The sequence below is a fragment of the Nocardioides agri genome, from assembly GCF_013778305.1.
GTDB lineage: Bacteria > Actinomycetota > Actinomycetes > Propionibacteriales > Nocardioidaceae > Nocardioides > Nocardioides agri.
Window position 1 is genome coordinate 375708 of sequence record NZ_JACEIC010000002.1, and the last position, 115343, is coordinate 491050.

Below are 115343 nucleotides of genomic sequence, written 5' to 3' on the forward strand. Positions count from 1 at the left end.
TCGCGGCCGAGGGCGTGCCCTGGCTCGTCGTGATCGCGTCGGCGAAGGCGTGCGGGGTGTCGTTGACCGGCGTCACGGTCACGGTCACGGTGCCGGTGTCGGTGCCGCCGTGGCCGTCGCTGATCGTGTAGGTGAAGCTGTCCGTGCCGTTGTAGTCCGCAGCCGGGGTGTACGTGCACGTGGTGGTCGTGCAGGTGACCGTCCCGTGCGCGCCGTTGGTCTTGCCGCTGACAGCGAGAGTGTCGCCGTCGGCGTCGGTGTCGTTCGACACGACGTTCTTGGCCGCCGACGCGGTGTCCTCGGCGGTGGTGATCGCGTCGGCGACGGCGTGGGGGTTGTCGTTGACCGGCGGTACGGTCACGGTCACGGTGCCGGTGTCGGTGCCGCCGTGGCCGTCGCTGATCGTGTAGGTGAAGCTGTCGGCACCGTTGTAGTCCGCGGCCGGGGTGTAGGTGCAGGTGCTGGTCGCGCAGGTCACGGTGCCGTGCGCGCCGTTGGTCTTGCCGGTGACCGTCAGGGTGTCTCCGTCGGCGTCGGTGTCGTTCGACACGACGTTCTTGGCCGCCGACGCGGTGTCCTCGGCGGTGGTGATCGCATCGGCGACGGCGTGGGGGTTGTCGTTGACCGGCGTGACGGTCACGGTGACCGTGCCGGTATCGGTGCCGCCGTGGCCGTCGCTGATCGTGTAGGTGAAGCTGTCGGCACCGTTGTAGTCCGCCGCCGGGGTGTACGTGCACGTGGTGGTCGTGCAGGTCACGGTGCCGTGCGCGCCGTTGGTCTTGCCGGTGACCGTCAGGGTGTCGCCGTCGGCGTCGGTGTCGTTCGACACGACGTTCTTGGCCGCCGACGCGGTGTCCTCGGCGGTGGTGATCGCATCGGCGACGGCGTGGGGGTTGTCGTTGACCGGCGTGATCGTCACGGTCACGGTGCCGGTGTCGGTGCCGCCGTGGCCGTCGCTGATCGTGTAGGTGAAGCTGTCGGCACCGTTGTAGCCGGCTGCCGGGGTGTAGGTGCAGGCGGTCGTGGTGCAGGTGACCGTGCCGTGCGCGCCGTTGGTCTTCGCAGTGACTGTGAGGGTGTCGCCGTCGGCGTCGGTGTCGTTGGCCACCACGTCCTTCGCGGCCGAGGGTGTGCCCTGGCTCGTCGTGATCGCGTCGGCCACGACGTGCGGGTTGTCGTTGACCGGCGTGACGGTCACGGTGACCGTGCCCGTTGCGGTGCCGCCCTGGCCGTCGCTGATCGTGTAGGTGAAGCTGTCGGCACCGTTGTAGTCCGCCGCCGGGGTGTAGGTGCAGGCGGTGGTCGTGCAGGTGACCGTGCCGTGCGCGCCGTTGGTCTTGCCGCTGACAGCGAGAGTGTCGCCGTCGGCGTCGGTGTCGTTCGCGACGACGTTCTTGGCCGCCGACACAGTGTCCTCAGCCGTCGTGAGGGTGTCCGCGGTCGCGGCGGGCGGATGGTTGGCGTCGACCGCGGTGACGGTCACGGCGACCGTGCCCGTTGCGGTGCCGCCGTGGCCGTCGCTGATCGTGTAGGTGAAGCTGTCGGCACCGTTGTAGCCCGCCGCCGGGGTGTACGTGCACGTGGTCGTGGTGCAGGTCACCGTGCCGTGCGCGCCGTTGGTCTTGCCGGTGACGGTCAAGGTGTCGCCGTCGGCGTCGGTGTCGTTCGCGATCACGCTCACTGCGCTCGAGGGCGTGTTCTGAGCCGTCGTGACGGCGTCGTTCACTGCGGAGGGGTTGTGGTTGGCGGTCACCGTGACGGGCGCGGTGTCGCCGGTCGGCACCACGGCGAGATCCACCGCCGTGCCCCCGGCATTGTTGTGGAAGGTGCCGGCCGTACCCGAGACCAGCACGCCGAAGTGCAGGTTGACGTGCCCCCCTGCCGGGACCGGGAACGACCCGGACCACGTGAGCTTCTGTCCGGTCACGGTCGGCTCGGAGCTGGTGACTCCGGTGGTGGACCCGGTGGTGTAGCTGAACCCCGTCGGCAGGTCATCGGTGATGGTGGTCAGCGTCGCCGCAATCGAGTTCGGGTTGGTGACGGTGATCGTGTAGCCGTCCGCGTGGCCGCCGACCGCCGAGGCGCTGTCGGCAGTCTTGGTCGTGCTGAGGGGGCTGATGCCCAACGGCGAGAACGTGGTGAGGTGAGAGCGCGAGGCCGAGCCGCCGGCCGGGACGCTCACGCTCCAGCTCAGCCCGGCGCCGTTGTCGACGGCGTTGCTGCACTGCTGGCACAGGTTCGGCAGTGGACTGCCGCTGGCGACCGCGCTCCACACGGCGCTGTACGCCGCCTCGTAGTAGGAGCTGCCGCTGGAGAGCGGGAAGAACTGCTCGATCCTGCTGCTCGGCCCGCCCTCGCCGACCCCGACGCACGCGATCGCCCCGGTCGCGGCCTCGTAGCGGCCGTAGCCGGTGTCGCTGTCCTGGAGGTAGCAGTCGGCGGCCTTGTAGACCTCGGCGGTGATCGGGGCGCCGGTCGTGTTCACGAGGGTCGAGGACGTGCGGTAGGACTCCTGGCCGACGACGTAGCTGTCCACCTGGTCGAGGTTGACGCCGGGGACCACGTTGACGACCGTGTGGATCTCGAACGGGCTCGCGGCGGTGCCGCTGCCGCTCTTGGTCTGGCTGAGCGGGGTGTACGCCGTCTGCCCGACGCCGCCGGCCGGGATGGACGCCGGCCCGTAGACGGTGCCGCCGAGGGCGACGAACGTGCCGCACGCTGTCTCGCCGAAGAACTCGCCGGAGGAGTCACCGACGTGGTGCACGGAGCAGTTGAGCAGCGGCGAGATACCGATGCTCGTGAGCGGTCCCGCTGACGTGATGTGCGCACCGGTCGCCGGGGTGATCTGCAACGACGCGGTCGCTGCGGGACTGTGCCGGGTGGCGTTGGAGACGCGGTAGGTGAAGGAGTCCGAGGCGGCCGCATCGGTCGAGGTGTAGGTCACTGTCGTCGAGCATGATCCCGTGTCGCAGACAGGCGAGCCGAGGGTGCCCAACGTGCCGTGGGTGGGCGGGGTGACGATCTCGAACGCGAGGGCGTGGCCGCCGGGATCGAAGCCCGACAGCTCCACGTCGGCCGCCGACCCGGCCTCGAGCGTCGCGGAGGTGTCGAACGCCTCGAGTGCGTCGGGGTCGGTGATCTCGATCGAGATCGTCGCGTCGTTCGACGTGGAGGTGCCGTCATTGGCCGACCACCCGAAGGAGTCGACCCCTGTGTAGCCGGGGTCCGGTGTGTAGGTGCACTCGCCGTCGGAGCAGTCGCCGGTCAGGACCCCGTGAGCCGGACCGCCGAACACGGCGTACGTCAGCGGGTCGTCCTCGTCGTCGAAAGCCAGGAGCACCACGGTCGCAGGCTGGTCGACGGCGACGGACAGGCTGTCGCTCTGCGCCGTCGGTGGATTGCCCGCGGCGTACGACGGCGCGATGCCGACGCAGACTGCGCACAGAACGGCGAGCACGAGGGTGACGGGGAGCTGTCGTCGAAGCATGGCGTCCTCCTGGGAACAGATGGCACGAACGTCGCTCCCCGAGGGCGTTTGGGTGACGGTAAGCAGCACACCGGCCTCGACGCATACCCGCCTTTGGCGAACATGCCGGCATGACCCTGGCACAGCGGACTCGGCACGGTCGGGCCACGAAGTCACGGACCAGCCGCGCGGTGGTGACGAGGAGTACGCGGCTGCTGTGCTAGGCCTCCACCGTCACCCTCTGGGGCAGGCTAATGGCGGGACGCACGGCAGTCGCCGTGGGGGGAAGGCTCTGAGGAGCCCCGACCGGCAGGGGTCAGGCGCACAGGTGATCGCGGATCCAGTCACCGCTCTCGTGTGCTGGCAGGCTGCCGTCGAGCAGCGCTGCTGCGAAGTCGACCGCCAGTCGCGTGAGCTGCCCGTCAGGCGAGTCCTCCGAGTCGCGCCGGACCTTCGCGGAGATCCACAAGGTCGCGCCCTCGCCCAGGAGCGTGACGGCACGGGCGGTACCGGCGAAGTGCCGCGCCTGACCGCCGGTCCCGTCGAAGAGCTCGGCCCGAAAGCCGTGTCCCCTGATGCGTGACCTGCCTCCGGTCGCCAGAACTGCCCAGGCCTGCCAGCCGCGCGGGATGCCTGCGACCCGGTAGCCGAGCTCGACCAGGAACTCGTGCCCGGAAGGGCCTCCAGCGGAGATCTCGTCCGCGATGCGGCCCAAGGCCAGGCAGGCGTTCGGCGAGTACTCGGTCACGGAGGCAGTGTGTCAGGCAGCGCATTCTCGCTACTGCCCGCATCTGCCGCCACAGTGAGTTTCACGATGCGTCACAGCCCTGCAACTGCGCCGGAACTGCACTGCCGAGCGACGGCACCGACGCGACAACCGTCGAGGCAGCCAGGACCGGTCACGGTCGACGACCTGGCGGCGACGACGCGCCAGCCGCCGGAGCGCCGCAGAGGGGGTCGTCCGGCAGGCGGGTCAGGCGGCTCGGCGACGGGAGCGGGTCGCCATGGAGACGACCGCGAACCCCAGACCAGCCAGCAGCGCCAAGATCACCGACAGCACGAGGTGGAACAGGACGTCCTCGCGGTTGACCAGTCAGTCGGTCCACTGCAGGTTGATCCCGGCGCTGCACCAGACCACCGCGATCCAGCGGTACTCGATGCGGACGGCGACGCACAGCGCACCGGTGACCACTGGTGCCAGCAGCACGAGCGGGATGAACACGGGCTCGATCCAGCCGAGCAGGCCGACGAGCTGGCTCGGGCTCGGCGATCGGGCCCAGGTGGTGGTGGCGGCGTACGGGTCTGGTCTCGTCGTGCCGCGGCAGCCCGAGATGTAGCCGGGTGGGTGGTCCGTCGTCTCGGCCGGAGTCTCGATCCATCCGGGCATCGCCACGGTCCCGCTCGATCGGGGAGCTGTCGCCCGGCGTGCGACGCGTACCGCGGCGGTCCAACCTTTCGGTGACGGGTAGCTCACCGTCCGTTGAACCGGTTGGCCATGCTGGCGTTGAGGGAGCACACCCCGTCGAGCCGGCCAACCGGCCGGAGCTGGCTGCCTGAGGGGTTCATGAGGGACAGCCTGCACCCGTCGTCCCCGTTCTCGCTGAAGACGATGCGGCTCCCGGTCGGTGAGTAGCTGGGTTGGAATGCCGCGTTGCCGTTCGGCTGAGGTGTGAGCACCCGCAGGTCGTTGCCGTCCGGCCGGATGGTGGCGACGTCGACGCGGCCCGGATCGTCACCTGGACCCACCATGGTGAACGCGATGCGCCTAGCGGTGGGCGACCACTCTGGGTCGAACGCGTCGACACCCGGGAGCAAGGCCTGCACATCGGTGCCGTCCGCGTTCATCGTCATCAGGCGGGCACCGTCCTCGACTTCGCGGCTGAAGACGATCCTGCTGCCGTCAGGAGAGAACCGGGGATGGGTGTCGGGAGGTTGATCCTCGCTTCGAGAGGTCAGCCGGCGCTGGTGCGTGCCGTCGGCCCGCATGACGAAGACGCCGTTGAAGTTGACGCCCTTGCTGTCGAGCAGATCCTGGGTGAAGACGATCCGGCGATCATCGGCTGAGAATGCCGGGTCGAAAGCGCCGAGACATCGGCTGCCGTCGCAGGTCGTGAGCGGCTGGGCGCCGCTGCCGTCGATGCGCATGATCCAGACGTTGATCTTGCCGGGCTGGTCGCACGCGATCCCGCTGACGCAACGGTTGAAGAGCACCTTCTTCCCGTCGTGGGAGATCTCCGGTGCCGTGTCCGCGTTGTCGTCGGTCAGCACTTCTGCAGAGCCGTCCGGGGCGTTGACGGCGACGAGCTGCGGATTCCCGCCGTTGTCGGCTGAGTAGCGTTCCGCGACGATCAGCAAACCGCGATCGACGCCCGACCGGTGGGCTGTTGCGGCACCCGGGGCGGCCGTGGCAAGGGCCAATGCGAGTGCTGCTGCGGACAGGAATGGGATCCTCATCGCTGACTCCTTGCTCGGCTGCCTGTGGATCGGTCCTCGGCTGGTTCTTCGCCAGTCTTTGCGCTGCCCTCGGTCGGCCTCCATGCCTATTTCTCGGGGGTTGTCACGCTGGGATACTGGCCGCGTGCTCGCGGACCTGGCAGCGACGCGGTCGAACCTCGCCAGGCTGGCCGGACTACCCATGGAGGCTGCCGAGTTCAGCCACGAGGTGCATGCCGTGCTGGCGAGGTCGCTTCCCTTCGACGGCTGGTGTCTGGTCGGCATGGATCCCGTCACGGGCCTGCGGACTGCACAGTTCAGCGGTCGAGGGACCGAGCGGACCGCCGAGATGGCCCGCAACGAATCGTTGATGCACGACGTGAATCGGTACCGGGATCTCGCTGTGGCGGCGTTGCCCGCGGGCTGGCTGTCCACGGCACACCCAGAGGCTGGCCGCAGTTTTCGGCTCAACGAGATCTTGTTGCCGCAGGGGTTCCATTCCGAGATCCGGCTCGTGCTCCGAGATCAGGGACGACTCTGGGGCGCGCTCGTCCTCTTCCGGGAGTCAGCCCATCGGCCCTTCGACGATCGTGACGTCTCGACGCTCTCCGCCCTGGCCGACGCGCTGACCAGCGCGATGCGCGCCTACCCCGTCCGAGCGCTGGCTCGACAGGGTCCGGCGCCAGGCCCGGGCTTGGTCGCACTCACCCCGGACAACCAGTTGGTGGAGGCCACGCCAGACGCGCGGCTCTGGCTCGACGATCTCCTACCCGGCGGTGAGGACGAGACCCACCCCGAAGACGTCACCCGCGTGCTGTTCGACGCCGCGCACGCCGTCAGGATCGCCGGGGCCGAGCAGGCGGCCACGTGCATCCGGACGGTCAGCGGGCACTGGCTGCGCGTGGAGGGCACTCCCGTGTCGATCGGTGCGGCCGACGTCGCGGTGCTGGTGCACCGCGCAACGGCGCGGGATCTGCTCGAGACGTACACCCTCCACCACGGGTTGACCGACCGCGAGTCCGAGGTCCTGGCATCGCTCGTGGACGGTCTCGCCGGCAAACAGATCGCCCGCAAGCTGGCCATTTCACTCCTCACCGTGAACGACCACCTCCGCTCGCTCTATCGAAAGTGCCAGGTGTCCGGCCGGGACGAGCTCTTCGGCCGGCTCGGCTGAGCAAGACACAGAGATCCCCGCGAACACCAGGGCGTTCGAGGCTAGCCGTCTTGGTGCACCAGGAGGACCGCGGTCACCGCTAGAGCCAGCCCGAGCACGAGTTCCGCCACCGGTGGCCCCGTCCCGCCGGGCGAAGGGCCGGTGCTGGGCGTACAGAACCAACACCCGACCGTGCCGAGCCGCAGCAGGTCGGCCCCAACCCGAGGCGACGTGCCGTCACTGAGGCGGTGAGCGACGGACAGGCCCGGGCCTGGACCCGCCCGCCGCACTGCCTGTGTGGTCACCCGGCCCTGGTGACGAGCCGGACCCGGAACGGCTGGCGGCCGACGTTGGTGCGCAGAGTCAGCCGAGCCTTGCTCTTGCCCCGGTGCACAGGCGCGAAGCGGAGCAGCACGCTGCACGTGCCGTGCCCCTCGACCTTGCGACAGCCGTTGCGGAGCACCGTGAGACCGGAACCCTTCACGTTGGCCTTCTTGATGTGGAGCAGCCCGAGACCGGGGTTGGCCAGCTTGACCTTGACCGTCCGCTTCCCGCCCACGTGTGTGGCCGGCACTTTGACGGCCTTGACCGGCCGGGCGAGCTGGACGCCGGGCGTGAGCACCGTGCTGACCAGCACCGAGAGCCGCTGCATCGTCGTTGCCGTCGCGAGCGACCCGTCCTTGAGACCCGCCCGCCGCTCGGCCGCGAGGTCGCCGCCCAGCGCCGTGGCGAAGGCGTTCTCACGGTCCTTGGCGGCCGCCAGGATGGACTGCCAGGGCTCGACACCAGTGGCACGACTGGTCACGGCGGCGCTGTAGTACCAACTGCTGAGCCGCTTGGCGGCATCCTCGTCGAGCATCCGGGTGTCGCCGTTCAGCATCCCGGCGAGCATCTCGTCGGAGGCCAGAGCCACCGGCAACCCAGTCTGCACGTACGCGCGGAGGGCAGCCACGAGACCGGTCATCTGCGCAGCTGCGTCGCGCGTCGCGGCATCGGTCGTGAACGAGTTGCCCACGGCGGTCAGCTCGGCGCGCTGGTGGAACTCCAGGTGAGCCTTCGCGCCGGCCGTCAGCTGGTCGAGCAGGCCCTGGTCCGCCACGCTGACCGCGGTGTCGGCATCCAGTGCGGGCTCGACGCTGGTGATCCAGTTCGCCTGAACCAACGCCACAGGGTCGGGCTCGTCCGGGCACACCTGGTCGGGGTCGGTTGTGTCGACGCTGCACAGCGTGTAGCGGCGGAGGCCGACGCGCTGGGAGAGCAACGGCTTCCCGTTGAACTTCGAGCCAATCGTCGCGTAGAGCTCAGCGGTGGTGATCTCGCGCTTGCCGACGACCTTGTCCTCGTAGTCGTCCCACAGACCGCCCCGGCAGATGGTCAGCTTCCCCCGTCCGACCGCGCCGGGCGCGTAGCTCATGATCCGCACAGGCCCTGGGGCGATCCGCAGCGCCGTGCCCGCTGTGATCGGCAAGGTCCGCTGCGGCACCGGGATGCCGTCGCCGTCCAGGGCGCAACCCAAGGTGCTGAGGTCGGACGCGTACGGCAGCACCTGGTCGACGCCCCCGAACGGGTCGAGGTGCGCGGTCCTGGCGGCGTACGCCTTCTCGGTGTCGCTGATCGCCTGACCCAGAAGGGCGAGCGCCCCGTCGTACTTCTGCAGGATGGTAGCGAACAGCGGGTTCAACGTGGCGTTCCCGTACGCCGTCGGGAGGCCGCCGCTGATGGCTCGCTCGAAGCCCTGGAGTTGCAAGCCGCTCGCCATCAGCGACCTCGCCTCGCTGCGCAGCGCATGGTCGTGCTGCGCCAGGCCCGGGTAGTCCAGGGCCAGGGTGAGGTAGGCACGAGCGCCGAGCATCCAGTCGTGCGCGTTGGCGAGGCGGTCGCTCGCGAGTGCGGGCAGACCCCAGCTCGTCGGCAGCAGGGCCAGGTAGTTGGCGTTCACGTCCAGCGCATACGACGCCAGCTCCACGGCCACTCGCTCCGGCGAGTAGTCCCGCTGGGCGGGACCGCTCGAGGCCTCGTCGTATGCGTGCCTGGTCGCCCAGACGTAGTACTGGCTGCTCGCGTCGACGTAGTCGTCCGGCGGTAGGTCGTGGTGCGTGCGCCGGCGGTAGCCGAGCGCGGAGTCCACCGCGTTCCAGAACGGGCGGCGGAAGCCGTCGCTGAGCGAGCTCCACAGCCCGCCCTCCAGGTTGGTCAGCTGGTCGTGCAGCTTGACCAGCTGGTTCTGCGTGTCGGTGACTCCCCCCAGGATCTGGTCGGTCTTCCAGTCGAGGTTGGCGAACGCCGTCATCATCTCTGAGTACACCGTGTTCAGGGTGTGGTCGATGTGGTCGAAGCGCTCGGTCATCACCTTGCCGAGGTCCGCCACCTGCTTCTGCAGCTGCCCGATCGCCTCCAGGATCTGCTGGTTGGCGTCCTTGGCTCCCGTGAAGACCGGGATGAGCGCGAACACGGCGCCGATGATGTTGCCGGTCAGCGCGGCTCCCGCGACCGAGCCGAGGGCGTTTCCGAGCCCGCCCATCTTCGAGGCGAGCTCGGCGAACTTCGAGACCGAGGTGGCGACCTGGATCACCGCGGTGCCGACGGCCGAGACCACCTTGGCACCCTTGGGGTCACCGAGCCCGATGAGCGAGGACAGGATGAACAGGCCAGAGTTCGCCGCAGCGATGACCTGCTGCTCGGCCTGGGCCTTGGCGGCCGCGGCGGCCTGCTCCTGCTGGCGCAGGGAGATGTCCTTGACGTAGGCCAGGATGTCCTTCTGCACACCGGCCAGGTGGGCCAATGTGGCCTGGGCCTGCGCCTGCTGTTGCCTGACCGCATCGAGATTGGCGGTGACCAGCGCCGTGAGGTCGCTCAACTGCGCCTTGATCTGGCCGTTGCTCTGTGTCAGGCGCTGGACTTCCCGGAGGATGAGGAGGTTCGGGTTGTGCTCGAGAAGCTCGTCCACCGTGGCGGAGGTCGGCGCCGTCCGGGCGGCGAAGAGCAGGTTCTGGGCGGTCCGGAACAACGGGTTGCCGTCCTTGGCTTCGTCATAGACCTTGCTGAGCGTCCCCCACGATGTCGTGTACACGCCGGAGGCCATCGCCGACAAGTCCGTTGTCGCCGTCAGCTGCTGGATGGCGTCGGGGTTGGTGATCGTCGTCTGGTTGGAGAAGTACTGGAAGGTGACCTTGGCTGCGTCCACGGCGACGTCGAGGTACGGGTTTTCCACGGCGACCTTCTGGATGATCCCCAGCAGGCCGGGCACGACGGCGTCACCGGCCGCGCCGAAGCCGAGCAGTCCGTTGGGCGCTGCGGTGTCCACCGCCTTCATCAAGGCATTCATCTGCTTCGCAGCGTCCACCGGCGACAGGTTCGGATCGCTTCGGTACATCTGCAGCAACGTCTGCTCGTAGAACGCCAGCTTCACGCCCTCGACGCCCTGGTTCTGGAAGTAGGCGTTGGCAATCCAGTCCACCTTCGCGGCCTGGACCCTGATCACGGCACCGCCGTCGGCGTACGACGCCGGCGGCAGTTGCGAAGCGAGCAAGCCCATGACCAGGACGGCGACGGGCACCAGTCCGGCCAGACGCCTCTTGCCCCGTGCTCTCGTGCCCATGTCTCTCCCTTTCCTGCCGCTCCCCCGCGACGTCCATGGCCGCGACTGGGTCCGCGGCCCTTCGACTCTGGCCGCGAGGGGCGCGGCACAACAGGGAGATGTCCCGCTGGCCGGTGCGGGAAATCCCTCGAAGCGTGAGCGGGGGCGGGCTGGAGGCGACGTCGCCGGATCCGTCCCTGGTGGCGGTCAACCAGGCGCCGGCGTTCAGGCTGCCTGTCACGCGCCGGGCGCCGGAAGCCCGTCGAGCGTAGTCGGGCTGAGAATGGTGTCCACGAGGGAGGGACGCTTCAGAGCCAACGGGCCACCAGCCCCGTCAAGCCTGGTCCTGCGTCCGGGACCGTCCTACCTGACTGGCACCGCGTTCTGGAACACGGCCGCTGGCCGCGTCAGCGGCACCGGTGCGGCGGGTATCGAGCACGTCTGCCCGGGGTGAACTCAATGATTCGTCGAACTCGCCGGGGTGGCTGAACGTGACCGGGACCTCCAGGGCCGGCGCCATCAGGGCTGCTCAGGCGCTGGCGCATCCGCCGACGGCTGGGTGGCCGGCTCTGCGGTCTCGGTGGCTCAGGTGCTGGCGTCGCGCAGCCATTCGATCGCGGCGAGCACGCGCCGGTTGTCGTCGGGGGTGTCCGGAAGACCTAGATTCTGGAAGATCCCGGCGATGTAGTGCTCGATGGTCTTCGGGTGCAGGTGGAGCTGCCGGGCGATGCCGACGTTGGAACGGCCCTCGGCGATCAGCTGAAGGACCTGCCTCTCCCGCTCAGTGAGCCTGCCGAGTGTCGTGGCGTGCCGCTCACGCGCGAGAAGCCGCTGGATGATCTCCGGGTCGATGACGCTCTCCCCCGCAGCGATGCGGCGCAGGGCGTCCTGGAGCGTCGCGGTGTCGCTCACCCGGTCCTTGAGCAGATAGCCGATGGAGCGCGTGGTGATGTCGAGGAGTTGGGCGGCGTAGGCTGTCTCCGCGTAGGTGGAAAGGACCAGCAATCCCAGCTCAGGTATGAGTTCTCGCAACCGAGCTGCTGCCTGGATGCCTTCGGAGGTGAACGTCGGCGGCATCCGGACGTCCAAGATCACGACGTCGACCGGGACCTCGGCAATGCGCGCCAGCAGCTGGTCGACGTCGCCAGCCTGGAAGACGACCTCGACCCCCGCGCTGGCCAGGAGCATGGTCAGCCCATCGCGAAACAGCGCGGAGTCGTCGACGATTCCTATCCGCATGGCAGCTCCGCCACCAGGCGAGTGCCGACGCCGACCGTGCTGCGGACGGTGAGTCGACCCCCGGCGGCTTCCACGCGGTCGCGGATCCCGCGCACCGTGCCTCCCGCGGTCAAGTAGGTCGACCCCTGGCCGTTGTCGGTGACGTCGACGACGAGACTGTTGTCCTTCTCGTACACACGCAGTCGGACCGTGCACTCGCCCGCGTGCTTGCAGGCATTGGACATGGCCTCGCAGGCGATGAAGTAGGCGGTGCTCTCCAGGTCTGGGGGCCACCGGCGGTCCGGCACGTCACGTGTCACTTCGAGGGGCAGCCGCTCGGTCACCGCCTCGAGGGCGGAGGCGAGCCCTGACTGCGTCAGGGCAACGGGGTAGAGGCCACGAGCAAGATCGCGGAGCTCTTCGAGTGCGTGCTGGAGCTCCACGCGCGCGGCGTCGATCGACATGGTGGTCTCGGGGTCCTCGACGGTGTTGGCGAGGGCGCCGAGCCGCATCCCGAGGCCGAGGAGCCGCTGCTGGGCACCGTCGTGCAGGTTCCGCTCGAGCCGACGACGCTCCTCGAGACCAGTGTGGACCAGTCGCGTCTGGATGGTGCGCACCTCCACCAGCCGGGCGCGGAGGCTCGCTTGCAGACGGGCGTTCTCCAAGGCGAGCCGGCTGACCGCCACAGCAGCGTCCACCAGCTGGTGGTGCCGCTCGAGGCTGATGTCGGTCAGGACGACGGCCATCGGGGCGCCGTGGCTATCGCTGACGAAGGCCAACAACCTGTCATGGGGATCCGGCAGCGTGCCCGCAGCACCGGCGGCGTCGACGTAGGTGTCCTGCTCCGGCACCCAGAACCAGACCTCGAGTCCGGGGTCGCCGAGCGCTCGCCGCAGCGCGTCCCGCACCTCTTCGATCGAGACCGGGCCGTGGAGATCGGAGGCGAGGGTCGCGACGTCGCCCCGCTCGAGCCGCATCCGGAGGGCGGACAGCGCGAACGCCGCGGACACGGCCACCGCGGCGTACGCCCGGACGCCCTCCATGACCTGCGGACCCACTCCCGGCAGCTGATCGTCGGCCAGCCGGAGGGAGATCATCACGGTGGTGATGCCCGCAGTGACCAGGATCGGGCTGAGCGTACGACGCTCGATGAAGCCGAGCCGGCGCCAGCGCCGCACGAGCAAGACCAGGAAGATCGGGCCGGCGACCGTCCACACGATCCAGCGCAACTCCCACAGAGCGTCGTTCAGCGCCGGAGCGCGGATGAGCGTCGGCCATGGACCGTCCGCCAGCTCCGAGGTCTGCCAGTCGGCACGGGTGCCGGTCAGGATGATCGCGAGCTGGACAGCGCCGAGTATCGCCGCGGTCACGCCGACGAACCACCGTCCCCACACGTCGAGGGCGCTGCTCGGATATCGCAACAGCACGGCGGCGGCGACGAGCTGGGTGAAGCCACCGATCCACAGCAGCACTGGCGTCAGCGCCCCCACGTCACGGCTCGCGACCTGGTCGCACACCCAGATCAGGGTCAGGACGGCGAAGAGCACGGCGTTGCCACTCTGGCCACCCTCGAGGCCGAGCAACGTGGCGGTGACCGCGAAGCCGACGGCGATCAGGACACCGCCCATGGCCAGCCACGCGCTGTCCCCGCCTGGTCGGAACTCGCCCCAGGATGCCAGAGCGGCTACTCCGCCGAGCCAGAGCAACGTGGTCGCGGTTCTCGTACCGACGCTCACGACTCGAGTGTCCATCCGGCGGCCCTGCGTCGTAAACGCCGAGAACGCGAGGCTCACGACGGTACGACGGTGAAGTTGACGATCTGGCCCGATGTGCCGGAGTCGATGCTCACCGGCAGTCCGCCGCTGCCGTCGGCCTGGCAGATCAGGTTCTCGTCGAGCATGACCTCGGTCTCCTCGCACAGCAGCGTGGCGACCGGGATCTGAAGCGTGAGTCCGTATCCGCCCTCATCGTTGGTGGTCACGGTTTGGTTCTGGCTGCCGAACTTCGCCTCGATGATCATGCCGGCCACGGGGTGTCCATCCTGGGTCACGAATCCACAGACGGTGTAGCCACCTGCGCGGCACTGCTCCTCCGCGCTCCCGCCTCCGCCATCATCGGTTCGTGGTGTCGTGGTCGGCGCCTCCCACTGCCGGGCGACGAAGTCGAGCTCGACGTCGCCTGGCACGGTGATCTCGGTGGACGTCCGTCCGTCGCTCAGTGTGCAGTCGCCGCCGAGGTTCGTGCAGGTCGCCGTCCACGTTCCGTCGTCGAGCTCGACCGAGTAGGTGCCGTCATCGTCAGACATCGCGGTGACCTCGGCGCCGCCTGCCGCCGGCGCGAAGGCGACGACGACCATCCCGAGCGGGACGCCGTCCTCATCAAGGACCGCGCCGGAGACGGTGCCGGACACGCTCCCGGACAGGCTGCCGGAGATGCTCCCGGACACGCTCTCGTCCACGGTCGTCGGAGACGCGTGTGTCGGGTCGGCCTCTGGAAGGTCCTCGCTCGAGTCGGAGCCGCAGGCACCGAGCCACAGCGGCAGGGTCAGTGCCGCTGCCGCGGCACAACGCGGCGCACAGCGGGCTCGGCCTCGACGAGGGCGTGGTGACGGGAACATGACAGGTCCTCCCGGGGAGCGAACGGTCCGATACGAGGTCCCCACCCTCGGTCCGGCGGCCGGTCCTTGACGACGGGGCAGACCCGCCGACCCGAGCGGGATATCCCTCGTCATTCGACGGGCTGTCCCCGTGGCAGCTGGGAGTCTCCGAGCGGGAGATTCGTCGGAGCAAGCCCGACGCCCGGAGGCATCACCATGAACCTCGCTCACCCGCACTGGCCCGGCCCCGTGCGCCGTGTCCTGACCACGGCTGCGGCGGTGAGTCTCGCCGCCGGCATGCTCGGTCTGGCGCCCGTGGCCGTGGCGCCCGTGGCCGTGGCGGCTGGACCGTCGACCACCGCACATGGGGCCGCGCCGCCACGGCGAGTCGCCGGCGTGGTCGTCAACTCCGCCGGCCGCCGCCTGACCAACCTCCGGATGGACCTCGTCGCGCGCGGCGTGGGCGGCGGGAAGGACCGCTTCGCTGTCCGGACCGACTACCTGGGCAGGTTCCGTCTGCCGGTGCTCGCCAAGCGTTTCGTGGCGACTCGCTGGACGGCGTCCGCGTACTTCCCCTGGTACGACAACAGCTACTGGCAGCGCGACCTCAACACCCTGAGCAACCGGTCCACCCGCCTGGTCTTCCGGGCAGACGTCACCAACCGAGGGGCCGGCAGCCTTGCGGACTCTGTGTACGTACGACCACGTGACCAGGCCGGGTGCACCTCGCTGTGGGCGGATCCGGCGTACGTCGCCTCCGACCCGGGCACCGAGACGGTCACACTGCACTTCGTGCCCGTCTACCACCTGGTCGACGGCTCCACGACAGACGCCAAGATCGTGACCTTCCCGTCCTCGAGTCTCTGCGACTTGACCGACATCGCGTTGCCAGCCGGCGCTTGGCGAGTCTTTGGGATGACCGACGGCAACCGACCGCTTGCCTTCGCGACCGACGAGACCGACACCCATCCATCCGTCAGGCTGCTCACGCTCTTCGACCATCCGATGTCCAGCAGCGACGAGCTGCAGTACCTGGACATCCGATGGGCGACGGAGTAGCTCCTCACGCCGTCGACCCACCACCAACCAGGCTCCGCTATCGCCTCAACGCGAGGCAGGAAGCCGCGTCCTCGAGCTGCTCGGGCAACCCGGGTGGATCCCCCCGACGCCGCACCGGCGACCGCGAAGGCGAAGCCCAGGAGCAAGACCCTCCGGGCCAGCACCGCCAATTGCTGAAAGGGCAATCATGGTCAGCCACCGACTCATCGCTGTAGTCCTCGCACTCTCACTGTGTGCTTCCGGGCCCACCGCTTCCGCAACATACACACATCGAGAGGCAACGAACGCCAAGACCCAATTCCAAGCGCCTGGCGACTCGGTCCCCACTGTGCAGTTCCCGACGGAGTGGTCGGGAACTGCGGATGTGACTGAGCACGTTGATGACAACAACGCTGACGGGTTGGGCGACATCGAGCAGGTCGACTCCACGAGCCACCACGTCTTGCACCTGGTGGGGACGCCGGAAGAAGGCGGAGGGTCGTGGAAAGACGACGGGTCGTCGGCGTGGTCGACGTCCTATTCGGGGGCGTATGGCTTCATCAGTGGCGACTGTCAGCCGAACCACTTGTCCGGCGCGGGTGGGGGCCCGTATGAGTCAGGGTTCCGCCCGTTCTTGAGGATCTCGAGAGGGCGTTCCGGTAAGCCGAGTGTCGACTTGTATGCCGAGGACGGTGGGTATCCGGTCACGTGGGACAACGGCTGTGATTCTTGGGTGGGCGCGCCCCTGACCAGCACTGGAAACGGCTCGACGTACGACTGCGATGCCCCGTGGAAGACGTCGTTGGCGGAGTCTCGCTCGGTGGTCACATTGACCATTGATTGCACTGCGACGTATTCGGGTGAGGGGACGGCGAAGTGGTCGTTCCATGCTGTGCTGGCTGGGTCTGGTTGTTCGGTGAACAGGCGCGACCTCCCGGCTGAGGGGTCGTCCGTGTGGCATAGCCTCGCGGCAGTTGCGGCGGGTGTCTCGTCGACGACGGCGTGCGGGTTGCAGCCGAAGTTCACGTGGGAACGGGCGAGCGACAGGGTCGAGGACTACGGGAAGGTTCGGTTCGACGCGTCGGGTAGCCGAGACCCGGGTGCTCGCATCACGTCGTATTCCTGGGACTGGGGCGACGGTTCCAGTGATGACACAGGGCCAGCCGACCCGGAGCACGTGTATCGCGATCGAGGGTCGAGTTTCACTGCGACGATGCGGTTCACCGACAGCGCTGGCAGAACGTCGAAGGCGTACTACGACGAGGTTGCTACCTGTCCGGAAGACCCTGTGACGGCAACGCTGCCTGAGGTGAACCAGTCGTATGACCGCCTCCTGAAGCCGGTCGGCATCAAGTACCTCGAACTGCCGGTCACGTTCCGTGCTGTGAAGAAGGCAGCCGCCGATGCGTCCTGTTCGTTCCGCGGTTCCGGGGTCCTTCATGTTCGTATTCGTCTGGGCGCCGGGTATGACCGCAACCTTCCTCAGCGTAGGCAACCGGACCTGGTCGTCGAGTCGCATGCGACTGCCCAACTCGACTTCCTCGATGGCTCCGCATCGATTCCGGACTGTCGTTGGGCGCTGTTCGGGCCACGGGTGTCTGGCTGTGTCGTGGGTGGCGTCGGGTCGGGTTTGGTTCGATGGCATACCGCTGGGTTCAGTGAACTGCTGGCCGGCAAGGAGGTCTACAACTCGGGTCCGTTCACGTTCTACGCACGGTTCGACCCGTCAATGACCTACCAGCGCGCCATCAAGACCGTCGAACCGCTCCTGCATGTCGAATTGAGTCACAACCTCGACTCGATGCGCTGGTTCTACGCCATTCAGGACCCGCCCGCGAACGTCGCCGTCGTCGACTCCGCTGGGCGCGTGACCGGCCAGCTTGCGCATGGGCCAGCTCGAGAACAGATTCCGGGCTCGGTGTACTTCGCCCACAAGGGCTTCTCGGGGATTCTGCTTATGCGACCAAACGGTCAGCGTTACGAGGTGCGCATCACCGACGACCACCGTTCCCGGTTCAAGTTGTCGATGGTCAAGGTTGTCCCGCAAGGGACCCTGGCTCATCGGACGCGCGACATTCGTAAGGTCGGTGTCGTGGGCGTGCATCACCCCAGGACGTACTGCCTGCTCAACGGCAAGCTCTGCTGACCCCGGGCCCTCGCGCACGCGAAGCCGCTCCGCACCAGGTGCGGAGCGGGTGACGCTGATGCTGGCCGGCCGGCTGCGGTCGATGGAGCTCAATGCCGGGCGCGAGCGGCCTCCCGCATCGCACCGGCTGCCCCTCCGTCGCGTAGCCCTGACCAGGGAGGTCGGAACCGTCCAACCCGCTTCGACGAACCGCCGCTCTTCCACCGTCTGCTTGGTCAAGCCGCAGTCGCCTGATGAACCGCCCTCGTGGGTCTCGACGACCCACGGCCCGAGGCCATGCTCTTCATCGTTGCGCCGGTTCCAGGCGATCCACCGTCTGAGGCCGCGCGGGCCGCCGATGTCCAAGGTGGCGATGTCCGCCGGATCGGCATCGCTCATCCACGGAAGCGAAGTCTCAACGTCGGTGGCGGTAGCACCCGGAGTCGGCAACGGCAGAGACACGGCCGCATCCCGCGATCCAGCGCCTCACGAGGTGTGTCTCTTCACCGCGGGCCAGACGCACTCGCCTGCCGAGATGCGGATGCAAGGCGTGGGACGTCATACGGACGGTGTGTCCGCTTCCACCGTCCGTATGACGTCCCACGGGCGAGCCGGTGGCGCATGCAGATCTGCCACGATCAGGCGCGTCCAACCGCCGCCTGCCGGACGTGCGAGGTCTGCCGATCCGCTGACGAACGCTCCAACCGACATCCCGGGCAACCGAGGTCGGGTTCGACTCAGCCCACCGATGCGGACGGACGATCGGCCCGGCAGCGTTCGGCGTCGCGCACGTGGCCGGCGGACTCGAAGAGCCGGGCGGCCTGCTCCGCGAGCTCGGCCGCCTCGTGCGGGAGGCCGGAGGCTGCTGCGATCCGGGCGCGCACCTCCAGGATCGCGGCCTGCCAGGCGGAGCCCGCCCAGCGGCTCGCGGACTCCTCGGCGAGCGCCAGGTGCCGCTCCGCGTCCGCGATGTCGCCGACGTCGGCGCAGGCGATCGCGGCGGGGACCTCGAGCATCACGTCGCAGAGGAGGCACCGGTCCCCGGCGCCGATGGTCGCTTCGGCCCGATCGACGACGACCCGTGCCGCACCGGGATCGGGGGCGGCGGCGATCATCGTGCCGTAGATCCGTTGGAGGAGGTGGTGGCTCATCATCGACCAGCGTGCAAGCGGCAGGGACTGGTCGAGCAGGGCCCGCGCCGCTGCGGCGTCCCCCTGGGCGAGCCGGACCTCGGCGAGCCGCTGCAGGCTGTGCGCCTCGCCGGCCGGCGCGTCGCTGTCCCGATGCAGCTCGATGGCCTCGGTGAGCTCGCGCTCGGCCCGGTCGACGTCGCCCATCAGCAGCGCGGCCTCACCGATCAGCGCGGTGGCGAACGCGACCCCGCGCAGCGCTCCGGCGTGGTTGGCCCGGCTCCGCAGCTCCTCGGCCTGGGTGATCACGTCGGGGTAGGACACCGGCCCGTAGAGCAGGTACTCGGCCACGCACAGATGAGCGTCGAACAGCGCGACCGCGAGCCGGTCCTTGCCCTGCGTGCGCCGCATCTCGATCAGGAACCGCTCGAACCACTCGCCCCGCTCGTGCGCGATCAGGCCCTGGAGGGAGACCAGGTCGAGCAGGCGCCAGGCGCCGTCGGGGTCCACGAGCAGGTCCCGCGCCTGGGAGGCGACCTGCCAGGCGCGGTCGACGTCGCCCTCGAAGAACGCCAGGTTGCCCTGGGCGACCAGGATCGGTCCGTCCGCGGCATCGCCCTCGAGCTCGAGCCCGCGCAGCGCCGCGGCCGCGGTGTCGAGCTCGTTGGCGAACGCCGCCGCCCGGGCGAGCCCGGCACGGACCAGCCGGTGCTGGGTGCCGGTCGTGCGTGGCAGGGCCGTTCGGTACGCCGCGAGCGCCGACGGGTCCCCGAGCGCCATCAGCAGGTCGCCCCGCCGGGCCAGCAGGTGCCCCGCGACGTCGGCGGGTGCGTGCTCGAGGACGCCGTCGACGAGGGCCAGGGCGTCGCGGTAGGCGCCGAGGGCGCCGGCCGTCTCCACCGCCTGGACGACGTACGGCGCGGCCCGCGACGGCAGCCCGCCTTGGAGCAGCTGGTGCGCGACCCGGGCCGGCGGAGCGCCCAGCGCGGCGAGCGTCTCGCCGACCTCCCGACGCGCGGCCAGCCGGACCCCGGTCGGCATCCGCTCGACCAGCGACTCACGGATCAGGGGGTGCCGGAAGCGATAGCCCGACTCGCCCGGCTCGACGAGGAGGCTCGCGACGGCGTACTCGAGCTGCCGGTAGGCCACGGCCTCGTCCACACCGGCGAGCGCGAGCATCTCGTCGGTCGTGAACGTCGTGCCGAGCAGCGCCACCCGCTCGAAGGTGACCAGGACGTCGGCCGGCAGCGGCGGCAGCACGTCACCGGTCCGCCCGGTGGTCCGGTTGCGGGCCTGCTCCAGGGCCAGGAACGGCAGGCCGGCGCTGAGCTGCCAGATCTCGTCGACGACCTCGGCCGGCAGGTCGGGGTGGGTGGCCGCCACCAGGCGTCGCGTCGCGTCCGCGGACAGCGGGGGCACCTGCACCAACGCGCTCGGGTCGCGCGCGGCCAGGCTGTCGACGGCCTCACGGACGTGCCGCGGCCCTTCGGGTCGGAGCGCGACGGCGATCAGCACCGCCTCGCCCGTGGCGCACCGCGCCAGGTAGTGCAGCAGCCGCGTCGAGGCCTCGTCGGCCTCGTGCAGGTCGTCCACGACGAGCAGCAGCCCGGCGCCGGCGGCGGCCAGGCGGACCAGCTCGGCGGCGGCGACGAAGAGCCGCTGGTGGCCGGACCCGCCGCCCCACGGCAGCTCGCGCCCCGACAGCGCCATGTCCAGCTCGGTGCGGTAGACGTCGTCCAGCCCGTCGAGCAGGGCCGGGTGCTTGCGGCAGAGGTCGCCGAGTGCCTCGAGGACGGGCGCGTAGGGCCACGAGCCCTCGATCGCCGACGCACTCCCCCGCCCGCTCCGCCAGCCGCGGCGACGCGCAGCGGACTCGGCCAGGTCGAGCAGCGTGGACTTGCCGACCCCGGCCGGCCCCTGGAGGAGCATCCCGCCTCCCCGTCCGGTCCCAGCCCGTTCGAGACGGGCGTCGACCAGGTCCGCGAGGTCGCGCCGCCCGAACAGCCGGACGCGCGCGGGCTGCTCGCCGTCGGCCGACCGGGCCGGCTCACCGAGCTCGGCCCGGACCCGGCGCGCCTCGGGGCTCGGGGCGGTGCCGAGCTCGTGCCGGAGCGCCTGCTCCATCCGCTCGTACTGCCGACGCGCGCCACGGAGGTCGCCGCGAGCGGCGTACGCCCGGACCAGGCCGAGGTGCGCCTCCTCGTCGGCAGGCTGCAGGTCGAGTACGTCGGCCCAGCGGCCAGCGAGCCGGAGCAGCTCGAGGTGCAGGGACTCCACGGCGAGCCGGCTCTCGGCGGTCCACGGCTCGAAGGGGTCCTGCGGCAGCAACGGTCCGGCGTGCAGCGCCAGCGCCGCCTCGGCCGCGGCCGGGTCGGACGCGGCGAGCGCCTCACGGCCGCGGCGGAGCAGCTCCCGTGCGTCCACCTCGAGCTCCGCCTCGGGGAAGAGCGCGACGGTCTCCTGCTGGAGCTGGACCGCTCCGGGATGACCGAGCAGCCTGCGGGCGTGGTGGGCGGCCTTGTGCAGGCGGGGCGCGCCGAGGTGGAGCGGGACGCCGGGCCACAGCGTCTCGATGACCTGCTCGCGGTGGAGCCGACCCGTGGTCAGCGCGAGGAGCTTGACCAGCGCGGCCGGGTCTCGCCGCGACCATTCCGCGGACGGGACGGGGCGGCCGTCGACCTCGACGGCGAAGTCTCCGAGCAGGCTGATCCGCACCGACACTCGCATGCCTCCCTCAACAGCGAACGCTACTCGCCCGCCGCGCCGGCGTGCCGCCGTCGACGGGCTCGTCATCGAGGGCAGCGAGGTGGTCGACCTCGTCGCTCATGGCGGAGCTGACGCGCCGCAGCAGGCCCTGGGCACGGGCGACGTCCCAGTCGAACGCGGCGACGTCGTCGGTCGCGGCGAGCATCGCCCCCGCCAGCCGGTCGCGCGTGGTCTCGTAGCCCGCCATGGCCTCGTCGTACGCCGTCCCGTCCCGCAGCACCGACGTCAGCCCGCGAGCGAGCAGCTCCGCGTCGCGCAGGGCGTCGGTGATCCCGTGGCTGGTGATCGGGTCGCGGTAGTAGCCGGCGTCGCCGACCAGAGCCCACCCGGGCCCCCACGGGCGGCGCAGGTACCCCGGCAGGCCGGCCCATCCGTGCAGCCTGCTGGACGTCTCGGACGACAGCACCCGGTCGTGCAGGTCGGGGCCGGCTGCGGCGAGCACGGCGCTGAACGCCGCGTCCGCGCCGGCGCGACGCAGCTGACGCATCCGCGCCGGCGAGGTCTCGACGAAGACGCACGTCTCGCCGTCGTTCGTCGGGATCAGGCCGGCGGCCGCATGGTCGCCGTACGCCCACTCGTAGCCGGTCACAGGGAGGTCGCGGCGGTACTGGTAGAGGATCGCGCCGCGGTGCCGGCCTTGCCTCGTGAGGGGCGCCGCCGCCTCCCGCGCGACGATGGAGCGAACGCCGTCGGCCCCGACGGTGACGGCGGCGGGCAGGGTGACGGCCGCGCCGCTCGGGCCGGAGACGACGACGCCCCCGACGGCGCCGTCGCCGCTGCGCAGCAGCCCGGTGACGGTGGTGCCGAAGAGCACGTCGACCCCGGCCCGCGCCGCCGCGTCGACGAGGAGCCGGTCGAGCACCAGGCGGCGAGGCGCATACAACGCCTCCACGCCGGCGCTCGGCCGGATCGACACCTGCACGGGCTCCTGCGACGCGTAGTGGAACGTCGTACGGCGCACCGGCGGCGTGCCGGCCGAGACCACGCCGGGCAGCACGCCCCAGCGGGAGAGCTGGAGCACGCCCGCGCGCATCAGGCCGTGCGTCGACAGCGTGTCGGACCCGTAGCTCCCGCGATCGACGAGCGCGACCCGAAGGCCGGCGCGGGCCAGCAGCATCGCGGTGGAGGCGCCGCCGACGCGCGCGCCGACGACGACGACGTCGTGGCCGTTCATGCCGCCGGCTCCTCGGACGCCACGGCCGCGGCGGGCAGGGCACCGGTCACCAGGTGCGTGACCACGTCGCGGGCGTCGTGTCGGGCACCGTCGATGAAGCTCGAGTCGCGGCGGTGCTGGAAGCGCTGCCCGACCACGTAGATCCCGGGAGCCGAGGTGACGCCGCGGTACTGCCGGATCGCACCGTCCGGACCGGTCACCGGGAGCGCCAGCCAGGAGTGGTCCGGCCGGTGACCGGCGGCGAGCACGATCGTGCCGATCCGCTCCGCCCTCAGGTCGAGCCACCCGGGCGCCGGCGCGGGGTCGACCGGTCGCGGACGCGTCGGGGCGAGCAGCTCCCGGGCCAGGCCGGTGCGCGCGGCGTACTCGTCCAAGGACCCGAGCAGGCGGCAGAGCGCCCGGTCCGCCTCCACGGTCCGCGCCCGCAGGCCGTCGTCGAGGGCGACCCGGTCGCCGTCGAGGCCCTGCAGGCGACCGACGAGACGGACGCCGCGCTGGGACAGCGTCGACAGGTCGAGGTCCGAGGCATCCGATCGCTCCGCGCGGCCGACGAGCTGCAAGGACGGCTCGTGCCGCGCGCGCAACGGCTCGGTGACGTCGTCGATGGTCCGGCCGAGCCGGCCGGTGCTCTCCAGCCACCAGAAGAGGTCGAGGCCGCGGTAGCGGCGCGGCACGCGCGTGTGCCGGCCGACCGCGAGCGTGACCTCGCGTCCGGCCCGGGCGAGCTCGTCGGCGATCTGCACGCCCGACGCGGAGGCCCCGACGACCAGCACACCGCCGTCGGCCAGCTGGCCGGGGTTGCGGTAGCGGCTGCTCGGGACCAGCTCGGCCGCGCGAAGGTCGGCGAGCGGGACCGGGACCCGGTTGGGCCCGTGCGGTCCGGTGGCCACGACGACGTGCCGCGTCCGCCAGGTGCCGGTGTCCGTGCGGACGTCGTAGCCGACGCCGCCACGCGCCGGAGCGACTCGCCGGACGTTCGTGCCCGCATGGATCGGGGCGTCGAAGGACGCGGCGTACCGCTCGAGGTACGTCGTCAGCTCGGCCGCCGAGAGGAAGCCCTCGGGGTCACGGCCGCCGGGGTACCAGCCGGGGAGCCGGGTCATCCACGTCGGCGTGAGCAGGCGCAGGGAGTCCCAGCGCTCGGTGCGCCACCGCTCGGCGATGCGGCCGCGGTCGAGGACGACGTGGTCACGCCCGGCGTCGGTCAGCAGCCGGCTGACGGCCAGGCCGGCGTGGCCGGCACCGACGACGACGGTGTCGACGGTCTGGTGGGTGGTCATGGGGTGCCTCCTGGGGCGGGGCCCGGCCGCCGCTCGCGCGGCGGCCGGACCTCGTGGGGTGGCGGTGGCTCACTCGACGACGACGTCGATGGCTACCGGGGTGGGGTTGGTCAGGGCGTCGTAGACCGCGGAGCGCCGACGCGACTGCTCGACGATGCCGCGCAGCGTCTCCTCGTCGGCCTCGCCCGCGATGTGGAAGGTGACACGCAGCTGCTGGTAGCCGTTGCGCACCGAGCCGTCCGAGAGCCCGAGGATGCCGAGCAGGTCGATGTCGCCCTCGACCTCCGAGCGCACGGAGGTCAGCGTCACGCCGCGGGCGGCGGCGATGTTCGCGATGCCGGCCGTCAGGCAGGCGGCGATGGCGTGCAGCAGGTACTCGACCGGGGTGGGTGCCGCGTCGGTGCCGACGAGCACCGCGGGGTGGTCGGCGTCGACGACGGTGGGCTGCGCGTGCTCGAGCTCCTGCATGGCGCCGTGGAAGCCCGAGATCGTCGTGCGGCTGTGGGTGCCGCTGACCCAGCTGTTGCTGGCGCGGAACTGGAACTTCGCGATCTCGTTCTGTCCGCGCACCGCGTCGAGGGTGGCGAACAGCGTGGCGGTGTCGACCCCGTTGCGGCTGGGGCGATCGGTGGTGGTGGTCATGATCGTGCCTTTCGGTGGGTGTTCTCGGTGGGTGTTCTTCGGTGGGTGGTCAGGAGTGGTGGGCGGCGACGACCGGGTCGCGCCAGACCACCGCGGTGCCGTCGAGCACGACGACGCCGTCCTGGTTGGTGATGCGGGTCGCGAGGGTCGTCACGGGCTTGTCGGTCCGCGACGCCAGCTCGGTGGCCGAGGCGGTGATGACGTCGCCCGGGCGGACCGGCGCGAGGAACCGCCACGACACCTCCAGGAACACGCTCCCCGGGCCGGGCAGGTCCTCGGCGACGAGGGCGTTCAGCAGGGCGGAGGTGACGCCGCCCTGGACGACGATGCCTCCGAACCGGCTCGCCGCGGCGAGCTCGGCGTCGTAGTGGAGCGGGTTCCGGTCACCGCTCATCTCCGTGAACAGCTCGATGTCACGCTCGGTGACAGTGCGGTGACGCCGGGCGGTACGCGGCTGATGAGTGGTCATGCGGAGCACCATCCACCGCCGACCTTCCCCCGACCTTCCCCGGCAAGCCAGGCACGGGAATGTCGGCGACGGCCGCTCGCACGCTGTACCGGCGATGCCCGACGTGTCACATTGATCGGCATGGCTCGGGTGCTCTTCACCTCGTGTCCTGCGTACGGGCACGCGCTGCCGCTGTTGCCCCTCATCCGGGCGGCGCAGCGTGCCGGCCACGACGTGCGGGTCACCACAGGACCGGACCTGGTCGGTCCGCTGGCCGCCCGCGGGCTGGATGTCCACGCGGTGGGGCCGACCTGGGACGCCGCCTGGTCAGCGCACGAGGCGGTGTGGGCGGCCCCCGGCGTCACCGACGAGCAGAAGATGACGGACGGCGTCGTGTCGCTGTTCGGCGCACCCGCTCTCGCCCGACTCGACGACCTCGTGGTGCTGGCCTCGTCGTGGCGACCAGACGTCGTCGTCCACGAGGTCCTCGAGGTGGCCGGATCCATGCTCGCCGCGAGGCTCGGGATCCCCGCCGTGGTGCACGGCATCGGACCGATGTTCCCGTTCTACGCCCAGCTCATCGACGCCGCGGGAGCCGCGATCGGCGCGCCCGAGCTGTGGGCGCAGCTCTCGACCGAACGGGCCCTGGACCTCTGCCCGCCGTCGTTGCAGCCCGACGGGCCACGCCCGTGGCCCGGAGCCACCGCGGTGCGACCGAGCGCCGGCGAGCCCGGACCGCTGCCATCCCGAGTGGCCGACGTCCTCGCGTCCGACCGCCCCGTCGCCTACTTCACGCTCGGCACCGTCAAGAACGCCGACACCGCCGACCTGAGAACCGGGCTCGAGGCCCTGCAGGCGTACGACGGCGTGGTGGTCGCCACCACCGGACGTCGGCTCGACCCCGACGAGCTGGGCCCGGTGCCCGCGAACGTCCTGGTCGCTGAGTTCCTTCCCCAGGCCGCTCTGCTGGAGCGGGCCGACCTGCTGGTCTCGCACAGCGGGTCGGGCACGATGCTCGGCGGCCTCGTGCACGGCGTGCCTCAGGTCGCGCTGCCGCGCGGCACCGACCAGCCGGAGAACGCCGCCCTCCTGGTCCGTGCGGGCGCGGGGCTGCTGGTCGGTCCGCAGGACTACGCGGTCGAGTCGATCGCGGCCGCCGTTGCGGCGGTGAGCCACGATCCGGCGTTCCGTGCGGCGGCCGAGCGCGTCCGCGCCGAGATCGCCGCCATGCCCGACGCCGACAGCGCGTGGGCCGAGCTCGCCGTGTGACGCGGCGCCCTTCGCCTCCCAGAAACCTCGTGAGCCGACGGAACCCATGGCGGCGGATCGGACTATTGATAGGCAGGAATGGTCGATACTGCCTGCGAGGCGGGCTGAGGCCAACACGGGACGCACTCCCTGGCACGGCCCGCGCACCCGCTCATGCGGAGGTGCGGATACGAGCCGCGGGACGTCATACGGACGGTGTGTCCGCTTCCACCGTCCGTATGACATCTCGTCGCACTCCAGGCCAACTGCCCGACGTCACAGGCGACGCACGGGACGGGTCAGGGCTGGAACCGGTAGCCCATCCCCGGCTCGTTGAGCAGGTACGACGGCCGCGCCGGGTCGTCCTCGAGCTTCTTGCGCAGCTGGGCCATGTAGAGGCGCAGGTTGCCGCGCGCGGTCTCGTACCCCGGCCCCCAGACCTCGAGCAGCAGCTGCTTCTGGCTGAGCAGCCGGCCCGGGTTGCGGACCAGCACCTCGAGCAGGTGCCACTCCGTCGGGGTCAGTCGCACGTCCGCGCCCGCGCGGGTGACCCGGCGGGCTGCCAGGTCCACCGAGACCGTCCCGAAGGACACCACTGGCTGCTCGTCCTTCGCGCCGGCGCGGCGGAGCATCGCGCGCAGTCGCGCCAGCAGCTCGTCCATCCCGAACGGCTTGGTCACGTAGTCGTCAGCGCCGGCGTCGAGGGCCTCCACCTTGTCGGAGGAGTCGGTGCGCCCGGTCAGCACCAGGATCGGGACGTCGGTCCACCCGCGCAGCCCGGCGACCACCTCGGTGCCCTCCATGTCGGGGAGGCCGAGGTCGAGGATCACCAGGTCCGGCGGATGCGCCGCCGCCACCGTGAGGGCGTCGCTGCCGGAGGACGCCGTGTGCACCTGGTAGTGCCGCGCCTCGAGGTTGATGCTGAGTGCGCGCAGCAGCTGGGGCTCGTCGTCGACGACGAGGACGGTCGTCATGGCGCGGACCCCGACCGCTCGCGGTGCCCGGGCTCGGCGGCGGGCTCCCGCGCGATACGGAGCGTCAGCACCAGGGTCAGGCCGCCACCCGGCGTCTCCTCCGGCTCCAGGGTTCCGCCCATCGCCTCGGTCAGGCCGCGGGACAGCGCCAGGCCGAGTCCGACCCCGGTCGTGTTGTCGGTGTCCCCCAGCCGCTGGAACGGGAGGAAGACCCGGTCCCGGTCCGCGGACGGGATGCCGGGGCCGTGGTCGACGACGCGGACCTCGAGCGTCTCGTCCTTGACGACAGCGACCACGTGGACCGGCCGACCTGGCGGTGAGTAGCGCACCGCGTTCGTCAGCAGGTTCGCGAACACTCGCTCCAGGAGGCCGCCGTCGGCGTGGATCGAGGGCAGGTCCTCGGCCAGTACGACGTCCACCCGCGCGGCACCGTCGCCGAGGTCGTCGAGGCTTCGCGCGACCACCTCGTCGAGCGCTGTCGGGCTCAGCCGCAGCGTCAGCGCCCCCGCGTTCAGACGACTCATGTCGAGCAGGTTGTCGACCAGCTCGGCGAGACGGTCGAGCGACTCGTCGGCGACCTCGACCAGCTCCACGCGGTCGCCCGGTGAGAGGTCCTGGTCGACGCTGCGCAGTCCCGACACCGACGCCTTGGCGGCGGCGAGCGGCGTGCGCAGGTCGTGTCCGACGGCCGCGAGCAGCGCGGTACGCATCTCGTTCCCGGCCGCGAGCGCGCGCGCCTCGGCCTCCGCCTCCGCCGCTTGCCGCGTACGCCGCGCAGCCAGGTCGACCGCATAGCTCACCAGCACCGCCACGGTCACGAACACCACCAGGGCGATCGCGTTGTTGGCATCCGAGATCGCCAGCGTGTGCAACGGCGGGGTGAAGAAGTAGTTGAGCAGCGCGGTGGACACGACGGCGGCGACGACGGTCGACACCATGCCGCCGACATAGCCGACGACCACGGTGACCAGGAGGAACAGCAGCATGTCGCTGACCAGGTTGACCTGGTCGCGGAGCGGGACCAGGACCATGGTGAGCAGCACCGGCAGGCCGACGGCCAGCAGGATGCCGCGGAGAGTGCGCACCTGCCTAGTCTGCCGGGGCACCGCGCACCGCTGCTCTCGGGACCAGGCACGCCGTGACCAGGGTCGCCGTCACGAAGAGCCCGAGCCGGACCACGTCGCCGTCGGCGAAGGTGAGCACGCCGTAGCGGTTCTCGACGAATCCGGTGAAGAACGCCCAGGCGATCACCGCCAGCGCCGTCAGCGCCGCCTGCCCCAGCCGGCGGCCGACGAGGGCGGTCGTCAGCACCAGCGCGGCGCCGGCGGCCGTCCTTCCGAGTCCGGCCGCGCCGGTCAGCACCAAGGATCCGATCTCAGCACCGGCCGTCAGTCCGAACCGGACTCCGGCTTCATCCACCATCCGTGGCGTGCGGGTCTCCATGAGGCCATCGAACCGCCGACCGAGCCCGGGATGCAGCGTCCTCACACAGTCCTAACGCGCCATCCTGTTAGGGCTCTGTTAGGTCCGGCCGGACCGGCTCCCCTCGGTGCTTCGCTGACGGTGTGACCGCACTGCCAAGCACCCTGCCCCGCACCGACATCCAGCCGCACGACGTACGCCGGCACCCCTGGTGGAAGGTGATGTGCCTGACGGGCGTCGACTACTTCTCCACCCTCGGCTACCAGCCGGGCATCGCCGCGCTCGCAGCCGGCGCGGTCGCGCCCGTCGCCACCGTCGTCCTCGTGCTGCTGACGCTCCTCGGAGCGCTGCCGGTCTACCGCCGGGTCGCCGCGGAGAGCCCGCACGGCCAGGGCTCGATCTCGATGCTGGAGCGGCTGCTGCCGTTCTGGCGGGGCAAGCTGTTCGTCCTGGTGCTCCTCGGCTTCGCCGCCACGGACTTCATGATCACCATCACCCTCTCCGCCGCCGACGCGAGCGCACACGTGACGGAGAACCCGCACGTGCCGGGATTCCTGCACGGGCACGAGGTCGCGCTCACCCTCGGCCTCATTGCCGTCCTCGGTGCCGTGTTCCTGCGCGGCTTCACGGAGGCGATCGGCGTGGCCGTCGTCCTGGTCGTGACCTACCTGTTCCTCAACTTCGTGGTCATCGCGGTGTCGGCGGCGCACGTGCTCGAGCACCCCCACGTCGTGGGTGACTGGATGAACCTGCTCCGCGCCGAGCACGGCAGCGCGCTGGCGGTCGTCGGGGTGGCCCTGCTGGTCTTCCCCAAGCTCGCGCTCGGCCTCTCCGGCTTCGAGACCGGTGTCGCCGTGATGACGCACGTCGAGGGAGACCCGACCGACACCGAGGAGCGACCCACCGGCCGGATCCGCAACACCAAGCGGCTGCTCGTCAGCGCCGCCGTCATCATGAGCGTCTACCTGATCGCCAGCAGCCTGGTGACCACCTTGCTGATCCCGCCGAAGGAGTTCGAGGACGGAGGCGAGGCCTCCGGACGCGCCCTCGCCTACCTGGCCCACGAGTACCTCGGCGACACGTTCGGCACCGCGTACGACGTCTCCACGATCGCGATCCTCTGGTTCGCCGGGGCCTCGGCGATGGCCGGGCTGCTCAACCTGATCCCGCGCTACCTCCCCCGCTACGGGATGGCGCCGGAGTGGGCGGGGGCGGTCCGCCCGCTGGTCCTGGTGCTGACCGCCATCGCGTTCGGGATCACCTGGGTGTTCCAGGCCGACGTGAACGCCCAGGGCGGCGCGTACGCCACCGGCGTCCTGGTGCTGATCACGTCCGCGGCAGTCGCGGTCACCCTGGCCGCACGGAGGGCCGGGCAGCGCACGCTCGCCGTCGCCTTCGCGACGGTGTCCCTGATCTTCGTCTACACCACCGTCGTCAACGTCCTCGAGCGTCCCGACGGTCTCAAGATCGGGGCCATGTTCATCGCCGCGATCCTGGCGGTCTCCATCGCGTCCCGGCTGCTCCGAGCCTTCGAGCTGCGCACCACCCACGTGCGGCTGGACCCCACCGCGGAGCTCTTCATCCGTGACTGCGCTCGGCGCTCCATCCGGATCGTCGCCAACGAACCCGATGCCCGCGACCCGGACGAGTACCGCCGCAAGGCCGAGCAGATCCTCGACGACAACGACCTGCCGAACGCCCAGGACGTCATCTTCGTCGAGGTCACCCTCACCGACCCGTCGGACTTCGAGTCGGTGATCGAGGTGCGCGGCGAGGTACTGCACGGCATGTTCCGCGTGCTCACGCTGGAGTCGCCGACCGTGCCGAACGCACTGGCCGCCCTGCTGTTGGACATCCGCGACCGGACCGGTGCGCGGCCGCACATCTACTTCGAGTGGACCGAGGGCAGCCCGATCTCCAACCTGCTGCGGTTCCTGCTGTTCGGCGTCGGCGAGGTGGCCCCGGTCACCCGCGAGGTGCTGCGCCGTGCCGAGCCCGACCGGCGGCGCCGCCCACACGTCCACGCCGGCTAGTCCGCGCGCGACCTGCCGCGTCAGCGCACCAGCGCGAGCAGCTCGTCCCTGCCTCGGACACCGGCCTTCCGGTAGAGAGACGCCAGGTGGTCGTCGACGGTGTACGGCGAGATCCCGAGCTCCCGCGCGACCCCTCGCGACGTCCTGCCGTCCGCGAGCAGCAGCAGGACCGCCGTCTCGCGGCGGCTGAAGCCGGCCCACCGCGCGAACGCCGGAGCGACGGTCCCGACGTCTCCCGGGCGGAGCACGACGGCCGCCTCGTCGGGGTCGACCCGGCTGGTCGACGCCACCAGCCACCCGCCGTACGCCGTCCGGGCCCGCGCGACCGGGCCGGACCCGCTGCGCGGGACGCGGCGGAGCGTCGCGTCCGCGAGCTCCCACACGATCCGCATCAGGTCGTCGGCGACGGCACCGTCCTCGCCGGGGTCGGCGAGCTGCTCGAGCCACGCGCGGGCCTCGTCGCTCACGCGGGCCCGGCCGTCCCTGCTCGCCACCACGACGCCGGCCGCGCCTGCCTCCGCCGAGCTCCGCCGTACCGCGACGTGGTGGTGCCGCAGCGCGGAGGCCAACGGCTCCGACAGCTGACGGAGCTCGTCCGCGTCGTCCTCGGTGAACGGGTGGTGGCGCTCGTCGCGGAAGAGCGACAGCCCGCCCCAGTAGCCGTCCCGGTCGACCAGCACGACCCTCAGCTCCGAGCGGTAGCCGTCCGGGTGCATCAGCTCGTGCAGGCGGCGGCTGTGGTCTCCCGACCGATCCTCCGCGAGGACGCCCGCGACCTGGCGGGTGCTGACAAGACGGGCGTACGGGTTGACGTCGTCGTCCGCGACCTCGTTGCGCAGGAGCCTGAGCGAGCTGCAGGTGAGACCGTGCCGGGAGAACATGGTCGTGCGGATCCCGGAGACCGGGTCGACGGCGAAGAGGCAGTAGCCGTCGTGGCCGACCACGTCGGCCACCGCCTCGAGGGCGGCGTCGCCGAACCACCCGGCCGCCGACCGCTCCTGGCCGAGGCCGAGCAGCTTCGACCGCGCCGCGGCGACGCTCCCGCCCACCTGTCCACGGTAGGACGCGCGTCAATCCCGGATCTCCGGGATCGAGGCAGCGGCGCCGGCCCTGCCACGCTGCTCGAACCAGCCCGACGAGAGGGGTGCATGAGCGATGCGAACCGTCCGGACGCTGATCTTCTCCACGGCGGCGTTCGCCGCCCTCGTGAGCCTGTCACCGGCAGCGACGGCCGGCCAGCGTGACCATGGCAACGGTGGGCACGACGGCGTCGTCGTCTGGACGAGCCGCGCGGCGCCCGGCTCGGAGCACCTGATGATCGCCCGGCCCGACGGCGGGGACGCGCGACCGCTGACGGCACCGAGCCCCGACGTCGTCGACCTCAACGCACAGGTCTCTCCCGACGGAGAGTGGATCGCCTACGAACGCAACCACCCGGAGTCGACGGAGGTCCGGCTGGTCCGGCCGGACGGCTCCGACGACCACCCGCTGGACGCTCCGTGCGTCGACCCCTGCGTGGCCCTGGCGCTGCCCACCTGGCTATCGGCGGACCGGCTCGCGTACTCGGCGATCAGCGGCCCCTTCACCGAACGGCCCGCCAGCGTCGTGCTCTGGACGACTCGCACTGACGGGACGCACCTGCGCCGGCTCTCCCCGGCGGGCAGCGAAGGCGTCTTCGAGGACGAGGGCGCCCGGCTCTCCGCTGACGGCAGCTTCCTCGTGCTCCGCCGGGTCAAGATCAGCGACGACACGAGCGCGCTGTTCCGGCTGGACGGTCGTGGCCTGCACCGGCTCACGCCGTGGGAGCTCCGCGCCGAGATCTACGACCTCTCCACCGCCGCGCACGGCCCGACCGCGGACCTGGTCGTCTTCGAGAGCTACGCCCGGGGCACGGCCGAGGACTCGTTCGTGGACCTGGCGACCGTGCCTGCCGACTGCCGCGGCCCCCGGGACTGCGCCCGCGCCATCGTCTGGATCACGGACAACGGGTCGACCGGCCGCCGGAACGCCAATCCGCAATGGTCGCCCGACGGGCGCAGCCTGGTCTTCACCGACCGTTCGAGCTTCGCGGAGCCCAACGCCGAGATCTGGACGATGAGGTACGGCGGACACCACCGCCAGCAGGTCTCGACGTACCCCGGCTTCGACTACCGGCCGGCCTGGGGCGTCGGCTGAGGCACCGGCGGCGCCTATGCCTTCCTCGTCGCCTTCCTCGCCGCCTTCCTGGCCGGCGTCGCCCGATTGGTCGCAGCCGCGCGCTTCGTGGGCGACTTCTTCGCGGGCGACGCCTTCCTGGCGGGCTGCTTCCGGGCGGAGGTCGTTCTGGCCGAGGTCGCCTTCTTCGCCGGAGCCACCGGCTCGCTGGCGGCCGCCGCCGTCTTGGCCGCCTCCAGCGATGCCAGGGACTTCGCCAGCTTCGCCTGGCGCTTGTCGCGCACGGCGAGGTGCTCGGCGAGCTCGTTCTCCGCGTCGTCGCGGTCCGTCTCAGCCTCGCGGGCCAGCTTCGCGGTGCGCTTGGCCTCCTTCGCCAGCCGGTCGGCACGCTTCTGCGCGAGCTTCAGGGCGGCCTTGACCCGCCGGCGCTCACGGTCCGCGCTCTTGTAGGCCGCCGACGACGCGTCGAAGCGCGTCTGCGCGAGATCCAGCGCCCCGGCCGCCTGATCGAGCTTCTCCTGCTGGCTGCTCACGCGCTGCTGCAACAACTCCAGGTCATCGGACAAGTGGCGGCCCTCCCGAGGTCGACGTCGTTCCCGGCGAGGTACCCAGCCGCCTGGAGAAACATCCGGCGACCACTCGCGACGGGGCGCAGTCACGAGGCGGCGCACCCCCGAGCGGGGCGGCCCTCACCCCTTGATGAGACCGCGGATCCCTGGGCGAGCTCGGCGAGGGAGGCGCGGCTCCACCGTCATCCCTTGATGAAACGCCCCCCGGGGCGTCCCGGAGCGACCGGGCCGGTCAGGCGGGACCGACGACCGCCAGCACCTCGGGCCGCGAGAGGATGTCGGCGGCGACGGCGCGCACCTCGTCGAGCGTGACGCCGTCGATGCGCGCGATCACCTCCTCGATGCTGAGCAGCTCGTCGTGGATGAGCTCGGCCTTGCCGATGCGCGACATCCGAGAGGCGGTGTCCTCGAGGCCGAGCACCAGCCCGCCGCGGAGCTGGCCCTTGCCGCGAGCGAGCTCCTCGGGAGTGATGCCGTCCTGCGCGACCTTCGCGAGCTCCTCGCGCACGACCGCGAGCACCTCGTCGAGGCGGTTGGGCAGGCAGCCCACGGAGACCCCGACCAGGCCGGTGTCGGCGTGGTGGGAGGAGAACGAGAAGACCGAGTACGCCAGGCCGCGGTGCTCGCGCACCTCCTGGAAGAGGCGCGAGGACGTGCCGCCACCGAGCGCGGTGTTGAGCACGCCGAGGGCGAAGCGGCGGTCGTCGTCGCGGCGCAGCCCCTCCATGCCGAGCACGAGGTTGACCTGCTCGAAGGGGCGAGTCGCCTCGATCACCCCGGGCACGACCCGCTTGCGGCTGCCGCGCCGCGGCGCGACGGGCGCCTCCTCGACGTCGAGCCAGCCGTTGCGGCCGAAGGCGGCGCGCACCTGGCGCACCAGCGTCGCGTGGTCGACGTTGCCGGCCGCGGCCACGACGACGTTGGCGGGCCGGTAGTGCCGCTGGTAGAAGCGCCGGATCTGCGTGCGCGTGAGCGCCTGGATCGAGCCGACGGTGCCGGCGATCGGGCGGCCCAGCGGGGTGTCGCCCCACGCCTGCTCGGCGAACAGGTTGTGCACGACGTCATCAGGGTCGTCGTCGTGCATCGCGATCTCGTCGAGGATCACGTCTCGCTCGGCCTCGACGTCAGCCGGCTCGAGCGTGGAGCTCGTGATCATGTCGCCGAGCACGTCGACAGCCAGCGCCAGGTCCTCGTCGAGGACCCGCGCGTGGAAGCAGGTGTACTCCTTGGCCGTGAAGGCGTTGAACTCCCCGCCCACGGCGTCGAGCGCCACCGAGATGTCGAGCGCGGAGCGCTCGGGCGTGCCCTTGAAGAGCAGGTGCTCGAGGAAGTGCGAGCAGCCGTGCAGCGAGGGCGACTCGTCGCGCGAGCCGACGCCGACCCACACGCCGATCGCGGCGGACCGCACGCCCGCCTGCTGCTCGCTGATGATGCGCAGCCCGCTCGGCAGCGTCGTACGACGCACGCGCGACGTCACCTGGCCACCGGCATCGGTCACGGTGTGCAGCGTGCGGGTGCTGCCGCTCTTCTTCGGGGAAACGGCCGACCGGCCAGCAGCGGACTGCTGGCCGGTCGCCGTGGTGCCTCGTGCTGCCAAGGAGGGTCAGTCCTCCTCGGACGCCTCGGCGTCGCTGGCCTCAGCGGCGCCGTCCTGGGAGTCCTCGACCACCGGGACGAGCGACAGCTTGCCGCGGTCGTCGATCTCGCCGATCTCGACCTGGACCTTCTGGCCGACCGAGAGCACGTCCTCGACGGCCTCGACCCGCTTGCCGCCGGCCAGCGCACGGAGCTTGCTGATGTGCAGCAGCCCGTCCTTGCCCGGCATCAGCGAGACGAACGCACCGAAGTTCGTCGTCTTCACGACCGTGCCGAGGTAGCGCTCGCCGACCTCCGGCATGGTCGGGTTCGCGATCGCGTTGATCGCGGACCGGGCGGCGTCGGCCGCCTCGCCGTTGGTCGCACCGATGTAGATCGTGCCGTCGTCCTCGATCGAGATCGACGCACCGGTGTCGTCCTGGATCTGGTTGATGACCTTGCCCTTCGGGCCGATGACCTCGCCGATCTTGTCCACGGGGATCTTGATCGTGATGATCCGCGGGGCGTGGACCGACATCTCCTCGGGCTCGTCGATGGCCTCGGCCATCACGTCGAGGATCGTCATCCGGGCGTCCTTGGCCTGGGTCAGCGCCGCGGCGAGGACCTCGGCCGGGATGCCGTCGAGCTTGGTGTCGAGCTGGAGCGCGGTGACGAACTCCCGGGTGCCGGCGACCTTGAAGTCCATGTCGCCGAACGCGTCCTCGGCACCGAGGATGTCGGTGAGCGCGACGTACTGCGTCTCACCGTCGATCTCGCCGGAGACCAGGCCCATCGCGATGCCCGCGACGGACGCCTTCAGCGGCACGCCCGCCTGCAGCATCGCCAGCGTGGACGCGCAGACCGAGCCCATCGAGGTCGAGCCGTTGGAGCCCATCGCCTCGGACAGCTGGCGGATCGCGTAGGGGAACTCCTCGCGGTCCGGCAGCACCGGCAGCAGCGCACGGCGCGCGAGCGCACCGTGGCCGACCTCGCGACGCTTCGGGGAGCCGACGCGACCGGTCTCGCCGGTCGAGAACGGCGGGAAGACGTACTTGTGCATGTAGCGGCGGTGCTTCTCCGGGGAGAGCGTGTCGAGCTGCTGCTCCATCTTGAGCATGTCCAGCGTGGTGACGCCCAGGATCTGGGTCTCGCCGCGCTCGAACAGCGCCGAGCCGTGGACGCGCGGGATCACGCCGACCTCGGCGTGCAGCGGCCGGATGTCGGCGAGGCCACGACCGTCGATGCGGACCTTGTCGCGCAGGATGCTCTCGCGCACGACCGCCTTGTTGACGGAGCGGAACGCCGCGCCGATCTCCTTCTCGCGGCCCTCGAACTGCTCCGCGAACTGCGCCAGGACCTGGTCCTTGAGCTCGTCGGTGCGGTCGTTGCGCTCGGTCTTGTCGGCGATCTTCATCGCGGCGGCGAGGTCGGCCTTGACGGCGGACTCGACGGCGGCGAAGACGTCGTCCTCGTAGTCGAGGAAGACCGGGAACTCCTGCAGCGGCTTCGCGGCGACGTTGGCCAGCTCGACCTGCGCCTCGCACAGCTGCTTGATGAACGGCTTGGCCGCGTCGAGACCGCCGGCGACGACCTCCTCGGTCGGGGCCTGCACGCCGCTCTGGACCTTGGCCCAGGACGTCTCGGTGGCCTCGGCCTCGACCATCATGATCGCGACGTCACCGGTCTCGGTGACCCGGCCGGCCACCACCATGTCGAAGACGGCGTCCTCGATCTGGCTGTGGGTCGGGAAGGCGACCCACTGGCCCTCGATGAGGGCGACGCGGACGCCACCGACCGGGCCGGAGAACGGCAGGCCGGACAGCTGGGTGGACAGCGACGCGGCGTTGATCGCGAGCACGTCGTAGGGGTGGTCCGGGTTGAGCGCCATCACGGTGATGACGACCTGGACCTCGTTGCGCAGACCCTTCTTGAAGGTCGGGCGCAGCGGGCGGTCGATCAGGCGGCAGGCGAGGATCGCGTCCTCGCCCGGCCGGCCCTCGGACCGGAAGAAGGAGCCGGGGATCTTGCCGGCGGCGTACATCCGCTCCTCGACGTCGATCGTGAGGGGGAAGAAGTCGAAGTGGTCCTTGGGGTGCTTGCCGGCCGTGGTGGCCGACAGCAGCATCGTGTCGTCGTCGAGGTACGCCGTGACGGCACCGGCCGCCTGGCGGGCCAGCAGGCCCGTCTCGAACTTCACGGTGCGCTGGCCGAACTTGCCGTTGTCCAGCACCGTCTCGACGGCAGAGATCACGGGCTCGGTGGATTCAGTCAAGGGTCGTTCCCTGTTCTGTTCACGAAGCGATCCGCGGCGTCCCGCTCACAGCCCACGTGGAGGGCGTGAAGGCCGGTCTTCGATCGAGGCCCACGCTGTCACCAGCGGGAGCCACTACCGAGGACCGGGACGAAACGATGCGGTCGCTCCTGGTGTGTGGATATGCAGTTGTGGCTGACCCCGAGCCTAGCGGCGCGAAGGGTCCAGATGTGAGTCGGAGCGGCTGCCCACGCGGGGCAGCCGCTCCGCCCCTATGACGTGGAGATCAGCGACGCAGGCCGAGACGCTCGACGATCGAGCGGTAGCGCTCGATCTCCGTCTTCTGCAGGTAGTTGAGCAGACGACGGCGCTGGCCGACGAGCAGCAGCAGGCCACGACGGCTGTGGTGGTCGTGCTTGTGCTGCTTGAGGTGCTCCGTGAGGTGGCTGATGCGGTGGCTGAGCAGCGCGATCTGCACCTCTGGCGAGCCGGTGTCGCCCTCGGTCGTGGCGTACTCGGCGATGATCTTCTTCTTGGTCTCCGCGTCGGTACCGATCGACATGCGGGCTCCCTTCCGGCCCTCGCGGGCTCAGTCGTTGCGCGGCGCGCCCGGGCCTGTTCACCGGGGCACTCTTTTTCCGCGGCCGTTGGACGGCGTGCTGCCCGTGGGGCAACCTGAGAACTCTAGCGCGAGCGGGGTGGTGCGGCCGAATCCGCATGTGATGATGCGAGCGTGGTACGCCGCCTCGGAGCCGCCCTCGTCGTCGCGCTGCTGGTCAGCCTATCGCCCGTGCCCGCGGGGGCAGCCACCGCGGAGCCGCCGGCGGAGGCGCCCGCATGGGCGCGACTGGTCCCGGACGACACGACGCAGGTCGTGCGGACGGTGTCGAGCCGCGACTACTGCCGCCGGGTCTGGTGCACCGTCACCCAGGCGTGGCGCAAGGACGCCGACGGCACCTGGACCCTGGTGCGCGAGGCCCGCTCGTCGATCGGGTCGCGCGGCTGGGGCAAGCGGCGCGAGGGCGACCGCCGCTCCCCCGTCGGCGTCTACGAGATCAAGGTGACCTTCTCGACCACGCGCGACAACCCCGGCCGGATGCCCTGGCGGCGCCGGCTGCCGACGTCGAACGTCTCGGCCGCGGCCGGACCGAGCTACAACACGTGGATCGAGGTGCGCGGGGCCACCTCGGGCGACCGGCCGTCGATGCGGTCGGGCTGGGTGCTGGACTTCAACCACGTGCGCCTGCGCCCCGGGGTGGGCCCGCGTCCGGTGCCCGGGAGGGGCAGCGGGATCTTCTACCACACCTCGAAGCCCGGCCACCGCTGGGCGCCGACGGCGGGCTGCACCCAGGTGGGCGACCCGCAGGAGATGCGGTGGCTGCTGCGGTGGCTGCGCCCCGAGGCGCAGCCCCGCGTCGTGCAGGGACGCTGATCCGCGCCGTACCTCAGTGAGCCTCAGACGGCGGGCGGTACGTCGTCGCGGCGCTCGGTGACGGTCCGCGAGCCGTCCGCGTGGGTGGTCACCGCCGCCGACCGGCGGCCGCGCGCCGTCGTCGCCGCGGTGAGCACGATCACCAGGATCCCGGCCGCGGCCAGGATGTAGCCGACCATCGTCAGGTCGACGCCGTTGAGCGAGTCGGTGACCGCGAATGCCAGGATCAGGCCGATCGCCAGCAGGAAGACACCAAGTCCGTAGCCCATTGCTCATTCCCTCTCATCCCGCCCCTGTTGGGCGTCCAGACGGAGGTTCTCCACCACGCGCGGGCTCGAAACCCTCAGACGACGGTGACGGGGTGCTTCACGACCGCGTCGAAGAAGTAGCCGTTGGGGTTGAACGGGGTGAGCGCGGGCTGGGTCCGTCCCGACCGGTCGGTCGCGCGGGCGAGCAGCTCGTAGGAGCCGGCCTCGGGCCGCGACCAGGTCCACGACCACTGGCTCCAGCCCCGGTCGCGGCCCCGCCTGACCCGGGCGGGCGCCCACGTGTCGCCGCCGTCGACACTGACCTCGACCCGCTCGATCGGGCCGGCGCCGCTCCAGGACCGGCCGGTCAGCTCGATCCGCCTGCGCCGCTCGAGCTGGGCGCCCCACGGCAGCTCCCACGCGGAGCGCACGGGGTTCTCGGCGAGCGGGACGCCGTCGATCGTGTACCACTTCGTGTTCCACGGGGAGGTGAGCTCGGTGGTGGAGACCTCGAGCGAGCCGAGCCACTTGATGCTCGCGACGCCGACCCAGCCGGGCAGCACCAACCGGAGCGGGTAGCCGTGGTCGGGCAGCAGCGGCTCGCCGTTGGCGCCCCAGGCGAGCAGCGCGTCGTCGAGCGCCTTGCCGATCGGGAACGGCCGACGGATCGCGCCGTAGTCGACCCCGCCGGTCACGTAGTCGGCGTCGAGGCCGGTGGCCTGGACCGACATCGCGGCGGGGTCGAGGCCGACGTGGCGCAGCACGTCGCGCAGCCGGACCCCCTCCCACGCGACCGCGCCGACCGCGCCGAGCCGCCACGCGGTGCCGCTCGCCGGCGTGCCCTGCTGGGTCGCGAAGAAGCTGCGGCCGTTGCCGGTGCACTCGTGGGTGGTGACGATCGTCGTGCGGGGCAGCCGCTTGAGGTCCCGCAGCGACAGGCGGAGCGGGGCGTCCGCAGCGCGCGGGTGACGCAGCCCGTCGCCGTACAGGGCGAGCGAGTACGTCGTGGCGTCGATCGTGGGCGTCGCGGTGTGGTTGCGGACGAAGAGCCGGCTCTGCGGCGTGAGGTACCGCCGCGGGTCCACCGACTCCCAGCGCATCTCGGCGTTGGTGCCGAAGTCGACGAACTGGTCGGCGGGCAGCGGCTTGAGGATCGCCGGCGCGCCGGCGAGGGCGCGGCCGAGCGGCGCGAGCGCGTGGGTGGCGAGCGCCCCGCCGATGACGGCGGCGGAGCGGAGCAGCGTGCGGCGGGACGTGGCCCGGGTCGTGACCTCCATATTGGGACACTAACAGGACTGAATTACTCCTGTTAAGAACCCAGCCGCGTGTCCCCCAGCTCAGCCCGGAGGCGGTTGAGTGCCCGGTGCCGCGCCACCCGCACCGCGGTCGGGGACATGTCGAGGACCCGCGCGGTCGCGGCGACGTCGAGGCCGACCACCTCCAGGCAGGCGATCACCTCGGCCTCCCGCGGGCTGAGGCGCGACAGCAGCCGCCGCGTCTCCGCCTGGCCGACGACGTCGCCCTCGGGCGAGCCGACGACGCCCCAGGACGGGTCGGCCGGATCCGGCTCACGCGCGTCGGTACGCCGTCGCTGGGCCGTGCGCCGGCGGTTGTTGAGCGTGAAGCGCGCGATCGTGAAGAGCCAGCCGGCGAAGTCGTCGTCGGAGCCGGAGAACTCCCCGATCTTCTGCGCGGCGGTCAGCCATGCCTCCGAGGCGACGTCCTCCGGGCTGGCCGAGGGATCGCCGGACGGGAGCGACGCCAGCCAGACCTGGAGCCGCCGGGCGTGGCGGGCGTAGAGCTCGCCCCAGGCGTCCTCGTCACCGGCGCGCGCCGCAGCCACGAGCGGACCGTCCTGGTCGCCTCGCGGCATCGCACACCCCCCTCCCGGATGCCGAGAACGTCTCACATGAAACCCGATGTAACACATCCGGTGGCGCGCGACATGTCTTCGATGTGCGAACCCGTCCTACCCGCGCCGACGTCCGGCACGCGCTGCGTGCCTCCGTCGACGAACGCCTGAGCGACGACGATCTCGTCGCCCGGCTCGCGGCGACGGCACGCACGGCGCCGGAGCCGGCCTCGCGGCCGGCGCGTCGGCGGGTGCTCATGCCTGCGATCGTGCTCGCCGCCGTCAGCGTGGTGGGTGGAGTCGGCGTCTCGTACGCCGCGGGCGTCGTGCATCCGCCGGCCTGGCTCCCCGTACCGGCGTGGGTGCCGGACCGGACACCGGCACCCACGCCGACCCCACCCACGCAGCAACCCACGCAGCAACCCACGCGCCAGCCGTCGAACCTGCCGTCGCCTGCCGCCCCCGGCTCGACGCGCGCGCCGCAGCCGCTGGCGCCGTCGCAGCTGCCGACCCCGGACGAGGGTGATCAGACCGCCACCCCGCCGGGTCAGACCAGGACCCCACACGGCCAGACCGCCACCCCGCCGGGTCAGACCAGGACCCCGCACGGCCAGACGGCCACCCCGCCGGGTCAGACCAGGACGCCGCACGGCCAGACCGCGACCCCGCCGAGCCAGTCGAAGACCCCGCCGGGGCAGACCGCGACCCCGCCGGGCCAGTCGAAGACCCCGCCGGGGCAGGCGCACACGCCTCCTGGTCACACCCGCACACCGCCAGGGCAGGCGCTGACGCCCTCCCTCGCGCCGACACCGAGCACGCCCGCACTGGGCGTCTCCGAGGACAACCCGGGCCAGGGTCACGGCCCGGGCGACAACCCGGGCAGGGGGCAAGGTCGGCCAACCGAGCCCCCTGCACCGGGAATCCAGTCGGAAGCGGTGTAACACCCCGTCCGGCTCGCGACATGAACGACTGAGGACAGGGGCGGACCAGCCGCCCCCGCGATCAAGGAGTTGAGACTCGAATGCACCGCATCCGCATGACGACCGCCGCGATTCTCTCGACGGCCGCCCTGACCGTGGCCGGCGCGCCCGCCGTGGCGTCTGCCGCTGCTCCGGAGAAGGAGCCGTGCGCGAAGGAGACCACTCAGGTCGCGAAGGCGCAGGACGCGCTCGACCGCGTCACCGCGGTCTTCGCCAAGCAGCAGGAGCGCGTGGCCGAGGCCCGCGCGGAGGTGAAGCACGCTGACAGCCGCTCTGACCGGGCCGAGGCGATCGCCGCTCTCAAGGCGGCGAAGGTGAAGAAGGAGCACGTCGCCAAGGCGAAGAAGGCGCAGCAGCAGCGCCTCGCCAAGGCCACCGAGCGCCTGGCCACTTGTGAGGCTGGGGGGACGACCGCGTCCTGATCCGCGGTCGTTTGTAGACGCACCTACCCGGCGCCCTAACCTGTCCCCCAGGCGCCGGGTAGGTGTGTCTTTTCACGTGAGGACCCTGGTTCAGGCCGACACCGCCGCGTATCCCTGCTCCGGCTCGACCACCCGCTGGCCCGTGGGCCGCGGCGGCCGCCAGGGCCACCAGACCCGGTCGCCGAGCAGCACCAGGATCGCCGGCAGCATCACCAGGCGGATCAGCGTCGCGTCGATGAGGATCGCCGCCGACAGCCCGACGCCCATCATCTTCATCTCCATCATCGAGAGCGTTGCGAAGATCGCGAAGACCGACACCATCACCGCTGCGGCGCTGGTGACCACGCCCGCGGTGTCGGCGACTCCCTGCCGCACCGCCAGCCGGGTCGGCAGGCCGCTCTCGACGTGCTCGCGGATCCTGCTGAGCACGAACACGTGGTAGTCCATCGAGAGCCCGACGAGCACCACGAGCACGAACAGCGGGATCCAGTTGATGACGAACCCGGGGCTGGTGAAGTCCAAGGTGCCGGAGAACCAGCCCTGCTGGAAGACCAGCACGATCATCCCGAAGGCCGCGCCCACCGAGGCCAGGTTCAGCACCGTCGACACGATCGCCAGCGGGACGCTGCGGAACGTGAGCACCATGATCAGCATGGTGAGCAGCAGCACGAACCCGATGACCATCGCGAGCCGGCCCTGCTGCTTGTGGGAGAAGTCGACGTCCTCGGCGGCGCCGCCACCGACCACGTGCTCCGTGCCGTCCGGCAGGTCGCCCAGGCTGGCGGGCACCAGGTCGGCGCGCATCTCCTCGACGGCGGCAGGCACCCGGTCGTCGGTCTCGTCGTAGGGCATCCCCAGGGTGAGGACCGAGGTCCGCCCGTCGTCGGAGACCTCGACGCCGCCAGACGCGGCCACGAAGTCGCCGGTCGCTGCAGCCCGGTCGGCGAGGTCCTCGAGGGCGGCCCCGACCTGCTGCCGGTCGCCCGCGTCGGCGCGCACCACGACCCGGGCGGACGCGCCGGCGTCGGCGGGGAAGTCGGCGCTGATCGCCTTGATCGTCTGGACCTCCGGGATCGTCTGCGGCAGCGTGTCGAGGGTCGCTGAGTGCGTCTTCATCGTGAGCGCCGGGATCGCGAGGCCGATGATGACCACCGACGCGGCGAGCAGGGCGGCCAGCGGGTGCCGGATGACCGGCCCGAGCAGGCGGCTGCTGATCCCGCCGCGACCGATCCGGCGGTTGAGCCGCCACAGCAGCGGCACCCGCGGCCGGTCGGACCAGCGCCCGAGCTTGACCAGCAGCGCGGGAAGCACGGTGATCGAGCCGAGCACCGCGACCGCGACGACGAGGATCGAGGCGACCGCGAGCGAGTTGAACGTGGCGTCGCCGACGAGGAACAGGCCGGCCATCGAGGCGATGACGGCGCCGCCGGAGACCAGGATCGAGTGGCCCGACGTCTGCGCGGCGATCTCGACCGCCTCCAGGGTGGTGCGCCCCTTGGCGCGCTCCTCGCGCTCGCGCTTGAGGTAGAAGAGCGAGTAGTCGACGCCGACGGCCATGCCGATCAGGACGATCATGCTCGACACCGACTCGTCCGCCGGCACCAGGTGCGACAGCGGCGCCATCAGGCCGATCGTCGCGGCCACGCTCGTCGCCGCGAGCAGCACCGGGATCCCGGCGGCGATGAGCGCACCGAAGGCGAGCAGCATCAGCACCAGCGTCACCGGAAGGCTGATCACCTCGGCCGAGGAGAGGTCCTCCCCCACCTGGTCGCTGATCGCCTCGTCCAGGGTGAGGTCGCCCGACTCGCGGATGTCGAGGCCGGGGTACGCCGCCGCGACGTCCTGGGTCGCGGCCACGAGCGGGGCCGGGTCCTCGCCGTCGACCTCGGCCGAGACGAGCAGGGCGGAGCCGTCCGCGCTCGGCTGGGGGTCGCTGACCTCGACCACGCCGTCCGCCGTACGCGCCGCGTCGACGATCGCCTGCGCGGCGGCGGCACCGTCGTCGCCGAGCGCGCCCGCGCGAGCGGTGATCAGGATGTTCTCGGTGTCGGTGGGGTCGAACCCGGCCTCGGCGACCAGCGCGTCGGCGCGGCCGGACTCCCCGACCCGGTAGTCGGCGTCCGTGGTCTCCTGCGTCGGGATCGCGATCGCGAGCCCGACGGCGAACGCCACGAACGCGACCCACGCCAGGATCGCGCTCCAGGGGTGCAGAGCGCTCCATCTGGCGGCTCTCATCGGTACTGCTGTCAGCGGGTTGCCCATGGTTCCGTCTCCTGGGGCCTCGAAGGGATCTGGTGCTTCGAGCCTTGCGTCGTACGCGCGGAAGATCACGGGCCCTGGGACCCCGACCGGGGTGGTGCCAGCACCACTGCGCGGGTCGGGTCGGCCCGAGAGGATGGGGTCGTGGATCGCCTTCGCCTGACCGGGTACGCCGTCGCCCAGTTCGTCCTCGCCATCGTGCTCATCGTGCTGCTGGTGCTCTGGGTGGTCGGTGGCGTGCTGGTGATCGTCTGGGTCGGGCTGGGCATCCTGGCGGGCTGCCTGGTCGCGACCCGCTGGATCGCGAACCTGCACCGCGAGATGGCGGCCCGGACGCTGGGCGAGCCGATCCCGGTCCCCTACCGACCGCTGCCCCCGGGCGGGTTCTTCCAGAAGGCGCACGTCGTGGTGGCCGACCCGATGACCTGGCGCGACCTCGCGTGGCTGATCGTCGCGCCGGTGGTCGGCATCGTGGTGTCGCTGACCGTGATCGTGCTGCTGCTCGGCATCGTCACGGGCTTCATCTGGTGGTTCGCGACGCCGCCGCTGATGCGGGCGCGGGCGATGTTCGACCGGTACTTCCTCGCCTACAGCCGCACCGAGCGGCTCGAGCAGCGGGTGCACGACCTGACCGAGAGCCGCGCCGACGTCGTGGACCACTCGGCCGCGGAGCTGCGCCGGCTCGAGCGCGACCTGCACGACGGCGCCCAGGCCCGCCTGGTCGCGCTGTCGATGAACCTCGGCATGGCCGACGCCGCATTCGACGAGGACCCCGAGGGTGCGCGCAGGCTCGTGCAGGACGCGCGGGCGACGACCGCGGCGGCGATCGGCGACCTGCGCTCGGTGGTGCGCGGCATCCACCCACCGGTGCTGGCCGACCGCGGTCTCGGCGGCGCGGTCCAGGCGATCGCGCTGGACATGGCCGTGCCCGTGGACGTCGACGTGCGCCTCCCGGGACGCCCGCCCGCCCCGGTCGAGTCGGCGGCCTACTTCGGCATCGCCGAGTGCCTGGCCAACATCGGCAAGCACGCCGAGGCGCAGCACGCCTGGATCACGCTCACCCACGAGGACGGCCGGCTGCGGGCGGTCGTCGGTGACGACGGGCGCGGCGGCGCCGACGCCGACGCGGGGACCGGCATGCTGGGGGTCATGCGCCGGCTGGCGGCGTTCGACGGCACGATGTCCGTGTCGAGCCCGGCCGGCGGCCCGACCCTGGTGACCCTGGAGGTTCCGTGCAGCCTGGAGAGCTCAAGCTCGTCCTCGCCGAGGACCACGCCCTCCTCCGCGCCGGACTGATCCAGCTGCTCGAGGGCAACGGCTTCACGATCCTGCACGCGGTCGACAACGCCCCCGCACTCGACCACGCGCTGCTCGACCCCGAGGCCGACGCCGCCGTGCTCGACGTACGCCTCCCACCGACGCAGACCGACGAGGGCCTCCGGGCCGCGATCGCGGTCCGCGAGGCCCGACCGGGGTTCCCGGTGATGGTGCTCAGCCAGTACGTCGAGCAGCTCTATGCCCGCGAGCTGCTGGCCAGCGGCGTCGGGTCGGTCGGCTACCTGCTCAAGGACCGGGTCTCCGACGTCGCCGAGTTCGTCGACGGCGTACGCCGGGTCGCAGCGGGTGGCACGGTCCTCGACCCCGAGGTCGTCGCGACCGTGATGTCCCGCCGGCGCGACGAGCCGCTCGACCGGCTCACGGCGCGCGAGCGCGAGGTGCTCGGGCTGATGGCGGAGGGCCGCTCCAACGCTGCGGTCGCGGCCCACCTGCACGTCACCGAGAAGGCCGTCGCCAAGCACATCAACAGCATCTTCGTGAAGCTCGACCTGCCGCTCGACGACGACGACCACCGGCGGGTGCGGGCAGTGCTGGCCTGGCTGCGGGTCTGATCAGCCGAGCAGCGCCCGCACCGCGTCGCGCGCGGCGAGCGGGTCGGACGCGGCGAGCGCGGCCTCGGCGGCCTCCTCGCAGTCGTGCGACGACGCCCGCGCGAGCTGCGCGCCGACGGGGCGTACGGCGGCCGCGGCCATCGACAGCGACGTGATGCCCATGCCGACCAGCACGCAGGCCAGCAGCGGGTCGGCGGCGGCCTCGCCGCACACGCCGACCGGCTTGCCGGCGCGGCGCCCCGCCTCGGCGGTGATCGCGATCAGCTGCAGCACGGCGGGCTGCCAGGCGTCGGTGAGGTGCGCGAGGTCGGTCGCCATCCGGTCCGCCGCCATCGTGTACTGGGTGAGGTCGTTGGTGCCGATCGAGAGGAAGTCGACGACCTCGAGCATCCGGTGCGCGAGCAGGGCCGCGCTCGGCACCTCCACCATCACGCCGGGCCGCAGCCCACGGGAGCGCACCTTGTCCGCGAACTCCGCCGCCTCGGCGACCGTCGCGACCATCGGCGCCATCACCCACGCCTCGGTGCCGGTCGACGCCGCCGCCCGCTGCACCGCGTCGAGCTGGCGGTCGAGCAGCCCGGGGTTGTCGAAGGACAGTCGCAGGCCGCGGACGCCGAGCGCGGGGTTCTCCTCGCCCTCGTGCGTCGCGAACGCGACCGGCTTGTCCGAGCCCGCGTCGAGGGTGCGTACGACGACGTACCGGTCGCCGCCGAAGGGCGCCAGCACCTCGGCGTAGATGCTCGCCTGCTCGTCGACGCTCGGCTCGTCCTGGCGGTTGAGGAAGCACAGCTCCGTGCGGAACAGGCCGACGCCCTGCACGGGAGCGTCCGCCGCCGAACGCGACGACGCGCCGTCGGCGACGTTGGCGAGGACCTTGACCGGGCGGCCGTCGGCGGTCCGACCCGGCCCGCTCCACGAGGCCAGGGCGGCACGAGCGGCGGCGTCCGCGGCGACCCGCTCCCGGGCGACCTGCTCGTCGGGGGCCGTCTCGACGGTGCCGGCGGTGCCGTCGACGAGGAGCGCGGTGCCGGGGAGGACCGTCATCGCGCCGGTCACGCCGACCACGCACGGGATGCCGAGCTGGCGGGCGATGATCGCGGTGTGGCTGGTCGGGCCGCCCCGCTCGGTCACGAGCGCGGCCACGAGCGCCGGGTCGAGGCCGGCGGTGTCGGCAGGCGCGAGGTCCTCGGCGACCAGCACGCTCGGCGCCTCCGGCACCCCGACGCCGGGCTCGGGCTCGCCCACCAGGTGGGCGGTGATCCGCAGCCCGATGTCGCGCAGGTCGGTGACCCGCTCGGCCATGAGCCCGCCCATGCCGGTGAAGACGGTGACGAACTGGTCGACACCCGCCTGCACCGACTCGAGCAGGCCCTCACCCGCACGCAGGTGCTTGCGGACCGCGCCACGCAGCCCCTTGTCGCGGGCCAGCCCCGCACTCGCGGTCAGCACCTTCGTGGCGTCGCCGGTCACGGCGGCGGCCTTGCGGAGGAAGCCGTCGGACACCGCCTGGGCGGCCTCGTCGTACGCCACGAGCGCAGCGTCGGGGTCGGCGTAGGCAGCGCTGTCGAAGCGTGCGAGCGCCTCGGGCGAGACCTCGGCGCGCACCACGAGGGCGGGGGCGAACGCCACGCCGGGGACGACGGGCGTGCCCCGGAGGAGCGGGACTGAGCTGGTGACCATGGACACAAGTGAACAGCCTGAGGCCTTGACAGTCAACACATTCGGGCGTAAAACAACACATACACAGATTCACCAACCGAGTCACAGGAGGGTCGATGAGCATGTACGCCGAGGAGCGTCAGCAGGCCATGGCGCAGCTCGTCGTCGATCGCGGCCGCGTGTCGGTGAACCAGATCGCCGAGCAGTTCGACGTCACGACCGAGACCGTGCGCCGCGACCTCTCCGCGCTCGAGCGGATCGGCCTGGTCCGCCGGGTGCACGGGGGCGCCGTGCCCGCGTCCGCGCTCGCCGTGATCGAGGCCGGGCTCGGCGAGCGCGACCGGTCGAACACCGAGGCGAAGGACCGGATCGCCGACGCGGCGCTCGACCTCCTCCCGGCCGCGGACGGGACCGTGCTGCTCGACGCCGGCTCCACGACCGGGCGGCTGGCCCGGCAGCTCCCGCGCGACCTCCGGGTCACCGTCGTCACGCACGCGGTCCCGGTCGCCGCCAGGCTGGCCGGCAGCCCCAACGTCGACCTGCACCTGCTCCCCGGACGTGTCCGGCCGGCCACGCAGGCGGCGGTCGGCGCGGACACCGTGGTCGCGCTCGACCGGATCCGCGCCGACGTCGCCTTCCTCGGCACCAACGGCCTGAGCATCGGCCACGGGCTGTCGACCCCGGACCGCGACGAGGCCGCGACCAAGCGCGCGATGGTCAGCGCCGCCCGTCGCGTCGTGTGCCTCGCCGACTCGAGCAAGGTCGGCACCGAGGCGCCCATCCGGTTCGCCGAGCTCGGCGAGGTCGACGTGCTGGTCACGGACGCCGGCATCGCCGACGCCGACCGTCGCGCCCTGGAGCGCGCCGGCGTCGAGGTCGTGGTCGCATGATCCTCACCCTGACCCCCAACCCGAGCCACGACCGCACGGCCGCGCTCGGCGGCGTGCTCGAGCGAGGCGCGGTGATCCGCGTCGAGTCGGTGACCTCCCAGGCCGGCGGCAAGGGCGTCAACATCTCCCGCGCCGCGGTCTCCGCCGGCATCCCGTCGGTCGCGGTGCTCCCCGCCGACCCCGACGACCCGTTCGTGCACGAGCTGCTGACCGCCGGCATCGACTGCCGCCCGGTGCCGACGACCGGCGCGGTGCGGATCAACCTGACGATCAGCGAGCCCGACGGCACCACCACCAAGCTCAACAGCCCCGGCCCGACGGTCAGCCCCGACGTGCTCGCGGCGCTGACCGAGTCGCTGCGCGTCCGGGCCGGCAGCGCCCGCTGGGTGGTGCTCGCGGGCTCGCTGCCGCCGGGCGCGCCCGTCGGGTGGTACGCCGAGCTCGTGGCCGTGCTGCGGACCACCGGTGCCCGGATCGCCGTCGACACCAGCGACGGCCCCCTCCGGGCGCTCGTCGACGGCCTCGACGTGGCCGCACCGCACCTGATGAAGCCGAACGGCGAGGAGCTCGCGTCCCTGACCGGTGACCTGGCCGGCGGCCTGAGCGGCGACGCCCTCGAGGCGGACCCGGTCGCTGCCGCCCGAGCCGCCGCGGTCCTCGTCGACCGCGGGGTCGAGAGCGTGCTCGCCACGCTCGGTCCGCACGGCGCCGTCCTCGTCAACGCCGACGGCGCCTGGCACGCCGTACCCCCGGCCACCACCGTGGTCAGCACGGTCGGCGCCGGCGACTCCAGCCTCTTCGGCTACCTCCTGGGGGACCTGCGCCAGCACGACCCCGCCCACCGACTCGCGCTCGCCGTCGCCTACGGCGCTGCCGCCGCCGGACTACCCGGCACGACCATTCCGCAACCTCATCAGGTACGCCCCGAGCTCGTCACGGTGCGCGCCCTCGACCTCACCCCGGGAGGGTGACATGACCGACCTCATCAACGCGGGGCTGGTGCGCCTCGACGCCGACCTCGGCTCCGACAAGCACGACGTGATCCGGGCGCTCGCGCGGGTCGTCGGCGACGCCGGCCGCGCGACCGACGTGGACCAGCTCGTCGAGGACGCGTTCGCCCGCGAGGCGACGTCCGCGACCGGACTGCCCGGCGGCATCGCGATCCCCCACTGCCGGACGGCAGGGGTCGCCGAGCCGGTGCTCGCCTTCGCCCGGCTCACCCCCGCGGTGGACTTCGGCGCCAAGGACGGCCCCGCCGACATCGTGTTCCTGATCTGCGCACCGGCCGGTGGCGACAACACCCACCTCCAGCTGCTGACCAAGCTGGCCCGGTCCCTGGTGAAGCCGGCGTTCACCGACGCGCTGCGCAGCGCGCAGACGCCCGAGGAGGTGGCCGAGCTGGTCACGGACGTGGTGGGCTCCACTCCCCCGGCGGCGGCCGCCGCCGCTCCCGCGGCACCCGCGGCCCGTCGCCGCCTGGTCGCCGTCACTGCCTGCCCGACCGGGATCGCACACACCTACATGGCCGCCGAGGCCCTCGAGGCCGCCGCCGAGCGCGCCGGGGTCGACCTGGCCGTCGAGACGCAGGGGTCGGCCGGCGCGAAGCCGCTGACCAAGGACACGATCACGCAGGCGGAGGCCGTGATCTTCGCGGTCGACGTCGGTGTGCGCGACCGGAGCCGGTTCGCCGGCAAGCCGCTGGTCTCCTCGGGCGTGAAGCGCCCGTTCGACCAAGCCGACCAGATGATCGCCGAGGCGCTCGCGGCCGTCGACGACCCGAACGCCGCTCGTGTCGAGGGCACCGGCGGCGGTGCGGGCGACGGGGCCGGCGACTCCACGGGCGGCTCCGGCGAGAGCTGGGGCGGACGCACCCGCCGCGTGCTGATGACCGGCGTGTCCTACATGATCCCGTTCGTCGCGGCCGGCGGCCTGCTGATCGCGCTGTCGTTCCTCCTGGGCGGCTACGAGATCGTCGGGCCGTACGGCGACATCGCGGTCAACAACTCGATCTTCGACCTGCCCGACCCGCAGGCGCTCGGTCTGGAGCACGCGCTGTTCGGCTCCGGCCTCGCCGCCTACATCGGCGCGCTCTTCTTCATCATCGGCAAGACCGCCTTCATGCTGTTCATCCCTGCGCTGGCCGGCTACATCGCCTACGCGATCGCCGACCGGCCCGGCATCGCACCCGGCTTCGTGATGGGTGGCCTGGCCGGCAACATCTTCAACGTGCAGACCTCCGCCGACCCGCCGGTCGCGATGCCCGTCACCGGCTTCATCGGCGCGATCATCGGCGGCGTCCTCGCCGGACTCGTCGCCCACTGGATCGGTGGCTGGAAGGTGCCGACCTGGGCGCGCGGCCTGATGCCGGTGATGGTGATCCCGCTCTTCACCTCGATCATCGTCGGCCTGCTGATGATCATCGTCTTCGGCCGGCCGATCGCCTGGCTGATGGACCAACTGACCGAGGGCCTCAACAACCTCAGCGGCGGCTCGGCGGTCATCCTCGGCGTGATCCTCGGCCTGATGATGGCCTTCGACATGGGCGGCCCGCTCAACAAGGTGGCCTACAGCTTCGCCGCGGCCGGCGTCGGCGCCGCGGGCGCGGCGAGCGACTCCCCGGAGCTGAAGATCATGGCCGCGGTGATGCTCGCCGGCATGGTGCCCCCGCTGGCGCTCGCCCTGGCGACCGTGCTGCGACCGCGCCTGTTCACGACCGCCGAGGACGAGAACGGCAAGGCGGGCTGGGCGCTCGGACTGTCGTTCATCACCGAGGGCGCCATCCCCTTCGCCGCGGCCGACCCGTTCCGCGTGATCCCGGCGATCATGCTGGGCTCGGCCGTCACCGGCGGGCTGTCGATGGCGCTGGACGTCGCGGTGCGGGCCCCGCACGGCGGCATCTTCGTGCTCTTCGCGGTGCACAACATCCTCGGCTACTTCATCGCGCTGATCGCCGGCACCGTCGTCGGTGCGGTCGCGGTGATCGCGCTCAAGTCCTTCGGTCGCACCCCGGCCGAGTCCACCGATCCCGCGCTCGTCGCGGTCTGAGGAGAAACCCATGCCCAGCAAGACCGTCATCGTCGGCTCGTCCGTCGGCCTGCACGCCCGCCCCGCCCAGATCATCGCCGAGGCGGTGGAGGAGCTCGACGTGGAGGTGCTGCTCGGCATCCCCGGCGACGAGCCGGTCGACGCCAGCTCGTCGCTGCTGATCATGACCCTGGGCGCCGGCCCCGGCGACCAGGTCGAGGTCAGCAGCGACGACCAGGCCGCGCTCGACGCGATCGCCGCCCTGGTCGAGAAGGACCTGGACGCCTAGCGGTTGCGCAGCGCCAGGTAGACCGCGCGGACGCCGACGGCCCGCTCCAGCTCGCGCATCACGCTGCCGAAGAACTGCTCGCGGTAGGCCTCGTCGGTCACCGTCGACACGGTCAGGTAGAGCCCCGAGAACGACGCGAGGAACGCCGAGACCTGCACCAGCGCCCGCGACGGGCTGAACGGGTTCGGCGTCTGCCACCCCTCCATCACGGTGTCGGTCATGATCAGCGTGCCGAACAGCATGAGGAAGGCGAAGACCGACAGCGACAGCAGCACCACCTGGACGAACTGGACGATCACCAGCACGAGGATGAGGTTCCAGCGCTCGTAGCCGGTCACCTCGGCGTACGACGCGGGGTCGGCGTCGGGGTCCTCGACGAGGTCCCGGCACGCCTCGGCGAGCGGGGTCTTGGCGCAGGTGCGGAGCAGGAACGCGTCGTCGACCTCGTCGTCGGCGCGGTCCACCTCCTCGGGGAGCCGCACGAACAGGAAGCCGACCGCGAGGGTGGCGAAGAGCAGCACCACCAGCCAGAGCGACCCGACGGTCAGGTTGCCGCCCACCTGCCACATCTCGGTGTTGATGAAGAGGAACGCGATCGCGAGCAGCAGCAGCGGGAGCGCCCTCGTGGCCATGGGCAGCAGCAGCCGCAGGCTGCCCGAGGTGCGGCTGAGCGCCCAGCCGACGATCGGGCGGGCCCTCAGGGCGGTCAGGGCGTACCAGAGCGCGGCGAGCAGCACGATCGCCAGCAGCACCGCGGGACCGGCGCTGATCTCGTCGGAGAACCACGCCAGCGCGACACCGGCCGCCACGGCGACGGCGCCGACCCCGACCAGCAGCGGGAGGGTGCGACCCGGCCGGAGCGCGGCGCGGACGGCGGCCCGCTCGTCGGGCACGAAGTAGGGCAGCCCGTGCCGGTGGAACCAGACCTCGGCTGCCGCCAGCGGCTCGGTGGGCTCCGGCGTCATCGGCCCAGCAGCTCGCGGGCCCGGTCGACGTCGTCCTTCATCTGCTCGATCAGGGCGTCGACGGAGTCGAAGGCCACCATGCCGCGCAGCCGGTCGACGAAGCTGACCTCGACCTCCACGCCGTACAGCTCCAGGTCGGTGCGGTCGAGCACGTAGGTCTCCACCCGGCGGTAGCGCACCCCGTCGAAGGTGGGGTTGGTGCCCACGCTGATCGCGGCGGGGAAGACCTCGCCGGTGTCGAGGCGGCGCAGCCGGCCGGCGTACACCCCGTCGGGCGGCACGGCGGTCAGCGCGTCGGTGGGCACGTTGGCGGTCGGGTAGCCGAGCTCGCGGCCGCGCTTGTCGCCCTCCACGACGACGCCGCGGACGGAGTAGGGCCGGCCGAGCGCCTCGGCGGCGCCGGCGACGTCGCCGGCGGCCAGGCTCATCCGGACGTACGTCGAGGACCACACCTGCGGGCCGCCGTCGAGCGGGATCCCCTCGGCGGTGAAGCCGTGCCGCTCCCCCAGCTCGCGCAGGGTCGCGACGTCACCGGCGGCCCGGTTGCCGAACCGGAAGTTCGCGCCGACCACGACGGCGCCGGCGCGCAGGCTGCCGACGAGCACGCGCTGGACGAACTCCTCCGGGCTCCACGACGCCACGCCGCGGTCGAAGGGCATCGCGAGCACGGCATCCGCGCCGGCGTCGCCGAGCAGCTCGGCACGCACCTCGAGCGAGGTGAGCGTCGTCGGCGCGTGCTCGGGTCGCAGCACCGCCATCGGGTGCGGGTCGAAGGTGACCGCCACGACCGTCAGGTCACGCTGGTCGGCGATCTCCCTGGCGCGTGCGACGACGTGCCGGTGGCCGAGGTGCACGCCGTCGAAGTTGCCGATGACGACGGCGGTGGGGCCGAGGTCGGCCGGCACGTCGTCGAGGGAACGCCAGATCAACACGCGCGAAGACTATCGAGAGGGCTCAGCCGGTGAAGACGGCGACCGCCCGCGCACGACCGTCGCGGGGCTCGTAGAGGGCCAGGAACTCGCCGTCGGGAGCGAACACCGCGGTCAGCGCCGCCAGCTCCAGGTCGAGCGCCCGACCGACCCGGACGTCGCCGGCCTGCTGGTCGTCGAGGTCCACGGCCGGGAACGCCGCCCGTGCGGCGGCTGCGATCGGCAGCAGCGCGAAGCCGTCGCCGAGCTCGTCGAGGGTGCGGGCGCTCGCGAGGTCGTAGGGGCCGACCGCCGTCCGCCGCAGCGCGGTCAGGTGGCCGCCGACGCCGAGCCGCGCGCCGAGGTCGCGCGCGATCGCCCGGATGTAGGTGCCGCTGGTGCAGCGGACCGAGACGTCGAGCTCGGTGCTGTCGGAGAGGCGCACGTCGGTGACCTCCAGCTCGTGCACGGTGACCGGCCGGGCCGTCAGCTCGACCTCCTCGCCGTCCCGGACCCGCTGGTAGGCGCGCTTGCCGTCGACCTTGATCGCCGAGACCGCCGTCGGCACCTGGAGCAGGTCGCCGACGAACTCCGCGGCCGCCGCCCGGATCGTCGCCTCGTCGACACCGTCGGTCGTCGCGGTCGCGACGACCTCGCCCTCGGCGTCGTCGGTCGTGGTCGCGACCCCGAGCCGGATCGTCGCGTCGTACGCCTTGTCGGTGAGCATCAGGTGGCCCAGCAAGCGGGTGGCGCGGTTGACGCCGAGCACGAGCACGCCGGTCGCCATCGGGTCCAGCGTGCCCGCGTGGCCCACCTTGCGGGTGCCGGCGAGCCGGCGCACCCGCGAGACGACGTCGTGCGAGGTCATGCCTCCGGACTTGTCGACGACGACCAGCCCGGACTCACTCATCGTCGAGGTCGGTGTCCTCGTCGTCCCCGGCCTCGCGGGGCTTCTTGTACGGGTCCGGCTCGCCGGCGTACGCCGAGCCGCGGCGGGCCGCGACGGCCTCGTCCTGCTCCTTGGCCCGGGCCAGCACCTCGTCGAGGTGCCGGGCGGTCTCCGGCAGCGCGTCGGCCACGAAGGTCAGGGACGGCGCGTGCCGCATGCCGAGCTGCTTGGCGACCTCAGAGCGGAGCAGGCCCTTGGCCGACTCCAGCGCGGCCGCGGTCGCGGCCAGCGCCGCCTCGTCGTCCCCGGTGGAGTCCAGCACGGTGTAGAAGATCGTGGCCTGCTGCGAGTCGCCGGTCAGCCGGACGTCGGTGATGGTCACGAAGCCGAGGCGCGGGTCCTTGATCCGACGCTCGAGCATCTCCGCGACGATGACCTGGATCCGGTCGGCGATCTTGCGAACGCGTGGGCTGCTCATGGTTCCTTCTTACTCCTGTCCACGCCGACTCGGCGCGTCTTGCTCGCCAGGAAAGGCCGAGTCGGCGCTAGTTGCCAGCAGAGCTGACGGCAACTAGCGCCGACTCGCGGTGACATCAGCTGCGCGGGATCTCGCGCATCTCGAACGCCTCGATGACGTCGCCTTCCTTGATGTCCTGGAAGTTGCGCAGCACCAGACCACACTCGAAGCCCTCGCGGACCTCGGAGGCGTCGTCCTTCTCGCGCTTGAGCGACGCCAGGTCCAGGTTGTCCGCCACGACGGAGCCGTCGCGGATGACGCGGACCTTGGCGTTGCGCCGGATCACGCCGCTGGTGACCATGCAACCGGCGATGTTGCCGATCTTGGACGAGCGGAAGATCGCGCGGATCTCCGCCTGGCCAAGGGTCGACTCCTCGAACTCCGGCTTGAGCATGCCCTTGAGCGCGGCCTCGATCTCCTCGATGGCCTGGTAGATGACGGTGTAGTACCGGATCTCCACGCCCTCGCGGTCGGCCAGCTCCGTCGCCTTGCCCTGCGGGCGGACGTTGAAGCCGATGATGATCGCGTCGGAGGCAGCGGCCAGGTCGACGTTGGTCTCGGTGATCGCACCGACACCGCGGTCGATGACCCGCAGGCTGACCTCGTCGCCGACGTCGATCTTCGCCAGCGCGTCCTCGAGCGCCTCGACCGAACCGGACACGTCGCCCTTGAGGATGAGGTTGAGCTCCTGGCTCTCGCCCTTCTCCATGGAGGCCATGAAGTCCTCGAGGGTACGGCGCACGCGGCGCTTGGCCTGCATGGCCGCCCGCTCGCGGGCCTCACGCTTCTCGGCGATCTGGCGCGCCATCCGGTCGTCCTCGACGACGATGAAGTTCTGGCCAGCGCCGGGGACGGCGCTCAGACCCAGGACCATCGCCGGGCGGGACGGGCCCGCCTCGGTGAGCTCGTTGCCGAACTCGTCGAGCATCGCGCGGACGCGGCCGTGCGCCGGGCCGGCGACGATCGAGTCGCCGACGTGGAGCGTGCCGCGCTGCACCAGGACGGTCGCGACCGGGCCGCGGCCACGGTCGAGGTGCGCCTCGATGACCAGACCCTGCGCCTCGCGCTCCGCGTTGGCGCGGAGGTCCAGCGACGCGTCGGCCGTCAGCACGATCGCCTCGAGCAGCTTGTCGAGGTTGAGCCCGGACTTGGCCGAGACGTCGACGAACATCGCGTCGCCGCCGTACTCCTCGGGCACCAGGCCGTACTCGGTCAGCTGGCCACGGACCTTGGTCGGGTCCGCGTCCGGCTTGTCGATCTTGTTGACCGCGACCACGATCGGGACGCCGGCCGCCTTGGCGTGGTTGAGCGCCTCGACGGTCTGCGGCATCACGCCGTCGTCGGCCGCGACCACGAGGACCGCGATGTCCGAGGACTGCGAACCACGGGCACGCATGGCGGTGAACGCCTCGTGACCCGGGGTGTCGATGAACGTGATGCGACGGTCGGCGCCGTCGACCTCGGTGTGCACCTGGTAGGCACCGATGTGCTGGGTGATGCCACCGGCCTCGCCCGCGACGACGTTGGCGTTGCGCAGCGCGTCGAGGAGCTTGGTCTTGCCGTGGTCGACGTGACCCATGACGGTGACGACCGGAGGCCGGGCCTCGAGGTCCTCGTCGGCGGTGTCCTCGTCGTCGCCGAACTCGATGTCGAAGGACTCGAGCAGCTCGCGGTCCTCGTCCTCCGGGGACACGACCTGGACGACGTAGTTGAGCTCCTCACCGAGCAGCTCGAGGGTCTCGTCGTTGACGGACTCGGTCGCGGTGACCATCTCGCCGAGGCTGAAGAGCATCTGCACCAGCGAGGCGGCGTCGACGTTGATCTTCTCGGCGAAGTCGGTCAGCGAGGCGCCACGCGGCAGGCGCACGGTCTCGCCGTTGCCCTTGCGGACGCGGATGCCACCGATGGTCGGGGCCTCCATGGCCTCGAACTCCTGGCGACGCGCCCGCTTGGACTTGCGGCCGCGGCGCGACGGACCACCGGGGCGACCGAAGGCACCCTGGGTCTGGCCACGCTGGCCGGGACGACCGCCGCCACCAGGGCGACCACCGCCGGCGGGGCCGAAGCCACCGCCACCCGGACGACCAGGAGCACCGGCACCGGCGCCCTGACCACCACGGCCCGGAGCGCCCGCACGACCGGGAGCGCCACCGCGGCCCGGAGCACCGGGGCGACCCGGTCCACTGGCGCGGCCGCCGGGGCCCGAGCCGAACGCGGCCGGGGACTTCGGCATCATCGCCGGGTTGGGGCGCGGCATGCCGGGACGACCCGGTGCACCGCCGGCCGGCGGACGCGGCGGACGGCTGTCGCCGCCGGGGGTCGCCGGGGCCGGACGGCCCGGGGCGGGCTGGCGGCCCATGCCCTGGCTGGACGCGAACGGGTTGTTGCCCGGGCGCGGAGCGCCGGGCTTGCCGACCGGCTTGGGCGCGGGCGACTTGGGGGCAGCCGGTGCGGCGGACGCAGCAGCGGCGGGGGCCTCGGGCTCGGCCGGCGGGGCCGGCGGCTCCTCGGCCTTGGGGGCCGGCTTCGGGCCGGGCTTGGGAGCGGCCGGCCGCTCCGCGGCGGGAGCAGCCTCGGCCGGAGCAGCCTCGACGGGCGCAGCCTCGGCGGCCGGCGCCTCGACGGGCGCAGCCTCCTCGACCGGCGCGGCAGGGGCCGCCTTCTTCGCCGGGGCCTTCTTGGCGGGCGCCTTCGCGGGCGCCTCAGCGGCAGGTGCGGCGCCGCCGGCCATGTCGGCCTTCAGCTTGTCGCCGTACTCCTTGCGGAACCGCATCTCCGCCGGCAGCTCGACGGTCGAGCTCGCCGACTTGACGAACTCCCCCATCTCCTTGAACTTCTCGAGAACGAACTTGCTCTCGACTCCGAACTCCTTGGCGAGTTCGTGAACTCGGGTCTTAGCCACGCTTCTCCTTCTGGCCTCGATCCGTGTCCACGGGTTTGCTCGAGACCGTTAGTGGTTGTGCACGCTCATCGCGAAGTACTCATCGAGTGCTCATGAGCTGGTGCTCCAGTTTCTGTCGGTCGGTCAGGTTTGTTCGGCGCGGGCCGATAGGTACTCGCCGAGCGATGTGCTGGCCAGCCCCGCCCCTGCCCCCGCTCCAGAACTCTGGAACCGGAGGGCCCGGGCGAACGCTCGCCGGCGCACCGCGAGCTCGTAGCACTCGGGCGTGGGGTGCAGGTGCGCCCCGCGGCCAGGTGCGGTGGCAGTCGGATCGGGCACCACGGCCGGGTGGCCGTCTGCGTCCGTGCCGACGGTCACCCGCAGCAGCTCGCTCTTCGCGGCCCGCGTCCGACACCCGACGCACGTCCGGACAGGACCCGGGCATGCAGAGGAGATGTGTTCACGCGCCACTGACGACAACCCTACCGCGCCGGGGCCACTCATATCGAACCGGGGCGCCGCGGCCGTACCGTCGTCGCGTGCCGTTCGTGGAGGACTTCGCCGGATCTGACCTGGACCGCACGACCTGGCTGCCGTCGTACCTGCCGGTCTGGAGCTCGACCGCCGCCAGCGCCGCCACCTACGCCGTATCCAACGGGCGGTTGGTGCTGCGCATTCCCCCCGAACAGGGGCTGTGGTGCGCGGGCGACCACGAGCCGCCGCTGCGGGTGTCGGGGATCCAGTCCGGGGCGTACTCCGGTCCGGTGGGCAGCACCCGCGGCCAGCAGCGGTTCCGCGAGGGTCAGGTGGTGCGCGAGGCGCAGCCGCGCTTCGAGGGTTGGCTGCCCGCCGGGCGCGTCGAGGTGCGCTGCGCGATGACGGTCTCGCCGCGGTCGATGGCGGCGCTGTGGCTCTCCGGGTTCGAGGACGACCCAGCGCAGGAGCAGTGCGGCGAGCTGTGCGTCGTCGAGGTGTTCGGCAAGGACGTCGACCCGGGCCGCTCGGCGGAGGTCGGCGTCGGCATCAAGCCCTTCCGCGATCCGGCCCTGCACCAGGACTTCGCCGCGCCGCGGCTGCCGATCGACGTCGCCGCCTTCCACACCTACGCCGTCGAGTGGGACGCCTCGGCGGCGGTCTTCACCGTCGACGGCGAGGAGGTACGCCGGTGCGCCCGGCCGCCGACCTATCCGATGCAGGTGATGGTCGGGGTGTTCGACTTCCCCGGGTGGTCGGCCGGCGACGACGACCACCTGGTGCCCGAGCTCGAGGTGGACTGGATCCGCGGGCGCTAGCCGGGGGCTAGGGTGCGGCGGTGCTCGCCACCTTGCTCGCCCCGGTCACCCGTCGGCTCGTCTACCCGAGCGGGGAGACCCGGATCGCCGCGACCGAGACCGACTACGCGCTCACCGTCGCCGGCGCCGAGCTGCGCGGCTGGGTCGTCAACCCCGGACAAGCGCGGGCGCTGGTCTACTTCGGCGGCAACGGAGAGCCGCTCGACTGGCTGCGCCCGGTGCTCGCCGACCGGTTCCCCGCACACACGAGCTACCTGATCGCCTACCGCGGGTACGGCGCCAGCGGCGGTCGGCCCAGCCAGGCGGCCCTGACCGCGGACGCACTCGCCCTGGTCGACCACGCCGCCGAGCGGCACCCGGACGCGCCGGTCGACGTCATCGGCCGGAGCCTCGGCAGTGGCGTCGCCATGCAGGTCGCCGCTCGGCGCCCGATCGAGCGCCTGGTGCTGGTGACCCCGTTCGACAGCCTCGCGGGGGCGGCCGCGGACCTCTTCCCGCGGCTGCCGATGCGCCGGCTGGTCGCCGACGCGTGGGACTCGACCGCAGTGGCCGCGCGGGTGTCGGCCCGGATCCTGGTGCTGCGCGCCGGCCGGGACGAGCTGGTGCGGCCGCCGCGCACCGACGCGCTGCTGCGCTCGCTGCGTCCGGACACCCGGGTCGTCGACCTCCCGGAGGCCGACCACGCCGACATCGCGGCGGACCCGGCCTCCTGGAGGGCCGTGGAGGACTTCCTCAGCCGCTGAGCAGCCGCCGCACGTGCGGCCACAGCAGGCGTCCCAGCGCGGCGTCCGCCTCGGGCGTGCCGCCGTGGGCCAGGTGGGACGGCGCCGGCGGGGTCTCCCCCGGCAGCACCACCCGGTGGCCGGCCTCGGGGTGGCTGACCAGCGTGGTCGGCAGCCCGGCCGCCGCGCGCCGACGTACGACGGCCTCGGCGAACTCGACCGAGGGCCACAAGCGGTCGTCGCCGCCGGCCACCACCACGACCTCGCCGGCGATCCGCTCGACCGGGATGCGCGCGGCGGGGACCCGGTCCGCGTACGCCGCGAGGCAGTGCTCGTAGTGCTCGAGATACTCCGGCGGGTCGGTCTCGGCCACCCACGCGTCGTCGTACGGGACGAACGGCAGCGGCTCGCCGCCGCTGGTCCAGGAGGAGCGCTGCGGCCGGGCCTCCCCCAGCGCCGCCCAGACGACGTCACTCGGCGAGATCGCCACGACGGCGTCGATCTCGGGGTGCCGCGCCCCCAGCAGCAGCGCCGCCTCGGCGCCGCGGGAGGTGCCGAGCACGACCAACCGGTCGCAGCGCTCGTGGAGCAGCGCGAGCGGCTCGTCGAACGACTCCAGCGGCAGCCGGTCGAGCACCTCGCCGAACCAGCGGTACGACGCGGCCGTGGCGCCCGCCTCGGCCAGCACCCGGCAGCGGTCGACCTCGACCCGGCCGCTGGAGCCCGAGAGCACCAGCACCCCGGTCGGGCCGTCGCCGACGAGGTGCACTCAGGCCTCGGTCTCGGCCTCGTCCGAGCGGATGTCGATCCGCCAACCGGTGAGGCGCGCGGCAAGGCGGGCGTTCTGGCCCTCCTTGCCGATCGCGAGCGAGAGCTGGAAGTCAGGGACCACGACGCGCGCCGACCGCGCCTCGGCGTCAACGACCTCGACCGAGGTGACCCGCGCCGGGGAAAGGGCGTGCGCGACGAGCTGAGCGGCGTCCTCGGACCAGTCGACGATGTCGATCTTCTCGCCGTGCAGCTCGGACATCACGTTGCGCACCCGCGAGCCCATCGGGCCGATGCAGGCGCCCTTCGCGTTGACGCCGGGGATGGTCGAGTGCACCGCGATCTTGGTGCGGTGGCCGGCCTCGCGGGCGATCGCCGCGATCTCGACGGTGCCGTCGGCGATCTCCGGGACCTCGAGCGCGAAGAGCTTCTTGACGAGGTTGGGGTGCGAGCGCGACAGCGTGACCTGCGGGCCGCGCATGCCCTTGCGCACCGACACGACCAGGCACTTGATGCGGGTGCCGTGGTCGTAGCGCTCGCCCGGGACCCGCTCGCTGACCGGCAGCATCGCCTCGAGCTTGCCGAGGTCGACCAGCACGTCGTCGGGGTTGCGCCCCTGCTGGATGATCCCCGAGATGACGTCGCCCTCCTTGCCGGCGAACTCGCCGAACCGGATGTCGTCCTCGGCGTCGCGCAGCCGCTGGAGCATGATCTGCTTCGCGGTCGTCGCCGCGATCCGGCCGAAGCCCTGCGGCGTGTCCTCGAACTCGCCGACGGTGTTGCCCTCGTCGTCGAGCTCCGCGGCGAGCACGGTGACGTGCCCGCTCTTGCGGTCCAGCTCGACCCGCGCCTTCTCGTGGGCGCCCGGCGTCTTGTGGTAGGCCGTCAGGAGGGCCTGCTCGATCGCCTCCACGAGGACGTCGAAGGAGATCTCCTTCTCCCGCTCCAGCATCCGCAGGATGCTCATGTCGATGTCCATCAGGCCTCCTCCTCGTTCTCAGCCGCTGCGCGGTTGAACTCCACCTGCACCAGCGCCTTCGCGACGTCGCCGTACGCCACCTCGCGGCGGGCTCCGTCGACCTCGAGGGTCGCCGCTGCATCGTCGGAGCCGACGAGGCGGCCGGTGACGCTGTCGCCGTCGGCGAAGGTCACCTTCACCAGCCGGCCCTCGTTGCGGCGCCAGTGGCGCGGCAGGGTCAGCGGGCGGTCGACACCCCGGGAGGTCACCTCGAGCGTGTAGGGCTGCTCGCCCATCACCTCGGAGCCGTCGAGCACCCGGTTGACCTCGCGCGTCGCGTCCGCGACGTCGTCGAGGGTCACGCCCCCGTCCCTGTCGACGGCGACGCGCAGCACCCGCCGCTTGCCGGCGGGGGTGATCTCGACGGCCTCGATGTCGAGGCCCAGGGCGCGCAGGGGGTCGACGAGCTCTCTCTCGATCTGCTCCCGGATGGCGTCCTGCCTGGCACTGCTCACGGGTCGGCGACCTCCTTGTGCTGTTGTTGATCGTCCACGATAGCGGCTCGCCAACCCGGGGATAGGGTCGGCGCCGTGCTGGTACTGACACGTCGTACGACGCTCGCCCTCGGCGCCTCCGGGCTGATGGGCGTCGCGGCGTGCGGCGCCGAGCGTGAGGTCGCCCCGGCGGGGGCTCCGCAGGACGCAACGAGCGACGACGCGCTGGTCGACGAGGTCGTGGCCCAGATCACCGCGGTGGCCGCCGTGGCGGCGAACGTCACACGGTTGATCGCCATGCACGCCGCCCATCTCACGGCTCTCGACGCCGCGGCGCCCGCCGTGACGACGTCGGCGGCGACCGGTCCGGAGGTGCGCGCCGCCGAGCGGGAGCACCAGCGCTACCTGGTCGACGCCGCGCTGCGCGCCGAGAGCGGCCCGCTCGCCCGCCTGCTGGCCTCGATGTCCGCCGCGGTGTCCCAGCAGCTCGCCGTGCCCGGGAGGCTCGCATGACCGACGTCGACGCACTCCAGACCACCCTCGCGGCCGAGCACGCCGCCGTGTGGGTCTACGGGCTGCTCGGCGGCCGGACCTCCGCGAGCGCGACCCCCGAGCTCTACCGGTCCGTCTCCGCGGCGTACGCCGCCCATCGGGGCCGGCGCGACCAACTCGTCCGGATCCTCTCCGAGCGCGGCGAGACGCCGGTCGCGTCCGACCCGGCGTACGAGGTCAGCGCGCCGGTGACCGGGCCGGACCGGGCGCGCGCCGTGGCGCTGGAGACCGAGCAAGCGTGCGCCGCGACGTACGCGTGGCTGGTGGCCAACGCCGTGGCCGGGGAGCGGCAGTGGGCGATCGGGGCCCTGAACGAAGCAGCGGTCCGCGAACTCGCCTTCCGGGGAACTCCCGAGATGTTCCCCGGAGCCGGCGAGTACGCGGACCGCTGAGGCCCGATCGAGCCATGAGCGATGACAGCCGGGATGTGGGGGGACTGGCAGTCTTCGCTCGTGCAAAAGTCTGCAACAGGCTGCGGCTGAGCGCGAGGAAGAGCCGACCTCACGTTTCTGCATTGCACAAAGGTGCAGAAGATGGCGGTCAGTGCCAGCGCGCGAGCACGTCCGGGATCTCCGACAGCCGGTGCACGGTCGCGTCCGGGACGCCCTCGCTGTGGCCGACCTGCTCGGCGGGGATGACGCTGTGCGGGACGTGGATGGCCCGCAGCCCGGCGTTCTGGGCGCCCCAGACGTCGTCGAAGAGCCGGTCGCCGACGTACACGCACCGCGCCGGGTCGTCGACGCCGACCGCGGCCATGGCGGCGCGGAACGCGTCCGGGGACGGCTTCGTCCACGGCACCTCGCTCGTGTAGACGTCGCCGTCGATCAGGTGGGCGACGCCGTCGCGGCGGAACCAGCCCTCGTGCCAGGCGCGCGGCCAGATCGTGTTGGAGAGCACGCCGACCTTGATGCCGTCGGCACGGAGCGCCTCCCACAGGGGTCCGACCTCGGGGTCGGTGAGCGTGTGCGGCTCCCAGAACTCGTAGTACGCCGTGAGGAGCTCGGGATCGTGCTCGAGCCCGGCCGCGGTGAAGAGGTCGGCGACGGTCGCGCTCTGCTGGTGGTCGCGGGAGCGACCCCAGATGGCCTGGTTGGCCTCGTGGAGGCGCGCCTGCGAGACCTCGACGGGGTGGTCCACGTTGACGACCGCCTGCGCGAGCGCGAGCGACTCCGCGTGGAAGTCGATGTCGTGCCAGGCGGTGAGGGTGCCGCCCCAGTCGAAGATGACGGCGTCGACGCCCGCTGTCATGCCTTGACGATGCGCACGACGCGGTCGACGAGGTGGTCGGCGGGGACGTCCTCGCGGGTCCCCGTCGCGCGGTCCTTGACCTCGATGGTGCCCTCGGCGAGCCCCTTGCCGACCACGACGATCGTCGGGACGCCGATCAGCTCGGCGTCCTTGAACTTCACGCCGGGGCTGACCTTGCCGGCGCGGTCGTCGTAGAGGACCGTGACGCCCTTCTTGTCGAGCTCGTGGGCGATCCGCTCGGCGGCGGCGAAGATCGCCTCCTCCTTGCCGGCGGCGACGAGGTGGACGTCGGCCGGGGCGACCTCGCGCGGCCAGGAGAGGCCGAGCTCGTCGTGGGTGCCCTCGGCGATCGCGGCGACCGCGCGGGACGGTCCGATGCCGTAGGAGCCCATGGTGACGGTGACGAGCTTGCCGTTCTCGTCGAGCACCTTGAGGTCGAGCGCCTCGGCGTACTTGCGGCCGAGCTGGAAGATGTGGCCCATCTCGATGCCGCGCGCGGTCTCGAGGACGCCGCCGTCACCGCGCGGGCAGGGGTCGCCGTCACGGACCTCGGCGACCTCGATGGTGCCGTCGGCGGAGAAGTCGCGACCGGCGACCAGGTCGATGACGTGGCTGCCGGCGACGTCGGCGCCGGTCACCCAGCGGGTCCCCTCGACGACGCGCGGGTCGACCAGGTAGCGGACGCCGGCGGGCTTCTTCTCCCCCAGCGCGCCGGGGCCGATGTAGCCCTTGGCGAGCGTCGGCTGGGCTGCGAAGTCCTCGTCGCCGAACGGCGCGAACACGACGCCCTCGCCGAGGTGCGCCTCGAGCCGCTTGTCGTCGACCTCGCGGTCACCGGGGAGCCCCACGGCCAGCGCCTCGGTGGTGCCGTCGGGGTGGCGCACGGTGAAGAGGACGTTCTTGAGCGTGTCGGCGGCCGTCCAGGGCCGGTCGTCGCGGGCGAACCTCTCGTTGAGGTGGTCGACGAGCGTCTCGATCGTCGGCGTGTCCGGCGTCTGCTCGGCGTGGGCGGCGGGCACGTCGTCGTACGGCACCGGCGCGATCGGGGGCACGTGCACGGCCTCGACGTTGGCGGCGTAGTCGCAGAGCGAGCAGCGGACGTAGGTGTCCTCGCCGACGCTCGCCTTGGCCAGGAACTCCTCGGACTTCGAGCCACCCATGGCGCCCGACATCGCCTCGACGATCGCGTACTCGAAGCCGAGCCGGTCGAAGATGCGGATGTAGGCGTCGCGGTGCTTGTTGTAGCTCACGTCGAGTCCGGCGTCGTCGACGTCGAAGGAGTAGGAGTCCTTCATGATGAACTCGCGGCCGCGCAGCAGGCCCGCCCGGGGCCGCGCCTCGTCGCGGTACTTCGTCTGGATCTGGTAGATCGAGAGCGGCAGGTCCTTGTAGGAGCTGTAGAGGTCCTTGACGACGAGGGTGAACATCTCCTCGTGCGTGGGGCCGAGCAGGTAGTCGGCGCCCTTGCGGTCCTGCAGGCGGAAGATGCCGTCGCCGTACTCGGTCCACCGGTTGGTGGCCTCGTAGGGCTCGCGCGGCAGCAGCGCCGGGAAGCTGAGCTCCTGCGCACCGATCGCGTCCATCTCCTCGCGGATGATGTCCTCGATCTTGCGCAGCACCTTCAGCCCCAGCGGCAGCCACGTGTAGATGCCGGGCGCCGCGCGCCGGATGTAGCCCGCTCGCACCAGCAGGCGGTGCGACGGCACCTCGGCGTCCGCCGGGTCCTCCCGCAGGGTCCGCACGAACAGCCTCGACATCCGCATGATCATGGCGGAAGGCTACTTGTGGGCCTCCCCGTGCTGCGAACCAGTAACTGGTTCGGGGGTTGTGGATGACGGGGGCGGCCTCCGGCGGCGAGGAGGCAGGCTGCTCGGCGTGGTCGACCTCGATGAGCTGGTGACGTCCGTCGAGTGTGGGGTCAGTCCACCGAATGCCCACTGCCAGGATCAGTCCGGAGATCTTGGTCTACCTGGTGGATCAAGATCTCCGGAATAGCCGCTCCCCTGGCTCAACCGCCAACGAGCACCGGTCGGGCCTCCACCACGCGCAGCGCCTGCGGGCTCCCCGGGATCGTCACCGTGCCCACCACGTCGCGCCACGGACCACCGTCCACGCGGAACTGCGCCGCGTAGGTGGTGTCCACGCTCGGCGCCACCCGGCCCTTTCGCAGGTACTCGTGGGTGATCTCCAGGTCTGGGTACGCCGCCCCGGGCTCTGTGCTCTGCAGGGTCTGGCCGTCCCCGAAGCGCCATGTGAAGCTCGCCGGCCAGATCCGCAGCTCCACCTGACGGCCCAGCAAGGTCACCGTCCGGTGGAGCTCGCCCTGCTCGGTGTAGAAGTTCGTCTCGAAGTTGACCAGCGTGCGGCCGTTGGGTGGCTGGATCGTCAGCGGTGCTTCGGGCAGCGGGATGCGGCGGAAGGCGGCGGCGACAACGCCGGGGGTGATAGCGGAACCCGGGCCTGATCCGTCGGCAGGGCAATTGTCGCCGCCCTCTAGCACCGCGCCGCTTTCGGTCAAGAAGGTGGTGTACGTCATCGGCGTGCCGTCCTGGCAGGTAGCCACTTCACCGCAGGTTTGCGCGCCGCCGATCGCACACGACGTCGTTTCCAGCGTTTGCACGATCGGGTCGTCGTCCCCTTGAGACACGACCGTTACCGAGCTCGGGGTCGATTCGGTCCACGACGCCAAGAGTCCACTTTCGCCGGGCTTTACGCCACCCCCATCGTCAGCCGCTTGGACGGGATCTGCAGCGAACAGCAGCAGCCCAATGAGGAGCAGTACCGTCCTCATCGGAAGCTCATGGTCCGCACGACCCACGATCCTTCGCTCGGCTGCAGGTACATGCGAATTGCACGCTGGCCGCCTGCGTAGTGCTCATCGTGCTCGGTTCCGGACGCGTCAACGTCCTGGGGTGTCAGCGCGACGGTGCAGTCAACAATGGCCCACCATTCACCCTGCAGGTTGGTGAACCTCGTCTCGATGTGAGTTGGTTTCCCGTCACCACCGTCAATCGTGCCCCCGTCGGAGTAGACACTCTTGATGAACTCAATGCCGTTGTCACAGTTGACGCACTTTGTGCTCAGTCGGCTTAGGTCTTCTACGTCGCCCGTTGCCTGCGCGAAATTGACCGTCTCCCAGTAGAACTTCACAAACGCCTCAGCAGCGGCGGCATCGGTCCCCTTCGCCGCCTGGGGCATCTCGGGCGGGGTGGGGTCAGAGGCCCCAGTCGTCGACTGCGACTCCGGCGGCTCGGATGAGGGCGGGGCGAACTTGGGCTCTGGGTCGTCGTCGGTGCACCCAGCCAGGCCGAGCGCCGACACGAGGACGAGAGCGGTGAGGACCGCCCGAGCACGGTTCACGGCACCGATCATTCCCCGCCCCGCGCGCGAGCGAAACAGCCGAGGAAGCACCTGTGGATGACGACTCCGAGCAGGCTCACATGCGGGCAAGATCGCCGACCATGATCGCTGGGACGCCCGTGCTCGACCTCGACGAAGTGCTGCACATTCAGTGCGGCGTGGTCGCTCGCCATCAGCTACTCGCCGTTGGCGCCCAGCCCCACGACATCGCGCGAATGGTCCGCCAGCGGGCACTCGCCCGGATCCACCCCGGGGTGTACGTCGACCACACGGGGCCGCCGACGTGGCGCCAGCGCGCGTGGGCCGCCTGCCTCTACCACTGGCCAGCGGCCCTGGCGGGTCCGTCGGCGCTCCGTGCGGTTGTCGGCCCGGGATGGCGGTACCACGACGACGCTGGCCCCATCTATGTGGCGATAGACGAGTGCCGGCGCTGCGCGGTCCTGCCCGGGCATCGGTTGCGCCGGGTCACCGGCTTGGACGATCTCGTCCTCTGGAGCGGATCGCCACCGCGCATGAAGCTCGAGGAGGCCGCACTCGACGCTGCCCTCGCCCGGCCGGACGAGTGGGGCCGGGTCGCGCTGTTGGCCGACGTGTGCCAGTCCCGGCGAACCACCGCCGAGCGCATCCTCGACGCGCTCGAGACCCGCAGCCGGGTCCGCGACCGTGCGTGGCTGGCCAGCGTGCTGACCGACATCGCTGCTGGGACGTGTTCCACCCTCGAGCACGGCTACCTCACCCGCGTCGAGCGGCCACACGGCCTCCCATCGTCGATCCGGCAGCGGCACGACAGCTCCGGGCTCGGACCGGTCCGTCACGACGTCGACTACGCGCCGTTTCCGCTGGTGGTGGAGCTCGACGGTCGGCTCTTCCACGACACGGCCATGCAGCGGGACCGCGACCTCGACCGGGACCTCGACCTCGCCACCGGCGGCCGCAGGTGCGTTCGCCTCGGCTGGGGGCAGGTCTTCAGCCGCCCGTGCCGCACGGCCGCCCGCATCGGCATCCTGTTGGCCGCGGCGGGCTGGCCGGGCTCTCCCCGGCGCTGCGGACCGGGCTGCACCGTCTAGTCCGGAGATCTTGATCTACGTGATGCATCAAGATCTCCGACGTGATCTCGTCCCGGCCGAGGCCGGCCCCAGGAGGTTCAGTACATGACCGTGGCGAAGCGCGTGCTCTCGCGGAACCCAACCTTCTGGTAGACCGCGCGGGCGGAGGTGTTCCACTCGTTGACGTAGAGCGACACGGTGGGGGCGATCTCGCGCCGCACGATCTCGACCACCCCGGCCATTCCGGCGGTGGCGAGGCCCGTGCCGCGGCACTCGGGCGGCACGTAGACGCCCTGGATCTGGGCGGCGTACGGCGTGGCGCAGGCGACCTCGGCCTTGAAGAGCAGGCGCCCGCGGTCGTCGAAGCGGGCGAACGACCAGCCGCGGCTCACCAGCTGGGCGACCCGGGCGCGGTAGAGCTCGCCGCCGCCGTTGGCCTCGGGCGAGACGCCGACCTCCTCGGTGTACATCGCGACGCAGGCGGGGTAGAGCTCGTTGAGGTCGCGCCGGGTCGTCCGGCGCACCAGGGGGTCCGGGGTGACCTGCGGCGGGGCGCTGATCTCGAGGTGCGGCTGCTCCCAGCGCTTCTCGCGCGGCCGACCCCAGCTCGCGGCGACGCCGTTCCAGAACACGCGTACGGCGTCCTGCGGCCCGACGATCGTCGAGACGGTGCGGCCCCGGGCCATCGCGCGCTCGGCGAAGACCGCCGCGTCCTCGGGGCCGGCCTGGACGGGGACCAGGTTCGCGCCCACGTGGCAGGCCGCGGCCAGCTCACCGCCCTCGAACCGGCCCCACATCTCCCCGCCGAGCCAGCGCGGCTCGAGGTTGGTGGTGCTGGCGCGGTAGTCCGCGAAGACGTTCACGACCGGGTCGCGGCGCGCCAGCTCCAGGAAGGCAGCCAGGTCCGCGGCGCCGAGCGGGCGTACGCCGTGGCGGGTCGTGAGCACGCGGTGAGCCTAGATCAGAAACCCGACGGCAGGCGATGGCATCGACAGGTCAGGACACCGACACGTGGGCCGACGCTCCGTCGACCGACTCCATGCCCTCCGCGATCCGCATGGCCTCCTCGATCAGGGTCTCCACGATCTGCGACTCGGGCACGGTCTTGATGACCTCGCCCTTGACGAAGATCTGCCCCTTGCCGTTGCCGGACGCGACCCCGAGGTCGGCCTCGCGGGCCTCGCCCGGGCCGTTGACGACGCAGCCCATGACCGCGACGCGCAGCGGCACCTCGAGCCCGTCGAGGCCGGCGGTGACCTGCTCGGCGAGCGTGTAGACGTCGACCTGGGCACGGCCGCAGGAGGGGCAGGAGACGATCTCGAGCCGGCGCGGCCGCAGGTTGAGCGACTCCAGGATCTGGAGGCCGACCTTGACCTCCTCGACCGGCGGCGCGGACAGCGAGACCCGGATCGTGTCGCCGATGCCCTTCGACAGTAGGGCACCGAACGCCGTCGCCGACTTGATGGTGCCCTGGAACGCCGGGCCCGCCTCGGTGACGCCGAGGTGCAGCGGCCAGTCGCCCCGCTCGGCGAGCATCTCGTAGGCGCGCACCATCACGACCGGGTCGTTGTGCTTGACCGAGATCTTGAAGTCGTGGAAGTCGTGCTCCTCGAAGAGGCTCGCCTCCCAGACCGCCGACTCGACGAGCGCCTCGGGCGTCGCCTTGCCGTACTTCTCGAGCAGCCGCTTGTCGAGCGAGCCCGCGTTGACGCCGATCCGGATCGAGGTGCCGCGGTCCTTGGCGGCCCGGGCGATCTCCTTGATCTGGTCGTCGAACTTCTTGATGTTGCCGGGGTTGACGCGTACGGCGGCGCAGCCGGCGTCGATGGCGGCGAAGACGTACTTGGGCTGGAAGTGGATGTCGGCGATCACCGGGATCTGCGACTTGCGCGCGATGTCCGGCAGCGCCTCGGCATCGTCGGCCGACGGGCACGCCACGCGCACGATGTCGCAGCCGGAGGCGGTCAGCTCGGCGATCTGCTGGAGGGTCCGGTTGACGTCGGAGGTCAGCGTGGTCGTCATGGACTGCACCGAGATCGGGTGGTCGCTGCCGACGCCGACGCTCCCGACCTGGATCTGGCGCGTCTTCCGGCGGGGAGCGAGCACCGGCGGCGGGGCCGCGGGCATGCCCAGGCTGATCTCGGTCATGCCTCGATCCTAGGCGGCGATCACGCGGGGAGCCGCACGGGGACGACGAGGTCGCCGACGATCAGCACGATGCCCATCGCGAGCAGGACGCCCGCGACGCAGTAGGCCACGGGCAGCATCCGCGCGACGTCGACGTACCCGGGGTCGGGGCGACCGCGGAGCCGCGCCCAGGCCCGGCGCAGCGCCTCGAACAGCGCACCGGCGATGTGGCCACCGTCGAGCGGCAGGAGCGGGATGAAGTTGAACATGCCGATGAAGAAGTTGAAGCCGGCGATCAGCATCAGGAGGAAGACGGCCTTCTCCTTGACCGGGAACGCCTCTTCGGAGACGGTCTCACCGGCGAACCGGCTGCCGCCGACGATGCTCACCGGGCCGTTGGGGTCGCGCTCCTCCAGGCCGACGATCGCCTGGCCGACGTCGAAGACCTTCAGCGGCAGCGTGCCGAGCGCGCTCACCGTGTTCTTGGTCATCACGCCCATCTGCTCGACGACGTAGACCGGGCCGCCGACCACGAACCCGGCGAACGTCGGGCTCACCCCGAGGAAGCCGACCTGGGTCAGGGTCTCGTCGGTCTGCGAGGTCGGTCGGGCGGTGACGGTGGTGCTGGTGGTCAGCGTGAGGTCTCGGCCGTCGCGCTCGACGACGATCGTGGCGGAGCCGTCATCGTTGGCTCGGATCTGCTCCTGGAGGTCCTCCCAGGTGGTGAACGGCGTCCCGTTGAACGACAGGATCTTGTCGCCCTCCTGGATGCCGGCCGCCTTCGCCGGTGCGACCGGGTCGGAGTCGCGGCAGGCCCGGTCCGCCTCGGTGGCGGGCACGACGCAGTCGACGACGGAGCTGACCACGGGGCTGTAGGGCTTCGCATCGCCCGGGTTGCCGTAGGTGGCGAAGACGCCGACGAAGATGAAGAACGCGATGAGGAGGTTGACCGTCGGGCCGCCGGCCATCACGACGACCTTCTTCCACCAGGCCATCTTGTAGAAGAGCCGCTCGCTGTCCTCCGGCTTGATCGTCTCCCACTCGGCAGCGCGCGCGTCGGAGATCAGCTGGGTGAAGAGACCGGTGTTGGACTTCCGCACCCGCACGACCTGGTTGCCGTCCGCGTCGACGGTCACCTCGTCGGCGAGCTGGGCCGCGCCGGGCGGGAGCATGCCGACGATCTTGACGTAGCCGCCGAGCGGGATCGCCTTGACGCCGTACTCGGTCTCGCCGACCTGCTTGCTCCACACCGTGGGGCCGAAGCCGATGAAGTACTGGGTGACCTTCCCGCCGAACTTCTTCGCGGGGATCATGTGGCCGAGCTCGTGGAGCCCGATCGACGCCAGGATGGCGCCGATGAAGATCACCACCCCGAGCAGGTAGAACAGCGCGCTCACGGATCCCCGATCATTGTTGCCCGATCACCTCGCGAGCCACGGTGCGGGCCCACGTGTCGGCGTCGAGGATGTCCTCGATCGCCACTTCAGAGGGTACGACGTGTCGGCTGAGAACCGACTGAATCGTCGGCACGATGCCGTTGAAGTCGAGCCGGCCGGCGCGGAACGCCTCGACGCACTCCTCGTTGGCCGCGTTGTAGACCGCCGGGGCCGTGCCGCCCCGCTCCCCCGCGCTCCGCGCCAGGGCGACCGCCGGGAACGCCTCGTCGTCCAGGGGGAAGAACTGCCAGGTCTCCGGCCGCGTCCAGTCGACCGCCGGCGCCGCGTCGGGCACCCGGTCCGGCCAGGCCAGGCCGAGCGCGATCGGGATCAGCATGGTCGGCGGGCTGGCCTGCACGAGCGTCGAGCCGTCAACGAACTCCACCATCGAGTGCACGACGCTCGTCGGGTGCACGACCACCTCGATCCGGTCGAAGGGGATGCCGAAGAGCAGGTGCGCCTCGATCACCTCCAGCCCCTTGTTGACCAGGGTCGCTGAGTTGATCGTGATCACCGGCCCCATGTCCCACGTCGGGTGTGCCATCGCCTGCTCCGGCGTGACCCCGGCGAGCTCCTCACGGGTGCGGCCCCGGAACGGCCCGCCGCTGGCGGTGAGCACCAGCCGGCGTACCTCCTCGGGCGAGCCGCCGCGCAGGCACTGCGCGAGCGCGCTGTGCTCGGAGTCGACCGGCACGATCTGGTCGGGCTTGGCGCGCTCCAGCACGAGGGGGCCGCCCATGATCAGCGACTCCTTGTTGGCCAGCGCCAGGGTGTTGCCGGCGTCGAGCGCGGCCAGGGTCGGGCGCAGGCCGACCGCGCCGGTGATCCCGTTGAGCACGACGTCGCAGGCCTGGGACGCGGCCTCGACCGAGGCGTCCTCGCCGAGGCCCGAGCACGCCGGCGCGAACTCGGCCACCTGCTGCTCGAACAGGTCCGGGTTGGAGCCGCCGGCGGTCAGGCCGACCACCCGGAACCGGTCGGGGTTGGCGCGCACGAGGTCCAGCGCCTGGGTGCCGATGGAGCCGGTGCTGCCGAGGATGACGATGTCTCTTGCCGGACCACTCACGCCGCCATCCTCCCGCACTCGGGTCGGCACTACATTGCTGGCATGAGCATCGCGCAGGAACGCCGCCTCGTCACCGAGATCCCCGGCCCCGGCTCGCTGGAGCGACTGGACCGCAAGAAGGCCCACGTGGCCGACGGGGTCGGCACGACCCTTCCCGTCTTCATCGTGGCGGCCGGCGGCGGCGTGCTCGTCGACGTCGACGGCAACCACCTCATCGACCTCGGCTCCGGCATCGCGGTGACCACCGTCGGCAACGCCGCGCCGGCGGTCGTCCGCAACGTCCAGGAGCAGGTGGCGGCCTTCACGCACACCTGCTTCATGGTCACGCCGTACGACGGCTACGTGGACGTGTGCGCCGCGCTGGCCGAGCTCACGCCGGGCGACCACGCGAAGAAGTCGGCGCTCTTCAACTCCGGTGCCGAGGCGGTCGAGAACGCCGTGAAGATCGCGCGCGTGGCGACCGGCCGGGACGCGGTCGCGGTCTTCGACCACGCCTACCACGGCCGCACGAACCTCACGATGGCGATGACGGCCAAGAACATGCCGTACAAGAACGGCTTCGGCCCGTTCGCCGGCGAGGTCTACCGCGCGCCGATGTCCTACCCGCTCCGCGACGGCCTCTCGGGCGCCGACGCGGCCGCCCGCGCGATCGACGTGCTCGACAAGCAGGTCGGCGCGGCCAACCTCGCCTGCATCGTGATCGAGCCGATCCAGGGCGAGGGCGGCTTCGTGGTGCCGGCGCCGGGCTTCCTGCCCGCGCTCGCCGCGTGGGCGAAGGACAACGGGATCGTGTTCATCGCCGACGAGATCCAGTCCGGCTTCTGCCGCACCGGCGACTGGTTCGCGAGCGACCACGAGGGGGTCGTGCCGGACCTGGTCACCACGGCCAAGGGCATCGCCGGCGGCCTGCCGCTGGCCGGCGTCACCGGCCGCGCCGACCTGATGGACGCCGTGCACGTCGGCGGCCTCGGCGGCACGTACGGCGGCAACCCGATCGCCTGCGCCGCGGCGCTCGGCTCCATCGAGGAGATGAGGACGCACGCCCTCGGCGAGCGCGCCCGCGAGATCGGCGAGCGGATCACCGCCCGCCTCGAGGCGCTCCGGGCAGAGCACGACGTCATCGCCGAGATCCGCGGTCGCGGCGCGATGATGGCGATCGAGCTGTGCAAGCCCGGCACCACCGAGCCCGACCCCGTGCGGACCGCGGCGATCTCCGCCTACTGCCACAAGGCGGGCGTCGTGACGCTCACCTGCGGCACCTGGGGCAACGTGTTCCGCTTCCTGCCGCCGCTCTCGATCAGCGACGCGCTGCTCGACGAGGCGTTCGACGTGGTCGCGGAGGCGTTCACGGCGACGGCGTGACCGACGGCTGCGGCGCACCCGGGGCGACCAGCACCCGGGTGCTCGCCCCGGCGTGCGCGCCGGTCGGCACGATGCGGACGACGTACCAGCTCTGCGTCGTCGGCGCGGGCACCGAGAACAGGACCTGCCCGTTGGCGCCCAGGCTGGTGCTCGTCAGGACGACCTGCTCGCCGTCGCGACGCGTCATCAGCAGCACCGGGGAACCGGGCCGGCCGCCTGCGACCGCGACGGAGACGGTCGCGGCACTGCCGGAGGTGCTGGAGGACGCGGTCAGCGTCGGCTTCAGCACGAGTCGCCAGGCCGCGCTGCGCACGTCCTGGACCTTGATCCGGTAGCGGGCCGTCCGGTCCGCGGGCGCCGAGGTCAGCGAGACGGTGCCGTCCTGTGAGGTCGTCCCCACGCCCACCTCGCGCCAGCCGCCGTCCGTCTGCTGCTGCAGCACGACGCGGGCGCCGGGCACGGCCGAGCCGTCCGGCGCGCGCACGACGCCCGAGAACACCGTCGTCTGGCCGGGCGCGACCCGGTGGCCGACCGCCGCCTCGATGATCGCGTTCGCCGGGGGCGGCGGGGTCACGTCGGCCGTGGGATTGGCCGTCGGGCTGGTCGACAGCGTGGTGGTCGGGCTGGCCGTGGGACTGGCGGACGGGCTGGTCGTCGAGCTGCCGGACGGGCTGGCGGTCGGGTCGGCGCTCGGGCTGGCGGACGCCGTCCCGGTCGGCGTGCCGGTGGGCGACTCACCCATCGCCGGGGTCGGGCTCGGCGCCGGGGGCGTGGGCTCCGCCGAGCCGGTCGGCAGCGGCGCCGGTGCCCCGGTCGGCGCGGCCTCGGGAGAGGCCGTCGCGTCGGGGGTCGTCGGGTCCGTCGCCTCTGGGCTCGGCGTCGAGCTCGGTGTCGGCTCGCCCGTGGGCGACGCCGCGGGCTCGGTGGTCGTGCCGGTGGGCGCCGGCGCCGGCGGTGCCTCGGGCTGCGGCGGCGCGACCTGGTCGGCCTCGACCTGGTCGACGGGCGCCTGCGGGTCGGCGGGCGGGACGCCGATCGGGCCGAGGACCCGGTGGACCGCGCCCTGCACGGGCGCGGGCAGGTGGCTGGAGTACGCCGCCGCAGCGACGCCGGCACCGGCCAGGGCGAAGGCGACGGCCAGCGTCGACGCGGTGCCGACTCGGCGTACGGTGCGCCCGGAGACCGGTCGCAGCAGGGTCACGCTCGGCGCGGCCGTCGGGCCCTCCGCGCGGTACAGCGCGCGGTAGGTCGCCTCGTCGGCCAGCTCGGTCGGTGTCGGCGGCGCGTTCAGCGCGCGCACCAGGTCGTGCTCGTCGAAGCCGCTGTTCATCGCAGCTCGTCCTTCCATTGATCTTCTTCCACGGTCCGGGCCAGTGCGCGGAGCGCGCGATGCACTCCGACCCGCACCGTCCCGGGCCGCTTCCCCAGCAGTCGGGCGACGTCGGCGACGTCCAACCCGGCGACCACTCTCAGCGTCACCATCTCGGCCTGCGCCGGCGGCAGGGTCGCCACCAGCCTCAGAGCGGCGGACAACGACTCGTTCTCCGCCGCGTGCTGCTCTGCGCTCGGGGCGGTCGGCCCGGAGCCGGTCGCCGCGACCGGGTCAGCCACGAGGATCGCCGGCCGGCGGGTCCGGGCCCGTCCCTGGTCGATCGCGCGGTTGCGCGCGATCGTGAAGAGCCATGCCCGGAACTCCGGCACCCCGCCCTGGAAGGTGCCCAGGCTCCGGACCACCTGCACCCACGTCTCGGCGGCGACGTCCTCCGGCGCGTCGTCCCCGCGCGAGCGCAGGTAGCGCAGGAGCCGGGGGTGCAGATCCCGCCACAGCACCGCGAACCCCCCCTCGTCGCCGGCACGGGCCGCGTCGAGCGCCCACACCAGCTGCTCGTCGCCGCTCGAGGTCGCCCGCTCCCGACTGCGAGACGTCGCCATCCCGAAGTCAGCCACCAGCTCGTAGGCCTCGTCCAGCGTGCTCACCCCGATGTCTGCTCGTCCGGTCGATCAGGCGGTCAGCGTCGCGCTGGTGCTCGACGCGAACTCAGGTCCGTCGTACACCAGACGGTAGCTGGCACCGGGCGTGATGGGCCGCACGAAGCGCACCCGGCCACGGGCGTTGGTGAGCCCCGACACCACGTCGCGCCAGGTCGCCGTGGTGGCATCGTAGGTCTGCAACGTCACCTCGGCGTTGCGCACCGGGTCGGCGTCCGCGACGAGTCGGCCGGTGATCACGAAGCCCTCCGGCGCCGTGGCCCCGCGGATCGCCAGCGCGCTCGCCGACCGGATCGCCACCCGCACCGACCCGCTCCGGCCCGCCGGCACGTCGCCGGTGGCATTCGACCTCAGCCGGTACGCCGTCGTCACGGTCGGCGCCGCGAGCAGGCTCACGGACCCGTCGGCGGCGGTGGTCGTCGACGCCACCATGAGCCAGGACGCGCCGCTGCCCACCTCCCGGGCCAGCAGGTCGACGGTCGCGCCGACGAGCGGGCCGGTCTCGGCGGTGACTGTGCCGGTGATCGAGGTCGACTCCCCGGGGTCGAGCAGCACCGGATCGGCGGCGATCGTGACGACCGGTCGCATCTGCACGTCGACGACGCCGCTCCGGGTCGGTCGGTAGGCCGCGGTGCCTGCGAACGTGAACCGGTACTGGGTGTGGGTGCGGGGGCGGATGAGGAAGTGCACCTGGCCGGCGCGATCGGTGCGTCGCGCATAGTGGAACTGCCAGACGCCCGCCCCCGCGGACTTGGCGAGCAGCACGACCCGTCGGTGGCCGAGACCCGCCTGGGGCTCGCCGCGGAGCCGACCCCGCAGGGTGGTGGCCGCCCCGGGGAGCACGGCGGGCTTCACGGCCCGGATCGACATCGACGTCGGCGACCGGCGACCCGGGGACGCGACCGTCCGCACCCGGACGACGACCACCGCGCTGGTCGCCGGCGCGGCGTCCTCGGCTCCGGCGTACCGCAGGCGGTAGCGGGTGGTCACCGCGGGCTGGACGTCGACCCGCACCTTCCCGCTCGTGCTCGTCACGGCCTCGGCGACAGGCAGGAAGTCGGCCTCGCCGGTCGCTCGGGCCTCGAGCTCGACCGGACGACCGGACGCCGCGGCGTCCGGCACGAAGAGGAAGCCCACGATGGTCGCGGTGCCGCCCGCCACGACCGCGCCGTTCTCCGCCCGGATGGAGATCGACGTCGGCTGCTGGGCGAGCGCCGGACCGGGTATCCCGAACCCGGTCAGCGCGAGCATCACCGCCACGAGGACGGCGATCGGCCGGACGTCGCGCATGCTGCTCCTTCTCGTCGGTCGACCGCAGGGGGTCGTTGCTGCATCTGCTCCGGACAGCGACGACGACCGGGATCGCGTTACAGCGTGGCCCAGGATCCCTTGACGCGCGTCAACTAGAACCTGTTCCATGCGGAGCATGACGTACGACGCGATCATCAAGGGCGGCCGCTGGTTCGACGGCACCGGGGCCGCCTCCGCGATCCGCGACCTCGGCATCCGCGACGGCCGGGTGGTCGTCGTCAGCGCCGACCCGCTGGACGAGACCGGGTGCCCGGAGGTCGTGGACGCCCACGGCCGGTGGGTGATGCCGGGCTTCGTCGACATCCACACCCACTACGACATCGAGGTGCTCGACGGGCCGGCCCTGCCCGAGTCGGTGCGGCACGGCGTGACCACGCTCTTCCTGGGCTCGTGCTCGCTCTCGACGATCCACGTCGGCGGCGTCGACGCGGGCGACCTCTTCGGCCGCGTCGAGGCGATCCCGCGCCAGCACGTCATCCGGGCGGTCGAGGAGCACAAGACCTGGTCGACCGCGGAGCAGTACGTCGCCGCGCTCGAGGCGCTGCCGCTCGGCCCCAACCTCGCCGCCTTCATCGGCCACTCCGACATGCGCACCGCGACGATGGGTCTCGACCGCGCCACCCGCAAGGACGTGCGGCCCTCCCGGCGCGAGCAGGCCCGCATGGAGCAGATGCTCGACGAGGCGCTGGACGCCGGGTTCGTCGGGATGTCGGCCCAGCAGCTGCTCTTCGACAAGCTCGACGGCGACCTGTGCCGCTCGCGCACGCTGCCCTCGACGTACGCGAAGGGCAGGGAGATGCGCGGCCTGCGCTCGATCCTGCGCCGCCGCCGGCGCGCGCTCCAGGCCGGCCCGGACGCGAGCCACCCGGTCTCGACGATCGGCGGGCAGGCGCTCGGGTCGATCGGCTGGTTCGGCCGGCCCGCGCTGCGCACCAGCCTGCTCTCGGCCGCCGACATCAAGGCGATCCCGTTCGTGATCCACCTGATGCGGCCGCTGGCGGCGCTCGTCAACAGGCTCGGCGCCGACTTCCGCTGGCAGCACCTGCCGGTGCCGTTCGAGGTGTACGCCGACGGCATCGACCTGGTGATCTTCGAGGAGTTCGGCTCCGGTGCCATGGCGCTGCACCTCCAGGAGAAGCTGGCCCGCGACGAGCTGATGCGCGACGAGGACTACCGCAAGCGGTTCCGCAAGGACTACGAGTCGAAGTACGGCCCGCGGGTGTGGCACCGCGACTTCTACGACGCCGAGATCGTCGCCTGCCCCGACGCGTCCGTGATCGGCAAGTCGTTCGGGCAGGTCGGCGACGAGCGCGGTGGCATGCACCCGGTCGACGCGTTCCTCGACCTGGTGCTCGAGCACGGCACCGCCATCCGCTGGCGCACCACGATCAGCAACCACCGCCCCGAGGTGCTGAAGAAGCTCGCTCAGGACGGCGGCATCCAGGTCGGGTTCTCCGACGCCGGCGCCCACCTGCGCAACATGGCCTTCTACAACTTCGGGCTGCGGCTGCTCAAGCACGTGCGCGACGCCGAGCGCGCCGGGAAGCCCTTCATGTCCGTCGAGCGGGCCGTGCACCGCCTCACCGGCGAGCTGGGCGAGTGGTACCGCATCGACGCCGGCTTCCTGCGCGAGGGCGACCGGGCCGACCTCGTCGTGCTCGACCCCGAGCACCTCGACGCCGCTCTGGAGAGCTACCACGAGGCGCCGGTCGAGCAGTACGGCGGACTCTCCCGGATGGTCAACCGCAACGACGCCGCCGTGCCGGCCGTGTTCGTCGGCGGCCGGCGGGTGGTCACCGACGGCGAGCCCACTCCCCTGCTGGGCACCGAGCGGACCGGCCAGTTCCTGCGCGCCGGACAGACGGGCGCCCCGGTGGTCAGCACGGGCGCGGTCGAGGCGGCCTCGTGACCCGCACCCCCGCGGAGGCCGTGCGCGGCCTCTGGCAGACGCTGTCGAAGCGCGACTACGACGGGATCGCCGACTGGGTCACCGACGACTGCATCTACCTGGACGTGCCCGTCGGCCCGGCGTTCGCGGCGCGCGGGCCCGCGGACATCGTCAAGCGGCTGCAGGTCGGCTGGGGCGGGCTGGCGGCGTACGAGAACCACGACGGGCTGCTGGTCGCCGACGACGACGGCAACGTGATGTACGAGCACACCGAGACCTGGACGTTCGCGTCCGGCGAGGTCGTCACGCTCGCGTTCGTCAGCGTGCACCGCGTCCGCGACGGCAGGGTGTGCCTGTGGAAGGACTACTGGGACTACGGCGCCATCATGAACAACGCGCCGGCCTCGTGGGTGGAGTCGCTCGCCACCGCGGACACCTCGTGGGCCTACGACGCCACCGGGGACGTCTGACCCGCTGACCGGGCGGGTACGAGGGTGGGGTGACCGCCGACCTCGTCTATCTCGTGGGCGGGGCCAGCCTCCTCCTGGCGGTGGTCCTGCCGGAGCTGCTGTCCCGGTGGGCCGTGTCGGCGCCGATGGTGCTCCTCGCCGTCGGCATGCTCATCGGGCTCACCCCGCTGCCCGACGGCATGCCGCTCGACCCGCAGGAGAACCGCGCCACCATCGAGCACGTCACCGAGCTGGCCGTGCTGGTCGCGCTCATGGGCGTCGGGCTGGCGATCGACCGCCCGCTGGAGCTGCGCCACCGGCGCTCCTGGGGCCGGTGGCGGGCGACCTGGCTGCTGCTCGGCGTCAGCATGCCGCTGACGATCGCGGCCGTCGCCCTGCTCGGCTGGTGGGCCGGGCTGGCCCCGGCCGCGGCGGTGCTGCTGGGGGCCGCACTCTCCCCGACCGACCCGGTGCTCGCCTCCGACGTCCAGGTGGCGGGTCCGCAGACCGGGGACCTCGAGGTCGACGAGGACGACGAGGTGCGGTTCACGCTGACCTCGGAGGCCGGGCTCAACGACGGTCTCGCCTTCCCGTTCGTCTACGCCGCGATCCTGATGGCGACCGAGGGCGCCGTCAGCGGGTGGGCGCTGGAGTGGGTGGGCTGGTACCTCGTCGGCAAGGTCCTGATCGGGGTCGCCGCGGGCGTCGCCGTCGGTCGGCTGCTCGCGTACGCCGCGTTCCGGTCCGCCAGCGCCTCCCTGCGCGTCGCCGAGCGCGGGGAGTCGCTGCTGGCCCTCGCGGCGCTCGTCTCGGCGTACGGCGTCGCCGAGGTGGTGGGCGGCTACGGCTTCCTGGCGGTCTTCGCGTGCGCGATGACGTTCCGGTCCGCCGAGCGGTCGCACGACTACCACGCCGCGATGCACCAGGTGGCCGAGCGCCTCGAGCGACTGCTCACGCTCTTCGTGCTGCTGGTGCTCGGGATCGCGCTGACCCGTGGGCTGCTGGAGAGCCTGGACTGGCGCGGGGCGGGGATCGCCGTCGCGCTCGTCGTGGTCGTGCGGCCGCTGGCCGGCAACGCCGGGCTCCTGCTCGCCGGCGACCGGGCGGACATCGACCGTGGCGAGCGCTGGGCGATCGCGTTCTTCGGCGTGCGCGGCATCGGGTCGATCTACTACCTCGCCTACGCCGCCGGGCACGCCGACGAGCTCGGCGCCGACTGGCTGTGGTCGACGGTGTCCTTCACGATCGTGCTGTCGGTCTTCCTGCACGGCGCGCTGGCCACGCCCGTCATGCGGAGGATCGGCGCTAGCCGGCCAGGTGACCCCACGCCGGAGCCAGCTCGGACCACGGACCACTAGCGGCGACCCGGCCCTCGACCAGCACGACGACCCGGTCGGCCTGGGCGAGCGCGGCCCGCTTGGACGTCGCGCCGACGACCGTGGCGCCGCGCTCGCGCAGCGCGGTCCAGAGCTCGATCTCGGTGGCGGCGTCCAGCGCCGACGACACGTCGTCGGCGAGCAGCAGCTCGGCGTCGCAGGCGAGACCGCGGGCCAGCGCGAGCCGCTGCACCTGGCCACCGGAGAGCCGCACGCCGCGGTGCCCGACGAGCGACTCCGGTCCGCCGGCCGACGCCACGTCGGAGGCGAGGCGCGCCGTCTCGATCGCGGGCAGCACCTCGCGGTCGGGGTGGTCGAGGTGGATGTTGTCGGCGAACGTGCCGGAGAGCACCCGCGGCACCTGCGCGACGTGAGCGACCCGGCCGGGGCGCAGGGCGACCTGCGGGTCGCCGACCGGTTCGTCGTTCCACCGGATCTCGCCGGTGCTCGACACCAGTCCCGCGAGCGCGGACAGCAGGCTGGACTTGCCGGAGCCGACCTGGCCGAGCAGCAGCACCAGCTCCTGGCCGTGCACCGTCAGGTCGACGTCGCTGACCCCGATCGTGCCGTCGTCGTGGACCGCGGTCAGGCCGCGCAGCTCGATCGTGCGCAGCGGGTCGCGGACACCCGGCTCGGGGGCCGGCGCCGCGCCCGCCACCAGGTCGACGCCATCGGGCAGGTGCATGAGGTCGCCGCCGCCGGCGAGCCGGCTGGTCGTGCGCATCCAGGAGCGGGTGCCGGGCGCCTCGGTGACCACCGCGCCGGCCACCCGGCCGAACCAGTCGAAGCCGTTGACCGCGCCTGCCACCAGCAGCGCGGTGGCGAGGCCCCAGCCGCCCGCGACCATGACGGCCCACGCGGTGACGACGCCGCACTGCACCATCACGATCGGGACGCCGTCGAGCATCGCCTGCACGCGGTGCTCGCGCACCGCGGCCTCGACCCGGCCGCTGTCGACGGCACGCAGGTGGGCGTGGACGCTCGGCGTGGACGCGGCGAGCTTGACCGTGCGCACCGAGTCGAGCGCCGAGACCAGCGACCGGCCGAACCGGGCCCGCGCCGACGCCGACGCGGCCGCCGACCGGCCCGCCACCGGGCGGCCGAGGGTCGAGGCGAGCGCGGAGACGACCATCACCGCCAGCAGCACCCCGCCGGCGAGCAGGCTCTGCGCGACGATCGCGGTGACCGCCGCGATGAGCAGGCCGTTGACGAAGTCGACCCAGCGGTCGGCGTACCGAGCGATCCGGTCGGCGTCCATGGTGCGCGCCACGACCTCGCCGGGCGGGGTACGGCGCAGGCGGTGCTGGTCGGTCTGCCCGGCGAGCACGCTCGTGCGGACCCGGAGCATGACCCCGACCCACCAGCGCGGGTAGCGCCGGATGGCGGCGGCGAGCAGCAGCGGGGAGACGAGCAGCGAGGCGACCAGCGCGACCGTCAGCCGGGTCGGGTCGCCGTCGCGCTGGAGGGTCTCGACGAGGTGGCCCCACGCCCAGCCGGTGAGCACGCCGAACGCGCCGGTGAGCGCGGAGAAGAGGAAGAGCCCGATCGCGACGACGCCCCACTGCGGCTCGATCAGCAGGGTGGAGAGGGTCGCCCGGGCCAGGCTGGGCACCGGCTCGAGGTCGGGGGCGGCCGGCGGCGCGCCCACCCGGCGCGCGGTGCCGACCTGGGTGGCGACGGCGGTCTCGGCTGCCGCCTCCTCCGGCGCGACCCGCTCGTCCTCGGCGGACGCGGTCAGCAGCGCGCGGAACGGCCCGGGCTCGGCGGCGAGCCGGGACCGGAGGCCGCGCTGGACGACCTTGCCGCCGTCGAGGACCGCGACCTGCTCGGCCCGCTCGGTGGTCGAGAGGCGGTGCGCGACGAGCAGGCCTGTGCGCCCGGCGAGCAGCCGGTCGGAGGCGCGCACGACGTGCGCCTCGGTGACGGGGTCCATGCGCGCGGTGGCCTCGTCGAGCACGACCACGCGGACGTCGCGGACGAGCAGCCGGGCGAACGCGACCAGCTGCTCCTCGCCCGCCGACAGCGTGGTGCCACCGGGACCGAGGAGGGTGTCGAGGCCGTCGGACAGCCCGGCGACCCAGTCGTCGAGGCCGAGCTCGACGACCGCGGCCTCGACGTCCGCGCGTGGCACGTCGCCGAAGAGCGTGATGTTCTCGCAGAGCGTGCCCGCGAGGATCTCGGTGCGCTGGGTGACCACGCCGACCGCGGCACGCAGCCGCTGGAGGTCGAGGTCGAGCACGTCGACGCCGCCGAGCAGCACCGAGCCGCGCTCCGGCTCGACGGCCCGGGACAGCAGCGACGCGAGCGTGGACTTGCCGGAGCCGGTCCGGCCGACGAGCGCGCAGGTGGTGCCGGCAGGGACGTGCAGGTCGACGTGCTGGAGGGCGAACCGGGCCTCGACGTAGGCGAAGTGCAGGTCGCGGAAGGACACGTCGAGCCGGCCTGCGGGCAGGTCGGCGCCGCCGATCGGCTCCGGCTCGGCGCCGAGCAGGCCGCGCAGCCGCAGGACCGCGCCGAAGCCGGCCTGCAGGTCGGGCAGGTGCCGGGCCATCTGGTCGACCTGGCCGACGAACATCGTGGTGACCAGGAAGAGCGTGACCAGCGCCGAGGTGTCGAGGTGGTCGGCCTCGACCAGGGCGATGCCGACCAGCGCGGTCGCGGCGAGCACGGCGTGCAGCAGCGATCCGGTGCGCCGGCTGACCCGCGCCTCGAGCTCGAGCACGATGGCGAACCGCCGGTGCACCGTGGCGGCGAGCTCGGTGCAGCGGCGCAGCACGTGCGCCTGGCCCAGGCTCGCGCGCAGGTCGTCGCGGCCCGCGACCCCCTCCTCCATCGCGGCAGCGTGGTCGGTCCACGCCATCTCCTCCTCGACCTTGCGGGCCGAGATCTGCGGCAGCAGGGGGCGTACGACGCCCAGCGCGGCCACGCCGGCGACCGGGAAGAGGAAGAACGCCGGCCACCAGGTCAGGCCCGCGACCAGCCACAGCGGGCCGGACGCCAGCACGGTGCGGATCGCCATCCACGCGCTCTGCCGCAGCAAGGTGCCGACCTCGTGGGTGTCGTCGTCCACGCGGTCGAGCACCTCGCCGACGGCCTGCTCGGTGAGCGCCTCCAGCGGCTGGTGCAGCGCCGCATCGAGCAGGTCGGCGCGGAGCTTGCCCTCCGCGCGGTCCACGACCCCGGCCCACAGGGTGCGCGCGGCGGTGTCGAGCACCGCGGCGCCGACGACGCACAGCGCCAGCAGCCCCACGAGCCGGGTGCTGGCGTGCTCGGCCAGCCGGCCCGCCACCACCGAGCCGAGCGAGGTGCTGACGGCCGCGATCGCGCACGCGACCAGCGCCGTCACCGCGATCGGCGACCGCAGCCGCCGCCAGTCGACGGTGCGGGCGGGATCGGCCGGGCCGGGCGGTGCCGGCCGGACCGGGCGGTCGGCCTCGAGAGTCGTGGACATCGGCACGACGCTACGTCGTCGTACCGACAGCCGTCGCCTGCATTTCCGGCCTCAGAAGCGCCAGCGCGTGGCCCCGCCGGGCGCGACCGTGAGGAGCGCCACCATCGACGTCGCCTCGACCCGGTAGACCCACCACGGCGGCGGGCCGCCGGAGGGCGCGGTGAAGGGAGCGGTCAGCGCGACGCCCGACTCGTCGACCTCGCAGGGCCATCCGCCGGCGGCCCAGTCGGCGGCCCGGGCAGCGACGAGCGCCGGGTCCGTGACGCGGCTCGCGACGCCTTCGACGACGAGGTCGAACTCGTCCAGCGCGAGCGCGAGCGAGCACCGGGGATCACGGGCGAGGTTGCGGGCCTTGCGGGTGCGCGGCCCGGTCTCGAACCAGAACGCGCCGTCGGCCCACGCCGAGCCGATGCCGGTCGTGTGCGGCGCGCCGTCGTCGTTCAGCGTCGTGACCCACGTGCTGTGCCGGTCGGGACCTCCCGTGCCCGGCGCCTGCGGGAAGCCCCTGTCCAGGCGCGCGGTGATCGTCGCCAGGTCCAGGGTCGGGTTGTGGTCCTGGGTGTCCAGGTTGGTCGCGGTCATGCAAGGACCGACCTCCGGCCGCCCACGGACTCATCGCGCGCCGGTGAGCCCCTCGGCGTGCGAGCCCGACAGCCGCTGGGCGAGGTAGATCGGGATCGCCGAGAAGACCACGAGCACCGCCGCGACGACGTTGACGATCGGCGCCTGGTTGGGCCGGAAGAGGTTCTGGAAGATCCAGATCGGCAGCGTCTGGTCCTGGCTGCTCGCGGTGAAGGTCGTCACGACGATCTCGTCGAAGGACAGCCCGAAGGACAGCAGCGCCCCGGCCAGCAGCGCCGAGCGCAGCATCGGGAAGGTGACCAGCCGGAACGTCGTCAGCCGGCCCGCACCGAGGTCCATCGACGCCTGCTCGAAGTTGCTGCCCAGTCGCGCGAAGCGTGCCTGCACGTTGTTGAAGACGGTCACGATGCAGAAGGTCGCGTGCGCGATCACGATCGTCCACAGGCTCAGGTCGATGCCGAGGATCGTGCGGAAGCCGTTCTGGAACGCCAGACCGGTGACCACGCCCGGCAGCGCGATCGGCAGGATGATCAGCAGCGAGACGACGTTGCGCCCGAAGAAGCGGGTCCGTCGCAGCCCCATCGCGGCGAGCGTGCCGAGCGCGAGCGCGACCACCGTGGCCATGATCGCGACCTTGACGCTGGTCCACAGCGCGTCCCGGGCGCCCTGGCTCTCCCACGCCAGCTGCCACCAGTGCAGGGTCAGCCCCGCAGGCGGCCAGCCGAAGGTGTTGTCGGTGTTGAACGAGTTCAGCAGCACCAGCGCGAGCGGGACGTAGACGATGACCAGCACCACGAGGGTGAAGACGGTCAGCGAGCGGCGGAGTCCGTGGGACAGCATCAGAGGTTCTCCAGCGCTCCGGTACGGCGGGCCGCGGCCAGGTAGCCGAGCATCACCACGATCGGGATCGTCGCGACGGCGGCCGCGAACGGCAGGTTGTTGGCGGCGCCCTGGTTGTCGTAGACGACGTTGCCGAGCATCTGCGTCGTGCCGCCCACGATCTTGACCGCGATGTAGTCGCCCATCGTGAGCGAGAACGTGAAGATCGAGCCGGCCACGATGGCCGGGAACGCCATCGGGATGACCACGCGCCGCAGCGTCTGCCAGGACCCGGCGCCGAGGTCGGCGGACGCCTCGAACAGCGAGTCCGGCACCCGCTCGATGCCGGCGAAGACCGGCAGGATCATGTACGGCAGCCACAGGTAGGCCAGGGTCACGGTCGTGGCGAACAGCCCGTAGCCCGGGGTGTCGAGGCCGAACGGCTGCGCGATCCAGGCGATGGGGCCGTCGGCGGAGAACATGCCCCGCCAGGCGTACGCCTTGACGAGGTACGACGCCCACAGCGGCATCAGCACCGCGATGACCAGCAGCCGCTGGGCCCGGCGCGAGGCGACCTTGGCCATGTAGAGCGCGATCGGGAAGGCCAGCACCGCGTCGACCACGGTCACGACCGCCGCGACCATCAGGGTCCGGAAGGTGATCGTGCGGTAGACGTCGACGGTGAGGAGCGACCTGAAGTTGTCGAGCGTCCAGATCCGCTCGATCTCGCCGGTGAAGTCGTTCTGGCTCCACAGCGAGGTGACGAGGAGGGCGCCGAGGGCCCCAAGGTAGGCCACTCCCAGCCACAGCATCGGCGGCGTCAGGAGCAGGCCCACCCGGAGGCCCGGGCGTCGGTCGAGGAGCGGCAAGCGTCAGCCCTTGATCTCGGTCCAGGCGGTCGTCCAGTCGCCGTAGTCGGTGCACTCGGCGTCGGTGCGGCCGTCCAGGCACTGGCTGATCGGCGTCGTCCAGTAGTGGATCTGCTCGGCGTACGCGGAGTCCGTGGCGTGGTAGGTGTCGCAGAAGGACTTGTCGGAGGTCAGGTCGCACGCCTTCGCGTTGGCCGGCGCCTCACCGAAGTACTCCGCGACCGCGGCCTGCGCCTTCGGGCTGGTGATGTAGTCCATCCAGAGGTAGCCGCAGTTCGGGTTCTCGGCCTGGGAGCTGATCATCCAGGTGTCCGACCAGCCGGTGGACCCCTCCTCGGGCAGGACGGCTTCGACCTTCGCGCCCTCGCCCTGGGCGACCGACGCGATGACCTGCCAGGTGGTGCCGATGACCGAGTCGCCGCTCTTGAAGGCCTGGACCTCCTTGAGGTAGTCCGACCAGTACTCCGACACGTTCTCCTTCTGCGCCTTCAGGAGGTCGACCGCGGCGGCGAGCTGGTCCGCGTCGAGGGCGTAGGGGTCCTCGATGCCCAGGTCGGGCTGGGTCTTCATCAGGTAGAGCGCGGCGTCGGCGATGTAGATCGGCGAGTCGTACGCCGTGACCTTGCCGGCGTAGTCGGCGGCGCCGTCGAAGACCGCGCCCCAGCTGGTCGGCGCCGGGGTGACGACGTCGGTGTTGTACATCAGCAGGTTCGCGCCCCAGCCGTGCGGCACGCCGTACATCTGGCCGTCGACGGAGTTGAACTTCTGGTCCTTGAGGAAGTCGACGATGTCGCCGTAGTTCGTGAGCAGCTCGGTGTTGACCGGAGCCACGTCGCCGGACGCGATGAGCCGCAGCGTCGCGTCGCCGGACGCCGAGACCACGTCGTACTCGCCGGTCTTCATCAGCTGCACCGCCTCGTCGGAGGTGCCGAAGTACTTCACGTTCGCCTGGCAGCCGCTCTCCTTCTCGAACGGCGTGACCCAGTCGATGGTCTTGTCCGTCGAGCCGTCCTCGGCGTACCCGGGCCAGGCGAGGATGTTGACCTGCCCCTCGGGCTCCCCGACGGCGTCGGCCATCGGGACGTCGGGCGCGGCGAAGCCGCCCTGCTGCTCGTCGGCCTTGCCGCCGTCGCCGTCGTCGCCTCCCGAGCTGGTGCCGCAGGCCGTGGCGGCCAGGGCGAGCACGCTCGCACACGCCACGGCGGCCAACCTCGTCATGCCGGTCTTCCTCATGCTGTCTCCTCCTCAGGGGACGTCGCCGGGTCGGGAGAACCCAGGGACACCAGGTGTTCGCGTCGCCAGGTGAGCACGACGCGCTGGTCACGCCGCTCGAGCGCGGCGTCGATGGTGGTGTCGGTGTTGGGGTGCGTCACCGTCACGGTGGGACCGGCGTCGAGGGCGACGACGGTGCTGGTCAGGGCGCCGAGGTAGACGACCTCGCGGACGACGCCGGGAGCGACGCAGACCTCGCTGGACGGCGCGGGTGCGGCCGCCTCGAGCCGGACCTTCTCGGGCCGGATGACGAAGGCGCCCTCCTGGCCCACGACCTGGCGCGCGGCCTCGCCGGCGATCAGGTTGGAGGTGCCGACGAACCCGGCGACGAACGCGCTCGCCGGCCGCTCGTAGAGCTCCACGGGCGCCGCCAGCTGCTCGATGCGCCCCTCGTTGAAGACCGCGATGCGGTCGCTCATCGTGAGCGCCTCCTCCTGGTCGTGCGTGACGAAGACGAACGTGATGCCGACCTCGCGCTGGATCGCCTTGAGCTCGATCTGCATCTCGCGCCGCAGCTTGAGGTCGAGCGCGCCGAGCGGCTCGTCAAGCAGGAGCACCTTGGGACGGTTGACGAGCGCGCGAGCCAGGGCGACCCGTTGACGCTGGCCGCCGGAGAGCTGGTGCGGCCGGCGGGCGCCGTACTCGCCGAGACGCACGGTCTCGAGCGCCTCCTCGGCCCGCTTGCGGCGCTCGGCGCGGCCGACCTTCTTCACGCGCAGGCCGTACTCGACGTTCTCGAGCACGCTCATGTGCGGGAAGATCGCGTAGTCCTGGAACACGGTGTTGACGTCGCGCGCGAACGCCGGCCGGTCGGTGACGTCCTCGTCGCCGAGCGTGATCGTCCCGCCGGTCGGCTCCTCGAACCCCGCGATCAGCCGGAGCACCGTGGTCTTGCCGGACCCCGACGGCCCGAGCATCGAGAAGAACTCGCCGTCGGCGATGTCCAGGTCGAGGTCGTCGACGGCCCGGACCGTTCCGAAGTGCTTGCTCAGACCTCGCAACGAGATTGCGGTCTCTGCCATCGAGCTCCCTGCTGGTGTGGTGCCGGCTGCATGATCGGGCTGTGTGATCCGTGTTACGTTGCGCGGACGACCATAAGATATGGAACCAGTCATTAGATGAATAGCCCCTCCGGATAACAAGTCGGTTGCGAAGGGAGCACGCAGTGGCCGAGGTACGCCGGCACCGCAGCCGCGCCCGCGGCGCGATCTTCGCCCCGCTCTCCGACGTCGGCCGGGCCGGTCAGGTCGAGCAGCGGCTGACCGAGGCGATCCGCTCCGGCGTGCTCGCGGAGGGCGAGCGGCTCCCCAGCGAGCCCGAGCTGGCCGCGATGCTCGGCGTCGCGGTCGTGACCGTGCGCGAGGCGCTGATCGGCGTGCGCGCGCAGGGGCTGGTGACCACGAGCCGGGGCCGGGGCGGCGGCACGTTCGTCGCGGCCGGCGCCACCGCCGACGAGGAGGCGCTCGCCGAGCGGCTCGGTCAGATGTCGCGGGCCGAGCTGCAGGACCGGTCCACCCACTACGTCCTGGTGCTCGCGGGGTGCGCCGAGCTCGCCGCCGAGCGGGCCGACGCGAGCGAGGCCGAGTCGCTCCGCAGCCTGCTCCCCCGGGACGACGACGCGGTCGGGGCGTGGCGGCACGCGGACGCCGAGCTCTGGCTCTCGATCGCCGCGCTCACCCAGTCGGCGCGGCTCACCCGGGAGGTGGTGCGGCTCGAGGCCGACTTCGGGATGGTGGCGCGGATCCCGCTGGGCGACCCCGCCGTACGCGTCCAGGTGCGGGCCGGGCACGACCGCCTGATCGACGCGATCGGCGCCGCCGACCCCGACACCGCCCGGCACTGTGCACGCACCGATCTCCAGAGGACACTGGACGGAGTCGCGCGCACCCAGGCCGAACTCCACGACCGCAACCGGATGCCGAGGAGCGCTTCATGAGCACCATGCCCACGACGGTCTCGGACTCGCTGGCGCGCTGCGCCCTGGCCGTCACGGCCTACTTCAGCGCGCTCTTCGGCTCGCTGGAGGTCATCGGCGACCGGGTCACCGACGCCTTCCGGAGCGATCCCGGGCTCGCTGCGGCGCCCCTCGGCGAGGCCGTGCAGCCGGTCGCCGCCGCCACCCTCGCCGCCCACCCGGTCGTCGGTGCCGGGTTCGTCGCCGCGCCCTCGGTGCTCGCCGACCGGGAGCTCTACCTCGCCTGGTGGCAGGGCGAGGAGCAGCAGCTCCTCGCCGAGCGCGGCGTCCCCATCGGCCACCACGTCTTCGACTACACCCGGCACGAGTGGTTCCAGGTCCCGCTGACCACCGGGCAGCGCCACGTCACCGGCCCCTACGTCGACTACGTCTGCACCGACGAGTACGTGCTCACCGCCACCGTTCCCGTCCTTGTCGGCGGGCGGATGGTCGGGGTCGCGGGTGCCGACACCCGGCTCGAGACGTTCGAGCAGCTGATGCGCGAGCCGCTGCGGCACGCCGGCGACGTCGTGCTGATCAACGCCCACGACCGCTGCGTCGTCGCTGCGGACCCGCTGCTGCGCTCGGGCCAGAAGGTGGACCCCACGTCGTACGCCGTCGCCCAGGCCCTGCCTGGCTTCCCGTTCCGGGTGCTGGGCGGGGCGTAGCCCGGTTGCCCCGACCGTCGACGGCCGCCATGCTGGGGGAGGGAGGTCGAGCGATGACCGACATCGTGGTGGCGGTGACCGAGGACGGTGCGGATGACGTCCGCCTCGACGACCTCGGTCGGCTGCTCCGCGACGAGCTCCTCCAGCTCCCCGAGGCCACCGCCGTCGAGGCCCTGGCTGCGGGCGAGGCCCCGCCGGGCACCCGAGGCGCGCTGGTCGCCGAGGCGGGGGCGCTGGTGGTCACCGCCCAGCCGTACGCCGCCGCGATGCTCACGATCGTGGGGTCCGTCTGGCGGTGGCTGAAGCGTGGCGACGGCGCCAAGCGCACCATCAGGCTGGAGGTCGACGGCGACGTGATCGAGCTCTCCGGGGCCAGCACCGAGGTGCAGGAGAAGCTGGTCGAGGAGTGGATCGCGCGCCACGCCGCGGAGGGCTGATCCGAGGTATCTCCTCGCCTCTTGCTCCCTCCTCGTCTTCGGAGGACGCTGACCTCGGAGGGACTCCGAGATCAGGCCATGCCCGCGTGGAGGGAGGCCGGGATGGGTTCCAGGTATGCGCTGATCGTCGCCACCGACCGGTACTCCGACGCCGGTCTGCGCGAGCTGGCCGCTCCCGCGCACGATGCGGAGGCGCTGGCCGCGGTGCTGGGCGACCCGGCCGTCGGCGACTTCGACGTCGCCACCCTGAGCAACCAGTCCGCACAGGACGTGCGCATGGCGGTCGAGGACTTCTTCGCGGACCGCGACCGCTCGGACACGCTCCTCCTCCACTTCTCGGGCCACGGCCTCAAGAACGCGGCCGGGGAGCTGTTCCTCGCGGCCGCGGACACCCGGCCGGGCCGGCTCGCGTCGACCGGCATCGGGTCGGACTTCCTGAGCCGTCAGATGGCCGACAGCCGGGCCGAGCGGATCGTCCTCCTCCTCGACTGCTGCTACGGCGGCGCCTTCCCGCGAGGCATGGTCGTCCGGGCTGCCGGTGAGGCACAGGTGCTGGAGGCCTTCGCCGCCCAGTCCGACGTGGCCGGGGGCAAGGGGCGCGCCGTCGTCACCGCGTCGAGCGCCATGGAGTACTCCTTCGAGGAAGGCAGCCTGACCGACGACGCCTCCGGCTCACCGTCGGTCTTCACCGGCGCGCTCGTCGACGCGCTCGCGTCGGGCGAGGCGGACACCGACGGCGACGGATGGGTCGGTCTGCACGAGCTCTTCGAGTACGTCTCGAGCGCCGTTCGAACGGTCAACCCGCACCAGACGCCGCACATGTGGACCTTCGGCTCGCAGGGTGAGCTGCTGATCGCCCGGAGCAGGGTACGCCGGGTCCGGCCGACGCCCCTGAGCGACGAGCTCGCGGAGGCCTTGGTCAGTCCACTGGCTGCGACCAGGTTCGGGGTCGTCGACCTGCTCCGCCAGCGGCTGGTCGGCGACGACCTCGGCCTCGCCGCCACGGCCCTCGAGACGTTGCGCCAGCTCGTCCACGACGACAGCCGCCGGGTCGCCGAGGCCGCCGCCGGCGCGGTCGATGCCGCCGTGCCGCGGACGACCCCGAGCGCGGTCCACCTCATCGGCGACGAGTCCGGCGCCGGCGCCGCCGAGGTGACGGTCGAGGGGCCGCCGCTCGCGCTCGCCGGCACCGTCACCTCGACCGACCCGCGGATCCGGGCCGTCTACGCCGAGCCCGTGATCGGCATCGTCGTCCAGTCCCGCGCCGGTGAGCCGGTCAGCGGCTCCGTGACCGTCGAGGGGCCGTGCGGCTCCGTGGGCGTTCCCGTGGAGCTGGTGGCGGCGACCACGTCGCCTCGTGCGGCCGACCCGCCGCGGGCCACGCCGCCGGTGTCACCACCCCCACCTCCCGCGCGTGCGCTGCCACCGGAGGCGCCCCGCCGACCGGCGGCGGCCGAGCCTGCGCGCGACCGCTCCGAGAGCGCGATGGTGAGGTGGGCCGCCGGCGGACTGCTCGCCCTCAGCGGCCTGGTCCTGCTCTACGTCAACCGCCCTGGAGACCCCGAGCAGTACAAGGCGTTCTACGACGAGGCCCAGAGCGGCTGGTACGTCTACCGCAGTCCCGACGACTCGTGGGTGCTGGCCAGCGTCGTGTGCATCGTCTCGGCCGTGCTCAGCGCCCTCGCGCGCAACAGGCCGCGCCACCTCGCGCTCGGGGCGCTGCTCGGAGGGAGCCTCTACCTCTTCGACGACGGCTTCGCGTTCCTCGCCCTCGGGTTCGCCTACGCCGACGGCGTCGCGAAGTGGCGGACGACGCTCGTCGTGTCGGCGTCGATCGCCGCCGCGGTCCTCGTCCTCGTGCGCCCACGTCTGTCACCACCGGCCCGGCCCGCATGGCTGCCGCTCGGCATGCTCGCGGCGGGCGCCGTCCTGGTGATGGGCAACGAGGTCATCGCGCTCGACGACACGAGCCCGCTCGACGTCTTCGGCCCGCTCGTCTATCTCTCCATCGCGATCGTCACGCTCCTCGCGGCCGCCGCGATGTGCAGCCCCGACCGACGTACCCGCGAGGTCCTGGGCGTCGCCGCCGCCACCATGCAGGTCGTGGCGCTCTACGGCACGTTCGGGTGGCGCACGTCCGACCAGCTCGGTCCGCACATGGCCGTGATGCTGCCTGGCACGCTCCTGATCCTCGGAGCGATCGCCTTCGGCGCGCTCCGACCGGCGCAGCAGCCGGTCGTCGCCGGCACCTGACCGGCTCGGGTCACGGTCGACCGGCGTGCGGGACCGCCGCCTGGTAGGTCAGCACCTGCCCGGTGCGCTCCCCGCCGCCGTGCTGCCAGTCGAGCCGCTCCCAGTCGGTGGCGACGATGTGCAGCAGCGTCCCGTCGGGACCGCCGAGCATGCAGGCGAAGCAGCCGCGGTCGACCGCGACGGTGTCGAGGATCCGGCCGCCCTCGGCGACCCGCCGGCAGTGCTGGTGGGGGACGTCGGCGTACCAGACGGCGCCCTCGGCGTCGAGGCAGATGCCGTCGGGTGCGGCGCCGTCGACGAGCTCGGCCCAGGTGCGTCGGTCGGTCAGCGACCCGTCCGCGGCGATCGTGAACGCCGTGAGCCGGGCGGCGTGCGACTCCGCGACGATCAGCGTGCTCCCGTCCGGGCTGACGGCCATGCCGTTGGGGAACCACAGGTCGTCGGCGACGTCTCGCGTCTCGCCGTCGGGCGTGATGACCGCGGCGATGCCGGGGCGCGGCTCCTCGCCGGGCATCGAGCCGGGCATGTTCACGTAGACCCGGCCCGCGGGGTCGACCACGATCTCGTTCCACGGCCGCCCGGTCCCGCCGTACGGCGTGAGGTGCGGGCCGACGACCACTCCGCCCGGTGTCGTGTAGACCTCCCGGCCGTCCGGCAGCCAGTCGACGGAGACCGGCAGCCCCTCGATCCGGCGCACGACCTCGGTGCGACCGGCGGCGTCGACGGTCAGGACCTCCCCCGCCAGCCAGTCGCAGAGCCAGAGTCGTCCGTCGTGCCAGCGGGGCGACTCGCCCATCGCGATCCCGGTGGCGAGCACCCGTGTCGTCATGCCAGGCAGACCGGCGGCGCATCGCGAACTCATCGTGTGGGATGCGCGCGCGTGGGCACCGGGTGACATGGTCGCGACAGATCGGACTCCCGGAGAGACGGCGCGGTTGGTCGGCCTGGTGACGGTCGGCGGGATCCTGCTGGCGCTGGCGGTCTTCCTGGTCATCACGTGGCTCGTCGGTGACACCACCAACGATCTCGAGGAGCGTCAGCCGACGCCCTCCCCGTCCGCCGCTCCCTAGGCGACGGCGCGCAGGCGGCGCGGCAGGCGGACCGTGACCTGGGTGCCGCGGTCGACGTCGGACTCGACCTCGATCGAGCCGCCGTGGAGGGTGACGATCGCCTGCACGATCGTCAGACCGAGGCCGGTGCCCTGGATCGCGCGCTCGATGGCCGTCGTGGAGCGGAAGAACCTGGTGAACAGCTGGTCCTGCTCCGACGCAGGAATGCCGATCCCGGTGTCCGTGACGACGAGGGCCACCCCGTGGTCGTCGGACGTCAGGCGGAGGCCGACCCGGCCCCCGTCGGGCGTGAACTTCACGGCGTTGCCGAGCAGGTTGGCCAGCATCCGCTCGAGCTCGGCCGGGTCGGCGTCGAGCGGCACGTCCTGGTCGGGGACGTCGACCGCCAGCTCCAGGTCGCGGGCGGCGAGCATCCAGGCGACCCTGTCGCGAGCGGCGGCGACCACCTCGCGGAGGTCGGTCGGGACCCGGTCGATCGTCAGCGTCGACGACTCGATCTGGGAGAGCTTGAGCAGGTCCTCCACGAGACGCAGCAGTCGCTGGCTGTTGCGGTCGATGCGGTCGACGAGGGAGGCCTGCTCCGGCTCGAGGTCGCCCGCGTCGCCCTCGGCGAGCAGCTCGAGGTAGCCGAGGATGCTGGTGATCGGCGTACGGAGCTCGTGGCTGACCGTCGAGACGAAGTCGGACTTGACCCGCTCCAGCTCGCGCAGCCGCTCGACGGCCGCCTGCTCGGTGCTCAGCGCGTCGGCCAGCGCCTGCTCGGTCCGGTGCCGTTCGGTGACGTCGCGGAAGACCACGACGACGTCGGGGGCGCCGCCGGCATCGGTCGAGGGCAGCCCGGTCGCGGTGAAGTTGAGCACCCGGCCGTCGGGGACCCCGGCGTTGCGGACCATGAGGTCGAAGTCGTGCGCACCGTCGACGGCGAGCGCCTGCTCCAGCATCAGGTCGTGGTCGGTCACCGCAGTGCCGTCGGAACGGGTGAAGCCGTAGCGCTCGGGCGCTCCGTCGCGGTGGTCGCCGGGCGTCACGCCACCGAGGAGGGCGGTCCCTGCGGGGTTGCGCAGCAGCACCCGGCCGTCCGGGTCCAGGACCATCAGTCCGTCGCGGAGGGAGTCCACGATCGTGTTCACACGCTGCGACTGCTGCTGCGCGGCCAGGCGCGCCTGCTCGTGCAGCCACCAGTTGGCGACGCACGCGATCGAGGCGAACGCGAAGAACGCGGCGTGCACTCCGGCGAAGACCCAGGGGCGCTCGCGCGCGGCCGGGTGGTTGTAGACCGCCTGCGGGTCGAGGGTGCCCATCACGCCGTGATGGAGGAGCACGTAGGCGACGGCGAGCGTGAACGGCGCCCACGCCTCGTAGAGCGCGATGACGGGGATCATCACGAAGAAGTGGAAGTGTGCCTCGATCATCCCGCCGGACAGGTGCACGATCACGCCGGAGCAGATCATCAGGCCCGCGGCCGCGATCGACGACGACCAGCCGCGGCTGAGCCGGCCGAGGCCCGCGACCAGCGCCGCGACCGCGACCAGCCCGGTGTCCGCCCACGAGTGCAGCAGCGAGTTGCCCCGGTACATCCCGTACAGCGGGATCGCCACCACGTGTGCCCACAGGAGGGCCATCACCACCCGGTGCCGCGCACGCCAGGCCCCGTGGGGCAGAGAGCCGCCCCGCGGCAGCCAGGCGGGCCACCACCCGAGGGCAGGGAGGAGGGACACGGGCTCCTATCGGCACCGCGGCCCCCGACCTGAGTCAGCGCTCCTGGATTCCCCAGGGACTCCCGTACTCGGTCAGCAGGTCCAGGAACGGCACCGCGTCGAAGGCCTCCGGTCCCAGCACGCCGGCGCCGCTCCAGGTGCCGCGGGACAGCAGCTCCAGCGCGACGACCGGGTTGATCGCGGTCTGCCAGACCACGCACTGGTGGCCGTACTCGCGCATCGTCCACTCGTTGTCGACCACGTGGTAGAGGTACGTCGACCGCTCGGCGCCGTCCTTGCCGCGGCCGGTCACCCACAGCCCCGCGCAGGTCTTGCCGGTCATCCGCGGGCCGACCGTGGCGGGGTCGGGCAGGACGGCGGCCACCACGTCGCGCGGGGACACCTCGACGCCCTTGACCCGCACCTTCTCGGTGGAGTCGAGACCGAGGGTGTGCAGCACCTTGAGGATGTTGATGAACTCGTCGCCGAGGCCGTACTTGAACGTCGCCCGCTTGCAGTCGACCCAGCGCGGCATGAGGAGGACCTCCTCGTGCTCCACGTTGACGCACTCGACCGGCCCGATGCCCTCCGGGAAGTCGAAGACCTCCGGCTCGCTGAACGGCGGCGTCGTGTGCCAGTCGCCGTCCTGCCAGATCACCGGGGGGTTGAGGCACTCCTCGATCGTGGTCCACATCGAGAACGACGGCGCGAAGATCTCGTTGCCGTCGTCGTCGGTGACGACCAGGTTGGCGCCGTCGCGGGTGCCGAGCTCGTCGATCTCGCTGAAGAGGTGGTCGGCGGCGTACCGCGCGAACACGTCCGAGAGCCCGGGCTCCACGCCGATGCCGACGAGCGCCAGGCGGCCCGCTGACTCCCAGTCCGCGGCGACCGCGAACTGCTCGTCGCCGAGCTTGACGCCGCACCGCTCGTACGGCGCGGTCGGGTGCGGCCTCGACAGCGACATCGCCATGTCGAGGTAGTCGGCGCCGGCCTCGAGCGCGCCGCCGAAGACCGCCATGTTGAACACCGGGTCGACCGCGTTCATCACGTGCGTGATGCGGTGCTCGCGGCACAGGGCGGCGACCGCCTCCGCCGACGAGGCGTCGATCTGCGCCGCGACGTACCGCCCGTCCTGGGCGGCCGCCTTCTCGGCGCGCACCAGGTCGTAGTCGCTGACCACGATCGTCTCGAAGAAGTCGCGGCGGGCCGCGATGGCGGCGAACGCCGCCCCGACGCCGCCGGCGCCGACCAGGAGGATCCTCACGTCACTCGCCGATGTAGGACATGACGTGCTTGATGCGCGTGTAGTCCTCGAGCCCGTACATCGAGAGGTCCTTGCCGTAGCCCGAGTGCTTGAACCCGCCGTGCGGCATCTCGGAGATGAACGGGATGTGGGTGTTGATCCAGACGACGCCGAAGTCGAGGCCCTTGGACATCCGCATCGCGCGGGCGTGGTCCTTGGTCCAGACGCTGGAGGACAGGCCGTACTCGACGCCGTTGGCCCAGCGCAGCGCCTCGGCCTCGTCGGTGAACCGCTGGACGGTCATCACCGGCCCGAAGATCTCGTGCTGGATCTGCTCGTCGTCCTGCTTGAGGCCGGAGACCACGGTCGGCTCGTAGAAGTAGCCCCGGTCGCCCTTGCGCGCGCCGCCCGTCTGCAGGTCGGCGTGGTCGGGCAGCCTGTCGACCATGCCGCTGACGCGGTCGAACTGGGCCTGGTTGTTGAGCGGGCCGAAGTAGGTGTCCTCGTCGTCGGGCATGCCGGTGGGCATGCCCTTGGCGGCCTCGGTGAGCGCGGCGACGAACTCGTCGTGGATGCCGGGCCCGGCGAGCACCCGGGTCGCGGCGGTGCAGTCCTGGCCGGCGTTGAAGAGGCCGGCGCCGGCGATGCCCTCGGCGGCCTTCTCGATGTCGGCGTCGTCGAACACGATGACCGGCGCCTTGCCGCCGAGCTCGAGGTGCACCCGCTTGAGGTCGGCCGACGCAGACTCCGCCACCTCCATGCCGGCCCGCACGGAGCCGGTGATCGCGACCATCTGCGGGGTCTTGTGCGCGACCAGGAGCCGCCCGGTGTCGCGGTCGCCGGTGACGACGTTGAGCACGCCCGGCGGCAGGAACTCCTGCGCGATCTCGGCGAGCAGCGTCGAGGACGCCGGGGTCGTGTCGCTGGGCTTGAGCACGACGGTGTTGCCCGCGGCGAGCGCCGGGGCGATCTTCCAGATCATCATCAGCAGTGGGTAGTTCCACGGCGTCACCTGGCCGACAACGCCGACCGGCTCGCGGCGGATCCACGACGTGTGGTCGGCCATGTACTCGCCCGCCGAGCGGCCCTCGAGCACCCGCGCCGCGCCGGCGAAGAACCGGAAGTGGTCCGAGGCGTAGGGCATCTCCTCGTCCATGGTGATCTGGATCGGCTTGCCGGTGTCCTTGCACTCGACGGCGTTGATCTCGTCGGCGCGCGCCTCGATCGCCTCGGCGAGCTTGAGCAGCGCGGTCGCGCGGTCCTGCGGGGTGCTGGTGCCCCACGACTCGAACGCCGCGTCCGCGGCGGCGTACGCGCGGTCGACGTCCTCGGCCCGCGACATCGCCGCCTGGGCGTACACCTCGCCGGTGGTCGGGTCGACGACGTCGTAGGTCTCCCCCGAGGCGCTGTCGACGAGCTCGCCGTTGATCACGTTCTTGAAGGTCTGATCTCCCATGGCCGTGCTCACTTCGTTCCGCGCGGCCACGGGGCCTGAGGTCGGCTGCATCGGATGATTCGCTCGCTTCGCTCGCTCATGGCGCGAGCCTAGAGGCCCAGCAACGGAATCTGTAGGGGTCGGCCGCGCTTGATGCGGATTTCGTTGATTCAGGCGGTGTAGACGGACGTTCCGTCGATCCAGGTGGAGACGACACGGGCGTCGCTCTCCGCAAACGGGTCCCGGTCGAGCACCACCAGGTCGGCCACCGCGCCCGGCCGCAGCACGCCCGCGTCGTCGCGGTGGTTGACCCACGCCGAGCCCGAGGTGTACGCCGCCCAGGCCTGCTCGCGCGTCAGCGCCTGGTCCGGCAGGAACGCCGCGCGGTCGCTCTCCGGGTCGCGCCGGGTCACCCCGACCTCGATCGCCTGGAGCGGGTCCGGCGTGCTGACCGGCCAGTCGCTGCCGGCGACCAGGCGGGCTCCGGCGCGGTGGAGGTCGCCGAAGGGGTACTGCCACCGGCTCCGCTCCTCCCCGAGGACCGGCAGCGTGAGGTCGACCATCTGGTCGTCGAGGCAGGCCCACAGCATCTGCAGGTTGGCGGCGACGCCGAGGCCGGCGAACCGGCGCACGTCGTCGGGATGCACCAGCTGCAGGTGCGCGACGTGGTGGCGGCGGGTCGGGTCGGTGCCCTCGAAGGCGTCCAGCGCCTCGCGCACGCCACGGTCGCCGATCGCGTGCACGTGCACCTGGAAGCCCTCGGCGTCCAGCGCCTGCACCGCGTCGCGGATCGCCTCTGCCGTGAGGAAGGAGTGGCCGTGGTTGCCGGTCGGGTGCCCGCTGCGGTCGAGGTACGGCGCGAGCATCGCGGCCGTGCCGTTCTCGGCGACGCCGTCCTGCATGATCTTCACGGTCGTGGCGCGGAAGCGGCCGCCGGTCATCGCCTCCCGCCGGGCCACGAGGTCGGCCACCTGCTCGACGCCCCGCCCGCGCTCCCACCACAGCGCACCCACGACGTGGGAGACCAGGTCGCCGCGGGCGGCCGCGGACTCGTAGGTCGACGCGGGATCGTCCATGCCGGAGTAGGCGCCGACGATCGCGTCCTGCCACGAGGTCACGCCCAGCGAGTGCAGGTAGGACTGACCCTCCAGCAGCGCCCGGTAGTAGTCGGTGTCCGTGGTGCGCGGCAGGAAGCGGGTGACCAGCGACGTCGCGCCCTCGTGCAGCGTGCCCGTCGGACGGCCGTCGGCGTCCCGCTCGATGCGGCCGTCGAACGGGTCCGGGGTGTGCTCGTCGATCCCGGCGATCTCCAGCGCCCGGCTGTTGACCCAGGCGCCGTGGTGGTCGCGGTTGGGCAGGTACGCCGGCCGCCCGCCGGTCACGGCGTCGAGGTCGGCCGCGGTGGGCGTGCCGCCGGGGAAGGCGGGCATCGCCCAGCCGCCGCCGAGGATCCACGCGGCGTCGCGGTGCGCGTCGGCGTACGACCGGATCGCGGCGAGGTACCCGTCCCGGGTGCCGCCCTCGGAGAGGTCGCAGCGCAGCCGCTCCAGGCCGCCCTGGACGGGGTGGACGTGGGCGTCGGTGAAGCCGGGCGAGAGGAACGGCACGTCCACGGGGCCGGTCGCGGGGCCGACCGCCGTGATCCGGCCGTCCTCGACCGTGATCTCGGTCGGGCCGCGATGGTGGTAGCCATCGAACGCACCGGCCGCGCGCAGGATCATCGACCCTCCAGCAGCGGGCCCGCCGGGTCGTGGGAGATGCCGTGCTTGCGGGCCGCGAGGCCGGAGAGCGCCTCGAGGCAGACGCGGTTGGCGAGGAACGCGGTGATCTCGGCGTGGTCGTAGGGCGGCGACACCTCGACCACGTCGATGCCGGCGACGGGCAGCTCGCGGCAGATCCGGCGCACGGCATCGAGCAGCTGCCTGCTGGAGAGGCCGCCCGGCTCCGGCGTACCGGTGCCCGGGGCGTGGCCGGGGTCGCAGACGTCGATGTCGACGGAGAGGAAGACCGCGTCGCACCCGTCGAGCGCGATCTCGAACGCCTCGTCGAGGCACGCGTCGAGCCCGCGCTTGCCGATCTCGGTCATCTCGAAGGAGCGCATCCGCTGCTCGGCCATCCACTGCAGGGTCTCCGGGCCGGGCCAGTAGCCGCGCAGGCCGAGCTGCAGGAACCGGTCGCCGCGCAGCGCACCGGACTCGATGAGCCGGCGCATCGGCTGCCCGTGGCCCCACAGCGAGCCGAACTCGATGTCGCCGGTGTCGGCGTGCGCGTCGAAGTGGATCATCGAGACCTTGCCGTAGCCGAGGTGCCGCGCCAGGCCCTTCGCGTCCGCGAAGGCGATCGAGTGGTCGCCGCCGAGGACCAGCGGGACGGCGCCCGCGCTGGCGACCGCGTGGACCGCGTCCTCGAGCGCGTGCAGCGAGCGCTCGATCTCGCCCGGCGGCATCTCCACGTCGCCAGCGTCGACGACCCGGAGGTCGCGCAGCGCGTCGACGCGCAGCGCGAGGTGCGGGCGGGAGCCGTCGTGGGGCAGGTAGTCGGTCTGCCGGATCGCCATCGGCCCGAAGCGGGTGCCCGGCCGGTGCGAGGTACCGCCGTCGAACGGCGCGCCGACCACGACCACGTCGGCCGCGGCGAGGGCCGGCGCGTCGTCGAGGTCGACGCGGTCGACGCCGAGGAAGGTGATGTCGGGTCCGAACTGCGGGCCGTACCTCGTCATGCGCCCATCCTGGCACGACGACCGCTGCGGATTCCGCGCAAATCACGTCCGCTGGCGACGGATTCGCTTGCAATCGGCCTCGTCGACCGCGCACCATGGGGGCATGTACGAGGACTACGACCACCTGCAGCGCGCCGCGAAGGACCACCTCTGGATGCACTTCACGCGGCACTCGTCGTACGCCGACGCGGACGTGCCGATCATCGTGCGGGGCGAGGGCGCCTACATCTACGACGCGCAGGGCAAGCGGTACCTCGACGGCCTGGCCGGCCTCTTCGTCTCCCAGCTCGGCCACGGCCGCACCGAGCTCGCGGAGGCCGCCGCCAAGCAGGCCCAGGAACTCGCCTTCCACCCGCTGTGGTCCTACGCGCACCCGAGCGCGATCCGCCTCGCCGAGCGGATCGCCGGCTACGCGCCGGGCGACCTCAACCGGGTCTTCTTCACCAGCGGTGGCGGCGAGGCCGTCGAGTCCGCGTGGAAGCTGGCCAAGAACTACTTCAAGCTCACCGGCAGGCCGATGAAGCACAAGGTGCTCTCGCGCTCCATCGCCTACCACGGCACCACGCAGGGCGCGCTGTCCATCACCGGCCTGCCGCCGCTCAAGCAGCAGTTCGAGCCGCTCGTGCCCTCGACGTTCCGGGTGCCCAACACCAACATCTACCGCGCGCCCCTCCACGGCGACGACCCCGAGGCGTTCGGGCGCTGGGCCGCCGACCAGATCGCGGTCGCGATCGAGAACGAGGGTCCCGACACCGTCGCGGCGGTCTTCCTCGAGCCGGTGCAGAACGCCGGCGGCTGCTTCCCGCCGCCGCCAGGGTACTTCCAGCGGGTGCGCGAGATCTGCGACGAGTACGACGTGCTCCTGGTCTCCGACGAGGTGATCTGCGCCTTCGGCCGTCTGGGCCACATGTTCGGCGCGGAGCGCTACGGCTACCAGCCCGACATCATCACCTGCGCGAAGGGCATCACCTCCGGCTACGCCCCGCTCGGCGCGATGATCGCCTCGGACGCGCTGATGGCGCCGTTCCTCGAGGAGGGCGCGATGTTCGCCCACGGGTTCACCTTCGGCGGCCACCCGGTCTCGACCGCGGTCGCCCTGAAGAACCTCGAGATCTTCGAGGAGGAGAAGGTCCTCGAGCACGTCCGCTCGAACGAGGGCGCCTTCCGCTCGACCCTCGAGCGCCTCAAGGACCTGCCGATCGTCGGCGACGTCCGCGGCGACGGCTACTTCTACGGGATCGAGCTCGTCAAGGATCGCGAGACCCGGGAGTCCTTCACCGAGGAGGAGTGCGAGCGCCTGCTCTACGGCTTCGTGTCCAAGCAGCTCTTCGCCGAGGGCCTCTACTGCCGCGCCGACGACCGCGGCGACCCGGTCATCCAGCTCTCGCCCCCGCTCATCTGCGACCAGTCGCACTTCGACGAGATGGAGCAGGTGCTGCGCACCGTCCTCGACAAGGCGGGCACGCTGCTCTGAGTGTTGGCGGGTTGCTGCTGCTGCCGTTGCTAGCGCCGCTGCCGTTTCATCAAGGGATGAGGGTGAACCCGCGCTCCCCTCGCCGAACTCGCCCAGGGAAGCGCGGCTCCGCCTGCATCCCTTGATGAAACGACGCACGGCCGCACCCCAGCCGCGGCGGCGCGCCCAGATCCGTCGAGCAGACCTACACCAGCGCGCGCACCCGGCGCCGGTGGTTGAGCTCGGCGCCGACGACGATCAGCACGGAGATCGCGAACATCATCGTGCCGACGACGTTGACCTGCATCGGGACGCCGCGCTGCGCGGCACCCCAGACGTACATGGGGAACGTCGTGGTGGTGCCGGCGTTGAGGTTGGTGATGATGAAGTCGTCGAAGGACAGCGAGAAGCTCAGCAGCGCCGCGCCGAGGATGCCCGGGAAGACCAGCGGGAAGGTGACCCGCCAGAACGTCTGCCGCGGCGTGGCATAGAGATCGGCCGCGGCCTGCTCCAGGGTGTCGCTCATGCCGGCCAGGCGGGACCGGACGGTGACGACCACGAACGACAGGCAGAACATGATGTGCGCGATCAGGATCGTGATCATGCCGAGGTTGCCGGCGAACCCGGCTGCGACGAACAGGGCGAGCAGCGAGGAGCCGAGCACGATCTCCGGCGCCGCCATGGGCAGGAAGATCAGCAGGTTGGTCGTGGAGCGGAGCGCGAAGTCCCACCGCACCAGTGCGAAGGCGGCGAGCGTGCCGAGGATCGTGGAGACGAGCGTGGCGGCGAAGCCGATCTGGACGCTGCGCCACAGCGCGACGCACATCCCCTCCGGCTCGCACAGGTGGGTCCAGTTGTAGAGCGTGAACTCGTTGAACTGGTAGACGTTCCGGCTCGCCGGGTCGTTGAAGCTCATCAGCACGACCACGAGGATCGGGATGAACGTGTAGACGAGGACGAGCATGCCGAGGATGAGCACGAGGTGCTCGCGTAGCCAGCGCATCAGAGCAGCTCCTCCGTCCCCGCCTTGCGGATGTAGACCAGCACCATCGCGAGGATCAGCAGCATCAGGATCATCGAGAGCGCTGCCGCGATCGGGTAGTTGTTGGCATCGGTGAACTGGCTCTGGATGACCGAGCCGATCATCCGCTGGTTCGGGCTGCCGAGCAGTTGGGCGTTGATGTAGTCACCGACGGCTGGGATGAAGGTCAGCAGGGTGCCCGAGACGACTCCCGGGAGCGACAGCGGCCAGGTGACTTTCCAGAACCCGACGAACGGGTTGGCGTACAGGTCGCTCGACGCCTCGATCAGGCGGTGGTCGATCTTGTCGATGCTCGCGTAGAGCGGCAGCACCATGAACGGCAGGAAGTTGTAGGTCAGACCGGCCACGACCGCGACCGGGGTCGCGAGCAGCCGTCCGTCCTCACCGAGCAGGTGGACGGTCTGGAGGAAGTCCACCACGAAGCCGTCGTCGGCGAGGATCAGCTTCCACGACAGCGTCCGCACCAGGAAGCTGGTGAAGAACGGCGCGATGACCAGCACCAGCATGAGGTTCTTCCAGCGCCCGGTCTTGAAGGCGATCGCGTACGCCAGGACGTAGCCGAGCACCAGGCAGAACAGCGTCGCGATCCCGCCGTACACGAGCGAGCGCACCAGTGGCGTCCAGTACTCCTGGAGCGCCGTCCAGTAGTTCTGGAAGTGGTACGTCATCTCGTAGCCGCGGAAGTCCGACCCGGCCGGGTCGTAGAGGCTCGTCGCGACCAGCGAGTAGAACGGCACCACGAAGAACAGCACCAGCCAGAGGACCCCCGGCAGGATCAGCAGGTAGCCGGTGAGTCCTCGACGCCGACCGGTGTCGGGCTCGACGTCCGCGACCGCCACGGGAGCGGCCCCGGCGGTGCTCGCCATCAGTCGTCGCCCTGCTCGGCGCCGGCCGAGGCGTCCTGGCTGAAGTCGAGCAGGAAGGCGTACTCCGGCCGCCACGACAGCTCGACGGGCTCACCCGTGCGGTAGAGCCGCCGGTGGCCGGTGTTCTGCTGGAAGACCTGCAGCTCCTGGCCCCACGGCATCCGCACGAGGTACTGGGTGCTGACGCCGACGAAGCTGACGTCGGACACCACACCTCCGGGGATCGAGTTGCCCGGTGCGTCGAGCTCCTCCCCCGGGTCGCCGATCAGCACCTTCTCGGGCCGGATGCCGATCCAGCCCTTGTCGCCGTCGGCGTGCGTCCGGGCCGCGGGGATCGAGACGTCGATGCCGTGCATGTCCACCGTCACCACGTCGCCGCTGCGGCTCTTGACCACGCCCTCGATGAGGTTGGACTGGCCGAGGAAGTTAGCGACGAACGTCGTGTGCGGATTCTCGTAGAGCTCCTCCGGAGCGCCCATCTGCTCGATGACGCCAGCGTTCATGACCGCGACCGTGTCGGCCATCGTCATGGCCTCCTCCTGGTCGTGGGTGACGTGCACGAACGTCAGCCCGACCTCGGTCTGGATCCGCTTGAGCTCGATCTGCATGCCCCGGCGCAGCTTGAGGTCGAGCGCGCCCAGCGGCTCGTCGAGCAGCAGCACCTCCGGCTCGTTGATCAGCGCCCGCGCGAGCGCGACCCGCTGCTGCTGCCCGCCGGACAGCTGCATCGGCCGCTTGCGCGCCTGGCTCTCCAGCTCGACCAGCGCCAGCATCTCGCGGACCTTCTCGTCGACCCCGGAGACCTTGCGACGCTTGAGGCCGAAGGCGACGTTCTCGTGGATGTCGAGGTGCGGGAAGAGCGCGTAGTTCTGGAACACGGTGTTCACCGGCCGCCGGTAGGGCTTGGCATAGGTGATGTCCTGGCCGGCCAGCGTGATCGTGCCGGAGGTCGGCGCCTCGAGCCCGGCGACCATCCGCAGCGTCGTCGTCTTCCCGCAGCCGGACGGGCCGAGCAGCGCGAAGAACGACCCACGCGGGATGTCCAGGTCGAGGTCCCGCACCGCGGTGAACGCACCGAAGGACTTCGTGACGCCCCGCAGCCGCAGCCCGTCGTACGTCGTGCCGTCGCCGGCCGCGGGGGTCGACGCCTCAGCCACCTGTGACATTGGCCCAGTCTCCTTCGTACTCGATCTGCTGCTGGTCGTTGAGCGGCATGAAGTCGAAGGTGACCTTCAACGTGTCCGCGTCCGGGAAGATCAGCTCGTTGTCGACGAGGGAGGGGTCGATCTTCTCCATCTCCTCGCGCGCGCCCTTGACCGGGCAGATGTAGTTGACCCAGGCGGCGAGCTTGGCGGCGACCTCGGGCTCGTAGAAGTAGTCGATCCACTTCTCGGCGTTGGCCTGGTGCTGCGCGAGGTTCGGCACGAGCATGTTGTCGCTCCAGAGCGACAGGCCCTCCTCGGGCGCCACGAACTTGATGTCCGGGTTCTCGAACTGGAGCTGGATGACGTCACCCGACCACGCCTCGCAGGCGAGGATGTTGCCGGCCGCGAGGTCCTGCGTGTACTCGTTGCCCGTGAACGCGCGGACCTGACCGTTGTCCACGACCTCCTGGAGCCGGTCGATCGCGTTGCCCCACTGGGCCGGGGTGAAGCTGCCGGGGTCGGACCCCGTCACCTTCAGCATGAAGCCCATCGTGTCGCGCATCTCCGAGAGCAGCGTGACCCGTCCCTTGAGGTCCGAGCGGGTGAGCAGCTCCTCGAAGCTCTTCACCTCGCCGGTCTTCGAGGCGTTGTAGGCGATGCCGGTGAGCCCGCTCTGCCAGGGCGCGTGGAACTCCAGGTCGCGGTCCCACTGCCGGTTGCGCAGGGGGTCGATGAGGTTCTTGTGCAGGTTGGGCACCTTCGCGGCGTCCAGCGGCTGGATCCAGCCGAGACCGATCATCCGCGCCGCCATCCAGTCGGTCAGCATCATCATGTCGCGGTTGATCGGCTCGCACGCGGAGAGCTGGTTGCGGACCTTGGCGTAGAACTCGGAGTTGTCGTTGACGTCGTCGGTGTAGTCGACCGTGATGCCGGTGCGGTCCTGGAAGACGGAGGTCGTCGAGGTCTTCTTCTTGCGCGGGTCGATGTACTGGGGCCAGTTGGAGATGATCAGCTCCTTCTGACTCGCGGACAGGTCCTTCGCGCGGCACTCGAACGGGTCCTGCTGGGCGCCGTCGGTCGAGAAGAACGGCAGCTTCAGCGCGGCGAGGCTGACACCGGCGAAGGCGACCCCTCCTCCGGCCTTGAGCAGGCTGCGGCGCGACAGGCCGCTCCCGCCCCCGGGTCCCTGCGCCATCCGGACTCCCTTCGCACCCGTGCCCCCAACGCTCCGGATCGTGCCACGCAGATGCACCATCGACAAGCGATCCAGTCGATTGGAAACACGTACGCAACGAAATCCCTCGCTCGCTACCATTTCGCCATGACGAAGCGGAACGGCGGCGGCCGGGCGTCCCTCGACGACGTCTCGAAGGCGATCATCGAGCAGCTCCAGCAGGACGGCCGGCGCTCGTACGCCGCCATCGGCAAGGAGGTGGGCCTCTCCGAGGCCGCCGTGCGCCAGCGGGTCCAGCGGCTGATCGAGGCCGGCATCATGCAGGTCGTCGCCGTGACCGACCCGATCGAGCTGGGGTTCGCCCGCCAGGCCATGGTCGGCATCCGGGTCTCCGGCCCGGTTGACACGGTCGCGGACCGGCTCGCGGAGCTCGACGAGGTCGACTACGTCGTCGTCACCGCCGGGACCTACGACGTGCTGGTCGAGGTCGTCTGCGAGAGCGACGAGCACCTGCTCGAGCTGATCTCGGGCCGGATCCGGGCGATCGAGGGCGTGAGCGCCACCGAGACCTTCATGTACCTCCAGCTGCGCAAGCAGACCTACTCGTGGGGTGTGCGCTGATCCCTCACTACGAACGGCTCTCGCTCTGGCACGACACCGCCGAGAGCGACTGGACCCAGCGTCCGCCGCTCGACGGCGACGCCGAGGCCGACGTCGTCGTGGTGGGCGCCGGCTACACCGGCCTCTGGACCGCCTACTACCTCGCCGAGGCGGACCCGGAGCTGCGGATCGTCGTCGTCGAGGCCGAGACCGCCGGCTTCGGCGCCTCCGGGCGCAACGGCGGCTGGTGCTCGGCGCTCTTCCCCGCCTCGCTGGACACGCTCGCCGGGTCCGCCGGCCGGGCCGGCGCGCTGGCCCAGCACCGGGCGATGCGCGCGACCGTCGACGAGGTGCTGCGCGCCGCGGACGCGGAGGGCATCGACGCCCAGGCCGCCAAGGGCGGCACGATCGCCCTGGCCCGCAACCGAGCGCAGTGGTCACGGGCGCGCGCCGAGGTGGCGCACGCCCGGGCGTGGGGCCGCGGCGACGACGACGTGCGGCTGCTCGGCCGGGGCGAGGCTGCGGCGGTGCTGCGCGCCACCGGCACCCGCGGCGCGACGTACACCCCCGACTGCGCGGCGATCCACCCGGCCCGGCTGGCGCGCGGCCTGGCCGACGCGGTGGAGCGCCGGGGCGTGACCATCCACGAGGGCACGCGGGTGACGGCGATCGAGCCGCGCCGGGTGCGCACGGACCGCGGCGTCGTGCGGACCCGCACGGTCGTGCGCGCCACCGAGGGCTACACGGCCTCGCTGCGTGGTCAGCGCCGGGCGCTGGTGCCGCTCTACTCCTTGATCATCGCCACCGAGCCGCTGCCGCCGGAGACCTGGGCGGAGATCGGGCTGGCCCGGCGCGAGACCTTCACCGACCACCGCCACCTCATCGTCTACGGGCAGCGCACGGCCGACGACCGTCTGGTGTTCGGCGGCCGCGGCGCGCCGTACCACTTCGGCTCGCGGGTGCGCCCCGAGAACGACCACGACGAGCGCGTGTTCGCCAGGCTGTACGGCGCGCTCGTCGACCTCTTCCCCGTCGTCGCCGGGACCCGGGTGACCCACGCCTGGGGCGGTGCGCTCGGCGTGCCGCGCGACTGGTGCGCCTCGGTCGGCCTCGACCGGGAGACCGGGATCGCGTGGGCCGGCGGGTACGTCGGCGACGGTGTCGGCACCACCAACCTCGCCGGGCGGACGCTGCGCGACCTCGTGCTCGGCCACGACACCGAGCTCACCCGGCTGCCGTGGGTCGGGCACCGCTCGCGCACCTGGGAGCCGGAGCCGCTGCGCTGGCTGGGCATCAACGCCGGGCTGCGCGCGATGACGCTGGCCGACGCGGAGGAGTCGGTGACCCGGATGCCCAGCCTCATCGCCAAGGCGGCCGGTCCTCTGCTGGGATGAGCACATGAAGCGCGTGCTCGTCCGACGTCCCGGTCCCCACCTCGCCGACGGCCTCGTCACCCACATCGAGCGCTCCCCCGTCGACGTCGACCTCGCCCGACACCAGTGGGAGCGCTACGTCGCGGCGCTGCTGAGCGAGGGCTGGGAGATCATCGAGGTCGAGCCTGCCGAGGACTGCCCCGACGCGGTGTTCGTCGAGGACACCGTCGTCGTGCTCGGCGACCTCGCGGTCATCAGTCGACCGGGGGCCGACGAGCGCAAGCCCGAGACCGCCGGCACCGAGGCCGCACTGGCCGGCCTGGGCTACCGGATCGCCCGGATCGAGGCGCCCGGCACCCTCGACGGCGGCGACGTGCTCAAGCACGTGGGACCCGACGGCACCACGACGGTGTGGGTGGGGCTGGGCGGCCGCACCAACGCGGCGGGCATCGAGCAGCTGGCCGCGCACCTGGCACCGCTCGGCGCGGAGGTGGTGACCGTGCCGACGACGCGGGTGCTGCACCTGAAGTCGGCGGTCACCGCGCTCCCCGACGGCACCGTCGTCGGCCACGAGCCGCTGGTCGACGACCCGGCGACGTGGCCGGACTTCCTGCCGGTGCCCGAGGAGCCGGGGGCGCACGTCGTCGTGCTCGACGACACCACGGTCCTCATGTCGACCAGCGCGCCCCGCACCCGCGAGCTGTTCGAGCGGCGCGGCCTGCGCGTGGTCGCCGTCGACATCTCCGAGTACGAGAAGCTCGAGGGCTGCGTGACCTGCCTGTCGGTGCGGCTGCGCGGCTGAGCGACCTCAGCCGAGGCCGTTGGCGGCGGTGTCGGCCGGCTTCGTCGGCGAGGTCAGCCAGGCCGCGAAGAACCCGTCGAGGTCCTCGCCGCTGACCTCCTCCGCGAGCGCCGTGAACTGCGCGGTCGAGCCCGTCGCGCCGCCGCGCTCGGCCACCCAGCGCCGCAGGAGCGACCAGAAGTCGGCCTCCCCGATGCGGTTGCGCAGGGCCTGGATCGCCATCGACCCGCGTTGGTAGACGAACGGCGCGAAGATGCTGCTCACGCAGTTCTGGTACGTCGGGCAGGGGTTCGCGACCTTGTTGGCCCAGAAGTCGTCGTCGGCGGCCATCGCGTCGTACTCCGCGCGCAGCCGGGCAGCCGCCGGCGTGCCGCCGTGGGTCTCGGCGTAGCGCCACTCGAAGAAGGTCGCCGCGCCCTCGTTGAGCCAGATGTCGGACCACGACTCGACCGCGACCGAGTCGCCGAACCACTGGTGCGCGAGCTCGTGGACGAGCGTCGCGAGGTCGAGGCTCGCCGGCGAGTACGTCGGCCGCGTCTGGTTCTCCAGCGCGAAGCCGGGCTCGAGGCTGGTGGCCAGCCCCCCGACGGTCGAGAACGGGTAGGGCCCGACCTCGCCCGCCAGCCACTCGGTGACCTCGGGCGTGCGGCGCAGCAGCGCCATCGCCTCGGGCTTGAGCGCGGTCGGGAGCGCGCGCGAGACCGCGACCAGCCAGGGCAGCCCGTTGCGGGTGCCCTGCGCGACCTTGAAGCGCCCGGCCGCGAAGAACGCGAGGTAGGGGACCATCGGCTCGTCGGCACGCCAGGTGGTCGTCGCCAGGTCGCCGCGGACCTTGCGGCGCACCTGGCGCCCGTTGGCGACGACGTCGAGCGCCTTCGGCACCGTGATGCTGATCCGGATCGCCGCGCGGTCCCGCGGGTGGTCGTTGGCCGGGAACCACCACGGCGCCATGTGCGGCTGGTTCATCGCGACGACCTCTCCGGCGCCGGCCAGCCAGTTGCCCTCACCGGCGTAGGAGTAGCGCCCGGGCCGGCCGGCGTAGCGGACCCGCACGTCGACGGTCTGGCCGGCGCCCAGCCGATGGGCGACCGCGAGCTCGTGGCGCTGCTGGGTGAACCCGGACGGCGCGCCGGCCACGTGCACCGAGGTGACGGGCAGCAGGAAGTCGAGGTTGAACGACGAGAGCGGCTCCAGGCCGCGGATCCGCAGGTCGGTCCAGCCGGACAGCGTGCCCGTAGCGAGGTCGTAGCGGTCGTGGATGTCGTAGGAGACGACGTCGATGCCGCCGTTGCCGTCGAGCGGGAAGTAGGGGTCGCCGATGCCGGACGGCCCGGGCCGCGGCGCGGTCTCACCGCCCGCCTCCCCCGCCAGGACCCCTGCGGGAAGGAGGGCGAGACCGAGCGCCGCCGCGAGGGCGGCGACGAGCGGACGGACACCGGGCACGAAGGCACGGTATCCGAGCGCGGCCGATCCGAGCACTTGCCAGCGGGACGTGACCTGTGGCTAAACTCTAGTTATTCACTCGACTTAAGCGAACGGAGAGCCCGGATGCAGGTCCGCACGCTCGAGGTACCGGTCCTGGGCAACCACACCCACCTGGTCCACGACGGGCGCCTCGCGCTGGTCGTCGACCCCCCGCGCGACCCGTCGCCGGTCGAGGCCGCCGCCGAGGAGGCCGGTGTCGAGATCAGCGCCGTGGCGGACACCCACATCCACAACGACTACGTCTCCGGCGCCCTCGGCCTGGCCCGCCGGCACGGCGCGGACTACCTGCTCGCCGCCGAGGAGGCGGTCGAGTTCGAGCGGGTCGGCGTCCGCGACGGCGACGTGCTCCACTACGGCCGGCTCGAGGTCGAGGTGCTCGCCACCCCCGGACACACCCGCCACCACCAGTCGTTCCTGGTGCGGGACGCGGACGAGCCGGCCGCGCTGTTCAGCGGCGGCAGCCTCCTGCACGGCACCGTCGGCCGCACCGACCTCGTCGACCCGCGGCTGAGCCACGACCTGGCCCGGGCCCAGTGGGCCAGCGCCCGCCGCCTCGGCGCGCTCGACCCGCGGACCCGGCTCCTCCCCACGCACGGCTTCGGCAGCTTCTGCGCGAGCACCACCGCCGACGGCAGCGGCAGCACCGTCGGCGACGAGCTGGCCGCCAACCCGGCGCTCACCCTCGACGCGGCGACGTTCGTCGCCGAGCTGGTCGCCGGGTTCGGCCCGGTGCCGTCGTACTACCACCACATGGCGCCGCTCAACCGCGCCGGCTCCGGGCGCTCCGAGCCCCGGCCCGGCCGGCCGGTCACCCGCGAGGAGGTCACCGACGCGATCCTGTCCGGCCAGTGGGTGGTCGACCTCCGCACCCGCGACCGCTTCGCGGCCGCCCATGTGCCCGGGTCGGTGAGCGTCGAGTACTCCGACCAGTTCGCGACCTACGTCGGCTGGCTGGTGCCGTGGGGCGACGACCTCGTCCTGCTCCACGACTCCCCCGCCGACGTCGGCTCGGCGCTGCACGACCTGGCCGCGATCGGCATCGACGGTCCCGGCATCCACCAGCTCGCGGCAGCTGCTCCGCTGCCCGCGAGCTACCGCCGGGCGACCTGGGCGGACTTCCGCGAGGAGTCCGCCCCGCGGATCGTCGTCGACGTCCGCCAGCGCGACGAGTACGACGACGCGCACCTGCCCGGTGCGCACCACGTGCCCGTCCACGAGATCGAGACCCGCGCCGGCGCGCTCCCCGCCGGCGAGCTGTGGGTCCACTGCCGCTCCGGCTACCGGGCCGGGATCGCCGCGAGTCTGCTCCACCGCGGTGGGCGCAGCGTCGTCCACGTCGACGACAGCTGGGACCGGGTCGCCGAGCTGGCGATCCCCACGACGGGAGGTGTCGCCGCCTGACGCACACCTGAGGCCGGGCCAGGCACCCGGCGGCGTACCACCAAGGCACATGGGGCCCCTACTCGGAGGAAAGCACCTTGGACAAGCAACGCCTCTTTCGCGCGCTCGCGGCCATCCCGGCCGCCGCGCTGATCTCGACGCCACTGGCCGCTCCCGCCACGGCGACCTCACCCCGGGCGAGCGCGCCCGAGGACCCCGGACAGCCGGTCGACATCGCCGGCACCGCGATCGGGGCGCTCAACGCCCTGGTGCAGGGCTTCTTCAACAGCGACCTCTACACGCAGGTCTCGCGGATCACCGGCGCCGACGGCCAGACCTACAAGCTGACCAACCACCTGCGCACCGACCTGGTGCCGACCACGGCGCTCCAGAGCCTCGGGCTCGGCGACGCGCTCGCCGGCACGCCGCTGACGGGCGACGACAGCGGCGGCACGGCGCCGGCCGACGGCGTCCGGCGCGAGTACCTCGTCGTCTGGTCGGGCGACCGCAACGTGCTCGACCGCTCGGGCAAGCAGCTCACCAACCTGCCCGACGTGGTCACGCCGGACCTGCTCGGCACGGGCGACCAGATCGGGCCGGACTTCTTCGCGGTCATCGACGCCACGAAGGGCTCCTCGACCTACGGCAAGGTGGTCAACACCGCGACGGTCGGGCCGCTCGTCGAGAACGAGCCGCACCACATGCAGTACATCTGGCACAAGGGCAACAACATCTTCGCCGGCGGTCTCTTCACCGACGTCACCTACGTCATCGACACCAGCAAGCTGCCCGCCCTGTCGCTCAAGCACATCAACCTGCCGACCGACACCCTGTGCGGCTCCGTCCCCGACGCCTACTGGGTGACCAAGGACGGCGGCGCGTTCGGCACCTACATGGGCGGTCCGGACGTGCCCGGTCCGTGCACCTACTCCGACGGCACCACCCGGATCGGCAACGGCTTCGCCGGGTCGCCCGGTGAGCTCGTCAGGCTCGACCAGGACGGCAAGACCGTCTTCGAGGCTCCGGCGACCCCGGAGACCGCCGAGACCGAGCAGCGCTGCGACAACATCCCGCTGCTCGGCGCGGCCACCTGCGCCAACCCGCACGGCATCCAGGCCCGCGAGGACCTCGACACCCTGGTGACCAGCGACTACAACGAGCCGCGCAACATCATCCTCAACCCGGTGCAGGCGCCGTCGTCGTACCTGCGCCGGCCGACCGTGCGGACGTGGGACATCTCCGACCTCAGCCACCCGAAGCTGAGGGCGGTGTCCTTCCTCCCGGACGGTCCCCGCGTCGGGAAGGTGGCGCACCACGAGGAGCCGCGGGCGGCGATGGAGACCACGGTCACCAACCTGCCCGGCCACAAGGGCGCGTTCGCCAGCACCATGCAGGGCGGCGCGATCTACTACGCGCCGGACATCACCGCGGCCAAGCCGGCGTGGCGGGAGGTCTTCGACCTGACCACCGCCAACAAGCACGCCGACCCGTCGCGCAACCCCTACGGCGGCGGCTCCAACGGCGCCTGGATCCAGACCAGCCTGGACGACAAGTACCTCTACCACGCGGTCGCGGGCCGGGCGGCCAGCGGCAACGACACGGGGTCGCCGTCCTACATCCTCAAGCTGGACGTCCGGAGGCTGTTGAGGTCCGGCACCGGCGTCGACTGCTCCATCGACACGATCGAGGAGACCGTGCGGGGTGGTGCCGAGAGTGACTGCCCGGCGATCGTCT

General features: G+C 71.9%; 97 protein-coding genes (1 of these 97 only partly in view). 34 read left to right on the forward strand and 63 right to left on the reverse strand.

The genetic code is table 11. The features are described from left to right. From HZF07_RS06345 to HZF07_RS06360, 4 genes are all read right to left on the reverse strand, one after another. On the reverse strand, window positions 1–3487 hold a 3487-nt coding region (locus HZF07_RS06345), incomplete at its 3' end, for an Ig-like domain-containing protein (RefSeq protein WP_157340261.1). A gap of 295 nt (window positions 3488–3782) precedes the next feature. Next, the gene (locus tag HZF07_RS06350) at window positions 3783–4214 is read right to left on the reverse strand and encodes a hypothetical protein (protein WP_157340263.1); all 432 of its coding nucleotides are present in this window, start codon (window positions 4212–4214) and stop codon (window positions 3783–3785) included. Window positions 4215–4559: 345 nt separating this feature from the next. Further along, window positions 4560–4853: a hypothetical protein gene (locus HZF07_RS06355; RefSeq protein ID WP_157340265.1), complete on the reverse strand. Its 294-nt coding sequence runs from the start codon at window positions 4851–4853 to the stop codon at window positions 4560–4562. An 83-nt stretch (window positions 4854–4936) separates the two neighbouring features. Then, window positions 4937–5920: a TolB family protein gene (locus tag HZF07_RS06360; protein ID WP_181644867.1), complete on the reverse strand. Its 984-nt coding sequence runs from the start codon at window positions 5918–5920 to the stop codon at window positions 4937–4939. Between the two features lie 124 nt (window positions 5921–6044). On the opposite strand from HZF07_RS06360, the gene HZF07_RS06365 reads away from it, so the two are divergent. After that, window positions 6045–7073 (forward strand): LuxR C-terminal-related transcriptional regulator, encoded by a 1029-nt coding sequence (locus tag HZF07_RS06365; RefSeq protein WP_181644868.1) that lies wholly within the window; start codon window positions 6045–6047, stop codon window positions 7071–7073. Between the two features lie 280 nt (window positions 7074–7353). Here HZF07_RS06365 and HZF07_RS06370 read toward each other — a convergent pair whose 3' ends face one another. From HZF07_RS06370 to HZF07_RS06385, 4 genes are all read right to left on the reverse strand, one after another. Further along, entirely contained in the window at window positions 7354–10650 is a 3297-nt protein-coding gene (locus tag HZF07_RS06370) for a hypothetical protein (protein ID WP_157340271.1), read from the reverse strand. A gap of 564 nt (window positions 10651–11214) precedes the next feature. Further along, complete coding sequence (locus HZF07_RS06375) at window positions 11215–11868, reverse strand: response regulator transcription factor (protein WP_157340273.1); 654 nt, start codon at window positions 11866–11868, stop codon at window positions 11215–11217. After that, complete coding sequence (locus HZF07_RS06380; protein WP_157340275.1) at window positions 11859–13475, reverse strand: sensor histidine kinase; 1617 nt, start codon at window positions 13473–13475, stop codon at window positions 11859–11861. The genes HZF07_RS06375 and HZF07_RS06380 overlap by 10 nt, the downstream gene beginning before the upstream one ends. Before the next feature lie 161 nt (window positions 13476–13636). Further along, window positions 13637–14293: a carboxypeptidase-like regulatory domain-containing protein gene (locus tag HZF07_RS06385; protein ID WP_157340277.1), complete on the reverse strand. Its 657-nt coding sequence runs from the start codon at window positions 14291–14293 to the stop codon at window positions 13637–13639. A gap of 366 nt (window positions 14294–14659) precedes the next feature. Here HZF07_RS06385 and HZF07_RS06390 point away from each other — a divergent pair, with 366 nt between their 5' ends. Together HZF07_RS06390 and HZF07_RS23675 are read left to right on the forward strand one after the other, a co-directional pair. Next, window positions 14660–15502: a hypothetical protein gene (locus tag HZF07_RS06390; RefSeq protein ID WP_157340279.1), complete on the forward strand. Its 843-nt coding sequence runs from the start codon at window positions 14660–14662 to the stop codon at window positions 15500–15502. Window positions 15503–15689: 187 nt separating this feature from the next. Beyond that, window positions 15690–17627 carry a PKD domain-containing protein gene (locus HZF07_RS23675; RefSeq protein ID WP_258562507.1) on the forward strand — a complete coding sequence of 646 codons (1938 nt, stop codon included), beginning with the start codon at window positions 15690–15692 and terminating at the stop codon, window positions 17625–17627. A gap of 716 nt (window positions 17628–18343) precedes the next feature. Here HZF07_RS23675 and HZF07_RS06400 read toward each other — a convergent pair. The 5 genes from HZF07_RS06400 to HZF07_RS06420 form a co-directional block, all read right to left on the reverse strand. Next, window positions 18344–21463 carry an ATP-binding protein gene (locus HZF07_RS06400; protein ID WP_157340283.1) on the reverse strand — a complete coding sequence of 1040 codons (3120 nt, stop codon included), beginning with the start codon at window positions 21461–21463 and terminating at the stop codon, window positions 18344–18346. 7 nt (window positions 21464–21470) lie between these two features. After that, a complete protein-coding gene (locus HZF07_RS06405; protein WP_157340285.1) occupies window positions 21471–22676 on the reverse strand; it encodes an NAD(P)/FAD-dependent oxidoreductase in 1206 nt (401 codons plus the stop codon). Next, complete coding sequence (locus HZF07_RS06410) at window positions 22673–23956, reverse strand: flavin-containing monooxygenase (protein WP_157340287.1); 1284 nt, start codon at window positions 23954–23956, stop codon at window positions 22673–22675. The genes HZF07_RS06405 and HZF07_RS06410 overlap by 4 nt, the downstream gene beginning before the upstream one ends. Window positions 23957–24025: 69 nt before the next feature. Beyond that, entirely contained in the window at window positions 24026–24598 is a 573-nt protein-coding gene (locus HZF07_RS06415) for an OsmC family protein (protein ID WP_157340289.1), read from the reverse strand. Window positions 24599–24647: 49 nt separating this feature from the next. After that, window positions 24648–25067, reverse strand: a complete 420-nt coding sequence (locus HZF07_RS06420; protein ID WP_198346339.1) for a MaoC family dehydratase — start codon at window positions 25065–25067, stop codon at window positions 24648–24650. 120 nt (window positions 25068–25187) lie between these two features. Here HZF07_RS06420 and HZF07_RS06425 point away from each other — a divergent pair, with 120 nt between their 5' ends. Further along, the gene (locus HZF07_RS06425) at window positions 25188–26315 is read left to right on the forward strand and encodes a glycosyltransferase (RefSeq protein WP_157340293.1); all 1128 of its coding nucleotides are present in this window, start codon (window positions 25188–25190) and stop codon (window positions 26313–26315) included. A gap of 278 nt (window positions 26316–26593) precedes the next feature. Here HZF07_RS06425 and HZF07_RS06430 read toward each other — a convergent pair whose 3' ends face one another. Genes HZF07_RS06430 through HZF07_RS06440 form a run of 3 tightly spaced genes read right to left on the reverse strand, consistent with a single transcriptional unit; the run spans window position 26594 to window position 28711 of the window. Continuing rightward, window positions 26594–27268: a response regulator gene (locus tag HZF07_RS06430; protein ID WP_157340295.1), complete on the reverse strand. Its 675-nt coding sequence runs from the start codon at window positions 27266–27268 to the stop codon at window positions 26594–26596. Continuing rightward, the gene (locus HZF07_RS06435) at window positions 27265–28353 is read right to left on the reverse strand and encodes an ATP-binding protein (protein WP_309504590.1); all 1089 of its coding nucleotides are present in this window, start codon (window positions 28351–28353) and stop codon (window positions 27265–27267) included. Before HZF07_RS06435 ends, HZF07_RS06430 begins: the two co-directional genes overlap by 4 nt. Before the next feature lie 4 nt (window positions 28354–28357). After that, entirely contained in the window at window positions 28358–28711 is a 354-nt protein-coding gene (locus HZF07_RS06440; RefSeq protein WP_157340297.1) for a hypothetical protein, read from the reverse strand. A gap of 122 nt (window positions 28712–28833) precedes the next feature. Here HZF07_RS06440 and HZF07_RS06445 point away from each other — a divergent pair, with 122 nt between their 5' ends. Beyond that, window positions 28834–30723: an APC family permease gene (locus HZF07_RS06445; protein ID WP_309504592.1), complete on the forward strand. Its 1890-nt coding sequence runs from the start codon at window positions 28834–28836 to the stop codon at window positions 30721–30723. A gap of 20 nt (window positions 30724–30743) precedes the next feature. On the opposite strand, the gene HZF07_RS24325 is transcribed toward HZF07_RS06445, so the two are convergent. Further along, on the reverse strand, window positions 30744–31772 hold the full coding sequence (locus HZF07_RS24325; protein WP_157340298.1) for a LuxR C-terminal-related transcriptional regulator: 1029 nt from the start codon (window positions 31770–31772) through the stop codon (window positions 30744–30746). 106 nt (window positions 31773–31878) lie between these two features. Here HZF07_RS24325 and HZF07_RS06455 point away from each other — a divergent pair, with 106 nt between their 5' ends. After that, window positions 31879–32898 (forward strand): TolB family protein, encoded by a 1020-nt coding sequence (locus HZF07_RS06455; protein ID WP_157340300.1) that lies wholly within the window; start codon window positions 31879–31881, stop codon window positions 32896–32898. A 14-nt stretch (window positions 32899–32912) separates the two neighbouring features. Here the strand turns inward: HZF07_RS06455 and HZF07_RS06460 are convergent, their stop codons facing one another. From HZF07_RS06460 to rpsO, 4 genes are all read right to left on the reverse strand, one after another. Beyond that, window positions 32913–33443 carry a hypothetical protein gene (locus HZF07_RS06460; protein WP_157340302.1) on the reverse strand — a complete coding sequence of 177 codons (531 nt, stop codon included), beginning with the start codon at window positions 33441–33443 and terminating at the stop codon, window positions 32913–32915. 235 nt (window positions 33444–33678) lie between these two features. Further along, a complete protein-coding gene (locus HZF07_RS06465; RefSeq protein WP_157340304.1) occupies window positions 33679–35043 on the reverse strand; it encodes a M16 family metallopeptidase in 1365 nt (454 codons plus the stop codon). 6 nt (window positions 35044–35049) lie between these two features. Then, on the reverse strand, window positions 35050–37293 hold the full coding sequence (locus HZF07_RS06470) for a polyribonucleotide nucleotidyltransferase (protein ID WP_157340306.1): 2244 nt from the start codon (window positions 37291–37293) through the stop codon (window positions 35050–35052). A 265-nt stretch (window positions 37294–37558) separates the two neighbouring features. Then, window positions 37559–37834 carry a 30S ribosomal protein S15 gene (rpsO, locus tag HZF07_RS06475; RefSeq protein WP_116572135.1) on the reverse strand — a complete coding sequence of 92 codons (276 nt, stop codon included), beginning with the start codon at window positions 37832–37834 and terminating at the stop codon, window positions 37559–37561. A gap of 171 nt (window positions 37835–38005) precedes the next feature. On the opposite strand from rpsO, the gene HZF07_RS06480 reads away from it, so the two are divergent. Beyond that, window positions 38006–38704, forward strand: coding sequence for a L,D-transpeptidase family protein (locus tag HZF07_RS06480; RefSeq protein WP_309504596.1), 699 nt, complete (start codon window positions 38006–38008; stop codon window positions 38702–38704). Between the two features lie 23 nt (window positions 38705–38727). On the opposite strand, the gene HZF07_RS06485 is transcribed toward HZF07_RS06480, so the two are convergent. The 3 genes from HZF07_RS06485 to HZF07_RS06495 form a co-directional block, all read right to left on the reverse strand. Continuing rightward, window positions 38728–38973: a DUF6458 family protein gene (locus HZF07_RS06485; RefSeq protein WP_157340308.1), complete on the reverse strand. Its 246-nt coding sequence runs from the start codon at window positions 38971–38973 to the stop codon at window positions 38728–38730. 74 nt (window positions 38974–39047) lie between these two features. Continuing rightward, window positions 39048–40229 (reverse strand): sulfite oxidase, encoded by a 1182-nt coding sequence (locus HZF07_RS06490; protein ID WP_157340310.1) that lies wholly within the window; start codon window positions 40227–40229, stop codon window positions 39048–39050. A gap of 32 nt (window positions 40230–40261) precedes the next feature. Then, window positions 40262–40825 carry an RNA polymerase sigma factor gene (locus HZF07_RS06495; RefSeq protein ID WP_157340312.1) on the reverse strand — a complete coding sequence of 188 codons (564 nt, stop codon included), beginning with the start codon at window positions 40823–40825 and terminating at the stop codon, window positions 40262–40264. Window positions 40826–41840: 1015 nt separating this feature from the next. On the opposite strand from HZF07_RS06495, the gene HZF07_RS06500 reads away from it, so the two are divergent. Continuing rightward, window positions 41841–42206 carry a hypothetical protein gene (locus HZF07_RS06500; protein ID WP_157340314.1) on the forward strand — a complete coding sequence of 122 codons (366 nt, stop codon included), beginning with the start codon at window positions 41841–41843 and terminating at the stop codon, window positions 42204–42206. A 90-nt stretch (window positions 42207–42296) separates the two neighbouring features. On the opposite strand, the gene HZF07_RS06505 is transcribed toward HZF07_RS06500, so the two are convergent. Further along, entirely contained in the window at window positions 42297–44441 is a 2145-nt protein-coding gene (locus HZF07_RS06505; protein WP_232523020.1) for an MMPL family transporter, read from the reverse strand. 168 nt (window positions 44442–44609) lie between these two features. On the opposite strand from HZF07_RS06505, the gene HZF07_RS06510 reads away from it, so the two are divergent. Continuing rightward, window positions 44610–45761, forward strand: a complete 1152-nt coding sequence (locus HZF07_RS06510; RefSeq protein WP_181644869.1) for a sensor histidine kinase — start codon at window positions 44610–44612, stop codon at window positions 45759–45761. Next, window positions 45698–46354 (forward strand): LuxR C-terminal-related transcriptional regulator, encoded by a 657-nt coding sequence (locus HZF07_RS06515; protein WP_181644870.1) that lies wholly within the window; start codon window positions 45698–45700, stop codon window positions 46352–46354. The genes HZF07_RS06510 and HZF07_RS06515 overlap by 64 nt, the downstream gene beginning before the upstream one ends. Here HZF07_RS06515 and ptsP read toward each other — a convergent pair whose 3' ends face one another. Beyond that, a complete protein-coding gene (ptsP, locus tag HZF07_RS06520; protein ID WP_157340318.1) occupies window positions 46355–48034 on the reverse strand; it encodes a phosphoenolpyruvate--protein phosphotransferase in 1680 nt (559 codons plus the stop codon). It lies immediately after the preceding gene. A 101-nt stretch (window positions 48035–48135) separates the two neighbouring features. On the opposite strand from ptsP, the gene HZF07_RS06525 reads away from it, so the two are divergent. From HZF07_RS06525 to HZF07_RS06540, 4 genes are read left to right on the forward strand one after another with little or no spacing between them, the layout of a single operon-like run. Further along, a complete protein-coding gene (locus tag HZF07_RS06525) occupies window positions 48136–48903 on the forward strand; it encodes a DeoR/GlpR family DNA-binding transcription regulator (protein ID WP_157344657.1) in 768 nt (255 codons plus the stop codon). Continuing rightward, window positions 48900–49874, forward strand: a complete 975-nt coding sequence (locus HZF07_RS06530) for a 1-phosphofructokinase family hexose kinase (protein ID WP_157340320.1) — start codon at window positions 48900–48902, stop codon at window positions 49872–49874. Before HZF07_RS06525 ends, HZF07_RS06530 begins: the two co-directional genes overlap by 4 nt. 1 nt (window position 49875) lies before the next feature. Beyond that, window positions 49876–51948, forward strand: coding sequence for a PTS fructose transporter subunit IIABC (locus HZF07_RS06535; protein ID WP_157340322.1), 2073 nt, complete (start codon window positions 49876–49878; stop codon window positions 51946–51948). Between the two features lie 10 nt (window positions 51949–51958). Beyond that, window positions 51959–52216 carry an HPr family phosphocarrier protein gene (locus HZF07_RS06540; RefSeq protein ID WP_157340324.1) on the forward strand — a complete coding sequence of 86 codons (258 nt, stop codon included), beginning with the start codon at window positions 51959–51961 and terminating at the stop codon, window positions 52214–52216. Here HZF07_RS06540 and HZF07_RS06545 read toward each other — a convergent pair. From HZF07_RS06545 to HZF07_RS06570, 6 genes are all read right to left on the reverse strand, one after another. Then, entirely contained in the window at window positions 52213–53181 is a 969-nt protein-coding gene (locus tag HZF07_RS06545) for a hypothetical protein (RefSeq protein WP_157340326.1), read from the reverse strand. The genes HZF07_RS06540 and HZF07_RS06545 overlap by 4 nt on opposite strands. Continuing rightward, a complete protein-coding gene (locus HZF07_RS06550) occupies window positions 53178–54113 on the reverse strand; it encodes a bifunctional riboflavin kinase/FAD synthetase (protein WP_181644871.1) in 936 nt (311 codons plus the stop codon). Before HZF07_RS06550 ends, HZF07_RS06545 begins: the two co-directional genes overlap by 4 nt. A gap of 22 nt (window positions 54114–54135) precedes the next feature. After that, the gene (gene truB / locus HZF07_RS06555) at window positions 54136–54999 is read right to left on the reverse strand and encodes a tRNA pseudouridine(55) synthase TruB (RefSeq protein WP_157340328.1); all 864 of its coding nucleotides are present in this window, start codon (window positions 54997–54999) and stop codon (window positions 54136–54138) included. Continuing rightward, window positions 54992–55456 (reverse strand): 30S ribosome-binding factor RbfA, encoded by a 465-nt coding sequence (gene rbfA, locus HZF07_RS06560; RefSeq protein WP_157340330.1) that lies wholly within the window; start codon window positions 55454–55456, stop codon window positions 54992–54994. The genes truB and rbfA overlap by 8 nt, the downstream gene beginning before the upstream one ends. Before the next feature lie 115 nt (window positions 55457–55571). Continuing rightward, complete coding sequence (gene infB / locus HZF07_RS06565) at window positions 55572–58397, reverse strand: translation initiation factor IF-2 (protein ID WP_181644872.1); 2826 nt, start codon at window positions 58395–58397, stop codon at window positions 55572–55574. A gap of 123 nt (window positions 58398–58520) precedes the next feature. Then, complete coding sequence (locus HZF07_RS06570) at window positions 58521–58880, reverse strand: YlxR family protein (protein ID WP_157340332.1); 360 nt, start codon at window positions 58878–58880, stop codon at window positions 58521–58523. Between the two features lie 35 nt (window positions 58881–58915). On the opposite strand from HZF07_RS06570, the gene HZF07_RS06575 reads away from it, so the two are divergent. Together HZF07_RS06575 and HZF07_RS06580 are read left to right on the forward strand one after the other, a co-directional pair. Then, a complete protein-coding gene (locus HZF07_RS06575; RefSeq protein ID WP_309504603.1) occupies window positions 58916–59668 on the forward strand; it encodes a glycoside hydrolase family 16 protein in 753 nt (250 codons plus the stop codon). 20 nt (window positions 59669–59688) lie between these two features. Next, window positions 59689–60411, forward strand: a complete 723-nt coding sequence (locus HZF07_RS06580) for an alpha/beta hydrolase (RefSeq protein ID WP_157340336.1) — start codon at window positions 59689–59691, stop codon at window positions 60409–60411. On the opposite strand, the gene HZF07_RS06585 is transcribed toward HZF07_RS06580, so the two are convergent. Genes HZF07_RS06585 through rimP form a run of 3 tightly spaced genes read right to left on the reverse strand, consistent with a single transcriptional unit; the run spans window position 60401 to window position 62631 of the window. Further along, complete coding sequence (locus HZF07_RS06585; protein ID WP_181644873.1) at window positions 60401–61159, reverse strand: acyl-CoA thioester hydrolase/BAAT C-terminal domain-containing protein; 759 nt, start codon at window positions 61157–61159, stop codon at window positions 60401–60403. The two genes, HZF07_RS06580 and HZF07_RS06585, sit on opposite strands and share 11 nt — an antisense overlap. Beyond that, on the reverse strand, window positions 61160–62137 hold the full coding sequence (gene nusA / locus HZF07_RS06590; protein ID WP_157340338.1) for a transcription termination factor NusA: 978 nt from the start codon (window positions 62135–62137) through the stop codon (window positions 61160–61162). Further along, the gene (rimP, locus tag HZF07_RS06595) at window positions 62137–62631 is read right to left on the reverse strand and encodes a ribosome maturation factor RimP (protein WP_181644874.1); all 495 of its coding nucleotides are present in this window, start codon (window positions 62629–62631) and stop codon (window positions 62137–62139) included. The genes nusA and rimP overlap by 1 nt, the downstream gene beginning before the upstream one ends. A 75-nt stretch (window positions 62632–62706) precedes the next feature. Here rimP and HZF07_RS06600 point away from each other — a divergent pair, with 75 nt between their 5' ends. Both HZF07_RS06600 and HZF07_RS06605 read left to right on the forward strand, forming a co-directional pair. After that, entirely contained in the window at window positions 62707–63123 is a 417-nt protein-coding gene (locus HZF07_RS06600) for a hypothetical protein (protein WP_157340342.1), read from the forward strand. Further along, complete coding sequence (locus HZF07_RS06605; protein ID WP_157340344.1) at window positions 63120–63554, forward strand: ferritin-like domain-containing protein; 435 nt, start codon at window positions 63120–63122, stop codon at window positions 63552–63554. The genes HZF07_RS06600 and HZF07_RS06605 overlap by 4 nt, the downstream gene beginning before the upstream one ends. 148 nt (window positions 63555–63702) lie before the next feature. On the opposite strand, the gene HZF07_RS06610 is transcribed toward HZF07_RS06605, so the two are convergent. The 4 genes from HZF07_RS06610 to HZF07_RS06625 form a co-directional block, all read right to left on the reverse strand. Beyond that, window positions 63703–64410 (reverse strand): HAD family hydrolase, encoded by a 708-nt coding sequence (locus tag HZF07_RS06610; protein WP_157340346.1) that lies wholly within the window; start codon window positions 64408–64410, stop codon window positions 63703–63705. Further along, a complete protein-coding gene (locus HZF07_RS06615; protein ID WP_157340348.1) occupies window positions 64407–66179 on the reverse strand; it encodes a proline--tRNA ligase in 1773 nt (590 codons plus the stop codon). The genes HZF07_RS06610 and HZF07_RS06615 overlap by 4 nt, the downstream gene beginning before the upstream one ends. Before the next feature lie 239 nt (window positions 66180–66418). Continuing rightward, complete coding sequence (locus tag HZF07_RS06620; RefSeq protein WP_157340350.1) at window positions 66419–67201, reverse strand: hypothetical protein; 783 nt, start codon at window positions 67199–67201, stop codon at window positions 66419–66421. Then, window positions 67198–67770, reverse strand: coding sequence for a DUF6318 family protein (locus HZF07_RS06625; RefSeq protein ID WP_181644875.1), 573 nt, complete (start codon window positions 67768–67770; stop codon window positions 67198–67200). The genes HZF07_RS06620 and HZF07_RS06625 overlap by 4 nt, the downstream gene beginning before the upstream one ends. Window positions 67771–67823: 53 nt before the next feature. Between HZF07_RS06625 and HZF07_RS06630 the strand changes: the two genes are divergently transcribed. After that, window positions 67824–68837, forward strand: a complete 1014-nt coding sequence (locus tag HZF07_RS06630; protein WP_198346341.1) for a hypothetical protein — start codon at window positions 67824–67826, stop codon at window positions 68835–68837. A 77-nt stretch (window positions 68838–68914) separates the two neighbouring features. On the opposite strand, the gene HZF07_RS06635 is transcribed toward HZF07_RS06630, so the two are convergent. From HZF07_RS06635 to HZF07_RS06650, 4 genes are read right to left on the reverse strand one after another with little or no spacing between them, the layout of a single operon-like run. Next, window positions 68915–69763 (reverse strand): GNAT family N-acetyltransferase, encoded by an 849-nt coding sequence (locus HZF07_RS06635; protein WP_181644876.1) that lies wholly within the window; start codon window positions 69761–69763, stop codon window positions 68915–68917. 49 nt (window positions 69764–69812) lie between these two features. Beyond that, complete coding sequence (ispG, locus tag HZF07_RS06640; RefSeq protein ID WP_157340354.1) at window positions 69813–70964, reverse strand: flavodoxin-dependent (E)-4-hydroxy-3-methylbut-2-enyl-diphosphate synthase; 1152 nt, start codon at window positions 70962–70964, stop codon at window positions 69813–69815. Window positions 70965–70984: 20 nt separating this feature from the next. Further along, window positions 70985–72340, reverse strand: coding sequence for a M50 family metallopeptidase (locus HZF07_RS06645; RefSeq protein ID WP_181644877.1), 1356 nt, complete (start codon window positions 72338–72340; stop codon window positions 70985–70987). Between the two features lie 10 nt (window positions 72341–72350). Beyond that, entirely contained in the window at window positions 72351–73445 is a 1095-nt protein-coding gene (locus tag HZF07_RS06650) for a 1-deoxy-D-xylulose-5-phosphate reductoisomerase (protein WP_181644878.1), read from the reverse strand. 42 nt (window positions 73446–73487) lie between these two features. On the opposite strand from HZF07_RS06650, the gene gabT reads away from it, so the two are divergent. Then, entirely contained in the window at window positions 73488–74807 is a 1320-nt protein-coding gene (gabT, locus tag HZF07_RS06655; protein ID WP_157340356.1) for a 4-aminobutyrate--2-oxoglutarate transaminase, read from the forward strand. Here the strand turns inward: gabT and HZF07_RS06660 are convergent. Genes HZF07_RS06660 through HZF07_RS06670 form a run of 3 tightly spaced genes read right to left on the reverse strand, consistent with a single transcriptional unit; the run spans window position 74791 to window position 78086 of the window. Further along, entirely contained in the window at window positions 74791–76137 is a 1347-nt protein-coding gene (locus HZF07_RS06660) for a hypothetical protein (RefSeq protein ID WP_157340358.1), read from the reverse strand. The genes gabT and HZF07_RS06660 overlap by 17 nt on opposite strands. Continuing rightward, a complete protein-coding gene (locus HZF07_RS06665; protein ID WP_157340360.1) occupies window positions 76134–76784 on the reverse strand; it encodes an RNA polymerase sigma factor in 651 nt (216 codons plus the stop codon). The genes HZF07_RS06660 and HZF07_RS06665 overlap by 4 nt, the downstream gene beginning before the upstream one ends. Window positions 76785–76808: 24 nt before the next feature. Next, window positions 76809–78086, reverse strand: coding sequence for a hypothetical protein (locus HZF07_RS06670; protein ID WP_157340362.1), 1278 nt, complete (start codon window positions 78084–78086; stop codon window positions 76809–76811). A gap of 127 nt (window positions 78087–78213) precedes the next feature. Between HZF07_RS06670 and HZF07_RS06675 the strand changes: the two genes are divergently transcribed. From HZF07_RS06675 to HZF07_RS06685, 3 genes are read left to right on the forward strand one after another with little or no spacing between them, the layout of a single operon-like run. Beyond that, window positions 78214–80016, forward strand: a complete 1803-nt coding sequence (locus tag HZF07_RS06675; protein WP_220131833.1) for an N-acyl-D-amino-acid deacylase family protein — start codon at window positions 78214–78216, stop codon at window positions 80014–80016. Continuing rightward, the gene (locus HZF07_RS06680) at window positions 80013–80465 is read left to right on the forward strand and encodes a nuclear transport factor 2 family protein (RefSeq protein ID WP_198346342.1); all 453 of its coding nucleotides are present in this window, start codon (window positions 80013–80015) and stop codon (window positions 80463–80465) included. The genes HZF07_RS06675 and HZF07_RS06680 overlap by 4 nt, the downstream gene beginning before the upstream one ends. Window positions 80466–80494: 29 nt before the next feature. Then, a complete protein-coding gene (locus tag HZF07_RS06685; protein ID WP_181644879.1) occupies window positions 80495–81802 on the forward strand; it encodes a cation:proton antiporter in 1308 nt (435 codons plus the stop codon). Here HZF07_RS06685 and HZF07_RS06690 read toward each other — a convergent pair. From HZF07_RS06690 to HZF07_RS06715, 6 genes are read right to left on the reverse strand one after another with little or no spacing between them, the layout of a single operon-like run. After that, window positions 81750–85271, reverse strand: coding sequence for an ATP-binding cassette domain-containing protein (locus tag HZF07_RS06690; protein WP_157340366.1), 3522 nt, complete (start codon window positions 85269–85271; stop codon window positions 81750–81752). The genes HZF07_RS06685 and HZF07_RS06690 overlap by 53 nt on opposite strands. Before the next feature lie 51 nt (window positions 85272–85322). Then, the gene (locus HZF07_RS06695) at window positions 85323–85853 is read right to left on the reverse strand and encodes a pyridoxamine 5'-phosphate oxidase family protein (protein WP_157340368.1); all 531 of its coding nucleotides are present in this window, start codon (window positions 85851–85853) and stop codon (window positions 85323–85325) included. 30 nt (window positions 85854–85883) lie between these two features. After that, on the reverse strand, window positions 85884–86693 hold the full coding sequence (locus HZF07_RS06700) for an ABC transporter permease (RefSeq protein WP_157340370.1): 810 nt from the start codon (window positions 86691–86693) through the stop codon (window positions 85884–85886). Continuing rightward, window positions 86693–87541 carry an ABC transporter permease gene (locus HZF07_RS06705; RefSeq protein WP_198346343.1) on the reverse strand — a complete coding sequence of 283 codons (849 nt, stop codon included), beginning with the start codon at window positions 87539–87541 and terminating at the stop codon, window positions 86693–86695. The genes HZF07_RS06700 and HZF07_RS06705 overlap by 1 nt, the downstream gene beginning before the upstream one ends. Window positions 87542–87544: 3 nt before the next feature. Then, complete coding sequence (locus HZF07_RS06710; protein ID WP_157340372.1) at window positions 87545–88774, reverse strand: ABC transporter substrate-binding protein; 1230 nt, start codon at window positions 88772–88774, stop codon at window positions 87545–87547. Continuing rightward, the gene (locus HZF07_RS06715) at window positions 88771–89835 is read right to left on the reverse strand and encodes an ABC transporter ATP-binding protein (protein ID WP_181644880.1); all 1065 of its coding nucleotides are present in this window, start codon (window positions 89833–89835) and stop codon (window positions 88771–88773) included. The genes HZF07_RS06710 and HZF07_RS06715 overlap by 4 nt, the downstream gene beginning before the upstream one ends. Before the next feature lie 143 nt (window positions 89836–89978). Here HZF07_RS06715 and HZF07_RS06720 point away from each other — a divergent pair, with 143 nt between their 5' ends. From HZF07_RS06720 to HZF07_RS06735, 4 genes are all read left to right on the forward strand, one after another. Then, complete coding sequence (locus HZF07_RS06720) at window positions 89979–90749, forward strand: FadR/GntR family transcriptional regulator (protein WP_181644881.1); 771 nt, start codon at window positions 89979–89981, stop codon at window positions 90747–90749. Continuing rightward, window positions 90746–91435: a cache domain-containing protein gene (locus HZF07_RS06725; RefSeq protein WP_157340378.1), complete on the forward strand. Its 690-nt coding sequence runs from the start codon at window positions 90746–90748 to the stop codon at window positions 91433–91435. Before HZF07_RS06720 ends, HZF07_RS06725 begins: the two co-directional genes overlap by 4 nt. A 53-nt stretch (window positions 91436–91488) precedes the next feature. Further along, on the forward strand, window positions 91489–91872 hold the full coding sequence (locus HZF07_RS06730) for a hypothetical protein (RefSeq protein ID WP_157340380.1): 384 nt from the start codon (window positions 91489–91491) through the stop codon (window positions 91870–91872). 102 nt (window positions 91873–91974) lie between these two features. After that, window positions 91975–94125, forward strand: coding sequence for a caspase family protein (locus HZF07_RS06735; RefSeq protein WP_181644882.1), 2151 nt, complete (start codon window positions 91975–91977; stop codon window positions 94123–94125). Window positions 94126–94135: 10 nt separating this feature from the next. Here the strand turns inward: HZF07_RS06735 and HZF07_RS06740 are convergent, their stop codons facing one another. Further along, a complete protein-coding gene (locus HZF07_RS06740; protein WP_157340385.1) occupies window positions 94136–94954 on the reverse strand; it encodes an SMP-30/gluconolactonase/LRE family protein in 819 nt (272 codons plus the stop codon). Between the two features lie 106 nt (window positions 94955–95060). Between HZF07_RS06740 and HZF07_RS23685 the strand changes: the two genes are divergently transcribed. Beyond that, a complete protein-coding gene (locus HZF07_RS23685; protein WP_258562510.1) occupies window positions 95061–95195 on the forward strand; it encodes a hypothetical protein in 135 nt (44 codons plus the stop codon). Here the strand turns inward: HZF07_RS23685 and HZF07_RS06745 are convergent. From HZF07_RS06745 to speB, 5 genes are all read right to left on the reverse strand, one after another. Next, the gene (locus tag HZF07_RS06745; protein ID WP_157340387.1) at window positions 95192–96913 is read right to left on the reverse strand and encodes an ATP-binding protein; all 1722 of its coding nucleotides are present in this window, start codon (window positions 96911–96913) and stop codon (window positions 95192–95194) included. The genes HZF07_RS23685 and HZF07_RS06745 overlap by 4 nt on opposite strands. 34 nt (window positions 96914–96947) lie before the next feature. Beyond that, complete coding sequence (locus HZF07_RS06750; RefSeq protein WP_181644883.1) at window positions 96948–98156, reverse strand: saccharopine dehydrogenase family protein; 1209 nt, start codon at window positions 98154–98156, stop codon at window positions 96948–96950. Window position 98157: 1 nt separating this feature from the next. After that, on the reverse strand, window positions 98158–99591 hold the full coding sequence (locus HZF07_RS06755; protein ID WP_157340389.1) for a gamma-aminobutyraldehyde dehydrogenase: 1434 nt from the start codon (window positions 99589–99591) through the stop codon (window positions 98158–98160). 149 nt (window positions 99592–99740) lie between these two features. Further along, window positions 99741–101291 (reverse strand): amidohydrolase, encoded by a 1551-nt coding sequence (locus HZF07_RS06760; RefSeq protein WP_157340391.1) that lies wholly within the window; start codon window positions 101289–101291, stop codon window positions 99741–99743. After that, on the reverse strand, window positions 101288–102289 hold the full coding sequence (gene speB, locus HZF07_RS06765; protein ID WP_157340393.1) for an agmatinase: 1002 nt from the start codon (window positions 102287–102289) through the stop codon (window positions 101288–101290). The genes HZF07_RS06760 and speB overlap by 4 nt, the downstream gene beginning before the upstream one ends. A gap of 103 nt (window positions 102290–102392) precedes the next feature. On the opposite strand from speB, the gene HZF07_RS06770 reads away from it, so the two are divergent. Beyond that, entirely contained in the window at window positions 102393–103763 is a 1371-nt protein-coding gene (locus HZF07_RS06770; protein ID WP_157340395.1) for an aspartate aminotransferase family protein, read from the forward strand. Between the two features lie 184 nt (window positions 103764–103947). Here HZF07_RS06770 and HZF07_RS06775 read toward each other — a convergent pair whose 3' ends face one another. The 4 genes from HZF07_RS06775 to HZF07_RS06790 are packed head-to-tail and all read right to left on the reverse strand — an operon-like array spanning window position 103948 to window position 107990. Continuing rightward, a complete protein-coding gene (locus HZF07_RS06775; RefSeq protein WP_157340397.1) occupies window positions 103948–104745 on the reverse strand; it encodes an ABC transporter permease in 798 nt (265 codons plus the stop codon). Next, entirely contained in the window at window positions 104745–105650 is a 906-nt protein-coding gene (locus HZF07_RS06780) for an ABC transporter permease (protein WP_157340399.1), read from the reverse strand. Before HZF07_RS06780 ends, HZF07_RS06775 begins: the two co-directional genes overlap by 1 nt. Beyond that, window positions 105650–106816, reverse strand: coding sequence for an ABC transporter ATP-binding protein (locus HZF07_RS06785; protein WP_157340401.1), 1167 nt, complete (start codon window positions 106814–106816; stop codon window positions 105650–105652). Before HZF07_RS06785 ends, HZF07_RS06780 begins: the two co-directional genes overlap by 1 nt. Then, window positions 106800–107990 carry an ABC transporter substrate-binding protein gene (locus tag HZF07_RS06790; protein ID WP_157340403.1) on the reverse strand — a complete coding sequence of 397 codons (1191 nt, stop codon included), beginning with the start codon at window positions 107988–107990 and terminating at the stop codon, window positions 106800–106802. The genes HZF07_RS06785 and HZF07_RS06790 overlap by 17 nt, the downstream gene beginning before the upstream one ends. A 126-nt stretch (window positions 107991–108116) precedes the next feature. Between HZF07_RS06790 and HZF07_RS06795 the strand changes: the two genes are divergently transcribed. From HZF07_RS06795 to ddaH, 3 genes are read left to right on the forward strand one after another with little or no spacing between them, the layout of a single operon-like run. After that, entirely contained in the window at window positions 108117–108590 is a 474-nt protein-coding gene (locus HZF07_RS06795; protein ID WP_157340405.1) for an Lrp/AsnC family transcriptional regulator, read from the forward strand. After that, a complete protein-coding gene (locus HZF07_RS06800; RefSeq protein WP_181644884.1) occupies window positions 108575–109963 on the forward strand; it encodes an NAD(P)/FAD-dependent oxidoreductase in 1389 nt (462 codons plus the stop codon). Before HZF07_RS06795 ends, HZF07_RS06800 begins: the two co-directional genes overlap by 16 nt. 4 nt (window positions 109964–109967) lie before the next feature. Beyond that, window positions 109968–110744, forward strand: a complete 777-nt coding sequence (gene ddaH, locus HZF07_RS06805; protein WP_157340407.1) for a dimethylargininase — start codon at window positions 109968–109970, stop codon at window positions 110742–110744. 6 nt (window positions 110745–110750) lie between these two features. Here ddaH and HZF07_RS24330 read toward each other — a convergent pair whose 3' ends face one another. Then, complete coding sequence (locus tag HZF07_RS24330; protein ID WP_157340409.1) at window positions 110751–112187, reverse strand: M1 family metallopeptidase; 1437 nt, start codon at window positions 112185–112187, stop codon at window positions 110751–110753. Between the two features lie 105 nt (window positions 112188–112292). Here HZF07_RS24330 and HZF07_RS06815 point away from each other — a divergent pair, with 105 nt between their 5' ends. Both HZF07_RS06815 and HZF07_RS06820 read left to right on the forward strand, forming a co-directional pair. Then, window positions 112293–113630 carry a rhodanese-like domain-containing protein gene (locus tag HZF07_RS06815; protein WP_157340411.1) on the forward strand — a complete coding sequence of 446 codons (1338 nt, stop codon included), beginning with the start codon at window positions 112293–112295 and terminating at the stop codon, window positions 113628–113630. Window positions 113631–113707: 77 nt separating this feature from the next. Next, window positions 113708–115343, forward strand: partial view of a hypothetical protein gene (locus HZF07_RS06820; RefSeq protein ID WP_198346344.1) — the 5' portion only. It continues 329 nt past the right edge of the window; only the first 1636 of its 1965 coding nucleotides appear in the window; it begins with the start codon at window positions 113708–113710; its stop codon lies off the right edge, out of view.

Bases quoted from the DNA above. Each gene is read 5' to 3' on its own strand.
- HZF07_RS06355 (WP_157340265.1), bottom strand. From the start codon at position 4,853: ATGCCCGGATGGATCGAGACTCCGGCCGAGACGACGGACCACCCACCC.
- HZF07_RS06360 (WP_181644867.1), bottom strand. From the start codon at position 5,920: ATGAGGATCCCATTCCTGTCCGCAGCAGCACTCGCATTGGCCCTTGCC.
- HZF07_RS06370 (WP_157340271.1), bottom strand. From the start codon at position 10,650: ATGGGCACGAGAGCACGGGGCAAGAGGCGTCTGGCCGGACTGGTGCCC.
- HZF07_RS06375 (WP_157340273.1), bottom strand. From the start codon at position 11,868: ATGCGGATAGGAATCGTCGACGACTCCGCGCTGTTTCGCGATGGGCTG.
- HZF07_RS06380 (WP_157340275.1), bottom strand. From the start codon at position 13,475: ATGGGCGGTGTCCTGATCGCCGTCGGCTTCGCGGTCACCGCCACGTTG.
- HZF07_RS06390 (WP_157340279.1), top strand. From the start codon at position 14,660: ATGAACCTCGCTCACCCGCACTGGCCCGGCCCCGTGCGCCGTGTCCTG.
- HZF07_RS23675 (WP_258562507.1), top strand. From the start codon at position 15,690: ATGGTCAGCCACCGACTCATCGCTGTAGTCCTCGCACTCTCACTGTGT.
- HZF07_RS06400 (WP_157340283.1), bottom strand. From the start codon at position 21,463: ATGCGAGTGTCGGTGCGGATCAGCCTGCTCGGAGACTTCGCCGTCGAG.
- HZF07_RS06405 (WP_157340285.1), bottom strand. From the start codon at position 22,676: ATGAACGGCCACGACGTCGTCGTCGTCGGCGCGCGCGTCGGCGGCGCC.
- HZF07_RS06410 (WP_157340287.1), bottom strand. From the start codon at position 23,956: ATGACCACCCACCAGACCGTCGACACCGTCGTCGTCGGTGCCGGCCAC.
- HZF07_RS06415 (WP_157340289.1), bottom strand. From the start codon at position 24,598: ATGACCACCACCACCGATCGCCCCAGCCGCAACGGGGTCGACACCGCC.
- HZF07_RS06420 (WP_198346339.1), bottom strand. From the start codon at position 25,067: ATGACCACTCATCAGCCGCGTACCGCCCGGCGTCACCGCACTGTCACC.
- HZF07_RS06425 (WP_157340293.1), top strand. From the start codon at position 25,188: ATGGCTCGGGTGCTCTTCACCTCGTGTCCTGCGTACGGGCACGCGCTG.
- HZF07_RS06430 (WP_157340295.1), bottom strand. From the start codon at position 27,268: ATGACGACCGTCCTCGTCGTCGACGACGAGCCCCAGCTGCTGCGCGCA.
- HZF07_RS06440 (WP_157340297.1), bottom strand. From the start codon at position 28,711: ATGGAGACCCGCACGCCACGGATGGTGGATGAAGCCGGAGTCCGGTTC.
- HZF07_RS06455 (WP_157340300.1), top strand. From the start codon at position 31,879: ATGCGAACCGTCCGGACGCTGATCTTCTCCACGGCGGCGTTCGCCGCC.
- rpsO (WP_116572135.1), bottom strand. From the start codon at position 37,834: ATGTCGATCGGTACCGACGCGGAGACCAAGAAGAAGATCATCGCCGAG.
- HZF07_RS06485 (WP_157340308.1), bottom strand. From the start codon at position 38,973: ATGGGCTACGGACTTGGTGTCTTCCTGCTGGCGATCGGCCTGATCCTG.
- HZF07_RS06490 (WP_157340310.1), bottom strand. From the start codon at position 40,229: ATGGAGGTCACGACCCGGGCCACGTCCCGCCGCACGCTGCTCCGCTCC.
- HZF07_RS06495 (WP_157340312.1), bottom strand. From the start codon at position 40,825: ATGCCGCGAGGCGACCAGGACGGTCCGCTCGTGGCTGCGGCGCGCGCC.
- HZF07_RS06500 (WP_157340314.1), top strand. From the start codon at position 41,841: ATGACGACCGCCGCGATTCTCTCGACGGCCGCCCTGACCGTGGCCGGC.
- HZF07_RS06505 (WP_232523020.1), bottom strand. From the start codon at position 44,441: ATGAGAGCCGCCAGATGGAGCGCTCTGCACCCCTGGAGCGCGATCCTG.
- ptsP (WP_157340318.1), bottom strand. From the start codon at position 48,034: ATGGTCACCAGCTCAGTCCCGCTCCTCCGGGGCACGCCCGTCGTCCCC.
- HZF07_RS06525 (WP_157344657.1), top strand. From the start codon at position 48,136: ATGTACGCCGAGGAGCGTCAGCAGGCCATGGCGCAGCTCGTCGTCGAT.
- HZF07_RS06530 (WP_157340320.1), top strand. From the start codon at position 48,900: ATGATCCTCACCCTGACCCCCAACCCGAGCCACGACCGCACGGCCGCG.
- HZF07_RS06535 (WP_157340322.1), top strand. From the start codon at position 49,876: ATGACCGACCTCATCAACGCGGGGCTGGTGCGCCTCGACGCCGACCTC.
- HZF07_RS06540 (WP_157340324.1), top strand. From the start codon at position 51,959: ATGCCCAGCAAGACCGTCATCGTCGGCTCGTCCGTCGGCCTGCACGCC.
- HZF07_RS06545 (WP_157340326.1), bottom strand. From the start codon at position 53,181: ATGACGCCGGAGCCCACCGAGCCGCTGGCGGCAGCCGAGGTCTGGTTC.
- truB (WP_157340328.1), bottom strand. From the start codon at position 54,999: ATGAGTGAGTCCGGGCTGGTCGTCGTCGACAAGTCCGGAGGCATGACC.
- rbfA (WP_157340330.1), bottom strand. From the start codon at position 55,456: ATGAGCAGCCCACGCGTTCGCAAGATCGCCGACCGGATCCAGGTCATC.
- HZF07_RS06570 (WP_157340332.1), bottom strand. From the start codon at position 58,880: ATGAGTGGCCCCGGCGCGGTAGGGTTGTCGTCAGTGGCGCGTGAACAC.
- nusA (WP_157340338.1), bottom strand. From the start codon at position 62,137: ATGGACATCGACATGAGCATCCTGCGGATGCTGGAGCGGGAGAAGGAG.
- HZF07_RS06605 (WP_157340344.1), top strand. From the start codon at position 63,120: ATGACCGACGTCGACGCACTCCAGACCACCCTCGCGGCCGAGCACGCC.
- HZF07_RS06610 (WP_157340346.1), bottom strand. From the start codon at position 64,410: ATGACAGCGGGCGTCGACGCCGTCATCTTCGACTGGGGCGGCACCCTC.
- HZF07_RS06615 (WP_157340348.1), bottom strand. From the start codon at position 66,179: ATGATCATGCGGATGTCGAGGCTGTTCGTGCGGACCCTGCGGGAGGAC.
- HZF07_RS06620 (WP_157340350.1), bottom strand. From the start codon at position 67,201: ATGAGGACGGTACTGCTCCTCATTGGGCTGCTGCTGTTCGCTGCAGAT.
- ispG (WP_157340354.1), bottom strand. From the start codon at position 70,964: ATGACCGAGATCAGCCTGGGCATGCCCGCGGCCCCGCCGCCGGTGCTC.
- gabT (WP_157340356.1), top strand. From the start codon at position 73,488: ATGAGCATCGCGCAGGAACGCCGCCTCGTCACCGAGATCCCCGGCCCC.
- HZF07_RS06660 (WP_157340358.1), bottom strand. From the start codon at position 76,137: ATGAACAGCGGCTTCGACGAGCACGACCTGGTGCGCGCGCTGAACGCG.
- HZF07_RS06670 (WP_157340362.1), bottom strand. From the start codon at position 78,086: ATGCGCGACGTCCGGCCGATCGCCGTCCTCGTGGCGGTGATGCTCGCG.
- HZF07_RS06675 (WP_220131833.1), top strand. From the start codon at position 78,214: ATGCGGAGCATGACGTACGACGCGATCATCAAGGGCGGCCGCTGGTTC.
- HZF07_RS06690 (WP_157340366.1), bottom strand. From the start codon at position 85,271: ATGTCCACGACTCTCGAGGCCGACCGCCCGGTCCGGCCGGCACCGCCC.
- HZF07_RS06695 (WP_157340368.1), bottom strand. From the start codon at position 85,853: ATGACCGCGACCAACCTGGACACCCAGGACCACAACCCGACCCTGGAC.
- HZF07_RS06700 (WP_157340370.1), bottom strand. From the start codon at position 86,693: ATGCTGTCCCACGGACTCCGCCGCTCGCTGACCGTCTTCACCCTCGTG.
- HZF07_RS06710 (WP_157340372.1), bottom strand. From the start codon at position 88,774: ATGAGGAAGACCGGCATGACGAGGTTGGCCGCCGTGGCGTGTGCGAGC.
- HZF07_RS06715 (WP_181644880.1), bottom strand. From the start codon at position 89,835: ATGGCAGAGACCGCAATCTCGTTGCGAGGTCTGAGCAAGCACTTCGGA.
- HZF07_RS06725 (WP_157340378.1), top strand. From the start codon at position 90,746: ATGAGCACCATGCCCACGACGGTCTCGGACTCGCTGGCGCGCTGCGCC.
- HZF07_RS06730 (WP_157340380.1), top strand. From the start codon at position 91,489: ATGACCGACATCGTGGTGGCGGTGACCGAGGACGGTGCGGATGACGTC.
- HZF07_RS06735 (WP_181644882.1), top strand. From the start codon at position 91,975: ATGGGTTCCAGGTATGCGCTGATCGTCGCCACCGACCGGTACTCCGAC.
- HZF07_RS06740 (WP_157340385.1), bottom strand. From the start codon at position 94,954: ATGACGACACGGGTGCTCGCCACCGGGATCGCGATGGGCGAGTCGCCC.
- HZF07_RS06755 (WP_157340389.1), bottom strand. From the start codon at position 99,591: ATGGGAGATCAGACCTTCAAGAACGTGATCAACGGCGAGCTCGTCGAC.
- HZF07_RS06760 (WP_157340391.1), bottom strand. From the start codon at position 101,291: ATGATCCTGCGCGCGGCCGGTGCGTTCGATGGCTACCACCATCGCGGC.
- speB (WP_157340393.1), bottom strand. From the start codon at position 102,289: ATGACGAGGTACGGCCCGCAGTTCGGACCCGACATCACCTTCCTCGGC.
- HZF07_RS06770 (WP_157340395.1), top strand. From the start codon at position 102,393: ATGTACGAGGACTACGACCACCTGCAGCGCGCCGCGAAGGACCACCTC.
- HZF07_RS06775 (WP_157340397.1), bottom strand. From the start codon at position 104,745: ATGCGCTGGCTACGCGAGCACCTCGTGCTCATCCTCGGCATGCTCGTC.
- HZF07_RS06780 (WP_157340399.1), bottom strand. From the start codon at position 105,650: ATGGCGAGCACCGCCGGGGCCGCTCCCGTGGCGGTCGCGGACGTCGAG.
- HZF07_RS06785 (WP_157340401.1), bottom strand. From the start codon at position 106,816: ATGTCACAGGTGGCTGAGGCGTCGACCCCCGCGGCCGGCGACGGCACG.
- HZF07_RS06790 (WP_157340403.1), bottom strand. From the start codon at position 107,990: ATGGCGCAGGGACCCGGGGGCGGGAGCGGCCTGTCGCGCCGCAGCCTG.
- HZF07_RS06795 (WP_157340405.1), top strand. From the start codon at position 108,117: ATGACGAAGCGGAACGGCGGCGGCCGGGCGTCCCTCGACGACGTCTCG.
- ddaH (WP_157340407.1), top strand. From the start codon at position 109,968: ATGAAGCGCGTGCTCGTCCGACGTCCCGGTCCCCACCTCGCCGACGGC.
- HZF07_RS06815 (WP_157340411.1), top strand. From the start codon at position 112,293: ATGCAGGTCCGCACGCTCGAGGTACCGGTCCTGGGCAACCACACCCAC.